Below are 113296 nucleotides of genomic sequence, written 5' to 3' on the forward strand. Positions count from 1 at the left end.
TGGTATTCCGTAAAACGGCTCAAAAATAGTAAGGTTTCCAGTAATAAACAACAAAGCTATACCTAAAATTTTCTAAATATTTTTATTAGTAAGAATTTTTATAAGCAAAATAGCTATTAAATTATTTACGAGAATACGGAGGTAAAAGTTTGCTTGATACTTCTCCAAAACCAATTCTTACATTCTCACTCTCGCAATATCCTTTAATAGTCACAGTATCACCGTCATTGATAAATTTTCGTTCGGTTCCGTCACTCATTTTCAATGGATTTTTTCCACCCCAAGTTAACTCTAACATAGATCCAAAACTATCTTGAGTGGGACCAGAAATTGTTCCAGATCCCATCATATCACCAGAATTGATGCGGCAACCGTTCGAAGCGTGATGGGCTAATTGCTGACTCATGCTCCAATACATATACTTAAAATTAGATTTAGAAACAACCGTGGCTTCAGCATTTTCGGGTTTTATAGAAACTTCTAATTTTATGTCAAAACTTTTTTTGCCTTTTTCTTGTAAATAGGGTAACGGCATTGGATCTTGTACCGGACCTTTTGTACGGAAAGGTTCTAAAGCATCCATGGTCACAATCCAAGGAGAAATACTTGACGCAAAACTTTTTGCCAAGAATGGTCCAAGAGGCACATATTCCCATTTTTGAATATCACGTGCACTCCAATCATTCAATAACACCATTCCAAAAATATAATCTTCGGCTTCATAAACCGGAATATTTTCGCCCATAATATTGGCATCTGTTGTAATAAAAGCAGTTTCTAATTCAAAATCGACTAGGCGAGAAGGTCCAAATACGGGCGTTGTTTCACCATTTGGCAAGGTTTGTCCCATTGGTCGATGAACAGGTATTCCCGAAGGAACGATTGTAGAACTTCTCCCGTGATAGCCAACAGGAATGTGCAACCAGTTTGGCAACAAAGCATTTTCCGGATCACGGAACATTTTGCCAACATTTGTGGCATGTTCTCTACTAGAATAAAAATCAGTATAATCGCCAATTAAAACCGGAAGTTGCATTTCTACTTCTTCAATTTTAAAAATAATTGTTTCGCGGTGTTTTTCGTGATCTCTGAGTTTCGGGTTATTTTCGTCAAAAATATCAGCAATTCGGTTTCTCACCAATCGCCAGGTTTTCTTTCCGTCAGAAATAAAATCGTTCAGCGTGTCCTGCATAAACATGTCGTCAGTTAACTCAATTCCGTCAAAATAGTTGAGTTGTTGTAAAGCACCAAGGTCAATGGCATAATTCCCAATTCTTGTTCCTATGGTAATTACATCATCTTTTGTAAGAAACACTCCAAAAGGAATATTTTGAATAGGGAAGTCGCTGTCTTGTGGTACTTCAAGCCAGGATTTCCTTTTTGGATCGTTCGCTGTTATTGGCATTTGTTTGTTAGTTTGTATGTTTATAAATTGCTTTTCAAATATATTGTTATATGCGTTTTTAACAAACCTATTTTGTATTTTTGTATCCAAATTAACAAAAAATTATCAAATGCAACGCGACGAACAAATTTTCGACTTAATATTAGAAGAACAAGATAGACAAATTCATGGATTAGAATTAATCGCTTCAGAAAATTTTGTGAGCGAACAAGTTTTAGAAGCCGCTGGATCGATCCTTACCAATAAATACGCTGAGGGTTATCCGGGAAAAAGATATTATGGAGGTTGCGAAGTGGTAGATGTGATAGAACAAATTGCCATTGATAGAGCCAAAGCTTTATTTGGTGCCGAATATGCAAACGTTCAGCCACATTCTGGTTCTCAGGCTAATACAGCAGTTTTTGCAGCTTGCTTGAAACCAGGTGATAAAATTTTAGGCTTTGATCTTTCTCATGGCGGACATTTAACACATGGTTCTCCAGTAAATTTTTCAGGAAAATTGTACCAACCCGTTTTCTACGGCGTTGACGAAGAAACAGGCGTAATTAATTACGATAAAATTCAGGAAATTGCTACAAAAGAACAACCAAAATTAATCATAGCAGGTGCTTCGGCTTACTCTCGGGATATGGATTTTGAGCGTTTCCGCAAAATTGCCGATAGCGTTGGCGCAATTTTAATGGCAGATATTTCGCATCCCGCTGGTTTAATTGCCAAAGGATTGATGAACGATCCTGTTCCGCATTGTCATATTATTACAACTACAACTCACAAAACGTTGCGTGGTCCGAGAGGTGGAATGATTTTAATGGGCAAAGATTTCGAAAATCCTTGGGGTTTAAAAACACCAAAAGGAGAAGTAAAAATGATGTCGGCTGTTTTAGACGGTTCTGTTTTTCCAGGCAATCAAGGAGGTCCTTTGGAACATATTATTGCAGCAAAAGCAGTAGCTTTTGGTGAAGCTTTGTCTGACGAATTTTTTATTTACGCCAGACAGTTGCAAAAAAATGCCAAAGCTATGGCTGCAGCTTTCGTAAAAAGAAATTACAAAATTATTTCTGGTGGAACTGATAACCACATGATGCTGATTGATCTTCGAAATAAAAATATTTCTGGGAAAGAAGCCGAAAATGCATTGGTAAAAGCAGAAATTACAGTCAATAAAAATATGGTTCCATTTGATGACAAATCACCTTTTGTAACCTCAGGAATTAGAGTAGGAACAGCCGCAATTACCACTCGTGGTTTGGTTGAAGCCGATATGGAAATCATCGTAGATTTTATCGACAGAGTACTTTCTGACCATCAAAATGAAGAATTATTAGAACAAATTGCTGACGAAGTTAATGAAATGATGAGCGAAAGACCCATTTTTGTTTTCTAATTAAAAAATAAATTCTACTCTAAACCCTGGCGATTGCTGGGGTTTTTTGTTTTTAATAAAATTTCTTCAAAAAAAAATTGGGTAAAAAATAAATCGTACGAAAAATTTCCTACCTTTGAAATGTTCAAGAACAAAAAAAATAAATTCATGCAATTAGAACCTACAAAATCAGAATTGGAAATTTTACAAGTACTTTGGAAGTCCGGACCTTCTACAGTTCGATTTGTAAACGACCAACTGAATGAGCAAAAAAGAGCCGTTCAATATTCTTCTACTTTAAAATTAATGCAGATAATGACCGAAAAAGGAATGCTTCATTGTGATAAAACCAGCATGAAACATATTTATAGTCCTGCGGTAGAAGAAAAAAAAGCGAAAGGATTTCTACTTGACAAATTTGTGGACACGATGTTTAACGGTTCGAGTACAAAATTAATGATGCAATTGCTCGGAAACAAAAAAGCATCGCAAGAAGAAATTAACGAGATTAGAAATCTATTGGAAAAACTTGACGAAAAATAAAAACCTAAACACGAGGAAATTATGTGGTTTACAAACGAAAATTTATTAAAAGCGATATCGTGGACTTTAGTTCATTCGCTTTGGCAAGGAATTGTTTTGGCCATTTTGGCGGGATTGATTATTCTGTTTACCAAAAAATCTACCGCTCATGTGCGTTACAACATTTTAGCCGGACTTTTTTTGGTTTTTATCGCCACCATTGGGTTTACCTTTTATTTAGCATTTGATGGTTTTCGAGCAAATGCTTCAACCGAAACTTTAGAATTTAATAATCAAATTGCTCATTTTCAAGAAGATATTTTAATTGAAAAAACGGTTGTAGAAAGTTCGTTTCAAAAAATTGTCGGGTTTTTAAACCAACATTCTCAAGAGATTGTGCTGTTATGGTTTTTTATCTTTTGCCTAAAATGTGTCGGGATTTTTAGAAATCTCAACCACATTTACCGCATCAGAAATTACCGTACACAAACACCTTCGGAATTTTGGATTAATCGCGTGGAAGAACTCGCTCAAATGCTTCAAATTAAGAAAAAAATCATTTTGTTAGAATCTCAATTGGTGAAAGTACCAAGCGTGACGGGATTTTTCAAACCCATGATTCTCATTCCCGTAGGTTTGATTTCACACTTGCCGCAAGATCAAGTAGAGTCCATTTTATTGCATGAATTGGCCCACATCCGTCGCAAAGATTATGGCATCAATTTACTTCAAAATTTTGCAGAAATTTTATTTTTCTTTAATCCAGGCGTACTTTGGGTATCGTCCATCATTAAAGAAGAAAGAGAAAATTGTTGCGATGACATTGCGGTTGGAATCACAAAAAGTAAATCAAAATTTATTAACGCATTAGTTTCATTTCAAGAATATAATATGAAAGAAAATAAATTAGCAGTTGGTTTCGGAGGTAGAAAAAATAGCCTTTTGGAACGTGCCAAACGAATTGTTTACAACCATAACAAATCGTTGTCTAACATCGAAAAAACATTTTTGTCAATCTGTATTATCATGATTGCTATCGTGACTGTTGCTTGTTCGAGTGCCAAAGCGCAAGACCAAAAAACAGAAATTGGATTACAAAATAAAACAAAAACCTTTGAAGATTTAGGCGAAGATAATAGTATCGAAGCATCGGATTTCCGAAGCGAAAGAGAATTGGAAGCCATGGAAGAAGCCGAACACGATCGAATGACGGCTGAAAACGATGAACTTGAAGCGGAATATGAAAGAATTGCGGCGGAAGACGAAACACTTGCTGAAGAGGACGAGAGGATTGCAGGCGAAATGGAGGGAGACTTAGAAGGCGATTTAGAAGGTGAATTAGTCAAATTTGATGAGAACTTTGAAAAACAAATCGAAAAAATGGCTGCCGAAGCCGAGAAAATGGCGGAAGTTGCCGGCAAATTTACCATCAGTGGCATTGACGAAATAAAGATTGCCGAAAAAGCGCTTCGCGATGCCGAACAATCTATTTTAGAATCAACCGAATTGACACAAGTTCAAAAAGAAGAAACGGTAAAATCTTTACGAGAAGCCCGAAAAAGTTTGAAAAGTTCTTCAGAAGGTAAGGTTAATTGGGAAAGAGCAAAAGCGATGCAATTTCGCGAAGCGGCAAAAATGCGCAGCGAATTAGCCAAAATGAGAGCGGAAAATGCCAGAATGATTTCGCAGGTAAAAAGATCAGCTCATGAAAATGCACGCGTGATTGCTGAGAAAAACAGAAATGCCGCAGAAAAAATTAGAAGAGAAGCGGAAAGAGGTAGAATTGCAGGGGAAAATGCCCAAAAAACAAATGATCAAATCATCAAAAAATTAATAGACGACAAAATCATTTCTTCACCAAATAATCTATCATTCAAAATTTCGGACAAGGTTTTTTATGTAAATGACAAAAAAATGTCGGAAGCACAACGCAAAGAATTCGCCAAGTTTTTACCAAAAAATATTACCGCAACTTACTATAATTACGAAGTAAGCAAAAAAGATTAGTTTCAATCATCAGCCGGAAGGCAAATCAATCAAAAAACGTTATCACATTGATAACTACGCAAATTTGTTGCAGTTAGTAGAAAAGAGTTCGACGAAAGTCGGACTTTTTTTTTGTTTGATGATTTATGATTTTCATTAAACTAGAAACCGAAATCTACAATCTTAAATCATTTCCTTAAATTTGCAGTCTAAAAAATTACAATCATGTCAATGCTTCGCTTAAAATTGCCAACAGATCCAAGATGGGTTAATATCGTAGAAAAAAATATTGAGGAAATTCTTACAGATCACGCTTGGTGCGAACAAAAAGCGGCTTCAAACGCTATTTCGCTTATCGTCATGAATTCTGAACATACAGATTTGGTGACGGATTTACTGAAAATTGCCAAGGAAGAAGTGGAACATTTTGAAATGGTTCACGAAATTATCAAACAACGCGGTTTAAAGTTAGGTCGCGAACGCAAAGACGATTACGTAAATGAGTTGGCGCAATACATGAAACGCAGCATTACCGGAAGCAGAATTTCTGGTTTGGTGGAACGTTTGCTTTTTTCGGCGATGATTGAAGCCAGAAGTTGCGAACGTTTTAAAGTTTTGTCAGAAAATATTCAAGACGAAGAATTATCGAAATTTTATTGGGAATTAATGGAAAGCGAAGCCGGACATTACGTGACTTTTTTAACCTACGCCCGAAAATACGGCGAAGGAATTGACGTAGACCAACGCTGGAAAGAATGGCTCGAATTTGAAGCTTTGGTAATTGCCAAATACGGGAAAAAAGAAACGATTCACGGGTAATTTTATTCTAATTTATCTCATTTAAAAATATTAAATTTGTCAAAATATTTTTAACAAATAATATTGATTACACCATAATATATTTTATATCGTAATGTTAGTATTGAAGATTTTAATATCAATATATTTTTGATATAAATTTTTATGACTTTCAATGATTTGCAATAACTTTTGTGTTAACTTTTAACCTACTGTAAGAATTTTATTATGCGCCAAATTTTGGAAATAAAATAGTAATCATATCACAATAGTAAAAAATGCATGACGAAATATTAAAACATACAAGAAGAATAAAAAGTGAAATGAAAAATACTAAACATACTTTAGGAGAAAAAATAAAAGAAATATTTATAGAAATTCTTATCATAGGTTTTGCCGTATCACTTTCTATTTGGTTACATAGCTGGAGTGAGCATAATCATCAACAAAAAGAAGTGAAGGAATTTTTGATGGATTTAAAAGATGACCTAAAAAACGACATAAGTAATATTTCAAAATCAAAAAAAGAGTTAGAATCAAATTTAAAAGAATACCAATTTGCTTTAGATTTAACGCAAAAGCAAATAGATAGCTTAATTGCTGTACAAGGAACTATTGCCTTTAACTCCTCAATTTCTACAACGAAAATTAGTAATGGAAATTATGAAGGATTTAAATCGAGTGGTAAGATTGGTTACATTGAAAATAAAACGCTAAAAACCAAAATTTTAAAGTACTATCAGGAACAATCGCTCGGGCTTTTAGAGAATGAAAAATACAACATAAAAACATTTGACAAAGTGTTGAATATTTTAACCGATAATGCCGATAAAACAATTGATCAAATAATAGTTTTACCACAGTTTAAACAACAACTAAGATTGCAAACTGAACAAACCCTTGGTCTCATTGATGTTTATTCATATACATTACAAAAGGCACAAGGATTAATTGATGAGATTGAGCAAGAAAATAAATAATATATCATACTGATGTAAAAGATGTCAAATTAGATTTTTATTTCTTACATTTTACTACAACAAAATCGAGTTAAAAATTCCCTGCATGTACTTAAATGTCGAAACATAAAGACTGACTGAATTCCCTAATTAATTTGAGTGGATTAGTAACACAATTTGAAAAATAGGGGGAAAAAGATTTAAATAATAAAACTACAAAAAAAATCGCAATAATTTGATTATCAAATTATTGCGATTTTTTTTTAGTGACCTCGACAGGATTCAAACCTGTAACCTTCTGAGCCGTAATCAGATGCGCTATTCAGTTGCGCCACGAGGCCGTTTGCGTCACTCATTTCTGAGCTTCTTTGCGGGTGCAAATATAGGTAAATTTGTGTAACTTGCAAATCATTTCCTCAATAAATTTCAATTAAAATGGACTTACAGAACTATATCCGTGATATTCAGGATTTTCCGAAACCAGGAATTATTTTTAAAGACATCACGCCTTTGCTTGCCAATCCCCAAGCGACTCGTTTTTGCGTGGAGCAATTACTTTCACAACTACAAAATGTAAAAATAGATAAAGTGATTGGTGCTGAAAGCCGCGGTTTTTTCTTTGCTACTTTGTTGGCACAAAAACTAAACGCAGGTTTTGTTCCGGTGAGGAAACCTAAAAAATTACCGTTTGAAACCATTGCTGCTTCCTACGATTTAGAATATGGAACTGATACTTTAGAAATTCATAAAGATGCAATAAAAAAAGGGGAGAAAGTACTGATTCACGATGACGTTCTGGCAACTGGCGGAACGGCAAAAGGCATGTGTGAATTAGTAGAAAATTTAGGTGGCGAAATTGTACAATGCAATTTTTTGATGGAGCTTACTTTTTTAAGTGGTATAGAAAAATTGCAACCATACAAAGTATTTTCAGTAATAAAATATTAATCTAAGGCTCTTGAAGTCACCCAATATTTCCAAGCAATAATGGCTTTTTGAATTTTAGTCGCTTTGGTTAAATCCAGTTGTTGTTTGGTGTAATTGGGTAAAAGCCAACTATTTATTTTTGCTAAAATTTTAAACATTTTTATTTTAAAGGTACAAAAAAGGCTATCTATACCGATAGCCTTTTACATAATGTTAAGGAAAATTACTGTTTTTGAATAACAAGCTTACCATTTCTTTCGCCTATAAAGATATCATTGATGGGTTCATCAGCATTTGTGTTCCAACTTACAACTTCATTTTTACCGCCATTTTTTCGTGTTAATTTGATTTTGATTCCCGTAATTTCACCTTTTGAATTTCGGTCAACTGCTGAATATTTAAAATCGATATTACTTTTTGCCAAAGTTTCCTTGTAAAAGTCAAAATCGTCTTTTTCACTTTTTTTATGGATTAAAAAACCGCTTTCTGCCGGTAATTTAAATTCCTTTCCGTTAGTTCCAGTTGCTGCAGGAATTGTTGTGAAATCAGTAGTTTCTATTATAATTACACCATTTTTGGCTTTCTCTCCATATTTTTTTACCAAAACTTCATTAGCATTCATTAATGATAATGTGCTTAATTTAGACGGACGAAGTTTTTCAAACTCCATAACTGTAGCTTCTTTTCCGTTTATCAAAATAAAAGCTTTGTTGTAATCCACTTCAGCGCCTTCAACCATCCGATTAAAACTCTCGTCTGGAGTAGTTGTCATAAACGAAGAAGAATATTCATCAGCGGTTGCTGAAGCAGTCGCACCCGCAGTATTTCCTTCCGCAATTGCAATGGCATCAACTTCTTTCGCAGTCGCTTCTCTACCAATTGCAGCATCTTTTTCGCCCAAATCATTAATGATAATTGTTGTATTTCCGTTAGATAATTTATTAGAGGTAACTAAAATACTGCTAATCGGTTTGTTCGATTTTTTAATTTTTTGGTTGATTTTATTTCCTTTTTTATTATCAAAATCAATGTTGAGTTCCAAAATTTCACCGGAAGCATTTCGTTTCAAAACCTCCACTTTGAGTGATATATCGTGATCATCCGAAAATTTTTCGACATAATCATTCAAAGTTTCATCAGTTATAGAAGGCAAAATCATAAAGCCATCCACTTTTTTGCTATCATCATCGGTATAAGTTGCCGTAACCTGATATTTCGGCTGAGTTTCCTTAGTTTGAGCGATGGTTTCTACTTGAAATTGCAGCACAAACATCGCAAGCATTGGTAAAATTGTGGCATAACGCCAAACGCTGGTTTTTTTCGACTGGTTTTTGTTTAACATAACAATTCGTTTTTTGATTAATGATTGATAAAAATGATTGGAAATCGGGATACATTCGTTTGATGTACTTACTTTTAAAAGTGTTTTTTGGTATTGAATTTTATTTGAAATTTTTTTCAAGGCTTGATGATCTGCGATAAATTCAAGGTTTTGAGCAATCGCTTTTTGATAAAGCCAAGCAAAAGGATTGAACCAAAAAATAATACAATAAATTTGGCTCAACAACATATCAACAGAATGAAACTGCAGGCTGTGAACCTTTTCGTGTGCCAAAATATTCTGCAATTCTTCCTCCTTAAATTGTGTAGAATTGTAAATAATGTAGCCGAAAAACGAAAATGGCGCTTTCACTTTTTCAGAATCAACATATTTAAGATAATTTTTATGTTCTGGTTTTTGATGCTTCAAAATTTTAAGTAATGACCAAAAATCTTTGGCAAAACGTGCTGCGAAAAAGAATACGCCAGCAAAATAAATTCCTCCAAAAACATAAAACCAATTGATTTCAAAATTTGTTTCAATGTTTTTAAGGGATTCAATATCAGAATAGGTTACTGCCGTAGGAAAAACTTCCTGAGTAACGGATTTTACCCAAATTATTTTTGTAAAAATTAAAAATGGCAACAGGAGTGAGGTGAAAATTCCTAAAATTAAAAACCATCTGTTGGCATTAAAAAAAGTTTCTTTGCGAAGCAAAATTTGATAAGTAAGGCAAAAAATGGCTAAAATCAACGAAACTTTTCCTAAATAGATAACGAAATTTTCCATAACTATTGGTTTTTTTCTATCATTTCAAGTATCTCTCGAAGTTCTTTTGCCGAAATTTTTTCTTCTTGTGCAAAAAATGAAACCATGTTTTTGTACGAGCTTCCAAAATAATTATCAATAGCGTTGCTCATAAATTTTTCACGGTATGCTTCTTTCGAAACAATTGGAAAATATTGATGTGAATTGCCATAAGCCACGTGATCCACAAATTTTTTTTCCTCTAAAATCCGCACGATTGTTGAAAGCGTGTTGTAATGTGGTGGATCATTTTTAATTTCCGCCAAAATTTCTTTCACAAACGCTTTTTCCAACGTCCATAAAATCTGCATGACTTCTTCCTCTTTATTTGTCAGTTTCTGCATATATCTTTTTTATTTGTAACAACTTAAAAATCAACATGACAAACGTACAACTATTTTTTTAGTTTACAAACTATTTTTTTAGTTGTATAACTGTTTTATTCGTTTTAAGGCAAATTTACAGATAGAATCCTGTGGGAATTAGGCCTAATTATGTATTTTTGCTACAAATAATGCTCATGAAATTTTTTACCACAATTTTATTTTTATTAATTTTTTCTACAGTTTTTAGCCAAAATGTTTTCGTTAAAGATTCTGTGTTGGCTTACCAACAACATTTAAATTCCGAATATAAAGACCCAGAAAAAAGTCCGTTGCTCAAAAAAGATTTGAAAAAATTCAAAGGGTTAAATTTTTTTGCAGCAAACGAAAAATATTTTGTAATGGCAAAATTCGTGCGAACACCAAACGAAAAGCCATTTGAAATGCCTACCACAACAACACGTAAACCGATTTATGTCAAATATGGAGAAGCACATTTTGAATTAGATGGTAAAAAAGTTAAACTTGATGTTTTTCAAAGTTTAGACTACAAAAAAATTAATCCAAAAGCATTGTTCTTACCGTTTACTGATTTAACTTCCGGTGTTGAGAGTTATGGTGGCGGAAGATATTTAGATTTAGAAATTCCTGAAAATGAAGTAATTGTAATCGATTTTAACAAAGCTTACAATCCATATTGTGCATATAATCACACATATTCTTGCCCGATTCCACCAGCGCAAAATGATGTTCCTGTGGAAATTAATGCGGGCGTAAAAAAGTTTAAAAAATAAAATTTGTACTTTAATTGTCATACACATCATTATCGAAAAACGCCCGATTGTTTGGAGTTAGTCAACGAATATCCACACGATTTTAAAGGTGAAAGTAACTATTTTTCGGTAGGAATTCATCCGTGGTTTATTGATTTTGACAGATTAGAAAACGATTTTCGAGCTTTAGAAAAATTGATACAAAAAGAAAATTGTTTGGCGGTTGGCGAATGTGGTTTGGATAAAAAAATTGAAACAGATTTCGAAAAACAAATTGAAATTTTTGAAAAGCAATTGCTTTTGGCAGAAAAATACCAGAAACCTGTAATTTTGCATTGCGTCTCAGCTTATCAGGAAATGGTGGCGATAAAATCAAAACTCAACATCTCGGTTCCGATGATTTTGCACGGATTTTTGAAGAAAAAACAATTGGCAGACGACATGGTTTCACACGGATTTTATTTGTCTTTTGGAAAACATTTGATCAAAAACGAAAATTTAGAAGAGACTTTTTTAGCCGTCCCTGAGGATCGATTTTTTCTTGAAACCGACATGGATGAAAATCTAATCGAATCCATTTATGAGAAAGCTTCGGAGTACAAAAAAATTGAAACAAAAACTTTAATTAAAAACATACAAAATACCTGTAATCAGGTTTTTAAATTAAATTTATAAAAATGGCACAATGGACAGAAAGAGCAGAATTGCTTTATAAACCAGAAGGATTGCAAAAATTAAAAAATGCGCACGTTTTAATTGTGGGCGTGGGGGGTGTTGGCTCGTTTGCTGCCGAATTTATAGCTCGTGCTGGCGTTGGAAAAATCACAATCGTTGATGGAGATGTGGTCGATATTACCAATATTAACCGCCAACTTCCGGCTTTACATTCCACGGTTGGTCAACCCAAAGTGGACATCGTTGGCGATCGATTGATGGACATCAATCCCGAGTTAAAATTGACAAAAATCAAAGAATTTTTAGAGCCGGAACGTGCCGCCGAAATCATTTCGAAAGAGTACGATTACGTGATGGATTGCATTGACAGTTTGACACCAAAACTCAATTTGATTTTAACATGCAAAAGAAAAAAAGTCCGCATCATCAGTAGCATGGGAGCCGGTGGAAAGTTAGATGCTTCACAAGTTAAAGTAACTGACATCAGTAAAACGCGCAATTGTCATTTGGCAAAAGCCATGAAAAAAAAGTTGAGAAAACATAACATTCAAAAAGGCGTAAAAGTGGTTTTTTCTACGGAAATTCAGGATGTGGAAAGTTTAAAAATGACTGACGGAACCAATTTCAAAAAATCTTTTTACGGCACAAGTAGTTACATGCCAGGGCTTTTTGGACTTCATGCTTCTGCGGTGGTAATTAATTTTTTGCTCAAACAAGAAACTGAAAACAACGAAATCAATGATTAAAACTGTAATTTTTGATATGGATGGCGTAATTGTGGACACAGAACCAGTACATCGTTACGCTTATTTTCAACATTTTGACGAACTTAAAATTCCTGTTGATGACGCACTTTTTGCTACTTTCACAGGAAATTCTACGCGAAATGTTTTTCAAAAATTAAAAGAAAAATTTTTGTTGGAATACGAAGTGGAAGATTTAATTCAGCGGAAGCGAAACATTTTTAACAACGCCTTCGATAATAAGGAGGACCTATATCTTTTGGAAGGTGTAGAAAATTTAATTAAAAATCTACATTTTGCTGGATTTGAATTAATTGTAGCTTCATCTGCTTCAAAAGTGACGATTGATAGGGTTTTCAAAAGATTCAATTTGTACCGCTATTTTTCGTGCATTGTGAGTGGCGAAGATTTCCCAAAATCAAAACCAGATCCTGCCATTTTTTTGCATGCTGTTGCCATTTCAACTTCTAAAAAAAGTGAATGTATCGTGATTGAAGACAGTAAAAATGGAGTAGAAGCTGCTAAAGCTGCAGGAATTTTTTGCGTGGGTTACAATAGTGAACATTCCAAGTTACAGGATTTATCAAAAGCTGATTTAATAATAAATCATTTTAGCGAACTTTCTCCAGAAATAATTCAAAGTTTAACCCAGTGATTAAAACAGTAATTTTCGATATGGATGGTGTTTTGATAGACACCGAACCTGTTCATTATCAAGTAAGTAATCAACATTTTAAAAATTTAAATATCGAAGTTCCCGATGAATTATACCATACTTTTACCGGTAGTTCGAACAAAATGATTTACCAAAAAATAAAAAATCATTTTAATTTATCACAAGATATTACCAATTTAATTGGAGATAAAAACCATCTATTTTTCGACGCTTTCGCAAAAGATACTCGTTTATCGTTAATGCCTGGCGTGAAAGATTTAATTATCGAGTTACATCAAAACGGAATCCAACTGATTGTGGCCTCTTCTTCTGAAATGGAAATCATCGATTTGGTTTTTGATAGATTTGGTTTAAACCCATATTTTTCATATAAAATTAGTGGGAATGATTTTCCAGAATCTAAACCCAATCCGGCGATTTTTAACAAAGCAGTCGAACTTTCGAATCATCAAAAAACCGAATGTATCGTGATTGAAGACAGCACTAACGGAATTGCGGCTGCCAAAGCCGCCGGAATTTTTTGCATCGCTTACAATGGCAAAAGTGGCGTTGGACAAAACCAACAAAAAGCTGACAAAATTATTACAGATTTTTCAGATTTAAGCTATGAAAAAATAAAGGTAATTAATTTATAATCAACCTACTGCTTTCTTATAAACCTCCAAAGCACGTTCGCGAGCTTCTTTGTGATCTACCATAGGTTTATACTCTAGATCCTGAAATTCAGGGACATATTTTTTAATGTACTTTAAATCTTTGTCAAATTTTTTGGTTTGTTCCGCAGGGTTGAAAATTCGGAAATATGGAGCAGCATCAACACCACTTCCTGCAGCCCATTGCCAATTTCCCACGTTGCTGGATTGTTCGTAATCTAATAATTTTTCGGCAAAATAAGCTTCTCCCCAACGCCAGTCAATCAGTAAATGTTTGCACAAAAAACTTGCCACCACCATTCTCACGCGATTGTGCATCGTTCCAGTTTCGTTTAATTGTCGCATTCCTGCATCAACAATGGGATATCCGGTTTTACCATTTTTCCAGAGCTCGAATTCTTTTTCGTTGTTGCGCCACTTGATTTTATCGTATTTCGGGCGAAAACTATTAGAAACCGTTTCAGGGAAATGCCATAATATTTGCATAAAAAATTCCCTCCAAATTAATTCGTTCAAAAAAGTTTTTTCTCGAGATGAGTTAGCTTTTTCAACCATTTCGCGGACACTTACCTTTCCAAACCGCAAATACGGACTCAATCCAGTAGTACCATCAATAGCTGGAAAATCTCTAGTTTCCTTATAATTTTCAATGATTTTTTTAGAAACATCAAATGGTTGAACTTGAATTTTAGATTTTTCAAACCCCATCTCTTTTAAACTCAAAAAATTGTAATCGTGTGAAACAATTTCCGACAAATTTTTTTCTGATGGAAAATTTTCTAATTTTTTGGTATTAAAAGTTTGTTTCCACTTGTTAGCAAAAGGCGTAAAAACCACATAAGGTTTGCCGTCGTCTTTCACGATTTCGTCTTTTTCAAAAATCACTTGGTCTTTAAACGTTTGAAAATCAACATTTTTTTTACTTAAAAATTGTTTTATTTCTGCGTCACGTTTTTTAGCATACGGCTCATAATCAACATTGGTAAAAACTTTTTCGATTTTGTTTTCTTTCAAAAGTTTTGAAAAAATGGTCGAAGGGTTTCCTTTAAAAACGGCTAATGATTTTTTATGTTTTTTAAATTCAGTTTGCATCTCTTCGAGTAAACTAAATATGAAGGTTAATCTTGCATCATTTTTTGGCAAATCTTCTAAAATATTTTCATCAAAAATAAAAATGGGCAATGTTTCGCCATCACTTAAAGCCTTATAAAACCCATGATTGTCGTGCAATCTTAAGTCTCTTCTAAACCAAAAAATATTCATTAGCCTGGGTATTTTCCAAAAAGTTCAACTAAAGTTTTTTCTCTGAAATTAAATATTTCTTCCAATTTTGGCTTTACTAAAATAGGGTGGAAGAGATCTCCTAAAAATCCCATAGGCAACTTGTAATGAACTGTATCTTCCATTTCAACGCCACTTTCAATTTCTCTTAAAAAATGTTTATGATGCCAAAAAGCATACGGTCCGAAACGTTGTTCATCGACAAAAAATGTTTTTGGATTTACGTGCGTAATTTCCGTGACCCATTCCATGGAAATATTAAAAATAGGGGTAATTTTATAATGGATAATCTGACCTGCAAACATTTCTTTTTCGTCTCCAGAAATCGTTTTAAACCCCATTGAATCTGGCGTGATGCGTTGCAAATTTTTTGGGTTTGAGATAAATTCCCAAGCTTCGTCCATGGTAATTGGAAGCCTTTGTACTTTATGTAAACTATGCAATGCCATAATATTTTTTTTATTAATCCAAATTTAATGTAAACAACCGAAATACTTACATATTTTTTGGGAAGAATTAACTAAATTCGCATACACTAATTTTAAATATTTCATACAATGAAAAAAATAATAGTTGCCGCAGGTTTGCTTTTTTTTGCGTTAGGTACAAATGCACAAGTTAAAGCTCCGGCTCCAAGTCCCAAAGCAGAAATTCACCAAGTTGTAGGCTTAACTGATGTGCAACTCGAATATTCTCGACCAAGTGCAAAAGGCCGAATTATATTTGGTGATTTAGTACCTTTTGGGAAAATGTGGAGAACAGGTGCAAATGCTAATTCAATCATTACTTTTAGTGAAGATGTTAGCATTGGTGGCAAACCTGTAAAAAAGGGAAGTTACGCCATTTTTACAGTTCCAAAAATAGACTCGTGGGATGTCATTTTTTACAGCGATACTAATAATTGGGGACTTCCGGAAGAATTTTCTGATGCAAAAGTGGCAGCAAGAGTTACAGTAAAACCAGAAACTATCAACCGCCACATCGAAACCTTTACAATCGATTTCAATAATTTAGAGAACAACAGCGGTGTTTTACAAATCTCATGGGAAAAAACCGTAGTTCCTGTGAAAATTGACGTAAACACAGAAAAAACTGCCATTGCAAGCATCGAAGCGACTCTTAATGGTCCAACGGCAAACGACCTTTATTCGGCAGCACAATACTATTATCAAGCGAGTTTAGATCAAGCGAAAGCCTTGACTTGGGTAAATGGTGCCATCGAAAAAGCCTCTCAAAACGGAAAAGAAGCACCATTTTGGTATTTGCGTTTAAAATCTTTAATTCAAGCAAAAAAAGGTGACAAAAAAGGTGCAATCGAAACCGCAAAAATGTCTCTTGCTGCAGCAGAAAAAGCCAACAATGCCGATTATGTAAAGATGAACAAAGACAGCATTGCAGAGTGGAGCAAGAAATAATTTCTACTTAAAAACTACAAAAATCCGGTTGAAATTAACTTCAATCGGATTTTTTTTTTTGGCGTTCCCCAATTTAAAAACCAAGTGCAAAACAATACAATACTGCAAAAATTGGGTCGGGCTTTCGCCACTCGCAGTTTTTTTTGGTTCCACTTCGTTACACCAAAATAAACGAGCTCAAACAAAGGCTCAATCCCTAACGCAAATCGTGCTTGCATGAAAATTAATTTTCCACCGGAATCATTTTGCCATTAATCCTATTTTTTAAATATTGGAACAACAACGAAAGGCTAATGGTAATCACCACTCCAATAAAATTCAACCACAAATAACTCAGTTTTTCTTTTCCTGGAGGATAAATAAAAATCGCCAAATAATAAATTACAAAAATCGCTAACTGACTGATTACCGCAGCCCAAAAAACAGCCTTTGCTTTCACATATTTAAAGTAAAATGCTACCAAGAAAATTCCTAAAATCGTACCGTAAAATATTGAACCAATGATGTTTACAAACTGAATTAAGTTTTCAAACAACGTCCCAAAACAAGCAAAAAGTATGGCAATAATTCCCCAAAGTAAAGTGAAACCTTTAGATGCTTTTACAAAATGCGTTTCAGATTTTTCGGTTTTGACATTTCTTTTATAAATATCAATCACAGTTGTTGATGCCAAAGCATTAATCCCTGCCGCGGTTGATGACATTGCCGCACAAATAATTACCGCTAACAATAATCCAATAAAACCTTTTGGTAAATAATTAGTAATAAAGTGGATAAATACATAATCACTATCAGTAGTTTTATTTTTATTGTTGGCTTTACTAATTAAAATTTTGGCATTTTCACGCAACGTTTTTTCACGTTCTCCAAGAGCAATCATTCTGTTTTTCAATACTTTATTATCAGTTCCAATATTTAATTGATTGGCATAATTCAATGTGATTTCCTTTTTTTCATCGGCAACTTGAACTAATTCGCTTTCTAACTTTTTATAATCTTCGGCATAAATAGATTTTTCAATACTTGCCTGACTATTCGGATTAAAATTGATGGGGACTTGTTGGAACTGGAAAAAAACATACACCATTACACCAATTAACAATATAAAAAACTGCATGGGTACTTTTAATAATGCATTGAATATTAATCCCATTTGACTTTCTCTCACAGATTTTCCAGACAAATATCTTTGTGCTTGCGATTGATCCGTCCCGAAATAGGATAGACCCAAAAAAAGTCCGCCTGTAATTCCGGTCCAAACTGTATATCTTTTTTCTTTATCAAATGAAAAATCGAGAATTTCCATTTTGTTGTTCACGCCCGCAATTTGCAAAGCATTGTTAAACGAAACTTCTTCCGGCAACAAATTTAAAATTATAAAAAAAGCCACGAACATTCCCAGCATTATAATGAACATTTGCTGTTTATGGGTGACATTTACGGCTTTAGTCCCACCTGTCATTGTGTAAATAATCACTAAAATTCCTATGAAAAGATTCATTAAATTCAAGTTCCATCCTAAAATTGATGATAAAATAATGGCAGGAGCATAAATTGTAATTCCGGTAGAAAATCCTCTTTGCACTAAAAATAAAACGGCTGCTAATGATCTAGTTTTTAGGTCAAAACGTTGTTCCAAAAATTCATAAACCGTGTAAACGCGCAAGTAATGAAAAATCGGGATGAATGTGATACAAATAATAATCATCGCTAAGGGTTGTCCAAAATAAAATTGCACAAATCCCATTCCGTCATTATAAGCTTGTCCGGGTGTAGAAAGAAAAGTGATGGCACTAGCTTGTGTTGCCATCACCGAAATACCTATCGTGTACCAAGGCGTTTCGTTATTTCCTAAAATAAAATCTTGTACGTTTTTACTTCCACGTGTTTTCCAAGCACCATAAAAAGTGATGAATAATAGCGTGAGAATCAAGATAATCCAATCAATTGTTTGCATCGGCTACGAAAAATATTGCATGATAAAATAGAAAATTGCAATGTACAACGCGTTCATGAGCAACACGATTGTGTAATTTTTTTTCCATTTTTTGAGGTTATTTTTTTCCATCGAAATCAAAATTTTAATTGTTTTTCCCAATCGAAACCAGATTGGCAAAAAGTTTAAAAGCGCCTGGAACTCCAGCCGGAAGTTGCCTAAAAAAACTCAATCCGGTGTAAATATAATGTCCTTTTCCATATTTTGCTACCAATAAGCTCCCATCTTTTTGGTTTTCGCCGGGATCATTCATTCCTAAAATAGGTGTGAATTCATTTGCCCATTTTTCGGGAAAATATAAACCTCGTTCTTGAACCCAACCGTTAAAATCTTCAGAAGTTATTTTATTTGGACGATTTAAAATAGGATGCGTTGCGTTGAGAAACGAAACTTTAGCATTTTCATCTGTCACGCGAATAGACGAAAGAACCAACGGATAAGGCGAAAAATCAGGCACATTGAATCCTCGTCGTCCAGAGGTGTTGTACTGCACAATTAAATTTCCACCGTTTTTTACGTATTCCAACAAATATTTTTGTTTAAACTGTAAATCAGCAACAACGTTATAAGCCCTGATTCCTAATACAATAGCATCAAAATCTTTTAAATTATTTTCAGTAATTTCATTAGGCTTAATGATGGTAACTTGATAACCAATTTGTTTTAGACTATTTGGAATTTCATCTCCGGCTCCTTCGATATAACCTACATTTTTTCCAGATTTTTTTATATTCATTCGCACAACTGAAGCTTTTGACGGCATCAGGATGCTTTGTTTGGGGATGTGATCGTATGCTATTTCTGTTAATGATTTTGTATAAATTTCATTACCGATCATAACTTTCGGGCTAATAATTCCAAGACTTTCAAAGTTTGGTGGCGTAATGGTAAACGAGAAATTTTTTTCGTCATTTTTCATTTCAATAGCAAAAGAAATTTCTGCTGGCGAAACTTTCCAGCTTTCCGGAACATTCAGCGAGATTCTTCCTTCTAAATTTGACTTTCCTGATTTTATTTTTACCAAAATTTCCTGAGATTCATTTGAAGAAAAAATCGTGACATCGTTGATAATTGTAGCCGAAACTTCTGGCAAAATTTCAAATTGTTGGTAAATTTCACCTTTTTCAGGATCGGTAAATTTATATTGAATGTTTTTGCTGATTTCTATCGGAACGTCGCAAATTTTAAGTTTCCAGGTTAAAAATGGATGCGGTGTTTCGGGCAAGCCAATTAATTTTTCTTCTGATACACGATACATCCCAACAGAACCATTTTCTCGCAACCAATAAGGAGTTGTTTCTTTAAATTTAGCCGGGAGATTTATTGAAAATTGGTTCTTGATTGCTTGATTTTGAATTAATTTTTCGGGATTGTAATTTGCAAAAACTGGCTGATTGTTAAATAAAATATTCTCAATAGTAATGTTTTGATTACTAGGATTTAAAACTTCTGTTTTTAAAGTAAAACTTCCATTAAAATTTACGGATGATTCCGTAGCGTTTGCCTCTAAAAATAATCCTGATGCAGCTAAAATGATGTCTTCGAGTTGCTGTTTTTTTAGTTCACGCCAGTGATTATCTTCTAACTTCAAAATGAGTTGGTAAGCCTCCAATAACTTTGGCAAATGCGTCGAAGGGTTTTTAAAATTGAAGTTTTTTTCTATATCATTTAAAATTTTCCCAATCGATTCACCACCATCAATTCTAGACCAGGTGGTATTAATTCCTTCAAAAAGATTGTTGCTTTTTGGTTTATCACCTTTCAAAAACTCGAGATATTCAATTTCGTCGCCGCGAGTTCCCATCGTTCCAAAACCTTGGCAACGGTGTTGGCTTCGGCTTAAAGCAGCGATTTCACCATTGCTTTTTCCCTTAATCCCAAAATAAACACCGGCATTTATAGCAATCATATTAGATTTATCAGCGGCATTAAATTTTTCTTCTGAGCCATAAAACCACCAAGAAGTGTTGAAAAAAATATTTCGGGGTTGCCACGTTTTAAGGTTGTTGAGTTGTTCCGGGAATGCATTTTTTTGCGAAGCCAAATCAAAAGCTTCCATACTTAAAATCGCAGAAGCCGTGTGATGACCGTGAGTGGTTCCGGGCGATCGATGGTCAAAACGGTTGATAATCACATCGGGACGGTATTTTCTTATCGCCAAAACCACATCATTCAATACTTGATTTTTGTCCCAAATAGAAAAAGTTTCGTTGGGTTCTTTAGAAAATCCGAAATCATTGGCTCGTGAAAAAATTTGTTCTCCACCATCAATTCTTCTGGCGGCAAGTAATTCTTGTGTACGTAAAACGCCAAGATGTTCACGCAATTCCGAACCAATTAAATTTTGACCTCCATCACCACGAGTAAGTGATAAATAGGCAGTTCTCGCTTTAACTTCGTTAGCAAAATAGGAAATTAATTTAGTATTTTCGTCGTCTGGATGTGCGGCAACGTAAAGTACGGTTCCTAAAAAATTAAGTTTTTGTATTTCTTCAAAAATTTCTCCGGATGATAATTTTTTTGGCGTTTGACCGAGAATTATTTGTGTAAACAATAAAAAAAGGAGGAGCGTTTTATGGTGATATTTTTGCATTTTTAAATAAGAATCGAATAGCTTCAAATATAATAATTATCGAAGAAATTTATTCTTATTTCTTATTAAAAGTAAAAAGGAAACCTTTTTAAGTTTCCTTTATATTTAATCATTTCTGTCGCGATTTTTAATTTTATCGTGGCGATATGTTTTTTGCTTTTTGTGGCGGACTTCTTGAATAATCACGTTTTTTGGATTGCCTCGATGGTATTTTACACGATGTCTGTTGAAATAATTGTATGGTCTGTTTCCGTTATAATCTGTAATCACCACTTTGTACCCGTTGTATAAATCGTAATTTCTATAGCGAATTGGTAAGTTTCTTGAACGTGTCCAACGACCATTTTTTATATAAATAAAATTGGACGTTTTAAGATCATAATAAGTTTGAATATCAGGAAGATAATAATAATTTACATTTCGAAATCCCGCTAAACCCCAGTCTGGTCTTCCTCCAACATTTATATTAACTGAAACTTGCGCATTAGTTTCATTTGCTAATAACAGCAAAAATAAAAACGAAAAGTATTGTAAGGTTTTCATAATTCTTTAGCATATTTTCAAGGAAATAGAGCCAAGAACTGTGCCAATCAGCTAATTATAAATAAAAAAAGAGGCTCTTACGGAACCTCTTTTTAATTTTATCGTCTTAAAAGTTAGGACTAAGATTGTATTTTTTGTAGAAATTATCAAGGACTTCAAGAACTTCATCTTCATTGTCCACAATTTTAATTAAATCCATATCGCCAGGACTTACGTTAGCATATTTTTCAATCAATACAGTTTTTACCCAATCAATTAAACCGGCCCAAAAATCACGCCCAACCAAAATAATCGGGAATTTTCCAATTTTTTTGGTTTGAATTAATGTTACGGCTTCAAACAATTCATCTAATGTTCCAAAACCTCCTGGCATTACCACAAATCCTTGAGAATATTTAACGAACATTACTTTTCTCACGAAAAAATAATCGAAATTCAGGTTCTTGTCTTTATCGATGTATGGATTAAAATGTTGTTCAAAAGGCAATTCGATATTTAAACCTACTGAAGTTCCGCCTCCGGAATGCGCTCCTTTATTTCCAGCTTCCATAATTCCGGGACCTCCACCAGTAATCACGCCATAACCAGCTTTACTGATTTTAAAGGCAATTTTTTCGGCTAAAAGGTAATATTTGTCGTCTGGTTTTGTTCTGGCAGAGCCAAAAATTGAAACACATGGACCGATTCTTCCCATGGTTTCGTAACCGTTTACAAATTCGGACATAATTTTAAAAATTGCCCAAGAATCATTTGTACGGATTTCTGCCCACGTTTTTTGTTTAAAAACTTCTTGTATTTTGTCGTCTTCGTTTTCGAATGTAAGGTTTTTCATCTTTCTTTAAAATTAATCAGCTTGCTAAGATAATTCTTTTTTAAGGAATTGAGCCGTATGACTTTTTTTATTTTTTGCAACTTCTTCGGGAGTTCCTGTGGCCACCACTTTTCCGCCACCTTTTCCTCCTTCGGGACCGATGTCAATAATGTAATCCGCTAGTTTGACTACGTCAAGATTATGTTCAATAATTAATACGGTATTGCCTTTATTTACTAATTTTTCTATCACTTCCATCAAAACGCGAATATCCTCAAAATGCAGTCCAGTTGTAGGTTCGTCTAGAATATAAAATGTATTTCCGGTATCTTTTTTAGAAAGTTCTCCGGCTAATTTAATTCGCTGGGCTTCTCCTCCCGAAAGTGTTGTACTTTGTTGACCTAAGGTAATATATCCTAAACCAACGTCTTGCAAGGCTTTGACCTTTCTCAAAATTTTTGGAATATTTTCAAAAAATTCTACCGCTTCATCAACCGTCATATTCAATACGTCAGCAATCGATTTTCCCTTATATCTGATTTCTAATGTTTCACGATTGAAGCGTTTGCCTTGGCAGGTTTCACATTCAACATAAACATCCGGCAAGAAGCTCATTTCAATTGTTCGAACACCCGAACCTTCGCAAGTTTCACATCTTCCGCCAGAAACATTGAAACTAAAGCGTCCAGGTTTATAACCACGGATCATCGCCTCCGGAGTTTGTGTAAATAATTTCCGGATTTCAGAAAATACATCAGTGTAAGTTGCAGGATTTGAACGAGGTGTTCTACCTATTGGCGATTGGTCAATATCGATAACTTTGTCAATATTTTCTAACCCTTCAATTTTTTTGTAAGGTGCTGGCTTTTTAACACCATTAAAAAAATGTGCGTTTAAAATAGGGTAGAGGGTTTCATTAATCAATGTTGATTTTCCACTTCCAGAAACTCCAGTGACGCAAATCAATTTTCCAAGAGGAAATTCTACCGAAACATTTTTTAAATTATTGCCTGAAGCCCCTGATAATTTTAAAAATTTTCCGTTGCCTTCGCGTCTATTTTTCGGAACTTCAATCTGCATCTTTCCATTTAAGTAAGAAGCTGTAATGGTTTGTTCTTTAAGTAATTGCTTTGGAGTTCCTTTACTAATTATTTGTCCGCCAAATCGACCTGCTTTTGGCCCGATGTCGATTACGTAATCAGCTCTTTCAATCATGTCTTTGTCGTGTTCTACTACAATGACAGAATTACCGATGTCGCGCAATTGTTCAAGAGAATGAATTAATTTTTCATTATCACGTTGATGTAATCCAATGCTTGGCTCATCTAAAATATACAATACCCCAACTAATTGCGAACCAATTTGCGTAGCCAAACGGATGCGTTGTGCTTCGCCACCGGACAATGATTTTGAACTTCGATGTAAAGCCAAATAATTCAACCCAACATTTACCAAAAAGCGCAATCTGGACTTGATTTCTTTGACCACTTCCGAAGCAATTTTTTGTTGTTTTTCAGTCAAATGATTTTCGAGATCCGCAAACCAATCTGCTAAATCCGAAATATCCATTTGAGAAAGTTCGGCGATATTTTTACCGTTAACTCTAAAATAAAGTGATTCTTTTTTTAACCGTGAACCCTCACAAACCGGACATTTTACTTCGTCCATAAATTCTTTTGCCCAACGTTTAATTGCCGTTGAACTGGTTTCTTCAAATTGATTGGCGATGAAATTAGAAATTCCTTCAAAGTCGATTTTAAAATTTCTTGTAACGCCAAGTGTTTGAGAAGTTACGTCAAATTTATCTTTGCCCCCAAACATGATTACGTCCATTGCTTCGGCGGAAATTTTTTCTATCGGATCGGTGATTTTGAAATTATATTTTTCACCAATTACTTCCAACTGCTTAAAAATCCACGAATTTTTATATTCTCCTAAAGGTGCAAAACCGCCTTTTTTGATAGACAATGTTGGGTCTGGAACAATTTTCTTCATGTTGATTTCATTCACCGTTCCCAAACCGTTGCAATTTTCGCAAGCGCCTTTTGGAGAGTTGAAAGAAAAATTATTAGGTTCCGGATTTGGATAAGAAATTCCAGAAGTTGGACACATTAGATTTCGGCTGAAATACCTGATTTCGTTGCTGTCGTGATCAATTACCATCATGATTCCGTCGCCGTGATGCATTGCCGTTTTTATGGAATCCGTAAGGCGTTTGTCAGTTTCCGGAGATTCTTCTACTAACATTCTGTCTATTACCGTTTCTATGTCATGGGTTTTGTAACGGTCAAGTTTCATACCTGGCGTGATTTCTTTGATCTCGCCGTTAATTCTCACTTTTAGAAATCCTTGCTTGGAAATTTGTTCAAATAATTCGCGGTAATGACCTTTTCTTGCCCTGATGATTGGCGCTAAAATGTTGATTCTTTTTCCTTTAAAATTTTCAAAAATTAAATCTTTGATTTGATCATCGCTATAACTTACCATTTTTTCACCCGTAACATAACTGTATGCATCTCCACCACGGGCAAAAAGTAAACGGAGAAAATCGTAAATTTCGGTAATGGTTCCAACGGTAGAACGCGGACTTTTACTGGTAGTTTTTTGTTCAATGGCAATTACAGGCGAAAGTCCGTCAATTTTATCAACATCTGGACGTTCTAATCCTCCTAAAAATTGGCGTGCATAAGCCGAAAAAGTTTCAATGTAACGGCGTTGTCCTTCGGCATAAATGGTATCGAATGCTAAAGATGATTTTCCTGATCCAGATAAACCGGTAATGACCACTAATTTTTCTCGTGGTATCGAAACATCGATGTTTTTTAAATTATGGACGCGGGCGCCTAAAACTTCTATTGTATTATCGTTGTGAGTCATGTAATTTTTTAGAAACCGCAAAGGTACAATTTTGTTCCGAAAGCTAAAACGAAACAAGGGTTTGCATCTTACTGATTTATGCTAAATTTTTGCCAAGAAATAACTTATGGTTGGTCTTCTCTTTTACTATCTGAGGCCAATCTGCCGTTGAGATTTTTTTGATTTTCGGTTGAATTTTCGCCTTGACTGTTGTTTTTTGTTACACCAGAATTTTTGCCTGTATCAAGATGTTCTTCTGCGGGTTTATTACGGTCCTTCATCTTTTTTTGCGAATCTTCAGTGGAAACTTTTGGAGCTGGAGTTTGATTATCTTTTGCCATCACTTTTTTTTTTAATATAAATTTAGGCGAAAGAAAGCAGAAAATTTTTATAGAATTATGCAAATTTTTTACGGTTTTCGGAAAGGTTTTTTCCCTTTGTGGGAACTGTCGATTATCAAAATGCCAGAAAAATCCTGATTAACCCCGTCCCGAAGCCTCTGGAGAGGTAAAGTAGCCTTTTGGGTTGATTACCCGGATTTAAAACCGAGGTAATCGACGAAAAGCTACTGCCGAAAGCAGGAATTGCGATGGCTGAAAATGCCCGAAACATTCGTTTCTGATAAAAAATAAAATTTATTCGATGACCATTTCCCGTAGTTTTTTTCGGTAGGTTTCAAGTAAATCGGTTTTATAAATGAACCCATGAAACGTACCGTTTTTTAGTACGGGAAGTTGTGTGAGGTACGAATTTTCAAACATTTCCATAACGGTTTCGATACTTTCGTCGTAAGAAATAGTTACTGGGTTGGTTTGCATTATTTCTTCGATTGAAGTATATTTTGTTCGGAAGCTGTTGAAAATTATGGGTTTTAAATGTTCCATGGTGATAAGGCCTATAAGTTGATTTTGGTCATTTACCACCGGAAAAATATCTTGTTTGGAATTAGTAAGATGTTCCAGTATTTTTTCAATTTTATCCGAAATTTTGATGGTGTTATAATGGGTGTTGATATGTTGTAAAATATCGATTGCCGAAAGGATATTTTTGTCTTTATCGCTGGTAAAAACATCGCCTTTATCCGCCAAATGCTTAATATCCATAGAATGTGGTTCGAGTTGTTTAGAAACCGCAAAACTAATAGAAGAGACAATCATTAAGGGAACCATTAATCCGTAACCTCCTGTAATTTCACCTATTAAGAAAATTGCGGTAAGTGGTGCGTGAAAAAGTCCGGCCAAGATTCCTGCCATTCCCACGATGGTAAAATTACCTACGGGAAGTGGTTTAGTGATTCCTAATAAATTAATAAATTTTGCCGTAAAAAAGCCTAGATATGAACCCACAAAAAGGGAAGGAGCAAAGTTACCACCGTTACCGCCACTTCCGAGCGTTAATGCCGTTGCGAAAACTTTGAGCATCATGGTAATCCCAACAAAAGCAAGTAGAATCCATTCATTACTTTTATGTTCGTCAAGTAGTGTATTATCTAAAATTTGTTGTGGATTAGAGTTTGAAAGCGCTTTAATACTTTCGTAACCTTCGCCGAAAAGTGTCGGGAAAAAGAAAATTAAAATGGCTAAAATGGAGGCACCAAATAGTGCTTTTTTGTATGGTGCATTTTTTATTTTGGAAAAATAATGTTCGATTTTTTGAAAATTTCTGGCGTGGTAAACCGATACAAATCCGGCGAGAATTCCTAATAAAACATAAACCGGAATGTTATGATAATCAAATGTTTGCTGTTCTTTAAATGAGAGTAAAACATCTTCGTTTAAAACTATGGTCGATACCAAAGCTCCGGTTGCCGCGGAAATCATAATGGGGATGAAAGCCGTAATGGCAACATCTGTCAAAACCACTTCAATGGCAAATAATACACCGGCAATTGGAGCGTTAAAAGCTGCGGCAATTCCAGAAGAAACGCCACAAGCAAGTAATAAAATTCTATCTTTTTTTGACAGTTTATATTTTTGGGCAAAATTAGATCCAAATGCAGCTCCGGTGATGGTGATGGGACTTTCTAATCCTGCTGAACCACCTAAACCTACGGTTAATGAGCTGGTGATAATTTGCGCATACATTTGTTTTCTTGGCAAAATTCCTCCTTTTTTGGCAACCGCATATAAAATTCTGGAACTTCCTTTTTCAAGACTACCATCTAATAAATTTTTAATAACAAAAACCGTTAGTAAAATTCCAACAATTGGCAGGATACTATTGATGTATGGCAATTTTAAATATCCGTTTACATAATTTGCCAAAATAAAAACGCTGTGGGCAAATCCTTTTAAGACGATTACAGCAAACGAACAAGAAATAGCCACGACAACACAAGAAAGGTATAAAAAATGACGTTCTGAAAGAAAATCTTTTCCGATAAATAATAAGGCTTCAAATTTTTTGAAGTTTCGTCTTAGAAATAGTAAAAAGCGGGACGATTTTTTGGGTTGCATCGAAAAAAATTAAATAATATTGAAGTAAAATCAGCATTGCAAAAGTACATTTTTGCAAAAAATTGACCTTACAAAAAGTTATATTTTTTGAAGTTCAGTTTTACAAAATATTCTTATTTCTTCGAAAAACTGAGTAAATTCTGTTTCAAATTCTTTGTAAAATAATTTCAGTTCACTAACAGATTTACCCATTTTAGATTTAAACTTTGTTCGATGGTCCATTTGTGTCAATGTTTTTTCAACGCCTTCAATGAATTGATAGTTGTAGAGCCAATTTCCTTCAATCATGTATGGTATCATGTTGAGGGTTTTAAGATTCAAATCATTTTGGTGGTTTAGCAGATTTTGGTAAAAACTTAAAGCAAAATCATTCAGCTTTTCTCTGCTGTATTTTTTGAAATTTTTGGCTAAAAAATGATCGTAAAATACATCTACAATGATTCCTGAAAAGTGACCGTAATTTTCGTGAAGCCTGTGTTTACTTTGCCTAAAAATAGGATGAGCATCTGTAAACGTGTCAATTTTTCGGTGGAGTAAAATGCCTTTCTGGATGTCTTTTGGGTAATTTAAATAATCTTTTCCGCGAATGCCATCGGCCATAATGCCGCCAATTTGTATCTGAGGATTTTTTCCGGAAAGGTAAATATGTGCCAAAAAATTCATTGCAAACATTTTGATTTTTTCAAAGATAACGAAGAATTGTGGGACTGTTAAATTTTTTTCAAATAGTAAAAGTCCAACTTTGTATATTTGTCAGAATTACGATCCGAAAATTAATATAATAAATTACGATGACACTTATAAAATCTATTTCGGGAATCCGAGGAACAATTGGCGGAAAAGTAGGGGATAACCTTACTCCGGTTGATGCTGTGAAATTTGCTTCTGCTTACGGAACCTGGCTTAAAAAACATTCTAAAAGCGATAAATTAACCGTAGTAATTGGGAGAGATGCAAGAATTTCTGGTCCTATGATTCACAATTTAGTAGTAAATACTTTAGTTGGTTTAGGGATTAATGTTACTGATCTTGGGCTTTCAACCACGCCAACGGTTGAAATTGCGGTTCCGATGGAAAAAGCTGACGGAGGTATTATTTTGACAGCAAGCCACAATCCAAAACAATGGAACGCCTTGAAATTATTGAACGAAAAAGGAGAATTTTTGAGTGGAGCTGCGGGAGCCGAAATTTTAGAAATTGCCGAAAGCGAAGCTTTTAATTTTGCCGAAGTGGACGATTTAGGAATTGTTACGGAAAATGATGCTTACATGGATATTCATATTGATGAAGTGTTGAACATGCCGTTAGTAGATGTTGAAGCCGTGAAAAACGCCAAATTTAAAGTGGTTGTTGACGGCGTAAATTCTTCTGGCGGAATTATTATTCCAAAAATTTTGGAGCAAATGGGAGTTGAATGTATTGAATTGTATTGTGAACCAAATGGTCATTTTCCGCATAATCCAGAACCTTTGAAGGAACATTTAGGCGATATTTGTGATTTGGTCGTAAAAGAAAAAGCTGATTTCGGAATTGTGGTTGATCCAGATGTTGACAGATTGGCTTTTATTTCGGACGATGGAGAAATGTTTGGGGAAGAATATACGCTAGTTGCCGTGGCAGATTATGTGTTAAGCAAGACTCCAGGAAATACAGTTTCAAATATGTCATCGTCACGAGCACTTCGTGATATTACCGAAAAACACGGTGGAAAATATGAAGCAAGTGCTGTTGGCGAAGTGAATGTAGTGGAATTGATGAAAAAAAATAACGCCATTATAGGTGGCGAAGGGAACGGAGGCATTATTTATCCAGAATCACATTACGGAAGAGATTCAATCGTGGGGGTTGCCTTGTTTTTGACCCATTTGGCAAACAAAAAGATGAAAGTTTCAGAATTAAGAGCGTCCTATCCGCAATATTTTATGAGCAAAAATAAAATAGAGTTGACGCCACAAATTGATGTTGACGCCATTCTTTCGGCAATGACAAAAAAATATAAAAATGAGCAAATTACTACTATTGACGGTGTGAAAATTGATTTTGCAGAAAATTGGGTTCACCTTCGAAAATCGAATACCGAACCGATTATCAGAATTTATACCGAGGCTAAAACCCAGCAAATTGCTGATGAATTAGCAAATAGAATTATTGAAGAAATTAAAATTATTGCTAAAATTTAATTTATTATTTTGGAAAATTATCAATTTGAAACCCGTCAGCCATCAGGTTTTCCAACCCGAAGACCATTGCCAAACGCAACCACCGTTTTAGTTCTAGGAATTGTATCGATTCCCACTAGTTTTTGCTATGGCATTATAGGCGTTATTTTAGGCATTATTTGTTTGGTTTTGGCAAAAAAAGACAGATTGCTTTATGAGTCTAATCCGGAAATGTACAGCGGTATTGAAAATGTTAATAGCGGTCGTGTTTGTGGTATTATCGGTTTATGCCTCGGTTCGCTATTTTTAATATTTGTGATTTTGTATCTGGTTTTTGTAGTTTCTATAATTGGAGCCGCTGCCGCCGCATCATAAATAAACAGAGAAAAAAAATTGGCTTAGTAATATTCTTAAATAAATTGTGCCAATTTTTTCTGGTTAATCCAATTCTAACGCTACAATTTTGTCATGTATAAAGTAAGATTTACTTATTGGAAATTGAATAAGTAAAATTCAAATAAAAATTACTTTCATCAATTAAATCAGTAGCATTTTTGGTCAATCTTGAAATATAAATATATCCAATATCAAACTTAATTATTGAGTTGGGTTTATAGGAAAAATTGGTGAATATTCTGTTATGGTCAAATAGGTGTTGTGCATCAGTTCCCGATGAATTAATCAATATTTCATCACCCATAGCCAAGTTATATTCCGGATTAAAATCATATCTAAAAGCCAGTCTATTCCGCAAACGAGTGGTATTTTCTATTGCACCTTCAAAAGCCCTATATTCAATTGCGGTCCTATCTACAACATAGAATTTGGTTGCCAATTCATGTTGCAATTCTATTGATGCAGTAAATCGGTATTCGGTTGACGGCTTTGTAAATGCATCACTTTCTTTTTGTATGCTCTTATAATTGGAGAAATAAGCAAAAGGAGAAATACCATAAACCACATCTTTATTTTGCTTGTAATATATCCAAGTCCTAAAGGCGCTCATCAAGTTCTTATCGAAAAGATTATCACTTTCAAAATCATTTTGCCTCCGGTGTTGCAATTCAATATCAGTTTTAATCTTTTCTTTTACAGGAATGCTTACTGTGGTTCTGAACCAACTGTTTGTATGCTCTTGTGCAATTGTTTTTGAGGCAAAAAAAGAGGCTGTCAGGACTAAAAGGATGTCCATTATTTTGGATCTCATTCTTAAATTAATGAGGCAATCTATCTCTAAAATAACCATATACCCAAGTTCCCACAATAGCAAAGAATAGAGTTACTAACATTACCGTAACGCCAGTTCCTATCTGGGCGAAAATTGGACCAGGACAAGCTCCCGTAATTGCCCAACCCAATCCAAAAATGAGTCCACCAATGATTTGACCTTTGTTAAATTTTTTATTGTGAAATTCTATTTTTTCGCCATAAATGGTTTTGATCTTAAATTTCTTAATGAGGAAAACGGAAATTATTCCAACTATCACAGCACTTCCAATAACACCATACATGTGAAACGATTGAAAACGAAACATTTCCTGAATGCGGTACCAACTGATAATTTCGGCCTTTATAAAAACAATCCCGAACAACATACCTACGATGAGGTATTTGATATTGTGGTACCATTTGTGTTCCAAGTGGCTTTCGTTTACACAAACTGTATCGAGGGAACGGGTTTCAAAATCGGTATTCTGATTTGTATTTTTCATATGTAGATGTTTATTGTTTTATATTGGTTATATGTAATTGCTTTGCCTATTCGCAAGCTCGGGTCGCATATCTTCATTGGTGTTTGCGACCAATTTTATGTCATGCTCATTTCATAGTTTTATTTTAAAGTGATAGGATTAGGGGAAGAATAAAATTAGCCATGATCAATCCGCCGATGAAAAAGCAACAAGTAGCAATTAGTGATGGTAATTGTAAGTTAGATAAACCAGAAATGGCGTGTCCGCTCGTGCAACCTCCTGCATAACGAGAACCAAAACCAATCATAAAACCGCCCACAACCATCATCAAGAAGCCTTTTAATGTGAATAGATTTTCCCATGAGAAAATTTCTACAGGCAACATTCCGTTAATGTTGGTTATATCATAGGTTGCTAAATCAGTCTTTAAGTTATCATTTATAACGATTGGATCTGGATTTTCTAAAAATTGAAAAGCAAGCACGCCACCTAGTAAAATTCCGATTACAAAAAAGACATTCCAGATTTCTTTCTTCCAATCGTATTTAAAAAAGGAAATATTTGCTGGCAAACAAGCCGCACAAGCGTGACGCAAGTTGGCACTAATCCCAAAGTTTTTGTTTCCTAAAATCAATAATGCCGGAACAGTAAGTCCAACTAATGGTCCTGCCACATACCATGGCCAAGGTTGTTTGATTAATTCTATAATTTCCATAGTTAATTTTTTGTTTTGCAAAGTTGAATTTTAAAATAGAGTTGTTTTGTAACCTTTATCACATAACCAAAAAAAAGTGCCTGATGGCTCAAGCACTTTTTTTATCGGATAATTTGCGGTTGTGCATAAAGTTATCTAAAACTATACTCCACATCGGTTACTTGAGAAAGTAAAGTCTGAGGTGCATCCAGTATTTTGGCATTATTTTGGGGTGTTGGCGTTACAGGACTATTTGCTTTCAAATAGGATTTTAAGGCATCGTGTAACGTAAAATTAGTGTTGTGGGCATTTTTTACGTTTTTCATCCTGCATAACATATCTTCTGGATCGCCTTCTCGTTCGCATGCCAAAATGGTGTATTCTTTTTCGTTTTCAAGAGGCATGCCGTTCATTGTAATGCTTTGAACTCTTTTCCCATTGACTTCAAATGCTTTAAATGCGACTTCCATTCCTTTGAATTTTACTACCCAACCACCAAAACGCTTATCTGCTTCTTTTGCGAACACATTGTTTAATTCTTTTTCGAGCCAAGCCGCTATTTGTTCACCTTTAACTTTTCCGGTTCTTACCGTACTGTCAACAGGCAGCATATCGAATAAAAATCCGTTTGTGATGGGAATATTACCGGTTTGGTCACGGGTAACTTTAGGCGGACAAAATCGGAAACCATTCGATAAAACGACATCAATTTCAGGAAATTTCCAATGCAGTGCGTCTAAAATTAAGGTATCAATAGGATTTTCTACAACAAAATAGCGATAAAGCGGTATCGTACTGTAGCCCAAAATTTCATTAATTTCGCTTAGGTAAGGTGCTTCATTTTCTTTTAAAATTTTTGAAACCGTTTTATTTGGCTGTATCGAAGCCGAAGCCACTTCAAGCAGATTGTATTCTTCCGCTATGACGTTACCATTTTTAATAGTTAAATCTAATTTACCAATAAAAGAACCAAATGCTCCAGGTTCTACTACTTTTGAGTATTTACAAACTATAGGTTTTCTTACCCTTTCATGGGTGTCGCCACCAAAAATATAATCAACGCCTTCACATTCTGGAGAATTAGCCAATGCAATTTGCTGTGAAAGACCCAAATGGGCAATGATGATGACAAACACACAATTTTCCTGATTTTTTAAAACATCAATGTAATGTTCTAGGTTTTCTTCTGGGTTTGTATAGATGATACCTTCGCTGTACATGGGCGACTGCCTCAATGGTACTAGAGGATCTGTATAACCTAAAAAGCCAATTTTAATTCCCGCCGTGTTCCAAATGTGGTACGGTTGAAAAATAAGTTCCCCTTTTTTACCATTCTCCAAATCATGGTACATATTGGTACAAATTTTTGGAGCTGTTAACGAACCCATCAACTTTTGCATGTTTTTTTTGCCGTAAACCACTTCCCAATTTCCGGGTAGGTATAAATCATAATCCATTGCATTGAGTACGGGTACAAATGCTTTTCCAGTTGTTTCTACAGCCAATTCACTTCCTTGGAACATATCGCCCGTATCAATTGTAAAGTGATTGGGGTTTTCTTTTCGGAGTTGATCCAACATTCCTGCCACATAGGCATATCCGCCTGTTTTTCTAAAAACGGCTTTATTGTTTTCCCAAAATAGTTCTTCGTGCGGATGAATCTGACAGTGAACATCTGTGGTTTGAAAAATACTTACCTTTTGAATCTTCTCGGGATTATGTGTATTACTTGTCAATTCTTCATCTGCATTTTTATCCGTTACTTCATTGCTATTTGGATATATCGACAGGGGCGAAACCAATGCGGCTCCAGCACTTAAAATTCCCATAGATTTTAAAAAATTTCTTCTGTTTTTCATTTTTGATTTTGTATTAAAAATTAATCTAAATGACCGTATTGATTAAAGTACAATAACTTTATAGCCATTTTCTTGTAATCCAAAGGTGTAAATCAATCCATTTTCTGTAATTGGGGTTTCTTTGGGTAATAGATTTTTATCCACCTCAAATTGTTTGATGGAAAGTCCACAGATCAAAATTTTTAATTTATGTTGGTTAACTGCTTGTTTAATAAAATTTTGCAAGTCAGGATTTTTTGAAATTTCTTTTACCAGCTCACCACAAGTAACGACTTGAACGTCTATTTTTTTACTTTTTGTTTTAAATTCAATACCCGTTTGAATGGCGGCTTTTAAATGTTGGACTTTCATGACGAGCAGGGCATATTTTCCGTTATTGCGAATGGATTTTTCTGTTTTTTGAATGTTTTCAACTGTTTGAGCATTGCCGTTTGAAGTTGCGAAAATGGATAACGTAAGCATTAAGATTATATATGATTTCATGATTTTTGGGATTTATTTCTTAAAAAAAATTCTGTTTTTGGATTATTGATGATAAAAAATAGCAAGCCTCCGAATAAAGCTATATTTTTCCAAAGAGGTCCATAAGCTATTCCGTTTCCAAGTTGGATGGTGATTGTTATAGGAATAAGTACCAAGAAAAGAAGTAAGGCAGACCATCTTGTAAAGATGCCCAACAGCAAAGGAATGCCACCAATTAATAAAGCATAGCCGCTTAAGATTCCCAAAAGAAAGGGATTGCCAAAAAGTGTTGCAAAATAACCTAATTGAGCGGCTTGAATCCTATCGGCAACTTTGTCTGGAGCTACTAAATGTGAAATTCCAGCAGTGATGAAAATGCCACTGAGGCAAATACGAAGTAGGTGAACAGAAAAACTATTCACTTGAATTGATTTATTCATAGATATTTCTAAATTTAATTAAACTGACTAAAAGGATAAGTATCAGTTAATCAAATCAGAAATTGCTCAAAAAAAATATAAGAAGGTACTTTTTCTTTTTGCTTGTTGTAAAAATCAATTGATTTTTTATTGTTTACTACTGAAAAACCTCTAAAGTCAACATTGAAAATAGTTGATTTCTCTTGCTGTTTTGTTTGCTTTTGAAGAACTTCTTGCTGTTGTGTAAAAGAAAAACATTTCACTCTTGAATTCTCGGAATGATGTTGCTGGCTTGTTTCGCTATTCAAGAATTGTTTTAATTCTTTTTTTAATGAACAAGGCACCATCAACAACAACATCATTGTTATTGTTAAGAAATTCCGATATGTAGTTGAATTCAAGTGCATTAAAATTTTTATGTAAATTACTTTGTTAGATTACCTACTGCACAACTTACCAATGATTTTCCTTTATGCAATAAAGTGTTATTCCCTTTTTCAGGATATCCCAAGCTCGACAATGTTTTTATAAAAACGGATCTATCTGTATCTGAATGGATTATTATCGTATCTGTTTCTTTGTCAATTGAAACTTCGTTTGCATTTTCAATTTTCAATAATGCGGTTTTTATACTGTTCATACAGCCACCACATTTTATATTTTCTACTTCTATCTTATGTATCATCCTGCTTTTACTATTTTGTATTTTTCGTCATAAACAACCGTTTCCTGCAACGTTTTTAGTTCAATTTCGGTTTTGCTCACTATAATAATTTCGGTAAAATTGGTATTGATACTTACGTTTAAAACTCCATCAATTTCTAAAAATTTGCCTATAACTGTATTCATACAACCCGAACAAGTAATACCTTCAAAATTATATAAATTAATATGAGTCAAGCTGTTTTTTTGAAACTCAATAAACAACTCAGTATTTTGTCTTGCAGGAATTGAATTTTTAGCTATCGAAATGGAATTAAACACAAAAGCGTTGCGAAATAATTGTTCATATTCCTTTAGATTGCCACCAAAAGGAGGACTCACTTCAAACTCACGATTGAAAAGCAAGCCAACTAACTTTCCATGATCCGATAAAAGTTGGTGCATTTTCCAAACATATCTTTGTCTCATCGTTGGAGGCAAAGCACAGAAAAAAGTCTGTTCGATAATGAAATCGTATGTACCTTGGTGCTCAAAAAAGTCAACTAAAACAATTGTAATATTTTTGTTTTCTGCAAATTTTTGCTTCAGATGTTCTACTAATGTTGGAGCAATATCAATTACGGTAACATTGGTAAAACCTTGCTCGAGCAAATATTCCGCTTCATAAGTGTTGCCACAGCCTGGAATAAGAATTTTCGCTTCTTTGTTTTCGATTGTATCAATGTAACTTTTTATGGGTGGTGAAACATCTCCCAAGTCCCATCCTGTTTTTTTTGCTTGGTATTGATTGTCCCAATATGTTTGGTCAAGTGGTAAATCGCAAGACACTATACAACATTTTTCTTCACTCATAATATTCCAATTGATAATTTCCAATATGTTTTTCATTTTTTAAAATTGACTTTCTGTGTTTCAAAAAGTTCACAATTCCAAATAAAAACACAATTCCTGCTATAACAAAAAGCGCAAACTCAATTGCGGTACTGTTTTCAATTTGAAGCAAGTTTTTTAAACTCAAACCTGCCACTAAAAAGTACATTGAAGTTCTTAAAAATGCTAAAAAAGTAGATTGATTGGCCAAAACCGTTCGTTGCAAAGCCAGCCGTTCCCTTAAAATTAAATCTTTATTGATTGCTTTATTAGTTTGCATTTATTTTTTTCTTGTATTGATGCCAAAAGGCAAATATAATGGACAAAAACCAACAAATGAAGTCACTATAAACGCAACTGCAATTACTCCTAAAACGATTGCCAATGTTCCACCGATTACATTTGTAAAATATAAAATCCCAATAAGAATGACAATAGCAAATCGTATCGATTTATCAATAACTCCCATGTTTTTTTTCATCTTCCTAATTATTAAAACACTTTAACTATTTGCTTTTATTTGGTAATAAATCGTCAATGTTCTGCCAAGTACCGCCATTGGTAACATTTTTAAACCCATTTTGTTCCAAAATAGATTGGGCTTGACCGCTTCGGTTGCCACTTCGGCAGAAAACGATAATGTTTTGATTTTTATTTAAACGATTTAAATTCGAAGCAACTTGATCCAAAGGTATGTTAATAGAGCCCATAACACTTCCGCTGGCAAATTCAGCCGGAGTTCGAACATCTATTAAAAGAGCGCCTTCATTAATTAGCGTTGCTAAATTCTCACTATTATTGTTAGCCTTTCCAAATATGTTTTCAAAAAATCCCATAGTTTTTAATTTAATTTTTAATATTTTAAAACGTTTTTTACGCCACAACCGGATTTCCTTCATTAACCCATTCGTTCATTCCCGGCGAATAATTTACAACATTTGTATATCCGTTTTTTACCAAAAGTGAATAACCAATTGAAGCTCGATCACCACCTTGACAATGAATAATCACTTTTTTTGTTCGGCTGATTTCGTCTAGATTTTCCTCCATCGTTCCCAGAAATACATTTTCAGCCCCAGCTATATGACCTGATTGGTATTCTGATGCTCCTCGGATGTCCACAATCTGAACGTTTTCATCATCTTTGATTTCTTTCAGTTCTTCAATAGAAATAAATTCAACTTGTTTTAACTCTCCAGAATAGGCTTCAGTTGAGCTAATAAAACCGATATTATGATCAAGTCCGATACGCATCAGTTTTCGTGTCAGGTCCTCCATTTGCGACTCTGGAGCTAGAATCATAAAGGGCTCATCATAATTTAAGAACCATCCTGCCCAAGTTGCAAAGGAGTTATTACCTTGAATGTTAATGCTTTCTGGGATAAAGCCTTTGGCAAAATCTGTTTTATTTCTAGCGTCAATCAGTTTGATTCCTTTTGAAAGGTTGTCCATCAATTCGCTTGTGCTTAATTCTTTTATCTTTGGAACACTTGTCAAAAGCGGTCGGTCCACTTTATTTAAGTGTTTCATCATGGCAAAGTATTTGGGAGGTTCCGGTTGATCGGTTAAAAGGTATTTTACAAAGCCTTGTTGATCATCATCATATTGAAAAGCCCAGTTTCTTATTTTTTCATAACCAACAGTTGTACTTGGCACAGCTCCTAATGCTTTCCCACAAGCCGATCCCGCTCCGTGTCCAGGCCAAACTTGGATAAAATCAGGCAACTGGTTGAAACGCTGAATAGAATCGTACATCTGCATAGCTCCAGCATCTGCAGTTCCAACAACTCCCGCTGCTTTTTCTAATAAATCGGGTCTTCCGATGTCGCCCACAAATACGAAATCGCCTGTAAAAAGCATTACTGGTTCATCGCTAGCGGGTGTATCGGTCAACAGAAAACTGATGCTTTCTGGTGTGTGTCCTGGAGTATGAAGGACTTCAAAAACAAGATTACCCAGTTTTATTTTTTGCCCATCTTTAACCCCAACGTGCGGAAATTCATATTCCCATCCTTCGCCACCTTCTGCAGAAAGATACAGTTCAGCACCTGTTAATGCAGCCAATTCTCTGGATCCTGCAAGAAAATCAGCGTGGATGTGTGTTTCCAGAACATGAGTAATTTTCATGTTGTTTTGTTTTGCAATTTCGAGATAGGTATCCACATCTCTTTTTGCATCAATTACGGCAGCCACTCCCGCCTTTTGACAACCAATAAAATAACTGGCTTGTGCTAAACTTTTATCATAAACGTGTTGAAAAAACATATTTTTTATTTTTAAGGTATTCGATTCTTAGAATTCAAAATTATATATTCTATTTCATAGAAATTGTGACATAAGTTACATAAGGATTTTATCTTTCGTAAAAATTGATTGATCAATTATTTTCTCCATTAGTAAAATAACTCTTTTGTTATGATGTAAAGTCCCATAATTAGGACAAACCAACCGAAAGCAGGTTTTAATTTTGCACCATCCATTTTTTTAGATAGTATGACTCCGATAAATATTCCGATAATGGCAAAAGCAGAAATTGTGATTAGAAATTGCCAATTGATTGTAGTTGCTTCGCCTTCTCCAAAAAAACCAATCAATGATTTGGCAGCAATGATTACTAATGATGTTCCAACAGCTTCTTTCATTGGTAGCTTGCTCAAAATTACTAATGCAGGAATGATTAAAAATCCGCCACCAGCTCCAACTAATCCTGTAAGTATTCCTACTACTGCACCTTCAATTAATATTAATGGATAATTGAATTTTTGTTTTTCATCTTTATTTTCATTAGCAGTTTTCTTGTCTTTTTTAATCATGCTGTAAGAAGCTGAAATCATTAGAATTGCAAAAAGAAGTATCAATAAAACGCTTTTGGTAACGATTACATTCCCAATTGTAATTACTTCTGTTGGTATTGCAGGTACAATTAATGCACGAGTTGCAAAAACTGCAATAATTGACGGAATACCAAAAACAATTGCAGTCTTGATATTTACCAATCCTTTTTTGAAGTATCCAAAAGAACCAACTCCGCTAGTTAAACCTACAATAAAAAGAGAATAGGATGTTGCTAGAACTGGTTCAATAGCAAAAAGATAAACAAGAACGGGAACAGTCAAGATAGAACCGCCACCACCAATTAAACCTAATGCAACTCCTATCAAGATAGAAGCAAAATAACCTATATATTCCATAATTGTAAAATTTTATCCTGCAAATATTGCCAGTAAAAAATTTACAATCAGTAACATTTATCACATAGGTAGTTTATTTCAATAGCTCAATATGATTGCGATGCAGTTTCAATACACCACGTTGTTCTAATTTTTTAAGTAAACGGGAAATTACTTCTCTTGAGGTATTTAATTCAGTCGCAATTTCTTGATGAGATAATTTTAAATCATTACAGCCACAAGCATCTTGATGACGTTTTAAATAAAATTCCAAGCGTTCATCCATTGCTTTGAAAGCGATACTGTTTACAACTTCTAAAACTTCCTCAAAGCGACTTCTATAGGTATCGATTACAAATTCATACCAACTACGATGCTGCATCATCCATTTATCCATTAAAGGTAAAGGAACCATTACCAACTCAGCATCTTCTACAACTTTGGCCATAATTTGGCTTGTTTCGCTTTTTGTAGCACATATCATAGAAATCGCGCAGGCTTGACCAGGCTGCAAATAGTACATAAAAAATTCTCCGCCGTCTTCATCTTCACGATAAATTTTTATTTTGCCAGATAAAACTAAAACAGTATTTTTTATAAATTGCCCAGTCCTAATGATGACATCACCAGCAGAAAAATTCTTTTCAATAGCATTTGTATTAATATCTTCAACAAGACTATTTGTAAACGATGGGAATAATTTTTTAAGGTTGTGGTTCATTTTGCGTAGTTTAATTCTAAATCGAATGATTTAAAGTAATAGAATTTATAGCAAAACTAGTCAAAATACGTGTAAAAAGTAATTTCTACAAACATCCATCGTCGAACTTTAACAAGGCTATTTGCTAAAAAATCATTTTACTTAAGCAACACAATTTTAAAAATTGTCAAACATGGGATAGGTCGATCGCCAAAATTTTAAATTATAGTTCACGTTTAAAACTTTATTATAGGACATAAAAAAAGCCGATAAATCTTAAGAATTATCGGCTTTTGTGACCATTTGTTTTAAATGTGTGGGCGATGAGGGGTTCGAACCCCCGACCCCCTCGGTGTAAACGAGGTGCTCTGAACCAGCTGAGCTAATCGCCCTGAATGCGAGTGCAAATATACAGCAACATTTCGGAATTGCAAGAAATATTACTGCTTTTTTATATCTTTTTTTATTTCATATAAAACTGCTTTTTCGGAGTAATTGATCATGCTCACGATAATAGGTTCATTTGCAGTTGTTTTGCCTTCAATAAAATAAATTTTGCCGTTTTTAAAAGGTTCGTTTGATATTGAAAAATCTACATCGCCATATTGCAGCGTGTTTTTTACATCTTGTAATGTAACCCAATTTTCTTGCAAAGTTATTTTTGCCTGATCAGAATATTGCAATGGTTTTTTCCTTAAATCCTGCAAAACCCTACAATTCGGTAGATAACAAAAACTCACATCTCTGGCTTCGGCTTTGCCTTGCAAAAAATATACTAAAAAAATAATGCCTAATAGTAAGCCGAAAAGGTAAAACGCAAGTCGCTGGTAAAATTTCATTTTTTAAATTTTGCGCAAAGATAATCATTAAAAAACAATTAAATTAATGTCGCGAGAAGGAAGATGAAACCAGTCGCCAATACTTTTACTGGTTAACAAACCGTGGTAAAAATATATCCCATTTCGCAATCCACTGTTACAACGAATGGCGCTTTCGATTCCGCCATCTTCAGCGATTTGGAGTAGGTAAGGCGTGATGATATTGCTGATGGAAAGTGATGCTGTTTTAGAATACCGCGAAGGAATATTAGGAACACAATAATGAACTACATTGTTTTTTATAAATGTCGGTTTTTCATGTGTTGTCACTTCCGAAGTTTCAAAACAACCGCCCATGTCAATACTAACATCTACAATTACAGCTCCTTTTTTCATATGTTCGACCATGGTTTCGGTAACGATTACCGGACAGCGGTCTTTTCCTCGCATGGCTCCAATGGCAACATCACAACGCCTTAATGCTTTGAGTAGTGCTTTTGGCTGGATGGTTGATGTAAAAATACGTTGGTTAACATGATGTTGCAATCTACGTAACTTGGTGATAGAATTGTCAAAAACTTTTACGTTAGCTCCTAAACCTATTGCGGTTCGGGCGGCAAATTCGGCAACGGTTCCTGCACCTAAAATCACTACTTCTGTTGGAGGAACGCCGGTGATGTTGCCAAAAAGTAATCCTTTGCCAAAATCATTGTTAATCATCAGTTCCGAAGCTATTAGAATGGAACCAGTTCCGGCAATTTCGCTTAAGGATTTTACCGCTGGATACGAACCATCATGGTCTTTGATAAATTCGAAAGCCAACGCAGTTACTTTTTTCTTTGCCAATGCCTGAAAATATTCTTTTTGGCGGGTTTTGATTTGTAATGCCGAAATAATAATTGCGCCTTGATTGAGCATTTCGATTTCAGGTTCAGAAACGGGCTCTACTTTTAGAATTATAGGGCAACTAAAAACTTTTTTAGTATCTCGGGTAATTTCGGCACCAGCATTGAGGTATTCTTGGTCAGAATAGCTAGAGCTTTCTCCGGCTCCAGCTTCAATTAAAATTCTGTGTCCGTGAGAAGTAAGGGAATTTACGGCATCTGGTGTGAGACAAATACGCCTTTCTTGTAGGGAAGATTCTTTTGGAATTCCAATGTACAATTCACTTTTTTGCCGTTCTACTTCAAGTTTCTCTTCTTGCGGCATGAGCTGTTGCTTGGTGAATGGTGTAAATGACATATTGCTTGCGTTATTAATTGTTTAAAATTAATAAAATATGATGAAGTTGCAAATGTTTTTTTTGGGGGTTGCAAAGTTTCAGAGTTGCAAAGTTTCAGAGTTGCTATGTTTAAAGTTACTCGGTTAGGTTTGAAAAATTTTTATTCTTACGTGTTTTTCAGAGTCTTATACTGTATAAGGGTCACGTGTTTAAATATTTAAGCGTGTTTGCGAGTTGATAGCTTATTCAATATTGAATGGTTGATTTTTGAATTTTAAAGTTGAGATTTTTTCAAAAAATTACAAATGTAAAACGACCTTTGTTCTTAGCCCTGATTGAGGCGATATCCCACGCCTGAACGCAAAGTTTTTTGGCGTGGATAAAGCCGAAAGCAGGACGGACGATTATAAAAAATGCCCGAAAGTTTCCTGCTTCAAAAAATTATTGTAAAACGAGTTTTCTAACGCCGTTTTGGGTTTCGGAAATGTTGATAACGCTGTGTTGGTCCGGAATGAGATTTGGGATTTTTTCGGCCCATTCGATGAAACACCAGTTGCCGGAATCGAGGTATTCGTCGAGTCCCATGTCGTAGGCTTCGGTTTCTGAATTGAGACGATAGACATCAAAGTGGTAAATAGTTTGATTATGAATGGAACGGTATTCGTTAACTAGTGAAAATGTTGGGCTTGAGGTGGTTTCGGTCACGCCAAGTGCTTTTACCAAAGCTTTGATAACGGTGGTTTTTCCGGCTCCCATTTTTCCGTTGAACAAAATTATTTTGTGCGGATTTTCGTTCAAAACTTTTTGGGCAATTTGCTCGATTTCGTCTAAATTAAATAAAATTTCCATGACTTATTTTGGGTTGAATGACAAAAACGGAATAATCATTTCTTCGAGCGAAATGCCACCGTGTTGGTAGGTATTTCGATAATAACTCACGTAGTGATTGTAGTTGTTTACGTAGGCGAGGAAAAAATCGTTTTTGGCAAAAATATACGAACTACTCATGTTGATTGCCGGCAATTGCACGGATTTTGGGTCTTTGATGGCGTAAACATCTTTGTCTTCGTAAGTGAGGCTTCGTCCGGTTTTGTAACGTAAATTAAGGCTGGTATTGCGATCGCCAATTACTTTTGAAGGATTTTTTACGTTGATGGTGCCGTGATCGGTGGTTAATAATAATTTGAATCCTAATTGTTGGGCTTGTTGAATAATTTCGAGCAAAGGTGAATTGCGGAACCAACTTGCGGTTAGCGAACGATAGGCTTTGTCATTTGAAGCCAGTTCTTTAACCACGTCCATCTCGGTTTTGGCGTGAGAAAGCATATCGACAAAATTATAAACTACGGTTACTAAATCGTTGTTTTTTAAGGTTTTAAAATTTTCAACTAATTTTTTTCCACCGGCAAAATTGGTGATTTTAAAATAATCTTGCTTGATATTAAGTCCTAATCTTTTTAATTGTTCCGAAAGAAATTCGGCTTCGTATAAATTTTTTCCGCCATCATCTATGTCGTTTTTCCAGTATTGTGGATATTTTTTTTCCATCTCCAAAGGCGTTAATCCTGAGAAAATGGCGTTTCGGGCATATTGTGTAGCGGTTGGTAAAATGGAGAAAAACGGGACTTCTTTTTCTAATTTGTAATGATTAGAAACAATGCTTTCGAAGGCTTTCCATTGGTCGTAACGCAAATTATCTATGACCACAAAAAGGATAGGACGTTCTTTTTTCTTGAGTTCCGGAAGCACTAATTCTTTAAAAAGTTCGTGTGACAGAATTGGCTTATCAGTCTTTGGCAAAAACCAATCCGCATAATTGCGTTCTATGAATTTCCCAAATTGCGAATTGGCTTCTACTTTTTGAGATTCGAGAATTTCAAACATGCTTTGGTCGCCGATATTTTCGAGTTCCAGTTCCCAATACAGTAATTTTTGGTATAATTCTATCCAATCTTGGTAGGTATTGACCATCGCTAAATCCATAGAAATTTTCCTGAATTCTTTTTGATAATCTAAAGTAGTTTTTTCGCTAACCAAACGCGTGTTGTCGAGATTTTTTTTCAAACTCAATAAAATTTGGTTCGGATTTACAGGTTTAATGAGGTAATCGGCAATTTTAGAGCCAATGGCTTCTTCCATAATATATTCTTCCTCACTTTTGGTAATCATAATTACGGGAACGGAGGATTTTTTTTCCTTGATTTCTGACAACGTTTCTAAACCGCTCATTCCAGGCATATTTTCGTCTAAAAAAACCACGTCAAAATTATTTTCTTCAAAAATTTCTACAGCATCGCGACCGTTGTTAGAAGTAGTTACTTCATAGTTCTTTTTCTCCAAAAAAAGAATGTGGGGCTTGAGCAAATCGATTTCATCGTCAACCCAAAGTATTTTTATTTTTTCCATAAAAAAGGTAATGGCAAATTTTGATTTTTAAAAACTGCAATTTAACATTTTTGTGGTGGCAATTTCTTAAAAAATCGGTAAAAATATTTTAATTGTAAATAAAATATAATTATTTATTTATCAATGATTTAAAGATTTTTTGTACTTTTACAATAAGCAAAAGTCTAACAAGCTAAACTCTGGAAATTATGGACGAAACTTATAAAATACCAGAAGAAAATGCAGGCGAAATCTGGTACGGCGGAAGCTCAACAGTAGCTTTCAACAATGCTGAAAATTTGCGTTACCTTGAATCTGAAGCTTTTGATGAAAAGGCAAGGCGAATGTTTGACGAATCTCTGAAGGAAGATCATGTGGACTACCACCCGCATAGCCTTAAAAAAACCGTGTTTAGATCGACACCCCCTCGAACGTTTACAGATCATACTCCAGAATAATTTTTTTTTGTACATTAATTTCAGCCCGAATTTCCTTTCGGGCTTAATTTTTTAGAAAAACTTCACAAACTTTTACCATTAGTTTCACAGTCAATATTTTATTAAACCTGATTTTAATTGTAATTTTAAAAAAACAACAATTATTAACCAAAAAAATTGATTGACTATGAATACCGACAAAAATAAAAAAGAAGAATGGGAAGGCGGAAACGATACACTTGCCGAAAATAATGCCAAAAATGAAGCGTATTTAAAAACGGAAGCATTTAAAGAAAAAGCTAAAGAAGTTCGTAAAAAAGAAGCAGAAAATGATGAAAACGATTTGAATTACAATGCTCGAAATGTGTCTCGAACTTCTGTACGCGACAATATTCCGAATACCATTACAGATCGCTCTGTAGAATAATTGTCAATGAGCCGACTTAAAAATTGAGTCGGCTTTTTTAAAAAAAAATTTTCTTATGAAAGACAAAAAACAAAACAAAGAGTTAGACCCGGATTATTACAGCGACAAAGAAAATCCGAAACCTAAAGACAACGCCGATTTCAACCGAAACGAAAATCCTGATGAAATCGAAGGTGTTGCGCCAAACCGCTAACAAAAAAGAGGAACATAATTTTCTCTTTTTTTATTTTCTTCGACCCGAACGGTTGTTTTCCGCGTTCCAATCTTCAGAATTTTCATCGCGATTATCTTGCTCATTCAGCAGTTTTTCGCTTTTATTTTGCTCGTAAATTTCCGGTGTTTTTTCGTTCGGAACTTCGTTTTTATCTTTCATTAGTTCGTTCTTTTAACAGTTCCGTTTGGTTTAATTCTCGGATTTTGCGGTCTTTTCACGGTATCTGGCGTTACAGGACCCACTTCATTCGGATTCACTTTGGTAAATTTATCCGTTTTACCTTTGTCTTTCGATTTCATTTCGGCTTCAATTTCCGAATTACTTTGTCGTTTCGTCGCCTCAACTTTTGCCGCACGTTCCACACCATTTTGCGTTGATGGAGGCGGTAACTGCTGTAATTGGTCTTGATTCGTTTGCATGTCAGTAGACCTGTTATTCTGTGCATTCGCCAACCCAAAAGTGGCCAGAAATGCCATTGTAAATACCATTTTTTTCATCTTTTTCTTTATTAATTTAATTTTTTAAAAGCAATCCCGAAGCGTCGGGGCAGACATTTTTATCCCGAAGTTTTGGCAAATTTTCCGGCTTTAGCCTACAATCATTCATCACTTACCCTGAATTTCAATCCCGGTAATTGATAAAAGGATTTACGCCGCTCCCGAAACTTCGGGAGCGGCTAAAAATAAACTTCGGGCACTTTTTAAAGGTTAGTTCTTGACAAAACCTAAAAATCTTCGCCTAAATAAATTTACTATAAAAAAATTCATCGCCACCAAAATCAATTTACCTTAACCACAATTTAACGGCATTCGCCAAAAAATGTTAATACAAAGGTTTTTTATCGAAAACAAACAACTTCCGTATATTTGTAGCCCAATTGTAAAAAAGTGAGTCACACTAATAAATTAAAAATATTCAATGATCCAATTTATGGATTCATTACCATTCCAAATTCGCTGATATTTGATTTAATACAACACCCTTATTTTCAGCGATTAAGAAGAATTTCTCAAATGGGACTTTCGTATTTGGTTTATCCAGGAGCACATCATACTAGATTTCATCACGCTTTAGGTTCTATGCACATGATGCAAAAAACCATCGAAGTTTTGCGCTTTAAAGACGTAAAAATTTCTCCCGAAGAAGAGAATGCTTTACTAATCGCTATATTGTTACACGACATCGGACACGGTCCATTTTCTCATGCTATGGAACACAGTATTGTAGAAAACGTGAGCCACGAGTCGATTTCATTACTGTTTATGAACCAATTAAATGAAGAATTTAGCGGTCAACTTTCTTTAGCGATACAAATATTTAAAGGCGAATACCATCGAAAATTTATGTTGCAACTTATTTCGAGCCAGTTAGATATGGACCGAATGGATTATCTCAAACGCGATAGTTTTTACACTGGTGTTGCCGAAGGGAATATTAATTCGGAACGTTTGGTACAAATGATGAACGTGGTGGACGATATTTTAGTTGTTGAAGAAAAAGGAATTTATTCGGTTGAGAAATTTTTGATGGCAAGACGATTAATGTATTGGCAAGCCTATCTTCATAAAACCAGTTTGGTTGCTGAAATAATTTTGACAAAAACTTTAAAAAGAGCTAAAGAATTGACGCAAAAAGGAACAATGTTATGGTGTAGCGAACCTTTGCAATTTTTTCTGCAGAATAAAATTGAGAGAGAAGATTTTTCTCCCACAATTCTTCAAAAATTTGCCAACCTTGATGACTCCGATATTATTTCAGCGTTAAAATCTTGGAGCTATCATGATGATTTTATTTTGAGTACTTTAAGCAAAATGATTATTGATAGAGACCTTTTGAAAATTAAATTTGGTACAGAAAAATTCACACCAGAAAATGTGGAAGTTTTAAAATTAAAACTAACTGACTTTTACCGAATTTCGCAGCAAGAAGCATCGTACTTTATTTTTAAAGGCAAAATTAAGAATCAAGCTTATAGTAAAATTGCCGAACCTATTAGAATTTTAAGAAAAGATAAAACCATTGAAGATGTTGTGGAAGCCTCAGATCATCTCAACTTAAAAGCATTATCAAAACCCGTAACCAAATATTTTATTTGCTTTCCAAAAGTACTTGCGGAAAATTCATAAATAAAATCAAATTTTTATATTTTTGTCAAGATGAAATTCACAGCAGAACAAATAGCAGGTATTTTAGAAGGTGAAGTTGTGGGAAATCCGCAAGCTGAAGTTTATAAATTATCGAAGATTGAGGAAGGATCTGATGGATCACTTACCTTTTTGGCAAATCCAAAATATCTTAAATATATCTATTCCACTCAGGCCACAATTACAATTGTCAATCACACTTTTGTACCCGAAGCCGAAATTTCTACTACTTTAATAAAGGTAGAAGATGCTTATCAGTCATTTTCAAAATTATTAGAGTATTACAATCAGGTAAAATTGATGAAATCCGGAATCGAGCAACCATCAGTAATTTCTGAAAATGTTACCTATGGAGAAAACCTATATCTAGGAAGTTTTTGTTACCTAGGGAAAAATGTAAAGATAGGGGAGAATGTCAAAATTTATCCCAACAGTTTTATAGGTGACAACGTAGAAATTGGTGACAATACCATCATTTTTGCTGGCGCCAGAATTTATTCTGAAAGTATAATTGGAAAAAATTGTACCATTCACTCAGGTTCTATTATTGGTTCAGACGGATTTGGTTTTGTTCCAAATGAAGAAGGAATTTATAATAAAGTCCCGCAAATTGGGAACGTGATTATTGAAGATAACGTAGATGTTGGTTCTTGTACCACCATTGATCGAGCCACTTTAGGTTCTACCATTATTAGAAAAGGTGTAAAACTCGACAACCAAATTCAGATTGCCCATAACGTAGAAATTGGCGAAAATACGGTCATTGCCGCGCAAACAGGAGTTGCAGGTTCTACCAAAATTGGTTCAGGCTGTATTATTGGTGGACAAGTAGGAATTGTGGGACATCTTGTAATCGGAAACAACGTTCGCGTTCAGGCACAATCCGGAATTTCGAAAAATTTAAAAGATGGCGAAACAGTTCAGGGAACGCCAAGCATGGGTTATGGCGATTTTAATAAATCGTATGTTCATTTTAAAAATTTGCCCAAAATTGTTTCAGACCTTGATAATTTAAAAAAACAATTAACAAACGAAAAAAAATAACAATGGTTAAGCAAAAAACCATCCAGAAAGAAGTTTTTCTAAAAGGAGTTGGATTACACACGGGTAATGAAGTTACCATGACTTTCAAACCAGCTCCAATAAATAATGGATTTACTTTTGTAAGAGTGGACCTCGAGGGGCAACCCATGATTGAAGCTGATGCAAATTATGTGGTAAATACCCAAAGAGGAACTAACCTCGAAAAAAATGGTGTTAAAATTCAAACATCAGAACATGTTTTGGCAGCATTAATAGGTTGTGATATTGATAACGTCATCATCGAGTTAAATGCTTCCGAACCACCTATTATGGACGGTTCGTCAAAATTTTTTGTAGAAGCAATTGAAGCCGCAGGAACCGAAGAGCAAAACGCAGAAAGAAATATTTACGTAGTAAAAGAAGTAATTTCTTACACCGACGAAACAACAGGAAGCGAAATTTTGGTCATGCCTGCTGATGATTATCAAGTGACTACAATGGTAGATTTTGGAACCAAAGTTTTAGGAACACAAAATGCCACTTTAAAAAGTATCACAGAATTTAAGTCCGAAATTGCTAATGCCAGAACTTTTAGCTTTCTTCACGAATTAGAAGCTTTACTAGAAAACGGGCTAATCAAAGGAGGAGATTTAAACAATGCCATCGTTTATGTTGACAAAGAAATTTCGCCAAACACGATGGAAAATTTAAAAACGGCTTTTGGCAAAGATAAAATTTCGGTAAAACAAAACGGAATTTTAGACAATCTCACACTTCACTACCCAAACGAAGCGGCAAGACACAAATTACTTGATGTTATAGGAGATTTGGCGCTAATCGGAACCAGAATAAAAGGAAAAGTGATTGCCAACAAACCCGGGCATTTCGTTAATACACAATTCGCAAAAAAATTATCAAAAATCATCAAAACCGAACAAAGAAATCAAGTTCCGTGTTATGATTTACACAAAGAGCCTTTAATGGACATCAACAAAATTATGACGATGTTGCCTCACAGGCCTCCATTTTTATTAGTAGATAAAATTTTGGAAATGAGCGAAACTCACGTAGTGGGAATTAAAAATGTGACTATGAATGAAAGTTTTTTCGTAGGTCACTTTCCGGGAGCTCCAGTAATGCCTGGTGTATTAATTGTTGAAGCAATGGCACAAACCGGAGGAATTTTAATCTTAAGTTCGGTTCCAGACCCAGAAAATTATTTGACCTATTTCATGAAAATTGACAATGTGAAATTCAAGCATAAGGTTCTTCCTGGAGATACTTTGATTTTTAAATGCGATTTAATTTCACCAATCAGAAGAGGAATTTGCCACATGCAAGCCAATGCTTACGCAAATGGAAAATTAGTTGCCGAAGCAGAATTGATGGCGCAAATTGCTAAAACTAACTAATAAATTACAACGATATGAATCAACCATTAGCATATGTACATCCTGGTGCGAAAATTGCAAAAAATGTTGTAATTGAGCCTTTTACAACTATTCATAACAATGTCGTAATTGGCGAAGGAACATGGATTGGCTCTAACGTAACCATTATGGAAGGAGCCCGAATTGGAAAAAATTGTAATATTTTTCCTGGTGCTGTAATTTCGGCAGTACCACAAGATTTAAAATTTGGAGGAGAAGATTCTTTAGCGATAATTGGCGATAATTGTACCATTAGAGAATGCGTAACAATCAACCGCGGAACCGTGGCTTCGGGACAAACCACAATCGGCAAAAATTGTCTGATTATGGCAACGGCTCACATTGCCCATGATTGTCATATTGGCGATAACGCCATAATCGTAAACGGAGTCGCTTTGGCCGGACATGTAACAGTAGGGAATTTTGCCATCATCGGAGGTTTGGCAGCCGTTCACCAGTTTATCAGTATTGGCGATCACGCCATGATTTCAGGTGGATCTTTGGTGAGAAAAGATGTTCCACCGTTTACAAAAGCGGCAAAAGAACCACTTTCTTACGTAGGAATTAACTCTGTCGGGTTAAGACGACGCGGATTTAGTCCTGAAAAAATCAGAGAAATTCAAGGTATTTATAGAATTTTATACCAAAAAAATTACAATACAACGCAGGCTTTGAGCATTATTGAAGCCGAAATGGAAGCCACTCCAGAAAGAGATGAAATCCTTCAATTTATCAGAAATTCTTCCCGTGGAATCATGAAAGGCTATACAGGCGTTTATTAATCAAAATTAAAATTATAAAAAAGTAAATTATAAAAAACAATGGCAAGTACATCAGATATTAGAAACGGATTGTGCATCAAATTTAATCACGACATCTATAAAATTGTTGAATTTCTTCACGTAAAACCAGGAAAAGGTCCTGCATTCGTTAGAACAAAACTAAAAAGCTTAACTTCTGGAAAAGTGCTAGACAATACATTCTCTGCAGGTCATAAAATTGACGTAGTTAGAGTTGAAACACACACATTCCAGTTTCTATACGCAGAAGGAAGTGATTTTCATTTTATGAATTCTGAAACTTTTGAACAAATTTCTTTAAACAAAGATATTCTCGACGCTCCAGATTTATTAAAAGAAGGTACAAATGTAATGGTACAAATCAATACCGAAACTGATTTACCACTTTCTGTAGATATGCCAGCTTCAATTGTTTTAGAAGTAACTTATGCAGAACCAGGAGTGAAAGGAAACACGGCTACAAATGCTACAAAACCTGCAACTGTAGAAACTGGAGCAACCGTAAATGTACCATTGTTTATCAACGAAGGAGACAAAATTAAAATTGATACCGCTTCAGGAGCTTATATGGAGCGTGTAAAAGAATAATATTTTTTAAGGAGAAATTATAAAAATAGTTTCTCCTTTTATTTTCTAGTTATTATGAAATTTAGCAGAACACATACTTTAAAAGAAATAGCTCAAATAATTGATTCTAAATATGTTGGAGACCCAGAGTTTACAGTATCTGGAATGAACGAAATACACGTTGTAGAATCAGGAGATATAGTATTTGTAGATCATCCAAAATATTATGATAAGGCTCTTAACTCCGCAGCAACTACCATCTTAATTAATAAAGAAGTAGAATGTCCGGAAGGAAAATCATTGTTAATTTCTAATGATCCGTTTCGCGATTTCAATAAATTAACTAAACATTTCAGGCCGTTTCAAGGTACAAACGTTTCGGTTTCATTAAGTGCAATTATTGGGGAAGATACATTAATTCAGCCCAACTGTTTCATTGGAAACCACGTAGTTATCGGGAAAAATTGCCTTATTCATCCTAATGTTACTATTTACGATTATACCGTAATTGGAGATAATGTTGTCATTCAAGCCGGAACAGTTTTAGGAGCTGACGCTTTTTATTACAAAAAACGTCCAGAAGGTTTTGATCAATTGCTTTCTGGCGGAAGAGTCGTCATCGAAGACAATGTAGGAATTGGTGCTATGTGTTCCATTGACCGTGGTGTTTCAGGAGACACAACCATTGGCGAAGGCACAAAAATTGACAATCAAGTTCATATTGGGCACGATACAATAATTGGAAAAAAATGTTTAATTGCCGCGCAAACTGGGATTGCAGGTTGTGTTGTCATAGAAGATGAAGTTACAATCTGGGGACAAGTTGGCGTTACCAGCGGAATCACTATTGGAAATAAAGCTGTCATTTTAGCACAATCCGGAATTACAAAAACAGTCCAAGGAAACAAAACGTATTTCGGAACACCGGCAGACGATGCCCGCGAAAAACTAAAACAGTTTGCTAACATTAAAAAAATCCCAGAAATTATTACTAAAATAAAATAGGATGACACCAAAACAACTTGTACAGGAATTTTATAAATCCGATGCCATGCTCGATTCTCAAATCATCGAGCCCTTACTCCACGATGATTTGGTGGTCAATTGGCATAGTTCAAAAGGATTTATCGAAATGAATAAGGCTCAAGTTTTAAGTCTTCTGGGCGAGCTCTCACAAGCATATATTCGATCTAAAATTAGAATTACACATCTATTAGAGGAAGAAAATTCGGTGGCGGTTAAATTTTCCCATTTTGTAAAAACCTTTGAAAACCCCCGAGAAGAAATGCTTTTAGCACATTTTATGGTGATTTGGGAGATAAAAGATGCTAAACTTTATAGAGGTTTTCAAATGAGCCAATTATAATAATTATCGGTAAAAAAACTTTACAATTAGGCATCAAAGCCTTACTTTTGCAACACAAATTTTAATCAAAATTAAAAACAATACAAATATGAGCGTTTTAGTAAATAAAAATTCTAAAATAATTGTTCAAGGATTCACCGGAAGCGAAGGGACTTTCCACGCTTCGCAGATGATTGAATACGGAACTAACGTTGTAGGTGGTGTAACGCCAGGAAAAGGTGGTACAACACATTTAGACCGCCCAGTTTTTAACACTGTAAAAGACGCTGTGGACCAAGCTGGTGCTGATACTACAATTATTTTCGTTCCGCCAGCTTTTGCTGCTGACGCAATTATGGAAGCTGCTGATGCTGGAATCAAAGTAATCATCACAATTACCGAAGGTATTCCTGTTGCTGACATGGTGAAAGCTTACGCTTATATTCAAAATAAAGATTGTCGTTTAGTAGGACCAAACTGTCCGGGAGTCATTACGCCAGAAGAAGCAAAAGTTGGAATTATGCCTGGTTTTGTTTTCAAAAAAGGAAAAGTTGGAATTGTTTCAAAATCAGGAACGTTAACTTACGAAGCGGCTGATCAAGTAGTAAAACAAGGTTTAGGAATCACTACAGCAATTGGTATAGGTGGAGATCCAATCATTGGAACTACTACAAAAGAAGCGGTAGAATTATTGATGAACGATCCAGAAACGGAATGTATCATCATGATTGGAGAAATCGGTGGTCAATTAGAAGCCGATGCTGCAAAATGGATCAAAGCTGACGGAAACAGAAAACCAGTTGTAGGTTTTATTGCTGGAGAAACTGCTCCAAAAGGAAGAACAATGGGACACGCTGGAGCAATTGTTGGAGGTGCTGATGATACTGCTGAAGCGAAAAAAAGAATCATGCGCGAAAATGGAATTCACGTGGTAGATTCACCAGCTGAAATTGGTAAAAAAGTTAAAGAAGTTTTAGGATAGTTTTTCTAAAATTTAAATAAAATCAAAATCCTGCTTTTTCGGCAGGATTTTTTTTATGTCCAAAAAATTGTATTTTTAAGCATGAAAAAAGCATTTCTGCCAGTCATCGATGAACATTCAAAAATATTAATCCTCGGAACAATGCCGGGAGAAAAATCTTTGGAACTACAAGAATATTACGGCAATAAAGGCAATAGTTTTTGGAAATTAATTTTTACCATTTTTAATAAATCGCTTACGCAAAATTACCACGAGAAACTAAAATTGCTTACCGAAAATAACATTGCGCTTTGGGATGTTTTGGCATTTTGCGAACGAAAAGGAAGTCTAGACACCAATATAAAAAACGAAGTCGCCAATGATTTTGAAGATTTGTTCCAAAAATATCCGAACATTACAAAAGTTTTTTTCTCCAGTAAAAATGCCGAAAAATATTATGATAAATATATAGGTAGAAAACTCGGAATTGAATACGTTACTTTACCATCACCAAGTGGTGCCAATGCCTCTAAAACATTTGAGCAAAAATTGGAGGAATGGAGACAAATTAATATTTAAATTCCAGTAAAGAGGAAAGAAATTCCAATTTAAAATTCGAAGAATTTGAAGAAATATTCGTGAATTTTCGGCAAACCGTAGAGATAAATAAATTCCAATTTTAAAAATTCCAAATTACAATAAATTAAAGAAATATTCGTGAATTTGTGGCTATCTCTTGTAAAAGTCAAATACATCAAAATCAAAAAAATCCTTTTATCTGTGGCAAAAGAAATTCCACTTTTCCTAAATCTTAAATTCCAAAAATATTTCGCCTTTACGCATAAATCAGTAAAAAAAATTTTAATCAAATAAAACTTAAAAATATGTCAAACATTGACTTAATTATAGAAGAAAGACCTCGGGATATTGGGGATTTTTTAGTGGGAAGGTTGTTGCCTTTCCGAAAAAAAAGAATGGTTGGTCCGTTTATTTTTATTGATCACATGGGACCTGCAACATTGGGACCAGACCATTACATGGATGTTGACCAACATCCGCACATTGGTTTGGCAACCCTCACATTTTTGCTTGAAGGCGAAATTATGCACGAAGATAGTTTGGGAACCAAACAAGTAATCGCTCCAGGATCAGTGAACTGGATGATTGCCGGAAATGGAGTAACGCATACCGAAAGAACGCCCGAAAACTTGAGAAACGGTTTGAAACACACGGTTCACGGGTATCAAATATGGGTAGCTTTGCCAAAAGAGAAAGAAAATATTACGCCAGAATTTCATCATTTTGACAAAAAAGATTTACCAAAGTGGAAAGATCAATCGGCGGAATTTACTTTAGTTGCCGGAAAAGGTTATGGCAAAGAATCTCCCGTCCCGGTGCATTCCGAATTATTTATGGTTGAAATTTTTTCGGAGGAAGAATATATTTTGGACATTCAGGGAAATCTTTCCGGGGAAATTGGTATTTGTGTGGTGGAAGGTGCGATTAAGGCTTGCGAACATCATGTCGAACAAGGAAATATGCTGGTTTCTAAATTAGAAGATGCTTGTGCTTTGACAATGATGCCCAAAACCCATTTGATTCTTTTTGGGGGAAAACCTTTTGAAGAAGAGCGATATATTTATTGGAATTTTGTTTCGTCGAGCAAAGAAAAATTAGAAGAAGCCAAAGATCGCTGGCGAAAAAAGGAATTTCCGAAAGTGCCAAATGATGATACTTACGTAGTAATGCCGGAAACTATGGCGTGATAATTAAGGAGGTGAGACCAGAAGTTTACAAAAATGTATGAAGATTTTTTTTAGCCCCGACAGGAGGGAAGAGCACCCGCTTTTTCTGCGGGTCTCTGGAAGGATGGCGGGAATTACGATTACCGAAAAAGACTGGCTTTTCGCTCCAAAAAATAATTGATATGGTAAAGTAATTCTTATATTTGTCAACCTAATTATAGCAAATTAAATTAACCGATAATGAAATTATTAGAAGGAAAAACAGCAATTATTACTGGCGCGAGCCGTGGAATTGGTCGTGGAATTGCAGAAGTTTTTGCAAAACATGGTGCAAATGTGGCGTTTACGTATAGTTCATCTGCGGAAGCTGCCAAAGTTTTGGAGGACGAATTGATTGCACTTGGCATTAAGGCGAAAGGGTATCAATCGAACGCGGCGGATTTTAACGAAGCACAAAAATTAGTGGACGATGTTTTGGAAACCTTTGGAAACATTGATATTTTAATCAATAATGCGGGGATTACGAAGGATAATTTGTTGATGAGAATTTCTGAGGAAGATTTTGATAAAGTGATTGAGGTGAACCTAAAATCTGTTTTTAATATGACCAAAGCGGTTCAAAAAACGATGTTGAAAAACCGTAAAGGTTCGATTATCAACATGAGTTCCGTGGTTGGGGTGAAAGGAAATGCGGGACAATCGAATTATGCGGCTTCAAAAGCGGGTGTGATTGGGTTTACTAAATCTGTAGCGTTGGAATTAGGTTCAAGAAATATTCGTTGTAACGCGATTGCTCCAGGATTTATTGAAACGGAAATGACTGGAAAATTAAATGATGATGTGGTGCAAGGTTGGAGAGATGCGATTCCTTTGAAACGTGGCGGAACTACTGAAGATGTTGCCAATGCTTGTTTGTTTTTAGCTTCGGAAATGAGTGCTTACGTTACCGGACAAGTGATGAATGTTGACGGTGGAATGTTAACGTAGATTAGGTTTTTAAGTTTTAAAGTTTTAGGTATAAAGTTAAAGTTAATGGCATAAAACATTAAAACTTAAGCAAGTTACTAATTAAAAATTTTTAAAAATAAATGACGACAACGACACTTTTACTTATATTTCTTTCGATTGTAATTGCAGGTGGGTTGTCGTTTTTTCAATATTTTTTTAGAAATAAAAATCGTACAAAAGTGACGTTTTGGTTGGCTTTTTTACGATTTTTGTCGGTTTTGGGATTGCTGCTTTTGCTGATAAACCCCAGAATTAGCAATAAAAGTTTCCAAATTCAGAAAACGCCTTTAGCTATTTTAATTGACAATTCGAGTTCAATTAAAGAAATGAAAGCCAATGAAGAAGTTATTGCATTAGTTGAAAAATTGAAGCAAAATGAAAAACTTCAAGAGCGATTTGATATTCAAACTTATACTTTTGGCAACGAATTTAAGTTGACTGAAAAACCAAATTTTACTGAATCTCAAACGAATATTGACCAAGCGGCGAAACGCATCAAAAATCTTCATAAAAATAAAAAATTTCCTACCGTTTTAATTAGTGATGGAAACCAGACTACGGGGAATGATTATTTATACAGTTTTGATGAAAACAATAAAGTTTTCAGCGTTGTTGCTGGCGATACCACGACTGTTTTAGATTTGAAAATCAGTCAGTTGAACGTTAATAAATATGCTTTTCACAAGAATAAATTTCCGGTTGAAGTTTTTTTAGATTATTCTGGAAATAAAAATGTAAATGCAACTTTCACGATTTCGCAGGGAAATTCGGTTTTGGCAAAACAAAATATTTCTTTTTCTGGTTCCAAAAAATCAGCGGTGGTGAATGTTTTGCTTCCAGCGGAACGAACCGGAGTTCAAATTTTAAAGGCAACCATTTCTTCTTCGGAAATAGAAAAAAATACCTATAACAATTCTAAAAATTTTGCGGTTGAAGTTATCGACCAAAAATCAGAAATAGGGATTGTTTCGTCCTTAAACCATCCCGATATTGGTACTTTAAAACGAGCAATAGAAACTAATGCACAACGTAAAGTAACATTGATTAACCCAAACAATGTTAATGATTTACAAAATTTTAATGTGCTTATTTTTTACCAACCTAATAGCGATTTTAAAAATGTTTTTACTTTTGCAAAAAATACCAATCGTAACTTTTGGATTATTACAGGAACCAACACCGATTTCAATTTTTTGAACCAACAGCAATCAATTTTACAATTTAAAATGAGTGGTCAGAAAGAAGATTATTTGGCAGATTTTCAATCACAATTTGGTTTGTTTGCCGTTGATAATGTAGGCTTTGAAAATTTTCCTCCGTTGCAAAATTCTTTTGGTTCGGTTACCACTACACAAAACGTTAATATATTACTTAGTTCCCGAATTAGAAATGTAAATACTGGTTATCCGTTACTTTGTTTTAGTGAAAATGCTGGAAGCAGAACCGCATTTTTGTTGGGAGAAAATATTTGGAAATGGCGTATGCAAACGTATCTCAATCATCAATCATACGAGAAATTTGATGTGTTTGCTGACAAAATTATTCAGTTTTTAGCCAGCAATAACGCTAAAAAGAACTTAGTGGTTACACATGAAAGTTTTTACAATTCGGGCGATGATTTGGAAATTACAGCACAGTTTTTTAATAAAAATTATGAGTTTGATGAAAATGCGCAATTGAGTATTTCAGTAGTTAACAGAAAAACAAAGCACTCAAAACTGTATAATTTAGTACGAAGTGGTGCAAATTACAAAGTAAATCTTAATGGTTTGACAGCTGGTGAATATGATTTTAAAATTACAGAAAATCGTTCGAAACAATCGTATTCCAATTTTTTTGAAATTTTGGATTTTGACATTGAAAAACAATTTGTAAATCCAAACGCTACAAGATTACAGCAATTGGCAACTCAAACCCAGGGCGAATTTTTCTTAGTAAATCAAGTAGAACCATTGATAAAAAAATTACTGGAACAAGAACAATACAAAGATATTCAAAAGGAAATTTTTAAAAAAACACCGTTAATTGATTGGATATGGTTGTTAGTTTTTATTGCTGTTTTGCTTGCCGCTGAATGGTTCGTGAGAAAATATCATGGAATGCTTTAAAATATTTTGAATTGAAATGATTTTTAGGTAAATTTATAGGAAACCAAAAAATCTACTTATGAAAAAAATATTGCTATTTGGTGCATTAACTACTTTAATGCTTCAATCATGTGCCGGAAAAAAAGGCAGTGAGGCTATTGCCGATTTAAAAGGAACTTCATGGATGTTGACAGAAATTCAAAATATTGAGATTAAAAATACTGATTTTGCCAAAATTCCCGAATTAAATTTTAACCCGTCCACAAATGAATTTACTGGAAATACAGGCTGTAATTCTATGTTTGGAAAGATTGATATTTCTGATAATAAAATTAATTTTGGAAGTGTAGGTTCTACGAAAATGGCTTGTGAGGGAATCGGCGAAAATCATTTTTTGGCTGCAATGCAAACCGTTCAAACCTTTAAATTGAGCAATAAAAAACTGGAATTGTATGATGGCTTAGGAAATGAAGCCTTGTCTTTTTCGAAAAAATAAAATAAATGAAACGCTTTTATATTTCCACTTCGCTAGTGCTATTTTTGATGAGTTGTAACGAAAAAAAAAGTGCAATACAGCCTGATTTAGCAATAGATTCTATCCCGAAAACCACTGTTGTAAAACCTGAAAAAATTAGTAATGAACCCTTTTTTGTTGCAGTAGGAACCGAACCATTTTGGACGATTGAATTAACAGCCGATTCTTTGAAATATATTACTCCAGATCAAAATCATAATTTTGCAATGGCTTACAAAGAATCTTCAAAGAAAAAAAAGGACACTCTTATTTTTGAAGCAGAAAATGATTTGAGAACGTTGACATTAAAAGTTTTCAAACAAAATTGTTCTGACGGCATGTCTGATAAGAAATTTGATTATGCTTCGCTTGTTTCGCTGCTTTTAAAAAAAGAGTCAAAACCGATATTGTTAAACGGTTGTGGCAGTTATGCAATTGACAAAAGATTAGACGGAAAATGGAATGTTGTAGAATTAGCAGGAGAACGATTAAATGCCGAAAAATTAAAGGACAAAAAACTCCCAGAAATTGAATTTAATATTGTGGAGAATCGATTTGCAGCCTTTGCAGGATGTAATCGGATAGGAGGTGAGTTAGAATCTGAAAAAGATAGTTTTGTATTTAAAGATGTTGTAGCTACACAAATGATGTGCGATAACATTAAAATTGAAGAATCTTTGATGGAGGCTTTACAAGCAGCCAATAAAATTGAAATTAGAGAAAAGCGTCTTTATTTATTAAACTTTGAAGGAACTAAGGCGGTTTTAGAAAAGCAATAAATAAATTTATAAAAAAAAGGCCTGATTGGCCTTTTTTTTATACTTCAAACTCAAGTAGTTGTACTTGATCTTGTAACCGTTGAATGACTAAATTCATCATTCGTTTATTGAGTTGTGAGGAATTTTGGATGTAAGTTTTATATTCATCTACGGTAAAAAGCCCGATAACAATACCTTTTAATGAATTTCTAAACTTAATGTCTTTCTGAATAGAATTTTCAATGTAATCTAATTTTTTTTGTGTTTGGTAGCTGTAAAATTCATTTTTGTATTTGGCTACATAATTTTTAAAAACTTCCAGGAGTAAGTCATTTTGTGTTTTAAGAATTGGTCGTAAAACCGTGTTTTGAAAAATTTCATCTAATGAGCTTTCAGGAGAAACGATTCCGATATTTTCACCTCGCAAAACTGCAAGTGTTTCATTTCTATTTTTCATTTTCTTTTTTCTTAAAGATAAAAAAAAACCGCTGCATCTCTGCAACGGTCTTAAATTTATTTCTAACAAAATTATTTGATTTTGAAAGTAACTCTTCTCACAATTGAGCGTGCTTGTTTAGAATCTTTGTTAACTGAATTGTCTTCTCCATTTCCAACAACTGTTAATCTTGAAGCACTGATTCCAGCGTTAGTAATAATGTTTTTAACATTTTCAGCTCTTCTTTGAGACAATGCTTTGTTATAGTCAGTGTTTCCAATTTCATCAGCATAACCAATTACGTCAGCAGAAGCAGTTGGGTTTGCTTTCAAATATTTCACTAAGAAATCAACACCAGCTAAAGATTCTTTTGTTGGTTGATCTTGGTTGAAATCGAAATAAACATTAACATATCCACCATTGATTAACTCTTCAATTGTACCATTAGTAACTGTTTTACCACCGTTACCATATGTATTGTTCAAGTAACTTTCTAATTCGTCAGGAACACCATTTTGGTTTCGGTCGATGGTTTGTCCTTTTGTATTAACAGCAACACCAGCAATTGAGTTTGGTTCAAGATCGAACATATCTGCAACACCATCTTTATCTGAATCAACAAGTCCAGTTTCGATTGCACCAATTCTTTCTTCTAATGATTTTAAAGCATCATTGTCCACTTCTGAATACCAATCAGCGTGTTTATCAGCACCACCAAGGTAAAAAGTCAAACCTAAAGATCCATTTAAAATTGTACCTTCTAATACAGAAGTACTGTTTGCAGGTCCTTGACCATCAAAGTTCCAATGTTGTCTTCCGTGGAAAATTCCGCTGATGTCACCTGTTAAAGCTACTCGGTTACCCAGTCTAATTTGTCCAGTGACACCCATAATAGCATGTGCCATATAATCTTCTCCACTAAAGCCATCTTCAGCAGTTAATTGAGAAACTCCAAAACCTCCATGTGCCAAAAGCCCAATAGTATTAGTCCAAGTTTCAAAATTTAAAGTTCTTCCTAAATTTACAACTCCTTGTAAACTAGCTCTCAACATTTGACTTTCAAATTGAAGACTTTGGTCTCCATCTTCAAATTTATCATAACCCACATCTAATTTTAAACCAAATTTTGGGTTAAACATATATCTTACACCTAAATCTGCGTGGAAGAAATTTAAAGCGTCAGTATAATAACCTGGAGTCATTGCTCTTGCTGGTTTATTTACTCCGCCGTTTAATTCAATTGACCACTTGTTATAAGATGGTTCCATTGAAGTTGTAGTCATTGTTGTTTCCTGAGCGTTTGCTGTAACTAAAGAAAGTACTAACGCAGAAAGCAGTGTTAAATTCTTTTTCATACTATTGAATGGTTTTTAAAAATTTAATTTTATAAATTTCTTATTAAGGTTTTTCTTTTGAAATTCTTGGCAAAGATATATTATTAGTCTTTAACATTTTTACAATTGTGTTATATAATTTCCATATTTAAGTTAAAATTAATATTTTGATAACTTTATTTTATGTAAATATTCTGACTAATTAATTTTAAAACTATTTTTAAATGATTGATTATCAAGTTGTTAAATAATAAAAAAATATTTAGCTATTCCAGTATTCAAACATATTAAAAATTGTCCTTTTTTTTTGCACTTTCTGCATTTTTTTTTACGAAATCGTTTAAGTTTTTACGAATTAATTGGAAATCTAAAGCTTCTAAGGAATTTTTTTTAAGCTTCTGGTTGTTTTGTAGTACTATAAAATTCAAAAATTTCTAATCCAAAATAAGGTATTGCAGCAATCAAATGATCAAATATATCTGCCATAATATACTCATAATTTACCCATCTTTTGTCATTACAAAAAGCATATATTTCTATAGGAATTCCTTTTTCAGTAGGTTGTAAATGACGACACATTAAAGGCATTTCTTTATTGATTCCAGAATGTTGTTCAAGATATTGGTTAATATACTTTCTAAAAACACCCAAGTTGGTCATATTTCTGCCGTTAATAAAAATTGATTTATCGATTTGCTTACTTTGATTAAATTTATCAATATCAGTTTGACGATGTTCGATATAAGATTGAACCAGTTGAATTTGTTTCAGTTTTTCCAATTCTTCTGCACTTAAAAATTTTACTGAAGAAGTTTTAATTAAAATGTACCTCTTAATCCTTCTTCCACCAGAATTTTGCATAGCACGCCAATTCCTAAACGAGTCCGAAATTAGACTGTAAGTAGGAATTGTAGTCGTGGTCATGTCAAAGTTTTGAACCTTTACTGTAGCCAAATTAATTTCAATTACATCACCATCAGCACCAAATTTTTCAAAAGTCACCCAATCCCCAATTCGCACTAAGTCATTTACCGAAACTTGAATGCTGGCTACAAAACCTAGAATGGTGTCTTTAAAAACTAAAATAATTATAGCGGAAATTGTTCCAAAAGTTGTAATTAATGTAGTAACTGATGTATCAAAAAGAACCAATATTACCGACGTAAATGCAAAAACCCAAAGTACAATCATGATTACCTGAATGTAACTGTCAATGGGCTTATCCGAGAAACTAGGTTTGATTTTTAAATAATCGCGTACCGAATTTAATAGACTTCTAAAGATGAAAATAATAAGAAATACCATAAAAATGGTGATTCCTTTTTCAAAAAATATTTCCCACTTCGTGAAGTCTTCAAGTACAGTAGGACTAATTTCTTGTATTATATATAAAGGTAGGAGGTAAGCAACATACTTTGCCGTTTTGTTTGCAACTAAAAAATCGTCAAATTTAGTTTTCGTTCTACTTGCAATAATGTTGAATATGTTAATTAAAACGCGTCTAAAAATAGCATGAACAAAAAAAACTATAACTAATAAAAGAACAATATTTACAAGTAAGTTTCCGTAAATAGAGATAGTGTCATTATATCCTAACGAACGTAAAAGCCGATATGTCCATTTAAAAATGGTTTCTATCATCAAAAATTTATTTAGGCATTATTTGCCGGAGGCGTATTCAAATATTTTTTTTCTATATAAAAAGTGCCAAAAGGAATCACAGAAGCAATAACTATCACTGAGAACTTTTTCCAGCTCCAATTTTCTTCAGATTTTAACATGATTGCCAAAATTATATAAGTAATGAAAAGCAATCCGTGCGCCATCCCAACAGGAAATAATAATTGTTTATAAAGTTCCATATTATTAGGTTTCACCAAAAGCATATTGCCAAAAAGCACCAAATAAGAAACACCTTCAAGAAAAGCGACAATTTTAAAAAATTTAAGCATGATACAAAATATTTATAGTGAAAATTCATCGATTTTTTAAAAAGAAAAATCAGAGAAAACCACCGTTTTTAATTTGGTGCAAAGATATTTAATAAAATAGTAAACTATCTATTTAAATTGTTAAATCAACCCCGGAATTCTATCTTGTCTCAACCATTTTTTAGGTACTTTTTTCGTACTTTCGAACTCCAAATTGAAAACGAAATAATGAGTAAACGTGATTTAAAAAAATATGTGAAAGAGCTTTCAAAAGCACAGCTTGAAGAGCAATTTATTGAAATGTACAACAAATTTAGCGATGTGAAAACGTACTACGATTTTGTTTTTAACCCCAAGGAAGACAAATTGGCTCAAGAAGCTAAACTCAAAATTTCAAACGAATATTTTCCTACCAAAACCAAACGTGCAAAACTTCGGCGTTCTACGGCACAAAAAATAATCAAGCATTTTTTAAGTTTGGGGGTTGACCCATTTATAGTTACTGATGTGATGCTTCACAACATTGAAGTGGCGCAAAAATATACTGCAAAACGTGAAATGCGTTACGATTCATTTTACAAAAGTATGCTTAATTCTTTTGAGCAAATTGTAAAATACGCCATCGAAAACGCAATTTTAAGCGAGTTCAAATCCAGAATTATAGCAATTCAGGAAACCGCAAAAAGACAACGTTGGCAAAATTACCACGCCTTTGAAAATGTAACTGATATATTTGATTGATTCGTTTTTTCGGCATCAAATTTGTAAAAATCATAAAAATGCTAAATCGTTCGACAAAACGCTTTTTAGTCCCTACTTTTGCAAATTATTCCAAACTTCAATGTCGCAAACCATCGCATCAGAAAATACACACAAAAAAGAGCTTTATCACTATCAAAAAAAAGATATTAATTCTATTTTTGATAAAATATACCACTCGCCAAATAACTATCATTTGTTATACCAACTTCCCACAGGTGGCGGCAAAACAGTAATTTTTTCTGAAATTGCGCGACGTTATTTGCAGGAATATAATAAAAAAGTACTCGTTTTAACCCACAGAATCGAACTTTGCAAACAAACTTCTAAGATGTTGAGTGGTTTTGGTGTCAAAAATAAAATCATCAACAGTATTATCAAAGATTTACCTGATCAAAGCGAATATTCTTGTTTTGTGGCAATGGTAGAAACGCTCAAAAATCGCTTAAACGACGAGAAATTAGAAATCGAAAACATTGGTTTAGTGATTATTGACGAAGCCCATTATAATTCTTTCCGAAAACTACTTTCGTCCTTTAAAAATTCTTTCATTTTAGGCGTAACCGCCACTCCTTTAAGTTCTAATGTGAAGTTGCCCATGCATCAAAATTACAATGAACTAATTGTAGGCGAACCGATAAAAGAACTGATAAATAATGGATATTTGGCAAAAGCCGAAACGTACAGCTACGATGTTGGCTTGGGTTCTCTAAAAGTAGGAATTAATGGTGATTATACAGTGAAATCTTCTGATGAGTTGTATATGAACGCCATGATGCAAGAAAAATTATTGTATTCGTACAATGAAAAATGTTTGGGCAAAAAAACCCTCATCTTCAATAACGGAATCAACACTTCGCTATACGTTTATGAAACTTTTAAACAAGCAGGTTTTGACATCCGACACCTTGATAACACTACACCTGCAGAAGATAGAAAAGATATTTTGACCTGGTTTAAAAATACGCCAAATGCTATTCTTACGTCCGTTGGAATTTTGACAACCGGTTTTGACGAACCAACGGTAGAATGTATCATTTTAAATCGTGCTACAAAATCGTTAACGCTTTATTTTCAAATGATTGGCCGTGGTTCACGTCGTTTACCTAACAAGAAAACATTTACCGTTATCGATTTAGGGAACAATGCCGCACGTTTTGGGCTTTGGAGCGATCCTATTGATTGGCAACATATTTTTCGTTCGCCCGAATTTTATTTGGAAAATTTACGAAGTGATGCCGAAATTGAGTTACATTTTAAATATGAAATGCCACCAGAACTTCGGCAGAAATTTGCCAAAACACCTGATATTGATTTTGATATGGAAGCCGAACATAAAAAAGCAATTGCCAATAATGAACGTGCAAAAGTAGTGTTAGAAAAATCATTAGATCAACACGCCAGAATGTGTGTGGACAATACCGAAACTTTGCAAGAAGCTAAACAATTGTCAAAAGAACTACAAGAAGACATAGAAAGTAGGGTAAAACATTTCACCGTTTATTTGAGTAAAAGCAGTAAAAATTACCGCGAATGGCTTACGGAAGATTATAAAACCCGTCTTTTATTGTTGATTGGAAAAAAATACCGCGAAAAAATTATGAATGAAGATTAACGATATTTTATCAACAGCTTAAAAACCTACTCGGCAAAAAGTTGTTTATTTACATCGATTATCGGAATTTTGAACTTCCAATAAAACAAACCCAATGGAGAACATACATTATATTAGTTCCGAAATTCTTTCGATTGAAATTTTGGACCAAATTATTTCACAAGGAAAAAAGCTCGAACTTTCTGAAGAAGCCAAGGTTAACATCCAGAAGTGTCGCGATTTTCTCGATAAAAAAATGGAAAGCCACGAAGACCCAATTTACGGAATCAATACAGGATTCGGCTCACTTTACAACATTAAAATAACCAACGAAAATCTGACCAAGTTACAGGAAAACTTAGTAATGTCACACGCTTGCGGAACTGGAGATGAAGTGCCAAAAGACATCGTAAAAATCATGCTTTTGCTCAAAATTCAATCGTTGAGTTACGGATATTCAGGAGTGCAACTCGAAACCGTGGAGCGATTGGTAGACTTTTACAACCACGAAATTTTCCCAATTGTTTATGAACAAGGATCTCTTGGAGCTTCTGGAGATTTGGCGCCATTGGCTCATTTGTCATTACCATTGATTGGTTTAGGCAAAGTTTTTTATAATGGCAAAAAGCAAGATGCGTCACAAGTTCTAAAACAATTTAGCTGGAACCCTATTCAATTAAAGTCAAAAGAAGGTTTAGCATTATTGAACGGAACACAATTCATGAGTGCTTATGGAAGTTATCTCTTAATAAAAGCTACGAAATATTCGTATCTGGCAGATTTAATTGGGGCTATTTCCCTTGAAGCCTTTGATGGAAGAATTGACCCGTTTAACGAGTTAATTCATTTTATTCGGCCGCACAAAGGTCAAATCGTCACTGCAAAACGCATTACTGAATTTTTAGAAGGAAGCGAAATTATTTCAAGAAAAAAACAACACGTTCAAGATCCGTATTCGTTTCGTTGCATTCCGCAAGTGCATGGCGCTTCGAAAGATACGATAGATTATGTAAAAAAAGTATTTAAGACAGAAATTAATTCGGTTACTGATAATCCAAACGTTTTTATCGAAACAGACCAAATTATTTCGGGTGGAAATTTCCACGGACAACCCTTGGCTTTGGCTTTAGATTTCCTTGGAATTGCGCTAGCAGAATTAGGAAATATTTCCGAAAGAAGAACCTATCAACTCATTTCCGGACTTCGTGGTTTGCCTGCGTTTTTGGTGGACAATCCAGGATTAAATTCTGGTTTTATGATTCCGCAATATACCGCGGCAAGCATCGTGAGCCAAAACAAACAACTGGCAACTCCCGCAAGTGTGGACAGCATTGTTTCGAGTAATGGGCAAGAAGATCACGTAAGTATGGGGGCAAATGGCGCCACCAAAACTTTACGGATTATTGACAATTTAGAAAGAATTCTAGCGATAGAATTGATGAACGCTTCACAAGCCATTCATTTCCGAGACCCTTTAAAATCAAGTGATTTTATCGAAATGTTCCTCAAAGCATACCGCAAAGAAGTCCCACTTGTAAACGAAGACAGAATTTTACATTATGACATTGAAAACACAATTTCTTTTTTGAAAAGTTTTCAGATTGATGATGAAACGTTGAATTAATTTTAATAAAAATGAATTTCGGAAAAACAATTAAGATTTTTTTAATTGACGGCGATCCAAATGGAAGGCTTACCTGTGAACTTTCGAATTGGACAGGAAAAGCTTATAAGATACCACGAAATAAAATTAAAGATTGCAAAGATAGACCAGATATATTCAATACAGGAATTTATTTTTTGTTAGGTAAAGATTCTGATGGAGGTGATTTGGTGTATATTGGCGAAGCTGAAAATGTATTAAATAGATTGAATCAACATCTTTCTCAAAAAGATTTTTGGAATGAGGCGATTGTATTTGTTAGCAAGGATGAAAATCTCAACAAAGCTCACATAAAATATTTAGAAAATAGACTTCACGATATTATAATCAAGTCAGATCGTTATAAATTAGAAAATAGCAATATCCCTACACTGTCTTCTATTTCGGAATCAGATAGGGCAGAAATGGAAGAGTTTATTGATAATATCAGGATGTTGGTAAGCACTTTAGGACACAAACTTCTAGAGGACAAGCGTGAAGTTAAATCTGAAATGCAGTCGAATATTTTTTACATAAATGCAGCTCGTGGCGCAAATGCAAGTGGCGAAACAAACTCAGATGGATTTCTCGTATTCAAAGGATCAAAGGCTTCAAAAAATATTGTTCCATCTTTTTCAAGGTCTTTTATAGCCTTACGGTCAAAATTGATTGAAAAAAATGTTCTTGTTGAATTCGCCGAATATTATGAATTTTCTCAAGATTATATTTTTACAAGTCCTTCTCTTGCGGCAGCAACTGTAATGGGAAGGAATGCAAATGGTTTGACTGAATGGAAGTTGGCTAATGGAACAACCTTAAAACAGTTCGAATCTCCAGAAATTTTACTACTCGAATAAAAAAACCTAACAGCTTTCAAAATTCTGTCAGGAGAATAATCTGTAAAATAGGTAAGGTGTTGAAAAAAAAAATTTTCATCTTAACACTGACGCGTGAGGGATTGAAGCGGCATCCTTTTTAGGAATTGCACGGATGCCAATCCGGGGCAATTGCTGAAAAGATACAGCGGAAAGCCCGACCTTTTGTGCCCTTGGAAAATGTTTATTTTAAGCCAAATGTTTTTGGGCACAAAAGGACACGCCCAAAAAATTATACTAAAAACAAAAAAGTTGGCTTTTAAACCAACTTTTTTTATTTGAATTTGCGAAAATTTATTTCCACTTGAAATTTTTCTCAATCGCGCGAATCATTTCGCCTGCAATGTCTTTATTGGTCGCGCCTTCGATACCTTCCAAACCTGGCGAGGAATTGACCTCGAGTAGGAGTGGACCTTTGCTGGAGCGGATAATGTCAACTCCGGCAACCTTGAGATTCATTGCTTTTGCAGCTTTGATGGCAATCTTTTTTTCTTCAGGAGTGGGCTTGATGATGGAAGCGGTTCCGCCAAGGTGAATGTTGGCGCGAAATTCTCCCGGCAAGGCTTCACGCTGGATTGCGGCCACCACTTTGCCGTCGATGACAAAACAACGGATGTCTTTCCCGTTGGCTTCTTTGATAAATTCCTGAACTAATATATTGGCGTTCAGACTTTTAAAAGCATTGATTACGGATTCCGCCGCTTTTTTGGTTTCGGCCATAACAACGCCTTTTCCTTGTGTGCCTTCTAATAATTTTACGATTAACGGCGAACCGCCAACCATTTTTATCAAATCGTCAGTATCTAAAGGTGAATTGGCAAATCCGGTAGTGGGTATATCAACTCCGTGATTTAGAAGTAGTTGCAATGAATATAATTTATCTCTCGATTGTGTAATAGCTGAAGCAGAATTTAAGCAAAAAACTTTCATGGCTTCAAATTGTCTCGTCAAAGCACAACCATAAAACGTGATACTCGGGCGAATTCTTGGAATTACGGCATCAAAATCACTTAATATTTTTCCACCTCGATAACGGATTTCTGGCGTGGTAGCATCGAGTTTCATGTAACATTCTTTGATATTTAAAAAATGCATTTCGTGTCCTCGCATTTCTCCGGCTTCCATGATTCTTCGGTTAGAGTATAATTCGGGATTGCTTGCCAATAATCCGATTTTCAAACCTTGTTTTGCTTTGTCAGAATTTTTGTACAATTCACCTAACATTTCCGCTGACGGTTGTCCTAACAAATATTTTTGTTCAGGATCTACCAAAACGCGTCCACTCATGGCTTCACGGCCCAAAAGCATTCGAAATCCCATAGAATCTCGGTTAGTTAACGTCATTTCTATTGGCCATTGATTATCGCCAAATTCTAAATTTGTTTTAATAACGTAACGTTGTTCGCGAAAACCGCTTGAACTTTTCACGATCCTTTTATCAATTAACGGTGCTTCGCAATGGATGATGGTTCGATGGTTATTTTGGATGGGATTAATATCAAATTTTACCCAATTTTGTCCATCTTTGGTAAAAGGAGAAATGTTTAAAGCGTGAAGCGCAGAGGTTTTCGCCCCAGAATCGACTCTGGCTTTTATGGTGGGGATTCCTAATTGTGGAAATGAACACCATTCTTCACTTCCGAGGATAACTTTGTTTTGAGACATGATAAATATTAAGTTGTAACAAAAATCTAAAGTAATACTTATTTTAGAATCAGAAATTAATTTTATATAAATATTATATCGTTTATCAAAATTATAAAAGCCAAAGATTAAAGATTTCTAGTAGAATTTATGTTTATTTTTTTCAACAAAAATTCTAAAAACTTTAATCTGTGGCTTAAAAATTTAAGTGCTTACCAAAATTAATTCGTCGGTTTTTCAGCTTTTTTAATTGCTACCGTAAGCTCTTGTGCATTGTCTTCTAAATCCATAAAAATTAAATCGCCTGAATGAATTTTAGAAGTAATGATTTCTTCTGCTAGAGCGTCTTCAACATATTTTTGAATGGCTCTCTTCAAAGGTCTAGCGCCAAATTGTTTGTCGAAACCTTTATCCGCAATAAATGCTTTTGCTTTTTCAGATAATTCTAAATTGTAGCCTAATTCCGAAATTCTGGCATATAATTTTTTCAATTCGATTTCGATAATCAAATCAATATCTGCTTTTTCCAATGCGTTGAAGACAATTACATCGTCAATTCTGTTCAAAAATTCAGGAGCAAAAGTTTTCTTCAAAGCATTTTCAATCACACTTTTGGCATGTTCGTCAGATTGTGCTGTTTTAGCGGCAGTCCCGAAACCAACTCCTTGTCCAAAATCCTTCAATTGACGGGCTCCCACATTGGAAGTCATGATGATGATGGTATTTTTAAAATCAATTTTTCTTCCTAAACTATCCGTCAGGAAACCATCGTCTAAAACTTGTAACATCATATTGAAAACATCTGGATGGGCTTTTTCGATTTCGTCTAAAAGAACCACACAATATGGTTTTCTGCGAACTTTTTCAGTTAATTGGCCGCCTTCTTCATAACCAACGTATCCTGGAGGTGCACCAACTAAACGTGAAATGGCAAATTTTTCCATGTATTCGCTCATGTCAATTCGGATTAAAGCATCTTCAGAATCGAATAATTCACGGGCTAAAACTTTTGCTAATTGGGTTTTTCCAACCCCAGTTTGACCTAAGAAAATAAATGAACCGATTGGACGATTCGGATCTTTTAAACCAGCACGATTTCTTTGAATGGATCGAGCGATTTTTAAAACTGCTTCTTTTTGTCCAATTACTTTATTTTCAATTAGTTCAGGTAACTTAGCTAATTTATTACTTTCAGTTTGTGCGATTCTATTTACCGGAATTCCAGACATCATAGAAACCACATCGGCCACGTTATCTTCTGTTACTTGAATACGGTTATTTTTAGAATCTTCTTCCCACTGTTCTTGCGCAATTGCTAGGTCTTTTTCGATACGCTTTTCGTCATCTCGAAGTCTTGCAGCTTCTTCATATTTTTGTTTTTTGACTACCGTATTTTTCAACTCGCGAACTTCATCTAATTGGCGTTCGAGGTCTAAAATTTGTTTTGGAACATCAATATTAGTTATATGAACACGAGAACCTGCTTCATCTAAAGCATCAATCGCCTTGTCCGGAAGAAATCTTTCCGACATATATCTGTCCGTTAATTTCACGCAAGCTTCAATAGCTTCTGGAGAATAAATAACATTATGATGGTCTTCGTATTTATTTTTGATGTTATTTAAAATTGTGATAGTTTCTTCAACTGAAGTAGGCTCGACTACCACTTTTTGGAACCTTCTTTCCAAAGCGCCATCTTTTTCAATATATTGACGGTATTCGTCTAAGGTTGTCGCACCAATGCATTGAATTTCACCTCTTGCCAAAGCCGGTTTGAACATGTTAGAAGCATCAAGCGAACCGGTTGCGCCACCCGCTCCAACGATGGTATGAATTTCATCAATAAAAAGGATGATGTCATCATTTTTTTCAAGCTCATTCATCACGGCTTTCATCCGTTCTTCAAACTGTCCACGGTATTTTGTTCCGGCAACCAAACTCGCTAGATCAAGCGTTACCACACGTTTGTTGAATAAAATTCGGGATACTTTTTTCTGGATAATTCTCAAAGCTAAACCTTCGGCAATAGCAGATTTACCAACACCTGGCTCTCCAATTAACAATGGATTGTTCTTTTTTCTTCGGCTTAAAATTTGTGAAACACGCTCAATTTCTTTTTCACGTCCTACAACTGGATCTAATTTCCCTTCTTCGGCCATTTCTGTCAAATCTCTTCCGAAGTTATCCAAAACCGGAGTTTTCGATTTTTTATTTGACTTATTTGCAGGTGTGTTGAAATTACCTTCTTTTAAACTGTCATCTTGTCCTGAATCGTCATTATACGATTCATTTTTGGGCAAGTCATTCATGAAATCTTCTTCGCTGTTTGGTATCATATTAATGTATTGTTCTTTAGCCGAATCATAATCTATTTTTAGTTTATTCATCAACTTGGTTGTGGGATCGTTCTCGTTTCTTAAAATGCAAAGTAATAAATGTGCGGTACTAATTGAGGGACTTTGAAAAACTTTTGCCTCTAAATAAGTTGTTTTTAAAGCGCGTTCTGCTTGACGGGTAAGATGTAAATTTTTTTTATCATTCCCTGTTGCAGTATTAGGAATTGCAGTACTTAATGACTCAACTTTTTTTCTTAAATGTTCTAAATCAACAGATAAATTGTTAAGTATAATAATTGCTTTCCCGTTTCCATCTCTTAAAATTCCCAGCATAAGATGTTCTGTTCCAATAAAGTCGTGGCCTAATCGTAAAGCCTCTTCTTTACTGTAAGTAATTACATCTTTTACTCTCGGTGAAAAATTATCATCCATATAAAATAAGCTAGTTAAAATGTCAAGTTTAATATTAGATACGCAAAAACTATACCCATACAAAACTACTGACAGCTAATTGACAACATTTTTTTTAAAATAAAAATTTTCAAACGTTCTATTTATTAACCACAATATAGATTTTTTTTGTTAATAAGTCTAAAAAATTACTGTTAAAAAAAATATGTAAAAAATTTAAAAAGCTGTATATTGGCACGTTTTGAAACAATTATAATTTTTAATGTAAATACTTATGGCTGAAGGAGAAAAATTGATTCCTATTAATATTGAAGAGGAAATGAAATCATCTTACATCGATTATTCGATGTCGGTTATTGTTTCTCGAGCGCTTCCAGATGTACGCGATGGATTAAAACCTGTTCATCGAAGAGTGCTTTTTGGTATGTATGAATTAGGAGTTTTTTCTAACAGAGCTCACAAAAAGTCTGCGAGAATCGTAGGGGAAGTTTTAGGAAAATATCACCCTCATGGAGATAGTTCGGTTTATGATGCAATGGTACGTATGGCTCAAGAATGGAGCTTGCGCTATTTATTAGTGGACGGACAAGGAAATTTTGGATCAATTGATGGTGACAGTCCGGCAGCAATGCGTTATACCGAAGCCAGAATGCAAAAAATTTCTGAAGAAATTATGGCAGACATCGACAAAGAAACTGTAGATTTTCAGTTGAATTTTGACGATACTTTGCAAGAGCCAAAGGTAATGCCTACAAAAGTTCCAGCATTGTTAATCAATGGAGCATCAGGTATTGCAGTTGGTATGGCTACAAATATGGCGCCACACAATTTAACCGAAGTAATTGACGGTACTTTAGCTTACATTGACAATAACGAAATTGAAATTGATGAGTTAATGTCGCACGTGAAAGCACCAGATTTTCCAACGGGAGGAATTATTTACGGATATGAAGGTGTTCGCGAAGCATTTAAAACTGGACGTGGTAGAATTGTAATGCGTGCCAAAGTGAACTTTGAAGAAGTTGACGGTAGAGATTGCATCATTGTAACCGAAATTCCGTATCAAGTTAATAAAGCCGAAATGATTAAAAAAACGGCAGACTTGGTTAATGAGAAAAAAATTGAAGGGATTTCAAATATCCGTGACGAGTCCGATAGAAATGGAATGCGAATTGTTTATATCTTAAAAAGAGAAGCAGTTCCAAATGTAGTCTTGAATACTCTTTATAAATATACACAACTTCAATCTTCGTTTAGTGTAAATAATATTGCGTTAGTAAACGGACGTCCACAATTGTTGAATCTAAAAGAATTGATTCATTATTTTGTAGAACACCGTCATGATGTTGTTACGCGAAGAGCCCAATATGAATTGCGCAAAGCCGAAGAACGTGCTCATATTTTAGAAGGATTAATCATTGCTTCAGATAATATTGACGAAGTTATCCAATTAATAAGATCTTCCAGCAATACTGATCAAGCCAAAGAAAAATTAATCGAACGATTCAAACTTTCTGAAATTCAGGCAAAAGCAATTGTTGAAATGCGTTTGAGACAATTAACAGGTCTTGAACAAGATAAATTGCGTGCTGAATATGAAGAAATCATGAAATTGATTAATCATTTGAAAGAATTATTGGCAAGCAAAGAATTGAGAATGAATTTGATTAAAGAAGAATTAACTGAAATCAAAGATAAATATGGTGATAACCGTCGTTCGCAAATTGAATATGCGGGTGGCGATGTAAGTATCGAAGATTTAATTGCAGACGAAAACGTGGTGATTACCATTTCGCATGCTGGTTATATTAAAAGAACTAATCTTTCGGAATATAAAACACAGAATAGAGGAGGAGTTGGACAAAAAGGCGTGGCAACACGTGATCAAGATTTCTTAGAACATCTTTTTGTGGCAACAAACCATCAATACATGATGTTCTTTACCCAAAAAGGTAAATGTTTCTGGATGCGTGTTTACGAAATTCCGGAAGGATCGAAAACTTCAAAAGGTAGAGCCATTCAAAACTTGATTAATATTGAACCAGATGACAAAGTAAAAGCGTTCATCTGTACACAAGATTTGAAAAATCAAGAATACGTTAATTCTCACTACGTGATTATGGCTACCAAACAAGGGCAAGTTAAAAAAACTTTGTTAGAACAATATTCTCGCCCAAGAGTTAATGGTATTGCTGCGATTACTATTAAAGAAGATGACGAATTATTAGAAGCAAAATTAACTACAGGAGAAAGCCAAATTCTAATAGCAGTAAAATCTGGAAAACTAGTTCGATTCGAAGAAAGCAAGACACGCCCAATGGGCAGAAGTGCTTCAGGAGTACGAGGAATCACACTACGTGACGAAAAAGATGAAGTAATTGGCATGGTTTCTGTAAATGATATGGAAAGCGAAATTTTAGTAGTGTCAGAAAATGGTTATGGAAAACGCTCATCATTAGAAGATTACAGAATCACCAATCGTGGCGGTAAAGGTGTAAAAACTCTTAATATCACTGATAAAACTGGAGACTTAATCTCAATCAATAGCGTTACTGATGCGGATGACTTGATGATCATCAATAAATCAGGACTTACCATTAGAATGGAAGTTTCTGATTTAAGAGTTATGGGTCGCGCCACACAAGGCGTTCGCTTGATTAATATTAAAGGAAACGATTCTATCGCAGCAGTTACTAAAGTAATTCGTGAAGACAATGTAATCGAAGAAACTCCGGACGGAGAAGAAGTATTACATGTGGATTCGATCTCTAACCCTGAAATTTCCGAAGACATTGTTGAAGGAAATACAGAAGAAATAGATGATAACACCGAAGAATAAACAATAAAAATTAAACCTATGAAAATTAAATATGTAGTTTTAGCCTCTGCATTTCTCTTTTCGGGAACGGTTTTGGCACAAAAAGACGAAATAAAAGCCGCAGAAAAATCATTGAAAAATGGTAATGCTGCCGAAGCAAAAGCAAGTTTAGATCAAGCAGAGTCCAAAATTTCTGGAGCAGATGATTCTATGAAAGCACAATTTTATTTCTTAAAAGGAAACGCTTTGATGGATATAGGAATGAAAACCGGCGGGAATGACCTTGTTGCTGCCGCAAAAGCATTTCAAGAATCTATCGCTATTGAAAAAGCGTCCAAAAAAAATAAATATACTAAAGAGGCTCAAGAAAAAGTGGACCGCTTGAAAGGAGAATTAATCAATGCCTCCATTAAAGACAATCAAGTAAAAAACTATAAAGCATCTGCCGAGAAATTGTACAATGTTTATTTGTTAGACGAATCACAACCGCTCTACTTATATTATGCTGCCGGAAGTGCCGTAAATGGACAAGATTACGATACAGCCTTAAATTATTATAATAAACTCAAAGAATTAAATTACTCAGGCGAAGGAACTTTTTACAGCGCAACAAGTAAGCTTTCAGGTGAAGATGAAAATTTCGCATCATTAGCAGAAAGAGATAAAGCAGTAAAATTAGGAACCCACGAAAATCCTAAAACAATTAAAGAACCTTCTAAACGAGGCGAAATCTACAAAAACATCGCTTTAATCTATTCTTCGCAAGGTAAAAATGAAGAAGCGAAAAAAGCAATTGTAGAGGCTAGAGCAGCTAATCCAGACGATTTTTCTCTTTTAACCACTGAAGCTAACCTTTATTTACAATCTAAAGATATGGCTTCATATAAAAGAATCATGGACGAAGTTATTGCAAAAAACCCATCTGATCCTAATATTTATTTTAACTTAGGCGTAATTGCTGCTGATGCAAAAGAATATGCTAAAGCCGAAGAATACTACAAAAAAGCAATATCACTTGATCCTAATTATGTAAATGCTTATCTTAATCTCTCGGTAATGAAATTGTCGAGCGACAATGATATTGTAGAAGAAATGAATAAATTGGGTAATACTCCAAAAGAAAATAAACGTTATGACGAATTAAAAGCGAAACGTCAGACTATTTTTGAAAGTACAATTCCGTATCTAAAGAAAGCCAACGAGCTTGACCCAAAAAATGAAGATGTTGCTAGAACATTAATCAATGTTTACAACTATTTAGAAATGACTAGTGAAGCAAAAGCGTTAAAAGCAAAGTCAGGATTGTAAAAGGTTCATTGAAAAGAAAAAAATTCCCGAATAATCATCGGGAATTTTTTTTGTATTTTATTTAAATTATCTTTTTGATAACTCTCAATCGATGTGTATGCCTGTTTGTTTCAGCATTGTAAATTCCTAAATGATCTAATCGGTCAATTCTCACTTTTCCACTGGCATGAAGAATATAATTGTCGTCCATAATAATTCCTACATGAATGATTTTTCCTTCTTCATTATCAAAAAAAGCCAAATCTCCAGGTTCACACTCCTCAATAAAACTCAACGGTTCTCCTTGTGTAGCTTGTTCAGAAGCATCTCTCAATAATTGGTAACCATTTAATTTATAGACCATTTGGGTTAAACCCGAACAATCAATCCCAAAAGGCGTTTTGCCTCCCCACAAATACGGTGCATTCAAATACATAAATGCAGTATTGATAAGATTTGATTTTGGTTTTTGCCCAGAAATTTTTGTCCCTTCGAAATCTAAACCATTTTTATTAATCTCACTATTTTGCAAAAATGAAACGGAAGCTCCCAACGGAATTGGCATCAGCAAATTATCAGGCGAAGTAATATATTCTATCAAGTCAGCGTTTAAAATAACTTCTTGACTATTGAGACTTTCAAAATCATTTTTAGAAATAATCTGGTATTGTTTTTCATCAACCCATCCCTCGTAACCATCAAATTGAAGTTTAATTTTCGACCATTGGTTATTTTTTTCCAAAATGGTAAAATGCTCACCAAAAAGCACTTGAGATACAATTTCGCTTCGGTCGCTTGCCTCGGCTCGTAAAGGAATTATGGCTAAATTACAGATTCCGAACATCTGGATATTTTCTATAGATAAATGATGAATTTCAGGTTTAAAGATACAAAATCAATTAAACCCAAAATCCGTCATTTTTATTTTTTTTATTAAGAATTTATGCGCGTTCAATTACGATGGCAGAAGCACCACCACCACCATTACAAATGGCAGCAGCCCCAATTTTTCCTTTATTTTGTTCCAATACGTTAATTAGAGTGATGATAATTCTCACACCAGAACATCCAAGCGGATGACCGAGAGAAACGGCACCTCCATTAACATTTACTTTGTTTGCATCAATTCCTAAAATTTTTGTATTGGCAATCCCTACTACAGAAAAAGCTTCATTAAATTCAAAAAAATCAACATCAGCTATCGCAATATTTGCTTTGTCCAGAGCTTTTGGCAAGGCTTTCGCAGGTGCAGTTGTAAACCATTTTGGTTCCTGTTCTGCATCAGCAAAACTTTTTATATAAGCCAAAGGTTTCAAGTTTAACGCTTTTGCCTTTTCTTCCGACATCAAAATTACCGCTCCAGCACCATCATTTATAGTCGAAGCATTTGCTGCCGTTACAGTTCCTTCTTTTGTAAAAACAGGATTTAATGACGGTATTTTATCAAGTTTTACGTTAGTAAATTCTTCGTCTTTGGTAACCATGACTGGATCACCTTTTCTTTGTGGAACCGCAACCGGAACGACCTCGTTATCAAATTTTCCTTCTTGCCAAGCTTTTGCAGAACGCTCGTAAGATTGAATAGCAAATTGATCTTGTTCCTCACGCGAAATTCTATATTCTGTAGCACATAAATCGGCACAAACTCCCATGGCATTGTTGTCGTAAGCATCTGTCAAACCATCTTTTTGCAAACCATCAATCATGTTAGCAGGACCAAATTTATAACCATTTCTCAAATGAACATAGTGTGGAATTTGACTCATATTTTCCATTCCTCCAGCAACCGCAATTTCGATATCCCCACTGGCAATTGCTTGAGCTGCCATCATCACTGATTTCATCCCTGAAGCGCAAACTTTGTTAACAGTAGTGGTAATCACACTTTCTGGCAAACCGGCGGCAAGAGCTGCTTGTCTTGCGGGAGCTTGGCCAATGCCAGCCTGTACCACATTTCCCATAAAAACTTCATCGACCAATTTAGGGTCTAAATTTATTTTCTCTAAAGCACCTTTAATTGCAATTCCTCCTAATTGTGGAGCCGAAACGGTTGATAAACCGCCTAAAAAACTTCCAATTGGTGTTCTTGCTGCGGCAACTATAACTATCTTTTTTGTCATTCTAAAATATTGTTGTTTGTTATGTTGCGAATTTAATATTTATTGTTGGAATAATATGCAATTTTTTGAAAGATCATTGCCATAAGGAAGTATTTTCAAAGTTTAAGAAGAATAAATGTCAAATCGAAATTTAAAAGCGAACTTACGTGTTCATAAAATATTTGCGGCATCCTACGAAAATAGAGTAAGGGGGTAGTAAAAACACAAAAGCCACTGAAATCAGTGGCTTTGTTGTGTGATCGCAGAAGGATTCGAACCTTCGACCGCCTGCTTAGAAGGCAGGTGCTCTATCCAGCTGAGCTATGCGACCCAAAAAATTTTTAGTCGGGGTGGCAGGATTCGAACCTGCGACCTCCTGGTCCCAAACCAGGCGCGATGACCGGGCTACGCTACACCCCGAAAAAAGCGGAGAGACAGGGACTCGAACCCTGGCGACGGTTACCCGTCGACAGATTAGCAATCTGCTCCGTTACCACTCCGGCACCTCTCCTCAGTAAAATTTAAAAAAGTTTTACCCTTTTTTGCGGTTGCAAATTTAGCTTAACACTTACAATTTACCAAACAATTAGTCTTGTTTTTTTAATTAATATTTTATTTTTTTCAGAAACTGTTAAAAATCAACGTGGTAAGAATCATAGCATTTTTTTTAGGTTTTAAATTTGAAGTAAATTTTATAAATTTATAAGAAAACTATGTCAACAATTGAGATTGATAAATTATTTGCGAGACAAATTTATAAACCAGCATCTAAGAAAACTCATAAAGGAATTCAAGGTCACGCTTTAATTATTGGCGGAAGTTATGGCAAAATAGGTTCTGTAGTATTGGCATCAAAAGCGGCGCTGAAGTCAGGTTGTGGATTAATTACTGCCTTTATTCCAAAATGTGGTGTTGATATTTTGCAAATTTCTTTTCCGGAAGCTATGGTAACTGCCGACGAAAACGAAACAGTCATTAGTAACATTGACATTCAATTTGAACCAAATGCTATAGCGATTGGAGTAGGGTTAGGAACTTCACACGTAACCGCAATAGCATTAGAACATTTTTTACAGAAAAATAAAAATCCATTAGTAATTGATGCAGATGCGATTAACTTAATATCAAAAAATAAAAATTTGCTTAAGTTTTTGCCTAAAAATTCAGTCATTACACCTCATAAAAAAGAATTACAACGTTTATTAGGAACTTGGAAATCTGATGATGAAAAGATAGTCAAAATTCAACAAATTTCTCATGATTATCAATTAATTGTAGTTGAAAAGGGGAGTCCTACACTAATTTATTATGAGAATAAAATTTTTGAAAACACTTCGGGGAACGAAGCTTTGGCGACAGCAGGAAGTGGCGATTCTCTTACGGGAATTATTACTGGATTAATAGCACAGGGTTATGAACCTTTGGCAGCAACACAATTGGGCGTTTATCTACACGGATTAACTGCAGATTTGGTATGGGAAAATACTTCGAAAGAAGCTTTTACGGCATCTGATATTGCTAGTTTTTTAGGAAAAGCGTTTCTTTTTTTAAAGGAAAATTAATCTTCTTTGATTATAATTACTGTTGCCTTAAATCCAGTAGCAAGATTCCACCTATCTGCGGCAACTAACTTTCCTTTATCGTCAAACACGTGAAATTCTGCTGTATTTGGACCATACAATCCTTGATTCAAGGCTTCAAAATCAATTTTATTAAATCCTTTTTCCAATGGTAAGTCCATCACGCCAAAATTCACATCCAACGTAATAGATGCGATAACTACTTTTTCATTAACAGAAATTTTAATTTTATCACCATCAGGGTAACCGTGATCTCGAAATTTCAGGTTTACAAAAGCGCCATTACTTCGGAACTCACCAAAAAACTGATTTCCTTTCATAGCAGGTTGGTTGTCTGGGCCATCGATGGATTTCTGCATTTTTTTTAAATACTTTTCACCTGGATCAGCAAAGCTTTCACCTGGATCGCCAAAAATTATTCCTTTTTCGCCACCTATTTGCCATCGGTCAGATTTTGGAGTTTTATCAGTATCAAAAATTGAGGTGTTTGGAGTTTTGACCTCTGGTATAGCAGTTTGAACTGGACCTTGCGTTGCCGGAATAGAAATAGAATTATTCCGATCCAGTTGCGAAAAGCCACGAAAGCTAATTAATAGAAATAAAAGGTATATTTTTTTCATCTGCCTCAATAAAAGTCTTTAAAACACACTTCAAATTTGTTGCCAAAGTACATTTTTTTAAACGCTTTTCAACCACTATGGTGGTCATTTTGTAATAATTTTAGCATTTGTCATTAGTTATCGTTCCATTAAAAGTTGTAATTTAGGTTTTAGAATAACCATTATAAAAAAAATTTGGCCTATGAGATTGTCCGTGGAAAGAAAACCTAATAAAGTAACTCCAGATTCGGCACGTGTAATTGCCCGTTATTTTTTTAATGGTGAAGAACGTGCTATTTCCCTTATTAAAAAAATAATGGAGTTAACTTCTGAAGAAATTTTTGCTACAATTTCGCCACTGCTGCAAGATTTTTCAAAACGCCATCGAAATATTACTAAAAAATTATTGAAACATTGTGAGAAAGTTAAAGACTGTATTGACAAGGCAGGTTATGATTTTGATAAGTTAGATGAGTTTACAAAATATCTTATTGGGTCTTATTTTACACACGAATATTCGATTGAGTCTGCGGCTTTTTTTAATCCTTCTGTTGTTCCAGATCCGGATCAATCTAACTTAGAAGAAGGGCAACTTAGGGTGTTAATTAGTTTTAGGGCTGTAGGTGAAGGGCATGTTTCATCGGTTGTTTTTCGCCGGGCGATGATTGATAAGCATAATAATATTAATGTGGTTCCTGCTGGAAATTATATTGATGAAGCAGAAAAAGTTCACAATATGGTTTATAATAAGAATCTATTTTTGAAAAAAGGACAAGAAGCTGACATTGATAAAAATTTTTTAAAAGAAGTTGATGAACAACTCGGCGATCGTTTTGATTATAACCATCTCAAAGAGCTTATTTTAAAAGCCAAATCAAATACAAATGACCATAAAATAATTTCGCAGTACAATTTAATATTAGCATTATCAGACAGTTATAGAAAGATTAGTTTTTCAAAAGACACTGATATAAGTGACCGCGTCATTTTTCCTATTTCGGATTTTGAAAGTAACGGAATTGAAGATGCAAGATTTGTAAAATTTACAAAAGATAATGGCAGTGTAGTGTATTATTGTACTTATACAGCTTATGATGGAAGCCATATTATGCCTAAATTATTACAAACGACTGACTTTTATGATTTTAAAACGAGCCCCTTAAATGGTGCTGGTGCAAAAAATAAAAATTTAGCTTTATTTCCTCGAAAAATTAATGGAAAATATGCCATGCTATCTAGAATTGACGGATGGAATAACTACTTAATGTATTCTGATAATATCAATATTTGGGAACATCCAATTAAAATTCAACAACCAGAATATCCGTGGGAATTTGTACAAATTGGAAATTGTGGCTCACCAATTGAAACGGAACATGGTTGGCTTGTCATGACTCATGCTGTCGGACCTATGAGACGCTACTGCATTGGAGCATCATTATTAGACTTAGACAATCCGGAAAAAGAAATTGGTCGTTTAAAAGAACCATTAATTATGCCAAATCCTGACGAACGTGAAGGATACGTACCAAATGTAGTTTATTCATGTGGTTCGATTATTCACAATGACGAGTTGATAATACCTTATGGATTATCAGATTATAGTTCAGGCTTTGCAACCGTAAAAATAAAAATGCTCTTAGAAAAATTGTTGTCTGGAGGTTGACATTTAGATAACAATTAATGAATTTGACTCAAAATTAAGTCCTAAATATTTGAACTATAATTTACATTATGTAAAATAAAACTTTATTGATTGTGTTTTGTCAATTCATTTTTATAAGGCTTCATTATAATTCTGTTTCGTCTCTTTGTAAAAGTTCTTTGTAAAATTTCACGGCAGATTTTTTTAAATTTAGTGATAGAACTTTTTAATCGACTACTTTGTTTTAATTTTTTTTTAAAACAAAAATGTAAGATTTTATTTCATAATGGTTTATCAATCAAAAAGCATTGTCTGGAAATTACCAAACAATGCTTTTCTTAATTAAGTATTGGAAAATCTAATTTACTTTAAATTAGTATAAAATTTAAAGTAAACATTGCTATCATTATAATTTTGTTAAAATAAAAATGATGAATTGTGGTAAAATTACTAAGTTTTTTTCAAGATTTTTTATAATTATCATTACTTTAAGATTTTTTATTTAAGCTTTTATATTTATAAACCAATCTATACCTTTGTTATATAAAAGTACTGAAATGATTTATATAATTTTAAGCGTAATATGCAGTGTTTCTGTTGGTGTATTGATTAAAATTGCGAGGCGGTTCGAAATTGATTTTGTGCAAATTATTACCCTCAATTATATTTCGGCAATATTCCTGTGTTACTTTTCATACCAACCCGAAATACCATTAGAAGAACCCCTACCCTGGAATTTATACATTCCTCTTGGTATTTTCTTGCCTTCAGTATTTTTTTTATTAGCAATGAGTGTAAAACACATGGGGATTGTAAAAACTGATATTGTGCAAAGATTGTCACTTTTCATTCCAGTATTAGCATCAGTATTTATATTCAATGAGCAATTTTCTACCTTAAAAATTTTGGGATTATTACTCGCTTTTGTGGCAATTTACTTCATCCTAACCCGCAAAGAAAATCTCGAAAATGCAGGAAATAATTGGCTCTATCCCGCGATGGTAATGGTTGGTTTTGGTATTGCGGACGTACTATTTAAATCACTAACCTCCCAAACACATATTCCCTACACTACTTCCTTATTTATAGTTTTTTGTTTATCATTATTAATTTCTAGTATCTTTTCATTGTATTCTATCTTTTTTTATAAAAAACCTTTCTCTTTCCTTAATGTAGCATTCGGATTATTTCTAGGGTTACTAAACTTCGGTAACATTTTATTTTACTTAAAAGCACATGACGCGCTTTCAGAAAGTCCTACTACTGTTTTTGCCTCAATGAATTTAGGTGTTATTATAGCCGGAACCTTAATCGGAATATTCTACTTTAAAGAGAAAATCACTCCTAAAAATTACATAGGAATCGCATTAGCAATTCTTGCAATAGTGTTGATAACCCTCTCAAAACTTCATTAATTTTTTTTAATATGTGGTTGCAAAAAATAGTAATTTCTGCTAAATTTACTAGATATATATGACCTATATGAAAAATCATATTGCAACCAAAATAGCTGATTTTCTCAGTAATTATTCCCCATTTAACTACCTTACTTATTCAGAGTTGTTACAATTAGCAACCCACGTAAAAGTTTTATATTTAGAAAAAAATAAAATTTTATTCCAAATCAACGAACCTTGCCACGCTGATTTTTACGTGGTTGAATCCGGGGCAATTGGGTTATCAATTACATCAGATGCCGAAGATACCTTGATTGATAAATGTGATGAAGGCGATTCTATTGGCATAAGACCATTTTACGCCAAGAACAATTATTTAATGTCAGCCAAAGCGAGACAAGAAACTACTGTATATGCAATACCTCTTGAAATCTTTCATTCATATGTTATCAATAATCAAAAAATGCTTAACTTTTTCCTCGAAAGTTTTGCATCAAACACTCGAAATCCAAGAGATCGGGAACATCCCGGAACATTAGTTTCAGAAAATATTATTCTAAAAGAACCTCAAACAGACATTCAGTATTTTCAGTCCGTACAATATTCTAAAACACCTCTTTTAGCATTCCCTGAAACTTCAACACACGAAATTGCTCGCATGATGACAGATCAGTTAAGCGGTAGCGTTATCATTGTTCAAAACGAAATGCCAATAGGAATCGTTACTGATAAAGATTTACGCTCGAAAATAGCAACAGGAAACTACCCTATCTCCACTCCTGCTTCTAAAGTGATGACCTCACCCGTAATAACCGTTCAGGAAAATTTATCTCTCGCCGAAGCACAATTATATATGCTAAAATACAATGTAGATTATTTATGCGTTACAGAGGATGGCACTGATAGATCACCAATTCGGGGAATTGTATCAGAAAATGATATGGTAATGGCTCAAGCCAATAACCCTGGAGTGTTGATAAAAGAGGTAAAACGTTCTCAAAATGCAAAAGATTTAAAAAGAAGCCGAGAAAAACTAGCCGAATTAATCCAAACTTCCATTACTAAGGACATCCCAGTTTCTCACATTATGAATATTGCAGGCGAAATTAATACTGCTATTACAAGGCGAGCAATAGAACTTTCAATTTTAGAAATGGGTTCACCTCCTGTAAAATTTGGTTGGTTTGCCATAGGAAGTCAAGGAAGAAACGAACAACTTTTGTTAACGGACCAAGATAGCTTTCTAATTTTTGAAGACGTTCCGGCAGAAAAATATCGTGAAACAAGAGATTTTTTTCTAAGATTAGCAAAACGAACCACTATAATACTTGAGAAAATAGGTTATCAATTAAGTCCTGACGGTGCCGTTGCAAGCAATACTATTTGGTGTAAACCACTAACTGATTGGGTTAGTCAATTTAATAATTGGATGAATACTCCCGGAGAAAATACTGATAATATTAATCCGATATTCTTTGATTACGAAATGGTATTTGGCGATTCATCAATTGAGGATAATTTGTCAGACAATATATTTAAAAACGCTAAAGGCAATAAACTTTTCTTTGATTACTTAGGAAATGATGTACTGAAAAAGCCACCACCATTTAATTTTTTTCGCCAATTTAATATTGAAGAAGATGGCGAACATAAAAATTTATTTGACCTTAAAAACAGAGCTTTGACTCCATTAATTGATGCAGCAAGAATACTTATTTTACATCAAAATGCTAAGTCAATTAACAATACGTTCCATCGTTTTAAAGAACTTGCTACTTTAGATCCTAAAAATGCCGAATTGTATTTAAATGCTGCAGAATCATTTTTAATCTTTGCTGAATTTAAAACCATAGAAGGAATAACAAATGAAAACTCTGGTCAATTTATTAATCTTGAACAACTCTCAAAAACAGATAAAATCAAGTTAAAAAATGCGTTTCAGCCACTTCGTGAAATTCAAGAATTAATTAAAAATAGATTTAAACTTACTTATTTCTCATAATGTTAGATTGGTTAAAACTCAATAAAGATTATCCGGAATTCTGGAGGAAATATTTACAAAATTTTGAAAATAAGTCTGCTCGATACGTAATATTTGCCACTGAAACAAGCGGCCTAAATTCAGATGAAGATAAAATTTTGTCAATTGGAGCTGTTGGCGTACAAGAAGATAAAATCATTGTAGCAGATAGTTTTGACGTTAATATTTATCAAGAAAATATTTCGACTCTTCAAAGTTTAGAAAGTAATGAGCGAATCTCTCAAACTGAATCCATTGTTCAATTTTTAGAATATATAAAAAATGCAACATTAGTAGGTCATCGAATCCATTTTGAAATTGAACTTCTAAACAAAGCACTTGATAAAATGGGTTGCGGCCGACTGAAAAACGAAGCAATTGATATTGAAGTCATGTTTAGAAAATGGAAAGAACTTTCTGACGATCGGAATATTTCTCTCGACGATTTAAGTAACTATTTTAAAATTGTAAAAACTGAGCATCAATCCGCTTCAAATGATGCTTATACAATAGCATTAATCTTTTTGAGATTAAAACAAAGGCTCAAGATTTAACAAATGCTTAATAAAATTGTTGAACATTAATGTTAATTATTATAAATATTCCGTAATAAAATATTAATTTTAACTTATCCATCTCAAATAGATAGCCTTTTGTGTAGCAAACGAGTTAAAATGAGCACTTGCCATTATTGGTTTGATTTTACCACACTCATCGCTTTAAAATTAATTTTATTGCTTTGGGGTTTGGCAGTAATAGGAATTATATTAAAGATGAAGTCCATCACACGGCCATTCATATTTTGTATTCCAATAGTGGCAGTAATTTTTTTATCCTGCCTCTTTTCTAAAAAAAAATATGATGAGGAAAAAGGGCTTGTTTTATTTATTTTTACACTAACCCTTTTCGTCATAGTCTATTTCATTGACTACTTTGCTGACACGCATTATTTTGAAAAATATTAATCAAGATAACGTTCTTCAAATATTTTTTGGTGATGGCGTTGATGCCCGATAATAATAAATCCCAAAGCACGAACCGAAATAGAAAACCCTGAAGCTGTACCGGTTTTTTTAAAAGTTTCTTCGTCAAAAGTTTTAAATAACGCAATACTGCTTTGTCTAACAATAGCCAGTTCCGTCAATAAATCCCTTATATGACGATGATTTCCACCAGCAACATCGGCAAATTTGTTTTCGTCAAAACCTGGAAGAGCTGTTTGGTCATTTCTGGCAATACGCAAAGCGCGATATGCAAAAATTCTTTCAGAATCAATTAGATGTTGAACAATATCTTTGATAGTCCATTTTCCTTCCGCATAACGATAATCATATTTGTCCATGGGAATATTTTGTACAAATTTTATAAACTCATGTACAGTAATTTCCAGTTCTTCAACCAAAATTCCGTTAGGAACCAAGTTTACATAATTTTGATAAAACGGAGCAAATTCCGTCACGGGTAATTGATTAGCGTTCATTTTTTTAGGCAGAATTTCTACTAGCGTTAATATTTCCAAACAGCGATCTCATGACAATTTTTTCGTAAATTTTTACCAAATTTTCATCAACATTTGGCTCGTGCTCCAATTCGTTGATTTTAGAAAGTGCATATTGCTGAATGGTAAGCAAAGGTAACACAATTTGCTCTCGCATTTTTATCGAAGCTCTACCATCAGGATAATTTTCCATTAAAGACTGAAATCCTGCGAGTTTGAGCACTAATCTTTTTGATTCCTCAAATTCGGCACAAATCATTTCCCAAAAATCACTAAATTCTTCATCGTCTTTCATATATGACGTTAAAGGAAAAAATGATTTTGCCAATGACATCATACTGTTTTCAATTAAAGTCCTGAAAAACAAGGAGTTTTCATAAAGGTTTTCTATTTCGTTCCAACGGTTATTACGTTCAAAATTTTTCAAAGCCGTTCCCAAACCATAAAATCCGGGAACATTTTGCTTGAGTTGGCTCCAAGCTCCAACGAATGGAATGGCTCGCAAATCTTTAAAATCTAATTTTTTAGATTTTGATCTTTTAGCAGGACGGCTTCCAATGTTTGCCATCGAATAATATTTTAAAGCACTTCTTCTTTCTAAATATGGAATGAATTTTGGGTGATTTTTAAAATCTGAATATGACTGATAGCTCAACTCTGATAATTCTGTTAAAACTGACTTTTCTTTTTTAGATAGCTTATTGTCTTCTTTAAAAAATATTTCATTTGCGGCTCCAGCACTTAAAATATTTTCAATATTAAATTTGCTTGAATGGAAAGTGCCAAAGTTAGAACTAATCGTCTGACCTTGAATGGTAATCTGAATTTCTTTATTTTCAATTTCGGGCCCTAAAGAAGCGTAAAATTTGTGCGTTTTTCCGCCACCTCTGGCTGGAGGTCCTCCTCTACCATCAAAAAATACAACAGCTACATCATATTCTCTGGAAATGGAAGTTAACATTTCTTTCGCTTTATAAATACTCCAGTTTGCCATTAAATATCCACCATCTTTTGTACCATCAGAAAACCCTAACATGATGGTCTGTTTTCCTCCTCTTCGCTGTAAATGTTCGGCATATTTTTTATTAGAATAAAGCGTTTTCATTATACTTTCTGCATTTTTCAAATCTTCAACCGTTTCAAAAAGTGGGATAATGTCAACCGAAGGATTTTCCCATCCGGTTAATTGAAATAGTGCCAGGGTCTCGATTACATTTAAAGCAGATTCATTGTTACTGATGATATAACGGTTACAAGCTTCTTCACCATTATTTTCCTGAATTTCTTTAACCAAAATTGCTGATTCTAAAGTGTTTAGCGTGATTTCATCTTCAATCAAATTCAAATCTATAGTTTCGGTATTTTTTTGCAAAACCGCAATTCTTTCGCTTTCAGAAAGTTGCATATAATTTTCTGGAAAAATATCTAATTTATTTTGGATAGAAACCGAAACTAAATTTTCGTAAACTTCTTTGTGAATTTGACTATTTTGACGAATGTCTAATGTGGCAAAATAAAATCCAAAAAGATTAATTTTATTGATCAAATTGTCAACTTGTTCTACATAAAGAGACTGATGTTTTTTTACTATTGTATCGCGAACAGTATTTAAAATTTTCTTCATTTCACTAAGTGTAATGAAAATCTCACCTTTTGAATAATAAACTGAACGATAAATTTTATCTTCTAAACCTGCCCAAATCTCGTCAACTTCGGTAAAAGTTAGTTTACGTTTCAAGTTCCGAATGTCACGATAATAACATTTTAATATTGATGTGCGAAGTCTCCCTGCTACCTTTCTAGTGATTTCGGTAGTTACAAAAGGATTTCCATCGCGATCACCACCTGGCCAAAAACCGAACTCAATTATTTTATTTTTGGGCATTTCACCTTTGTATAAATCGCTTTGAAAAAATTGCATAATATTTCCAGCAGTTTCATAAAATACATTTTCTAAATACCATGTTAGGCTAACGGCTTCGTCAAATGGTGTGGGCTTCTCTTTTTTAATAAAAGGCGTTTTCCCTAATTGTGCCAGTAATTCCTGAATTCTTTTCAAGTTATTATCTCGAATTGCGCTTTCTAAATCCGTAATGATTCCTAAAACTGAACCTGGATAAAACTGCGTTGGATGTGCTGTCAAAACGGTTCTGGCACGGAAATTTTCGAAAAAATTTTGTAATTCTTTTAATCTTCCCATGTTTTCTGCTCTTTCTTTGGTTGCCATCACAGAATTTTGTCCATTAATGTCATGAATTTCATTAAACGCCGCATCTTCAATCGCATCAAATAATACAATTTGTCGTTCTACATATTGAATGAACCTGAACATTAAATCTATTTTTTCCTTTTCTGATGCTTGATCTAAATATTTTTCGGAGAAATAGTCAAAAATTTGTTTAGGTGTCCATTCTTTGGCAAAACCCATTTCGCAGACCTCGGTAAATAAAGGAAGTAATATTCCTGTTGTACCAATATTGTCAAAAGGTAACTTAATTAATATACTATTATAAATCTGATATTTTGCCGCAACGTGTTCTTCGAAACGTTTGAGTTTTGGGTTTTGGTACATCGTAAAAATTTTTAATTAAATTAATAAAAAAACCCTTATGTTTTAGCATAAGGGTTTCATAAAATATTTGTAAAAAAAAATTACATATCTTTAAAAATAGTGTGCATCAAACGTTTTTTGTCATTAATGCTTTCATCAAGGGAAATCATAGTTTCCGTTCTGTAAACACCTTCAATATCATCTATCATGAAAATTACATCTTTTGCATGTTTTGTATCCATTGCTCGAATTTTGCAAAAAATATTGAATTTGCCGGTAGTTACGTGAGCTACTGTCACAAAAGGAATTTCGTTGATGCGCTCCAAAACAAATTTGGTTTGCGAGGTATTGTGAAGAAAAACACCTACATATGCAATGAAAGAATAGCCTAACTTTTCATAATTTAAAGTCAACGACGAGCCTAAAATAATTCCGGCTTCTTCCATTTTTTTTACTCTAACGTGCACAGTTCCAGCAGAAATCAATAATTTTTTAGCAATATCTGTAAAAGGAACTCTTGTATTGTCAATCAACATATCTAAGATTTGATGATCAACTTCATCTAAACGAAACTTGTTCATAATTTGTGTGTATTTTTCTAAAATTTGATTACAAAAAAATTAAATTATTTTCAATTTTAAAAGAAAAGTGTTAATATTTTGGCAATCCATTAACAATTTTAACTTTTTTACCAATATTGAAATTGCCTATTTTTCCAATTTCAATCGAATTTTCACCTTCAAAAAAAACGTCCTCTCCTTCTGCATTAAATTCAAAATGACCAAACTTTCCAGCTAATTCTCCAATATCAATAATCTTGGAAACAAACTCAATCTTGTCGTAATGAAGTTGTTCTTCAAATTGAAGTGCAAAATTCGATATTATTTGTTTACCATCATAATAAATTTTGATTTTTTTATAAATCAAATCATAAAAATTAGCTTTATTTTGAGGAATCTTGAAATAATTATCAATTTTATTATCAACTATATCGTTTTCGTAAATAAATCGTAATCCTGAAATTAATGAAAAAAAAATGTATTTGCGAGTAGTTTCTCGTTCATAATCATTAGGAAAATGACCTGCTTCAAATAAAATTGTAGGCGTTTTAAGATGCTGAAAGGTATCACCCACACAATTTATATTAAAGCTATCGTCAAATCGCCCTACTTGTCCCGGAATATATTTTTGTAATGTGTGATTCATCGCAATAATTACGGACATGGCTTTTTTTCGCACTTCATTTACATCTCGGTTCTCATTAAAAGAAGGAGCTAAAAAGGACACAGTTGCAGGTTTACCTGAATCTTCTACCCCGAAAATTGTTCTTTGATCGTGAAGATTGAAACAAAAATCTGGGTTAATCTGATCAAAATAACTTCTTAATAATTGGCTTTCCGGTTGCGTAAGATTTTGAAAATCGCGGTTTAAATCTATTTGATTCGCGTTGACACGGGTATATTTTTCAGCTCCATCGGGGTTAAGCATTGGAAAAATATAAAATGAGAATCTTTTTAAAAACCTAATCGCCTCGGGCTCGCCGCTTTCAAGAAAATTGATTAAGTCAATAACTGCTTTCGTTGTGGTACTTTCGTTTCCATGCATTTGTGACCAAATTAAAATCTTTATTCTTCCCTTTCCTTTTTGGTACAAAAAAATAGGCTTTTTTTCAACAGAAATCCCTTGAATTGAAACATTCTTATAACGGCTAAATTGTTCTAAAAACGGTTGAAGATGTTGCAGTGAAACATACCTTCCAACTATTTTTTGCTCCTTATATCGTACAAAATATTCTTCTAAATCCATTCATTCAAAAATTAGTTTACAAAAGTAAACAAACCTTGATTTACAATTGTAAACAGTTACATTGTTACATTTGTAAATAGTATATTTCCAAAAATAATTCTTTGTATTAAAGTAATTTAAAATATTTATAATCAGTATTTTGTATTAATTTACTTAATTCATTAGTTGAATAATTTTTGCAGCTATTTTTAAAAATAAAAAATTGATATTATTTTTGTTTACATTTGTAAAGTTATTATTTTAAACAGCTATTATGGTCAATTCTGATGATTTTGTGAAGCGTTTGGAGAAAATTTTACAATATTATAGTCTTTCAGCTTCTGCATTTGCGGATAAGATTGGCGTACAAAGGTCTAGTGTTTCTCACCTTCTCTCTGGCAGGAACAATCCAAGTTTAGATTTTATCTTAAAGTTGTTAGAAGTATTTCCAGAGATAGATTTATATTGGATTTTAAATGGAAAAGGAAATTTTCCGAAGGAACCAAAAATTGATGATGAAATCGCAGGAGAAAAGCTCGTGGAACATCAACCAACTTTGACAGATATAATAGCTAATGAGGTAGAAATCAAAAATCAAGATATGATTCCTGAAGCAAAAAAGAATCTTGATATAGAAAAAATTGTAATATTTTATAACAACGGTACATTTAAAGAATACCAACCCCAATAAAAAAGAAAAGCCCCGATTTCACAATGAAATCGAGGCTCTCCAAACCAATAAAACAAACACAAAATTTTTAGTCACGTAGATAAACTGCTGTTGCACCAGCTTCTGTTCTATTCATCATTGGCGTTGCATCAGATTGGGCAGCGGTTGGGTAAGCAAAACTTAAAATTCTTCCGCCTCCATTGGCTCTTTCTGCCACGTATATCATATTAGTGTCATCATCAAATGCTACATCTACTGGATTTCCTAATAATGAATTAGGACCGTAGATTCTTTTCTGATTGGCGAGTGAAATTGTGCCACCATTTACTGTATTATTCCAAACAGTACTGAAATTTTCTATGACTACAATACCTCCATCAGTACTTGAAGCCGCATCACCCACATCTGTTAGAATCAATGTGTTATCATCATCAGAAAAATTTATTCCATGTGTTCTCACTAAACCTTCAATCCCAACAATTTTATCAGGTGTAAGCGTTCCTTCTGGTTTAGAAAAAATATTATTGAAAACTGCCATTCTGTTACTTAAATCTTCAACGGCGTAAAGATTTCCATCTTCAATATCAATTCCCCACAATTTAAAACCGATGTTAAAAGTTTTTTCGCGGGTAAACCCAGTTGAAGTTCTTTGATAAACAATTAATTTGTTTTGTAGCCCATTTGCATCATTTTGATCTTGTACCACAACCACTCTATTGTCATCTACTGCTATTTCTCTAGCATTTGTAAAATCACCAGTTGCACTACTTGCGGTCATCTCTAAGGTTGCAGCGGTTGATATCAATGCTTCCCGAAAGTTTCCGTAAACTTCTAAGCGATTATTAGTTCTAGAAGCTACAATAATTTCATTTCGATCGTCATCAAAATAAATTCCGTCAACGTCTGTACTTCCAATCCCGAACATTCTTGCCATTGGAGTCGTCATTGTTAAATCGGTGTAAGAAATCATACCAGTTGTGTTGCTCGAGGCAAATAATTCTCTCTCTGGATTACTTGGATTGTTACCGTTAGAATTATCGTCATCACTACACGAGACGAATACCATTGAGCTAGCAGCGATTGCTGCGAAGAAAAAATTCTTTTTCATAATAATTAGGTTTTATAAGGTTGATAATTAAAATTACGAAGCCAAATGATTTTTGGATTTATTCTACTTGCTAAAGCTTTGTTAAACTTTATTTTAAGTTTTACAAATAGTTGTCTGAAGAATTTAATTATTTAAAATCAACGTTAATTGTTTTATATTTACACAAATTCGAGTATTATGTTTAAGAAAATAGTTAGTTACGTTTACCCGATGAATGTTATGAAGCAAAATTCTGCTTTCAGTAAAAATCTAGAAGTAACCTGGACGAATGGTTATTTGGTTTTGGATTCGAGAAATACTAACTATTCTTATGGAAGCCTGCAACGAATTTTAAAAATTGGTCTGAAAAACATTGGATTTGAAAAAATCAAAAAGATGAATCACATTTTAGTTCTTGGAGTTGCGGGTGGAAGCGTAATTAAAACTTTGGTTGAAGAAATTCAGGTTTCAGCAAAAATAACAGGAGTAGAAATCGATAAAGAGGTTATTGAAATTGCTAACCTTTATTTTAATCTTAACAAAATTCCAAATTTAGAAATTGTCATTGAAGATGCTTTTGAATTTACTTTGAAAACCAAAACAAAATACGACCTTATTATTGTCGATGTTTTTTGTGACACTCACATGCCCAACTTTTTGTTTGAAGATTTTTTTAGAGAAAGAATCTGCTTTTTATTGCAACCTAAAGGGAACATTCTATTCAATACAATGTGTTTAAATGAAATCCAAAACCAAAGAAATATAAAATACGTGGAGCAAATTCCGAAGGATTATTTTGTAAAAACAATTCCTCGTGTAGAACAGCATAATGAGTTAATTATTATAGAAAAAAAATAATTTGTTTGTATCTTTAATGTAAGATAAATTTAATCATGAACAACTTACAGATTATTTCGCCAGCCTATTTTGAGGCGTTTAAAAAATCAATTTCTAAAGATTTTGCGGTACAATTTGAAGCAATCAAATCGCAACCAAATGACACCGAAGCCATAAAAAAATTCAATATTGAAGCGGTTGTGGCTTCTTCTAAAATTGAAGGCGAAAAAGTACAGTTAGAAGAATATCACGCTTATAAAATTTATAAAAAAGAGTTATCTCTTGAAATTGCCAAACGTCCCGACGATCTGTTTGAAGCTTATCAATTTGCTCAGCAAGAAAAATTGTCGTTTGATAATTTTTTCAAAGCACACGCCATGATTTCTAAAAATCTTTTGCCTTCCGAGCAACAAGGTCGTTTGCGTTTTGGTCAAAAAGTAATTTCGGGAACTAAAAACGGTAAAATAAGTTACGAAGCTTGCCAAGCCTCAGACGTACCAACAGAATTTAGAAAATTATTTGATGACATTGTGGTGTTGCTCAAGCAAAAACTTTCCTTGGAAGAAATTTTTTATTATGCCGCTTACATTCATTTGGTTTATGTAAAAATTCATCCGTTTGAAGATGGAAATGGCCGTTCTGCCAGACTTTTAGAAAAATGGTTTTTAGACCACAAATTAGACATTGCTGTTTGGGGCATTCCTTCGGAAAAATATTATTATGATTATTTGCCGGAATATTACAAATCGCTTGAAGATGTGGGATTTTTCTATGAAAAGCTGGATTATGCAAAGGCAATTCCGTTTTTAACGATGTTGGTAAAATCGGTTTCTTATCAAAAATAGAGAAGACTTTTAAAGCATTTTTCTGGCTTTTTCCAAATCTTCCAAAGTATCAATCCCAATTCCAACATGCGTGGTTTCTACCATTTTTATTTTTTTGCCATATTCTAAATACCGAAGTTGTTCTAATTTTTCCGAAGCTTCCAAAGACTTCATCGGCAAACTGTAAAAATCAAGCAAAGCCGGTTTTCTAAAAGCATAAATTCCGATGTGCTGAAAATACCTAACGCCAACATTTTCTTCCCTCGGAAACGGAATTACCGAACGCGAAAAATACAACGCCAATTGGTTTTGGTCCACAATAACTTTCACATTATTAGGATTTTCAATCGCTTCCTTGTCCTTTATTTCCCGCATTAAGGAAGCCAAATCAATTTGATGGGCAACATCATTTTTAAAAACTTCCAATAATTTTTCCAGCGACTCTTTATCGATAAAAGGTTCGTCTCCTTGCACATTGACCACAATATCAACTTCAATATTTTCAACTGCTTCTGCAATTCTATCGCTTCCGGATTCGTGATTTTTCTTGCTCATGACCGCTTTTCCACCATTCGAAATAATTTCATTAAAAATAATTTCCGAATCGGTGACTACCAAAACATCGTCAAATAATTCGGTCGAAATGGCCGCTTCGTAAGTTCTGAGAATGACAGTTTTACCTCCCAAATCCTGCATTAATTTGGCTGGAAATCGAGTTGAAGCATATCTGGCTGGAATTACGGCGATGGTTTTCATTTTTTTACTAAGTTGCAAAGTTTTGAGTTGTAAAGTTACAAAGTTGGAATGATTTGCGTTCAAAAAGTTATTCCTCCAAAAAATTTTCATCTTTAAAACCAATCAAATATAATTTTTCTTTGGCACGTGTAATCGCAGTGTAAAGCCAGCGAACATAATCTCTGTCGATGCCATTTGGCAAAAAAGGTTGCTCGACAAATACGGTATTCCATTGTCCACCTTGACTTTTATGACACGTCATGGCGTAAGAAAATTTTACTTGCAAAGCATTGAAATACGGATTTTGTTTCACTTTTTGAAATTTCCTGAAATTAGAAGTTTCATCTTGATAATCCAGCATTACTTCTTGATACAAACGGTTCGATTCGTCGTAAGTTAATGAAGCCGATTCGCTGGTTAAAGTATCTAAAATAATAACAGTTTCAAACGGAATTTGGTTGGGATAATCTACCATTCTTACTTTTACGGTGGCAAATTTAAAACTGTATAATTCCTGCATTTTATAGATTTCCAAAATTTCAATAATATCACCATTGGCAATAAAATCAGTTTCTTTAGAATCTTTGAGCCAAAAATAATTATTTTTTACCACCATCAAAAAATCCCCCGCCGAAAGTTCGCTGTCTTTGTCCAAAATTCGGGTTCTGATTTGATGGTTGTAAGCATTTGCCCGTTTGTTAGACCGCACAATAAAAGCGGTTTCTTCTAAACCATAATTGCTGTAAGACGAATGAATGGCATCTTGAATATCGTAACCATCCACCAACCGAACAATATCTTTGAAAGGTTTTAAATTAAATTGGAAATCTTCATAAAAATCTTCGTCTAATCGCTCGCGCAATTCGGTTGCGTTGAACAGAATTCCTGAGCTTTCCTCCTGCCGCATCACTTCGTCAAATTCAATGTGGGAAATTTCCATATCGTAATTTCGCGAAAGCAAATTAATATCCAAAGCAGGCGAAATCTCAAGGTTTACGGGAGGTAATTGTGCGGTATCTCCCAACAAAATCATCTTACAATTTTGTCCGGAATATACATAATAAATAAGGTCGTCGAGCAAAGATCCGTTTTCGTACATCGCGTTTTCGCTTTGCGAATCAGAAATCATCGAGGATTCATCTACTATAAAAACGGTGTTTTTGTGCTTGTTGGTTTGCGTAGTAAAACTCACACCTCCGGCTTTATTTTTGGGAAAATAAATTTTTTTATGAATTGTATGAGCTGGTTTTTGTGAATAATTAGCGATTACTTTTGCGGCTCTTCCGGTTGGTGCAAGCAACACATATTTTTTTTTGATTTCGATTAAATTGTTAACTAAAGTAGAAATGACGGTGGTTTTCCCGGTTCCGGCATAACCTTTTAATACAAAAATTTCGTCCTGCTTCCCATTGGTTAAAAACTCGGAAACTTTTTGAAAAAAAATATCTTGCTTGACGGTTGGCTGAAACGGAAATTTTGACCGAAGTGTTTTATAAAAAAAAGCTGCGTTCATCATTTACATTTCGTCTTCACCTCCAAAATCGGTTTCGTCGTCAGGCTCATTTTCAAATTCAAAAAAAGAAAAATACGAACCGCCATAATTTTTTTCAAATGAAAAATTCGCCATGTGTTTCAATGGGGTGTATTTAGAATGTTCGATAACCATCATGCCTTCTTCGTCCAGCAGATTTTTTTCGAAAACCAAATTCACAATTTTATCAAAATCTTTTTGTTCCAATCCATAAGGTGGATCGGCAAAAATAATGTCATATTGAGAATTGGCTTTTTCCAAAAATTGAAAAACATTCGATTTTATGGCAGAAATATTAAAGTCAAATTCATCAGCAGTTTGTTTGATAAATTTTACGCAACCAAAATCGGCATCAACGGAAGTAATGTTTTCGCTTCCCCGCGAAGCAAATTCGTAGCTGATGTTTCCGGTTCCGGCAAAAAGATCGAGAATTTTTAATCCAGAAAAATTAAAATAATTGTTCAAAATATTAAAAAGTGCTTCTTTGCTCATGTCGGTCGTGGGACGAACGGGCAAATTTTTGGGTGGCGAAATTCTTCTGCCTTTGTATTTTCCGGAAATAATTCTCATTAGGTATTGAACAAAATAAAGTGTTTCAAATTTTCTTCGCTAGAAAAATTGTTGTGTTTTTGGGTGTGAAAAATATTGATTAAAGAAACATTTCGTACATATTTATAGGCAATTTTATACAAATTATCGTTTTCACTAATTTGTCCCAAAAGTGTCAATTTAAACGTTTCCGGATTTAACAGAAGTTGTTCTGCTGTAAATAATATGTAGTAAATAAAATCTTCCTTGGTTTGATAATCGAATGAATTGAACACGAGCAATTTTTGATTTTCAATTACGGCAATTTCAAAATGATCTTTACCTATATGAACGAACATTTGTTTTTCGGAAGTATTTTTAGAAATTTCCATCAACTTGGTCACCAAAATACTGTTGACATGAAAATATTCAAAAGTTTCAAATTGATCTAACAAATAATTATTGAAATTCACATACGGAATGTAAACATTTACCATTTCAAAAGCGTCTAATTCATCATGAGCAAAAAAATCTGACTCAAAGACCTTAGTATTGTATTGTAAGTAATTCCCAGAATAATTCTCGTCAAAAAGCGGTTTCGGTACAAAAGTCGAAAGATTATTTTCGTGAATTACCAACACTTCATCGTAAGTAGCCGTTAATTCATCATATTCTAAAAAGGCTTTTTTATAATAATCTTCTACCCTTGCGGATTTATGATATTGTGCAAAATCTACTTCGTAAACAAAATTTATATTTTTTGTTAACGTATCAATTCCACAAAACGAAAAACCGTTCAGGCTAACCTGAATCACAAGTTTTTTATATTTTTTTTCTGTAATGTCAGTCACTTTAAGGTAACAGATTTAATGTTTAAGGTCGAAGATTAACTTAATATGTTTTGCAATTATTCAAAAAAAAAAAAAACAGACCTATAAGCCGGGTTCTGTAAACAATAAATTGTTCCCTTATCATTTATCTAGGTTCTAAATTACTTTAGAACTCAATCTACCTACCCTTCGGCAAAGAACGAGTAATTCTTCCCCGCCAAAACGGGAGCCGATATACTTGGTATTTCACCGCATAGAGTTTACCTGGTTTCACTACAGCATTACCTGTACATACTTTCTGTTGCACTTGTCCTCTTCGCCGTGACGAATGACGGGCGTTACCCGCTATGCTACTCTGTGGTGCCCGGACTTTCCTCCCCCATAATTGGCGGCGATAAGGCGGTCTGCTTTTGCAAAAATACTACTAATTTTTTTAAAAAAATAATTCTGTATTTCTACGATGATATAAAATTGTAGCGAAATAATATAATGCTTAAGCACGATAATTTGACTAATTTTCTTTTTATAAAAACTAACTTTAAAATTAAGAAATCATGGACACTCAAATGTATCACTACGCAACAGTATCTAAAGCATTACAGGAACTTAAAGACAAAGGTTTTACGGTAGATTTTAATCTTGAGGCTGACAGAATCAAAAGCTGTAAAGACTGTTTTGAAATTGTTCATATTTATAGATATGAAGGTGCAACAGATCCAGGAGACGAAGCTACAGTTTACGGTATTAAATCTGATAAAGGAGAAAAAGGCGTTTATGTTTCGGGCGATTTAGCTTTTTCGGAAGATGAAGCGGCTAAAACCCTACATGAATTGGTAATTCAAGGAAGACAAAATAATTAATAGTTAGGAGTTTTTAGTTTGGAGTTAGAACTTTAAACTTTAAACTTGAAACCTTTCATTTTAGATATGAATCGTCTTGAAGCGAAACTTTTAAAAATAGGAAATGACCCGAAAATTACTGCCAAAGCTGTAGGATTAAGATATTATCCTGCAAATGGGAAAGGTTTTTTTCGGGTTAAAAAAAATGGTAATTTTTCTTATTTAGACGAAAATAATAAAATAGTTTCCGATAAAAATACTTTAGACCGTTTTCAAAAATTAGTGATTCCACCAGCCTGGGAACAAGTTTGGATTTGTCCATATGAAAATGGGCATTTACAAGTTACTGGTATTGATGCCAAAGGCAGAAAACAATATCGGTATCACCCAAATTGGAACAAGATTAGAAATCAATCGAAATTTTTTAGACTTCGTCGTTTTGCCGAAGCGCTTCCCACTATTCGTTGTCAGGTTGAAAAAGATTTGAATAGAAAAGGACTTCCATATGAAAAAGTTGTGGCACTTGTTGTTAAATTAATCGAAGTTACTAATATTCGCATTGGTAATGATGCCTATAAAAAATTATATGGTTCATTTGGACTCACTACTCTTCGTGATAAGCACGTAAAGTTTGACAAATCTACTATAATGTTCGACTTTGTAGGCAAAAAAGGCGTCAAACACAAAATCAGTTTACAAAGTAAAAAATTAGCAAATTTGGTTAAAAAATGTAAAGAAATTCCCGGTCAAGAATTATTTCAATATTATGATGACGATGGAAAACACCATTCCATTGGTTCCGGTGATGTTAATCATTATTTAAAAGAAATTACTGGCGAAGATTTTACGGCAAAAGATTTTCGGGTTTGGGCTGGAAGTGTGAATGCAATGTTTGCTTTTCAAGAAATCGGGCCGTTCGAAACTCAAACGGATTGCAAAAGAAAAATTGTGGAAGTAATTGATTCAGTTTGTCAAAAATTAGGAAATACACGAACCGTTTGCCGAAAATATTATATTCATCCTACTGTGATTTCAGCTTATGAAAAAGGAATCATCCACGATTATAAGTTAAAAGCCAATAAAAAAAATAATAAACTAAATCCGGAAGAAGAAGCCTTTATTAGGTTGCTAAAAAAAGAAACTATTGCGGAAGTGGCTGGATAAAAAATCTTAGGTAAAAAAGCTTTTTTCTTTTTATAGCTGAAATTTTCCAATTATATTTGTCGTCCAGCAAAATTCTATGGAACACTTCGTTGTATCAGCCAGAAAATATCGTCCGCAAACTTTTAAAGATGTCGTGGGGCAACAAGCCATTACGAATACTTTACTAAATGCAATAGAAAATAATCATCTTGCTCAAGCCCTATTATTTACAGGCCCGAGAGGAGTTGGAAAAACAACGTGTGCCCGTATTTTAGCCCGAAAAATTAATCAAGAAGGTTATGATGATCCAACTGAGGATTTTGCTTTTAACGTGTTTGAACTCGATGCCGCTTCTAATAATTCCGTAGAAGACATCCGAAATTTAATAGACCAAGTAAGAATTCCGCCGCAAACCGGAAAATACAAAGTGTATATTATTGATGAGGTTCACATGTTGTCAACGGCTGCTTTTAATGCTTTTTTGAAAACATTAGAAGAACCGCCGAAACACGCCATTTTTATTTTGGCAACGACCGAAAAACATAAAATCATTCCTACTATTTTATCGCGTTGTCAGATTTTTGATTTTAAACGAATTACCGTTAAAGATGCAAAAGATCATTTGGCGGAAGTAGCCACTAGTCAAGGAATTAATTTTGAAGATGATGCTTTGCATATCATTGCCCAAAAAGCTGATGGAGCCATGCGTGACGCGTTATCGATTTTTGATCGTGTGGTGAGTTTTTCAGGAAAAAATTTAACCCGCCAAGCCGTAACCGAAAACTTAAATGTACTCGATTACGAAACCTACCTTAATATAACCGATTTAATTTTAGAAAATAAAATCCCGGAAATATTAATTGCTTATAACGAAATTTTAGCCAAAGGTTTTGACGGACATCATTTCATTGCCGGTTTGGCATCGCATTTTCGAAATCTTTTAGTTGCCAAAACACCAAGCACTTTAGAACTTCTTGAAGCTGGCGAACAAGCCCAAAAATTGTATGCTACGCAAACATTGAAAGCGTCTCACGAATTTTTATTACAAGGAATTGACCTGGCAAATAATTGCGATTTAAAATTTAAAACCAGCCAAAATCAAAGGTTACTGGTAGAACTTTGCCTGATGCAATTGGCCTCCATCAATTACGATGGAGAAAAAAAAAAGTTGACGGCTTTATAATTCCAGCGCAATATTTTTATGGCAGAATGTTAGACATTGCCGTAAAATCTCCTGAAGTGGTTATAGTTGAAACACCACAAAACACCACTATCTCGCCAGAAAATAAAAATCCGGAAATTAGTATTGCTAACTTTTCTGTAGAAGAACCTAAAAATATTCCGGTTGAAACTATTTCAGGAAATTCAGTAAAAGTTTCAGCTTTATCCCTTTCGAGCATTAAGGCAAAACGTGAAATGGAAAAAGCCAATAGTGCAATTGTCCGTCACGATAAAGAACTTCCAAAAGAGCCTTTTTCTGAAACCGATATGCTGTTACAATGGAATAAATATGCTCATAAACTGGCAGACAAAGGTCAGAAAATTTTAGAATCATTAATGACAATTAATGACCCTGTTCTTAGAGGGACAACAATTATTTATGAATTGCCAAATGAGGGTTCTAAAATTGAATTTGAATCAGCAAAACACGATTTATTGGGACATCTTCGTGGAAAATTACACAACTATGACATTGATATTGAGGTAATTGTAAATGAAGCCGTTGAAAACAAATTTGCTTTCACACCGCAAGATAAATATAACAGGTTGAACGAAATTAATCCTAATTTAGATTTGCTTCGTAAAACTTTTGACCTTGATTTTTAAATCAATTATTTCTCTACATAAGTTCCGGTGCTTCCAGTTTGCAAGTTTTTAATTTCCAAGGTTCGCGTTCCCGCCCAAAAATTATTTTCTACCTTTATAATTAATGCTCTGGGAATTTCGTTTACATAAAGCGTATCGTTATAAAGTTTAGCTTCTTCTTTTGAAATATGAACAACATCACCTAAAACTGGTTTACTCGAAGCTTTCCAGAAATTTCCGGGTTCGTTAAAAGGAGTTTTGTTTGGAAAAACATACACGTACAATAATGCCAAAATCAATACCGATAAGGCAATCAAACTGTATTTTAGGTTTTTATTTTTCATAGATTTTAATTTTTTAAAATTAAATTTTATTGTAATACATGGCTTTTACAATTCCATCGGAAAGACCTATTTTAGGCACATAAACATTTCTTGCGCCACTCCATTTCATTGCGTTAATGTACACTCTTAAGGCAGGAATTATTACATCGGCTCGATCGGCATTTAAGCCTAATTCGGCGATTCTTTGTTCATAAGTCATGGCATTTAGAGCCGTATATTGCGAATTAAGATACATTAATGACAATGGTTTTTCTTGGGTTTTGCCCGAAAGTTTAAAAATTTTATTGATGTTTCCACCCGAACCAATCATATTAATTACTTCAAAATCTGCGGTAATGTTTTTAATCCATTTTTCGATTTCTTGCCAAACTATGTCGTTAACCATATTGTTGAGCAAACGAACCGTTCCTACTTTAAAAGATTTTGAAGTAATAATTTTTCCTTCGTTGAATAATGAAAATTCTGTGCTTCCGCCACCAACATCTACGTATAAATAAGTTTCATTGCTTTTTATTAAGTGATGCAAATCGCTTGAAGCGATTATAGCGGCTTCTTTTTTGCCGTCAATAATGTCAATTTTTATTTCGGCTTTTTTCTTGATAAGTTCCACTACTTCTTTGCCGTTGTATGCTTCTCGCATTGCCGATGTGGCGCAAGCCATATATTTTTCCACTTTGTGAACACGCATGAGTAGTTTGAATGCTTTCATGGCATCAATCATTCGGGAAATATTTTCTTCGGAAATTTCACCTACGGTAAATGCATCTTGTCCTAACCTAATGGGTACTCGAACTAGGGAACTTTTGCTGAATTGGGTTTCTTTACCTTCTTGTTCTACGATGTTACTGATGAGCAATCTCATGGCGTTTGAACCAATATCGATAGCGGCATATTTTTTTATTGTGAGCATTTTTTTTTCTTTTTAGTAGGTTTTTGATTGGTAGTAGTTTTTTTTTCGGACCCCGGATAGTAGCGGAAATCCTTTTTGTAAAAAAAAATTATTTTTTTCTTGTGCTTGCAGAGCGACCAGCGGAAGCTCCTGCAGGTGCTTAGAAAAATTTTTTTTTTACAAAAAGATTGAAGCGGATAGCCGGAATTGGGCCCATAAAAATTTTATAAATGTTGGGGATCGATAACGGTAATTTTATTTCGATAATAGTTATAGGTTTCAATTTGTGCTCTGAAAACGGCGTTTTTACCGCGAAGTCGGTATTTATTGTCTAATTTTTCGGAGTGATAACGGGCTTTTACGTTTCCTTTCCAGCCGATGTTGAAAGTTTCGATGAGTTCTTTTTTAATATTTTCGTCGTAAATTGGGCAGGTTACTTCTACTCTTGCGTCGATGTTTCGGGTCATGAAATCTGCGGAGGAAATGAAAACTTCGGGATTATTATTGTTTCCAAAAATGTAAACGCGGGAATGTTCGAGGTAGTTGTCCACGATGCTAACGGCTTCGATATTTTCGGACATTCCGGGAACGCCTGGAATTAGTGAGCAGATGCCGCGAACTACTAATCGAATTTTTACTCCGGCATTGCTGGCATCGTATAGTTTGGCAATCATATCATAGTCCGAAAGGCTATTCATTTTTAGATTGATGTAGGCAGGAATATTTTTTTTTGCGTTTTCGATTTCGCGGTCGATTAATTTTTCGAACTTGGTTCTTGTGTAATGTGGGGAAACGATTAGGTGTTTATAGCGATGAACTCTGTAATTAATGTCAAAAAAATCAAATATTTTTGATACGTCTTTTAGTATTTTAGAGTGGCTGGTAAAGAGGGTGACATCAGTATAAATTCTGGCGGTAGCTTCGTTAAAATTTCCTGTGGAAATCAGTCCGTATCGTTTTATTTTGCCTTCTTCGAGACGTTCTATTAAACATATTTTACTGTGCACTTTTAATCCTTTTACGCCAAATATGAGTTCGATTCCTTCGGTTTGCATTTGTTCTGCATACGAAATATTGCTGGCTTCGTCGAACCTTGCTTGAAGTTCGATCTGAACGGTGACTTTTTTTCCGTTTTTAGCTGCATTGATGAGCGAACTGACAATTTGGGAATTTTTTGCTAAACGATACAGGGTAATTTTGATGGACATTACCTTTGGATCGAGTGCTGCTTCGCGTAAAAATTTGATGAGGTAGGAAAATGACTGATAAGGTGCGTTGACTAAAAAATCTTTTTTGGCAATTTTATCGAGCATCGATCCTTCAAGGCTTAGGCCATCAACTGGAAGTGGAATATTGGGTTGGTACAACAAATCAGTTCTTCCCAAACTTGGAAAATCCATGTAGTCTCTACGGTTGTGGTATCTTCCGCCTGGAATAATGGAATCTGTGGAGTCGATTCCCATTTTATTTAGGAAAAATTTGAGGGTGTCTTTTTCAATTGATTGATCGTAAACGAAACGAACGGGTTCGCCAATTCTTCTATCTTTTACGCTAGAAGATATTTTTTCCATCAAACTTTTACTTAAATCACTGTCGATGTCGAGCTGTGCATCTCGAGTGATTTTTATCATGTGTGCCGAAATACTTTGGTAATCGAATATATTAAAGATACTATTTAGGTTGTATCGTATAACGTCGTCTAGCAAAATCACAAACTTTTTTTTATCTCTTGATGGAAGTACTACGAAACGGTTGATTGTTTTGGGTATTTCGATAATTGCGTAACGGGTGTCTTTCTTTTCTTTCTTTATTTTTAAAATGGTGTCGTTAACTACGATTTTTGTAGTAGCTTTTGGTTTTGTCATTACTAATTTTACAGCCAAATATCCCGAAGTATCTTTTAATAACGGAAATTCGGCTAAGTCGTTTAGTATAATGGTTACTAATGCAGGACTAACCTTTTGGATAAAGAAATCTTTGATGTAATTTGCTTGTTCGGGAGAAATTTCATTTTCATTAATAATAAAAATGTTTTCTTTTTCAAGTTCGCTTTCTATGTTACTTAAAATGCGTAAACTTTCGGATTGTTGTTGTATTACAATTTCGGTAATTTCTTTAATGAGTTGTTGTGCGGAAATACCACCTAAAAGTTTTTCACCAGAAATCCCAGCATTGCTAAGTCTTCGGATGGCAGCAAATCGCACCCGAAAGAATTCGTCAAGATTATTTGAAAAAATTCCTAAAAATCTTAATCGGTCTAATAGTGGTACATCTTTGTCAGCAGCTTCTTGTAAAACTCGTGCGTTGAAAGCAAGCCAGCTTTTTTCTCTGTCAATGTATCTATACTCGGTTGATTGAATCATAATATTTTAAATCTTTCGGAAAAATTACTTTCTGGATTTTACCGTTTTCAATAGTTTGCCAAGAATTTTCTTCGAAATTAATGGATACACATCCACACGTTGGAACGTTTTCGATAAAATTGTTTCCAAATTTATTAACAAAATTTGTTATAGCATCGTTATGTCCAAAAAGAATAATGTTATCATATCTATCTTCACACGATTTAACAAATTTTTCTAATTGCAAATGGTCAAAAGTGTATAAATCATCTGAAAAGATAATGCTTTCAATAGGACAAGAAAAAATTTGCGTAAATATCATTGCCGTTTCGGTCGCACGTTTTGCGGTGCTACTATATATTGTAAAAGTCTTTGGTAAAAATAACTGAATTTCTTCGGCTATTTTATGTGCGTCTAAAATGCCTCTGCTTGATAATGGTCTTTGTTTGTCTAAATGTTGGGTAGCCCAACTAGACTTTGCATGTCTAATTAAGGTAATCGTTTTCATGATTTGAGTGGTTTTAGTTGAGGAAATTATTTACAAATCACAAACAAAGTACAAAAAAAAGTTTAATTCATAGATTTTTTTCACACTTTTATCGAAAAATCGCTGTAAATTTTATTTTTTGTCTAAAAATTGAAATAAATTTGAATTACTTATTTTAAAATTATGTTATAATTTCCAATAGTATAATATTAATGACCAAAATTAAATACCATTTTAAGAATCTTTTGGTTATTTATATTGTTCACAAATGTGTTTCATTTTCTATTTTTTTGTTATAATTTCTTTAACATAAAAAAAAGAATACCTACCGAATTATATTGCAATATATCTAAAAAATAGGTTTAAAAAGAGCGAAATATTCATTTAAACGACTTTTTAGGTTATTTGCAGATAAAATTCGTTATGTGAAACTGCTAATCCTACATTTGCTGCCAAGAGTATCAAAGTCCCCCACTTTCGTCTCTACTCCATTTTTGTTTTTTTAAGTACCAACTAACCAAAAATTAACTTGTATGTTTAGTAAACGTGCCAAGGGCTTGAACATTGTGTTCAATTCCTTAATTATTATGTTTTTATTTGCCTTTGTTCAAAGTGGTTTTGGACAAACTGCTCCAAGTATGGAGGATTCTGTGAAAGAAAGAAGTGCAAAAGCTAACATTCTGTACCCTGAATTTGCTAATAAATCTAAAAAAAGTTCCGACCTCAATTACCAAAGCTATGCGATTGCCGGTTCCATTTCAGTGGCGGAAAATGCAACGTACAATGCTTATTCTCCTGAACAATTGGTAAAAAATTTATTTGTTACAGGCTGTTTACAAGCAAGTAATGTGAGGTTTGGTTATTACCGCTATGACAACAATAATTGGGCAAACCACACATGGAGTTCCACTCCAGGTAATCGCCAATTAGCACATTTTACGAAAGCGACTTCAACATTTGGGATACAAGAAGGTTTGTTACTCACTACCGGATTGGCATCTTCTGCAATGGGACCTAATAATTCGGGCTCACGCTCTGACGAAATGGTGGCTAATGCCTCTGATCCTGATTTACGAACAATTTCTGGAAGAAGAATTTATGATGCTTCTGTCTTAGAATTTGATTTTGTTCCAGCAGGAAATACTTTGGAATTTAAATATGTATTTTCTTCTGAAGAATATATTGAATATTGTGAAACTCAATTTAATGATGCTTTTGGATTTTTTCTTTCAGGACCTGGAATTAGCGGACCGTATCAAAATAACGCTGTAAATCTTGCAACTCTTCCCAATACAAATATTCCAATTTCAGTAAATACCATACATCCATCTGGAACAAATGTAAATAATACAACCTTCCCAGCTGAAAATTCCCAATATTATGTAAACAATCCAGCTGGATCTTTGACCACCCAATTTGACGGAAATACGGTTATCTTAACGGCAACATATCCTGTTAACAGCTGCGCAACTTATCGAATAAAATTAGCTGTAGGAGATGCATCTGACCAAAAATGGGACGCTGGTGTGTTTTTAGCAGCGAGAAGTTTTAATGCTGAAAATATTGCGCTTACTAATTTTGGAAATAACGTTTCTGGAGAAAACAATGTTTTTGAAGGCTGTAATAATAAGTTTAGAGTTCAAAGATTAGGTACAGATTTGTCCGCTCCATTGACTGTAAATTTATTACTATCTGGAACTTTTACTAACGGTGTTGATATCCAAACTACCGGAGGTGCTCCTTTTCCTACGTCAGTAACTATTCCGGCTGGTCAATCGTTTGTAGACATTCCTTACACGGCTATTGCCGATGGAATTTCGGATAACGGTGAAACATTTATAGTGAGAACAATTACGAGTTGTCCTTGTTCACCAGAAGAAATTTTCGTTGAGAGTGTCATTAATATTTATGAAAGAAATTATATTATTACTGTAACTCCTGCAAATGCGCAATGTAACGGACAAAGCAATGGAACTTTGACGGTAAATGTTGCAGGTGGTTCTGGAAGTTATCTATATTCAATTAATAATGGAGCAACTTGGCAAAGTTTAAATAACTTTACCAATCTTGCTCCAGGAAATTATACTGTTACGGTTCAAGATCCTGGAAGTTGTTTAGGAAATTTGACTCGTTCAGCAACCATCGGGAATCCGGCTCCAATTGTAGCAAATGCTGGTTCGGATGTTACCATTTGTTCTGGTGGAAATACGCAACTTTCCGCTTCAGGAGGAGTTTCGTATAGTTGGAGTCCTTCCACTGGATTAAATTTCAATAATATTGCAAATCCTATTGCATCGCCAACAACTACCACAACCTATACAGTTACAGTAACCAATGCTAACGGACAATGTGCTTCTACTGATCAGGTAGTTGTAAATGTTGGAACAGCTCCAACAGCGCCAACATCTGCTAACGTGAATCGCAATAATTTCTGTGCTTCAGATTCAGGAAACATTATCTTGTCAGCAACTGGAGGCTCAGGAACAAATCTCCGATGGTTTACCGGAAGTTGTGGCGGAACACTTATTGGTACAGGAAATAATTTATCGATTCCTTCCCCAACTATTTCAACAACATATTTTGTTCGCTGGGAAAATGCTTGTGGTATTTCGACTTGCGCTACAGTAAATGTAAACGTGAATCAGCCAGTTACTTTAACAGGACCTCCGAATAAGACGCTCGCTGGTTGTAATGAAAACAGCATTACTGATTTTGCTTTTAATACAAATATCACTTCAATTACCTTAGCACAATTTTTAAGTGCTGGAGGAACAACCTCAAACTCAGCGGTTGCACATACAATTACGTATAACGACACAAAAACTGGCTCGTGCCCGACAGTAGTTACCCGAACATTCAATGTTGTGACTGATTGTGTGACCCAAAGTTTTACGCAAACATTCACAATTAATGATTTATCGGCTCCAACTTTCAACGAAACCCTACCAATAGATTTGACCGTTTCTTGTGATGCAATTCCGGTTGCAGCAACGCTTTCAGCTTCAGATAATTGTGGAACGGCTTCGGTAACTTTTGAAGAAACCAGAACCAACGGAACTTGCGCTGGAAATTATTCATTATCAAGAACTTGGACAGCAACAGACCTTTGTGGTAATTCGGTTTCGCATACGCAAATTGTAACCGTGGAAGACAATTCGGCTCCAACTTTCAACGAAACTTTACCAATAGATTTAACCGTTTCTTGTGATGCAATTCCTACAATTCCAACATTAACGGCTTCGGATAATTGTGGCACTGCAAATGTAACTTTTGAAGAAGTAAGAACTAACGGAACTTGCGCTGGAAATTATTCATTATCAAGAACTTGGACAGCAACAGACCTTTGTGGCAATACGGTTTCGCATACGCAAATTGTAACCGTGGAAGACAATTCAATTCCTACTTTCAACGAAACTTTACCAATAGATTTAACCGTTTCTTGTGATGCAATTCCGGTTGCGGCAACACTTTCAGCTTCTGATAATTGTGGAACAGCTTCGGTAACTTTTGAAGAAGTTCGAAATAACGGCACTTGCGCTGGAAATTATTCATTATCAAGAACTTGGACAGCAACAGACCTTTGTGGTAATTCGGTTTCGCATACGCAAATTGTAACCGTGGAAGACAATTCGGCTCCAACTTTCAACGAAACTTTACCAATAGATTTAACCGTTTCTTGTGATGCAATTCCTACAATTCCAACATTAACGGCTTCGGATAATTGTGGCACTGCAAATGTAACTTTTGAAGAAGTAAGAACTAACGGAACTTGCGCTGGAAATTATTCATTATCAAGAACTTGGACAGCAACAGACCTTTGTGGCAATACGGTTTCGCATACGCAAATTGTAACCGTGGAAGACAATTCAATTCCTACTTTCAACGAAACTTTACCAATAGATTTAACCGTTTCTTGTGATGCGATTCCTACAATTCCAACATTAACGGCTTCGGATAATTGTGGAACGGCTTCGGTAACTTTTGAAGAAACCAGAACCAACGGAACTTGCGCTGGAAATTATTCATTATCAAGAACTTGGACAGCAACAGACCTTTGTGGCAATACGGTTTCGCATACGCAAATTGTAACCGTGGAAGACAATTCGGCTCCAACTTTCAACGAAACTTTACCAATAGATTTAACCGTTTCTTGTGATGCAATTCCTACCATTCCAACATTAACGGCTTCGGATAATTGTGGAACGGCTTCGGTGACTTTTGAAGAAGTAAGAACCAACGGCACTTGCGCTGGAAATTATTCATTATCAAGAACTTGGACAGCAACAGATCTTTGTGGCAATACGGTTTCGCATACGCAAATTGTAACCGTGGAAGACAATTCGGCTCCATCATTTAATGAAACTTTACCAATAGATTTAACCGTTTCTTGTGATGCAGTTCCGGTTGCGGCAACGCTTTCAGCTTCGGATAATTGTGGAACAGCTTCGGTAACTTTTGAAGAAGTTCGAACTAACGGAACTTGCGCTGGAAATTATTCATTATCAAGAACTTGGACAGCAACAGACCTTTGTGGCAATACGGTTTCGCATACGCAAATTGTGACTGTGGAAGACAATTCGGCTCCAATAACTAATACCCAATTTGATCCTAAAATAGATGTGATTTGTGAGGAAATTCCGGCAGCTCCAGAATTAATCTTTACTGACACCTGTTCTACAAATATCAATACGACATTCACCGAAGAAATTCAGAATGAAACAGAATCATCATATACCATTTTAAGAACTTGGATTGCCATTGATGAATGTGGAAATAGCAACACCATTACACAAACAATTAATGTTTCTGTAAATGGTGCAACTCAAACTTTTGAAGCAGAACTTTGTATTGAAGATTCGAGCGTAGATTTATTTACTTATTTAGGTAGCGAAGTTGAACTTACCGGAAATTGGATAGACACTGATAACTCGGGCGGTTTAAACGGAAGTGTTTTTACACCATCTCAAACTACCATTGGAAACTATAACCTAACCTACATTGTAGAAAATGGCGCTTGTCCACGAACTTATCAAGTAAATATGAATGTTAATGATGAATGTGTTGTTTTACCAATTTGTACTATCGAAATTTTTAATGCAATTACTCCAAATAATGATGGATTTAATGACGAATTTGTTATTTCTGGAATTGAATGTTATCCAGATAATTCTGTTCAAATTTTCAACAGATGGGGCTTAAAAGTTTGGGAAACCAAAGGTTATGACAACAATACAAAGGTTTTCCGAGGTTATTCTGAAGGAAGAACAACCTTTAATGAAAACGCTGGTCTTTCTGCAGGTACCTACTTCTATGTTTTAGAATATAAGTTAGAAAATGGTTCTACTGAGAAACGAGACGGATACCTTTATATCAACCGATAATTGAATAAAAACCCCACAACAATGAAAACGAAAATAATCACATTCTTGATATTTGCAGGCTTCTCCCCCGCTTTCGCCCAGCAAGATGCACAGTACACACAATACATGTACAACACCATCAATATTAATCCGGCTTATGCGGGAAGTCGCGGTGCGATGAGTTTTTTCGGGTTGCACAGAACCCAATGGGTTGGCCTCGACGGTGCTCCAACCACTAACGCCTTTTCGATGAACACCCCAATTAACAACACTAATTTAGGGCTTGGACTTTCCTTTGTCAACGATAGAATTGGTCCAACAGACGAAAACGCAATTTCGGCAGATATTT

Annotated in this window: 108 protein-coding genes, 5 tRNA genes and 1 other RNA gene; 51 read left to right on the top strand and 63 right to left on the bottom strand. The window is 34.3% G+C overall.

Annotated features, from left to right (window positions below; genetic code table 11):
• Positions 1–121 precede the first annotated feature (121 nt).
• The gene (gene fahA, locus GV828_RS07905; RefSeq protein WP_166536948.1) at positions 122–1405 is read right to left on the bottom strand and encodes a fumarylacetoacetase; all 1284 of its coding nucleotides are present in this window, start codon (positions 1403–1405) and stop codon (positions 122–124) included.
• 109 nt (positions 1406–1514) lie between these two features.
• On the opposite strand from fahA, the gene glyA reads away from it, so the two are divergent.
• From glyA to GV828_RS07930, 5 genes are all read left to right on the top strand, one after another.
• On the top strand, positions 1515–2789 hold the full coding sequence (glyA, locus tag GV828_RS07910) for a serine hydroxymethyltransferase (RefSeq protein WP_166536949.1): 1275 nt from the start codon (positions 1515–1517) through the stop codon (positions 2787–2789).
• Between the two features lie 120 nt (positions 2790–2909).
• On the top strand, positions 2910–3311 hold the full coding sequence (locus GV828_RS07915; RefSeq protein ID WP_208103157.1) for a BlaI/MecI/CopY family transcriptional regulator: 402 nt from the start codon (positions 2910–2912) through the stop codon (positions 3309–3311).
• Positions 3312–3332: 21 nt separating this feature from the next.
• Complete coding sequence (locus GV828_RS07920) at positions 3333–5297, top strand: M56 family metallopeptidase (RefSeq protein WP_166536950.1); 1965 nt, start codon at positions 3333–3335, stop codon at positions 5295–5297.
• A gap of 210 nt (positions 5298–5507) precedes the next feature.
• Complete coding sequence (miaE, locus tag GV828_RS07925) at positions 5508–6095, top strand: tRNA-(ms[2]io[6]A)-hydroxylase (RefSeq protein ID WP_166536951.1); 588 nt, start codon at positions 5508–5510, stop codon at positions 6093–6095.
• A gap of 257 nt (positions 6096–6352) precedes the next feature.
• Entirely contained in the window at positions 6353–7054 is a 702-nt protein-coding gene (locus GV828_RS07930) for a DUF6090 family protein (RefSeq protein WP_166536952.1), read from the top strand.
• 246 nt (positions 7055–7300) lie between these two features.
• Here the strand turns inward: GV828_RS07930 and GV828_RS07935 are convergent.
• Positions 7301–7374 (bottom strand) — tRNA-Arg (locus GV828_RS07935).
• Between the two features lie 94 nt (positions 7375–7468).
• Between GV828_RS07935 and GV828_RS07940 the strand changes: the two genes are divergently transcribed.
• A complete protein-coding gene (locus GV828_RS07940) occupies positions 7469–7981 on the top strand; it encodes an adenine phosphoribosyltransferase (protein WP_166536953.1) in 513 nt (170 codons plus the stop codon).
• Here GV828_RS07940 and GV828_RS07945 read toward each other — a convergent pair.
• The 3 genes from GV828_RS07945 to GV828_RS07955 form a co-directional block, all read right to left on the bottom strand.
• A complete protein-coding gene (locus GV828_RS07945; RefSeq protein ID WP_166536954.1) occupies positions 7978–8118 on the bottom strand; it encodes an SsrA-binding protein in 141 nt (46 codons plus the stop codon). The genes GV828_RS07940 and GV828_RS07945 overlap by 4 nt on opposite strands.
• Before the next feature lie 65 nt (positions 8119–8183).
• The gene (locus GV828_RS07950) at positions 8184–10070 is read right to left on the bottom strand and encodes a M56 family metallopeptidase (RefSeq protein WP_166536955.1); all 1887 of its coding nucleotides are present in this window, start codon (positions 10068–10070) and stop codon (positions 8184–8186) included.
• Between the two features lie 2 nt (positions 10071–10072).
• The gene (locus tag GV828_RS07955) at positions 10073–10432 is read right to left on the bottom strand and encodes a BlaI/MecI/CopY family transcriptional regulator (protein ID WP_166536956.1); all 360 of its coding nucleotides are present in this window, start codon (positions 10430–10432) and stop codon (positions 10073–10075) included.
• 176 nt (positions 10433–10608) lie between these two features.
• Here GV828_RS07955 and GV828_RS07960 point away from each other — a divergent pair, with 176 nt between their 5' ends.
• From GV828_RS07960 to GV828_RS07980, 5 genes are read left to right on the top strand one after another with little or no spacing between them, the layout of a single operon-like run.
• Positions 10609–11205 (top strand): DUF1684 domain-containing protein, encoded by a 597-nt coding sequence (locus GV828_RS07960; protein WP_208103158.1) that lies wholly within the window; start codon positions 10609–10611, stop codon positions 11203–11205.
• A 3-nt stretch (positions 11206–11208) separates the two neighbouring features.
• The gene (locus tag GV828_RS07965; protein ID WP_166536958.1) at positions 11209–11859 is read left to right on the top strand and encodes a TatD family hydrolase; all 651 of its coding nucleotides are present in this window, start codon (positions 11209–11211) and stop codon (positions 11857–11859) included.
• 2 nt (positions 11860–11861) lie between these two features.
• Positions 11862–12605: a tRNA threonylcarbamoyladenosine dehydratase gene (locus GV828_RS07970; protein WP_166536959.1), complete on the top strand. Its 744-nt coding sequence runs from the start codon at positions 11862–11864 to the stop codon at positions 12603–12605.
• Positions 12598–13257: an HAD family hydrolase gene (locus GV828_RS07975; RefSeq protein ID WP_166536960.1), complete on the top strand. Its 660-nt coding sequence runs from the start codon at positions 12598–12600 to the stop codon at positions 13255–13257. The genes GV828_RS07970 and GV828_RS07975 overlap by 8 nt, the downstream gene beginning before the upstream one ends.
• Entirely contained in the window at positions 13254–13913 is a 660-nt protein-coding gene (locus tag GV828_RS07980; RefSeq protein ID WP_166536961.1) for an HAD family hydrolase, read from the top strand. Before GV828_RS07975 ends, GV828_RS07980 begins: the two co-directional genes overlap by 4 nt.
• Here the strand turns inward: GV828_RS07980 and GV828_RS07985 are convergent, their stop codons facing one another.
• The gene (locus GV828_RS07985) at positions 13914–15194 is read right to left on the bottom strand and encodes a cryptochrome/photolyase family protein (protein ID WP_208103159.1); all 1281 of its coding nucleotides are present in this window, start codon (positions 15192–15194) and stop codon (positions 13914–13916) included.
• A complete protein-coding gene (locus tag GV828_RS07990; protein WP_166536962.1) occupies positions 15194–15661 on the bottom strand; it encodes an SRPBCC family protein in 468 nt (155 codons plus the stop codon). Before GV828_RS07990 ends, GV828_RS07985 begins: the two co-directional genes overlap by 1 nt.
• A gap of 108 nt (positions 15662–15769) precedes the next feature.
• Between GV828_RS07990 and GV828_RS07995 the strand changes: the two genes are divergently transcribed.
• Positions 15770–16627: a DUF2911 domain-containing protein gene (locus tag GV828_RS07995; protein WP_166536963.1), complete on the top strand. Its 858-nt coding sequence runs from the start codon at positions 15770–15772 to the stop codon at positions 16625–16627.
• Positions 16628–16850: 223 nt separating this feature from the next.
• On the opposite strand, the gene GV828_RS08000 is transcribed toward GV828_RS07995, so the two are convergent.
• The 8 genes from GV828_RS08000 to GV828_RS08030 all read right to left on the bottom strand — a co-directional run bounded on the left by GV828_RS08000 (position 16851) and on the right by GV828_RS08030 (position 28545).
• Complete coding sequence (locus GV828_RS08000) at positions 16851–18584, bottom strand: sodium:solute symporter (protein WP_166536964.1); 1734 nt, start codon at positions 18582–18584, stop codon at positions 16851–16853.
• A gap of 124 nt (positions 18585–18708) precedes the next feature.
• Positions 18709–21216: a PIG-L family deacetylase gene (locus GV828_RS08005; protein WP_166536965.1), complete on the bottom strand. Its 2508-nt coding sequence runs from the start codon at positions 21214–21216 to the stop codon at positions 18709–18711.
• Between the two features lie 105 nt (positions 21217–21321).
• Positions 21322–21759, bottom strand: a complete 438-nt coding sequence (locus GV828_RS08010) for a hypothetical protein (RefSeq protein WP_166536966.1) — start codon at positions 21757–21759, stop codon at positions 21322–21324.
• Positions 21760–21865: 106 nt separating this feature from the next.
• Positions 21866–22591 carry an LOG family protein gene (locus GV828_RS13120; protein ID WP_208103160.1) on the bottom strand — a complete coding sequence of 242 codons (726 nt, stop codon included), beginning with the start codon at positions 22589–22591 and terminating at the stop codon, positions 21866–21868.
• Between the two features lie 24 nt (positions 22592–22615).
• Entirely contained in the window at positions 22616–25447 is a 2832-nt protein-coding gene (uvrA, locus tag GV828_RS08015; protein ID WP_208103161.1) for an excinuclease ABC subunit UvrA, read from the bottom strand.
• Positions 25448–25551: 104 nt separating this feature from the next.
• Positions 25552–25767, bottom strand: a complete 216-nt coding sequence (locus tag GV828_RS08020; RefSeq protein ID WP_166536967.1) for a hypothetical protein — start codon at positions 25765–25767, stop codon at positions 25552–25554.
• Between the two features lie 294 nt (positions 25768–26061).
• Positions 26062–27882, bottom strand: coding sequence for a chloride channel protein (locus GV828_RS08025; RefSeq protein WP_166536968.1), 1821 nt, complete (start codon positions 27880–27882; stop codon positions 26062–26064).
• 78 nt (positions 27883–27960) lie between these two features.
• Entirely contained in the window at positions 27961–28545 is a 585-nt protein-coding gene (locus tag GV828_RS08030; protein WP_166536969.1) for an acyl carrier protein phosphodiesterase, read from the bottom strand.
• Between the two features lie 128 nt (positions 28546–28673).
• Here GV828_RS08030 and glmM point away from each other — a divergent pair, with 128 nt between their 5' ends.
• Complete coding sequence (glmM, locus tag GV828_RS08035; protein WP_166536970.1) at positions 28674–30062, top strand: phosphoglucosamine mutase; 1389 nt, start codon at positions 28674–28676, stop codon at positions 30060–30062.
• Positions 30063–30071: 9 nt separating this feature from the next.
• Positions 30072–30416 (top strand): CCC motif membrane protein, encoded by a 345-nt coding sequence (locus tag GV828_RS08040; protein WP_166536971.1) that lies wholly within the window; start codon positions 30072–30074, stop codon positions 30414–30416.
• Positions 30417–30525: 109 nt separating this feature from the next.
• Here the strand turns inward: GV828_RS08040 and GV828_RS08045 are convergent, their stop codons facing one another.
• From GV828_RS08045 to porX, 19 genes are all read right to left on the bottom strand, one after another.
• Positions 30526–31233, bottom strand: a complete 708-nt coding sequence (locus GV828_RS08045) for a DUF2490 domain-containing protein (RefSeq protein ID WP_166536972.1) — start codon at positions 31231–31233, stop codon at positions 30526–30528.
• Between the two features lie 22 nt (positions 31234–31255).
• Positions 31256–31753 carry a DUF6691 family protein gene (locus GV828_RS08050; protein ID WP_166536973.1) on the bottom strand — a complete coding sequence of 166 codons (498 nt, stop codon included), beginning with the start codon at positions 31751–31753 and terminating at the stop codon, positions 31256–31258.
• Positions 31754–31877: 124 nt separating this feature from the next.
• Complete coding sequence (locus tag GV828_RS08055) at positions 31878–32447, bottom strand: YeeE/YedE family protein (protein ID WP_208103162.1); 570 nt, start codon at positions 32445–32447, stop codon at positions 31878–31880.
• Positions 32448–32578: 131 nt separating this feature from the next.
• A complete protein-coding gene (locus GV828_RS08060) occupies positions 32579–34285 on the bottom strand; it encodes a bifunctional metallophosphatase/5'-nucleotidase (RefSeq protein WP_166536974.1) in 1707 nt (568 codons plus the stop codon).
• 42 nt (positions 34286–34327) lie between these two features.
• A complete protein-coding gene (locus tag GV828_RS08065) occupies positions 34328–34768 on the bottom strand; it encodes a DsrE family protein (protein ID WP_166536975.1) in 441 nt (146 codons plus the stop codon).
• Positions 34765–35187 carry a DoxX family protein gene (locus GV828_RS08070; RefSeq protein WP_166536976.1) on the bottom strand — a complete coding sequence of 141 codons (423 nt, stop codon included), beginning with the start codon at positions 35185–35187 and terminating at the stop codon, positions 34765–34767. Before GV828_RS08070 ends, GV828_RS08065 begins: the two co-directional genes overlap by 4 nt.
• Before the next feature lie 403 nt (positions 35188–35590).
• The gene (locus tag GV828_RS08075; RefSeq protein WP_166536977.1) at positions 35591–35851 is read right to left on the bottom strand and encodes a heavy-metal-associated domain-containing protein; all 261 of its coding nucleotides are present in this window, start codon (positions 35849–35851) and stop codon (positions 35591–35593) included.
• Positions 35848–36717: a methyltransferase domain-containing protein gene (locus GV828_RS08080; protein WP_235935436.1), complete on the bottom strand. Its 870-nt coding sequence runs from the start codon at positions 36715–36717 to the stop codon at positions 35848–35850. Before GV828_RS08080 ends, GV828_RS08075 begins: the two co-directional genes overlap by 4 nt.
• On the bottom strand, positions 36674–36979 hold the full coding sequence (locus GV828_RS08085) for a DUF202 domain-containing protein (protein ID WP_166536978.1): 306 nt from the start codon (positions 36977–36979) through the stop codon (positions 36674–36676). The genes GV828_RS08080 and GV828_RS08085 overlap by 44 nt, the downstream gene beginning before the upstream one ends.
• Positions 36980–37180 carry a YgaP family membrane protein gene (locus tag GV828_RS08090; RefSeq protein WP_166536979.1) on the bottom strand — a complete coding sequence of 67 codons (201 nt, stop codon included), beginning with the start codon at positions 37178–37180 and terminating at the stop codon, positions 36980–36982. It lies immediately after the preceding gene.
• A 25-nt stretch (positions 37181–37205) separates the two neighbouring features.
• The gene (locus GV828_RS08095; RefSeq protein WP_166536980.1) at positions 37206–37535 is read right to left on the bottom strand and encodes a rhodanese-like domain-containing protein; all 330 of its coding nucleotides are present in this window, start codon (positions 37533–37535) and stop codon (positions 37206–37208) included.
• 37 nt (positions 37536–37572) lie between these two features.
• Complete coding sequence (locus GV828_RS08100) at positions 37573–38964, bottom strand: MBL fold metallo-hydrolase (protein WP_166536981.1); 1392 nt, start codon at positions 38962–38964, stop codon at positions 37573–37575.
• A 128-nt stretch (positions 38965–39092) separates the two neighbouring features.
• Positions 39093–39890 (bottom strand): sulfite exporter TauE/SafE family protein, encoded by a 798-nt coding sequence (locus GV828_RS08105; RefSeq protein WP_166536982.1) that lies wholly within the window; start codon positions 39888–39890, stop codon positions 39093–39095.
• Between the two features lie 73 nt (positions 39891–39963).
• A complete protein-coding gene (locus tag GV828_RS08110) occupies positions 39964–40590 on the bottom strand; it encodes a Crp/Fnr family transcriptional regulator (protein ID WP_166536983.1) in 627 nt (208 codons plus the stop codon).
• 296 nt (positions 40591–40886) lie between these two features.
• A tRNA-Val gene (locus GV828_RS08115) sits at positions 40887–40961 on the bottom strand.
• Positions 40962–41009: 48 nt separating this feature from the next.
• Positions 41010–41408, bottom strand: coding sequence for a DUF4258 domain-containing protein (locus tag GV828_RS08120; protein ID WP_166536984.1), 399 nt, complete (start codon positions 41406–41408; stop codon positions 41010–41012).
• A 27-nt stretch (positions 41409–41435) separates the two neighbouring features.
• On the bottom strand, positions 41436–42629 hold the full coding sequence (locus tag GV828_RS08125; RefSeq protein WP_166536985.1) for an alanine dehydrogenase: 1194 nt from the start codon (positions 42627–42629) through the stop codon (positions 41436–41438).
• A gap of 421 nt (positions 42630–43050) precedes the next feature.
• A complete protein-coding gene (gene tsaE, locus GV828_RS08130; protein ID WP_166536986.1) occupies positions 43051–43458 on the bottom strand; it encodes a tRNA (adenosine(37)-N6)-threonylcarbamoyltransferase complex ATPase subunit type 1 TsaE in 408 nt (135 codons plus the stop codon).
• Between the two features lie 3 nt (positions 43459–43461).
• Positions 43462–45015 (bottom strand): T9SS response regulator signal transducer PorX, encoded by a 1554-nt coding sequence (gene porX, locus GV828_RS08135; protein ID WP_166536987.1) that lies wholly within the window; start codon positions 45013–45015, stop codon positions 43462–43464.
• A gap of 188 nt (positions 45016–45203) precedes the next feature.
• Between porX and GV828_RS08140 the strand changes: the two genes are divergently transcribed.
• From GV828_RS08140 to GV828_RS08150, 3 genes are all read left to right on the top strand, one after another.
• Positions 45204–45452, top strand: coding sequence for a hypothetical protein (locus GV828_RS08140; protein ID WP_166536988.1), 249 nt, complete (start codon positions 45204–45206; stop codon positions 45450–45452).
• A 166-nt stretch (positions 45453–45618) separates the two neighbouring features.
• On the top strand, positions 45619–45858 hold the full coding sequence (locus GV828_RS08145; protein ID WP_166536989.1) for a hypothetical protein: 240 nt from the start codon (positions 45619–45621) through the stop codon (positions 45856–45858).
• A 55-nt stretch (positions 45859–45913) separates the two neighbouring features.
• Complete coding sequence (locus GV828_RS08150; protein ID WP_166536990.1) at positions 45914–46051, top strand: hypothetical protein; 138 nt, start codon at positions 45914–45916, stop codon at positions 46049–46051.
• A gap of 30 nt (positions 46052–46081) precedes the next feature.
• On the opposite strand, the gene GV828_RS08155 is transcribed toward GV828_RS08150, so the two are convergent.
• Entirely contained in the window at positions 46082–46231 is a 150-nt protein-coding gene (locus GV828_RS08155) for a hypothetical protein (RefSeq protein WP_166536991.1), read from the bottom strand.
• Positions 46231–46569 carry a hypothetical protein gene (locus GV828_RS08160; protein ID WP_166536992.1) on the bottom strand — a complete coding sequence of 113 codons (339 nt, stop codon included), beginning with the start codon at positions 46567–46569 and terminating at the stop codon, positions 46231–46233. Before GV828_RS08160 ends, GV828_RS08155 begins: the two co-directional genes overlap by 1 nt.
• A 390-nt stretch (positions 46570–46959) precedes the next feature.
• Between GV828_RS08160 and GV828_RS08165 the strand changes: the two genes are divergently transcribed.
• The 14 genes from GV828_RS08165 to GV828_RS08230 all read left to right on the top strand — a co-directional run bounded on the left by GV828_RS08165 (position 46960) and on the right by GV828_RS08230 (position 60475).
• Positions 46960–48198, top strand: coding sequence for an HD domain-containing protein (locus tag GV828_RS08165; protein WP_166536993.1), 1239 nt, complete (start codon positions 46960–46962; stop codon positions 48196–48198).
• Between the two features lie 30 nt (positions 48199–48228).
• Positions 48229–49260 (top strand): UDP-3-O-(3-hydroxymyristoyl)glucosamine N-acyltransferase, encoded by a 1032-nt coding sequence (gene lpxD, locus GV828_RS08170; protein WP_166536994.1) that lies wholly within the window; start codon positions 48229–48231, stop codon positions 49258–49260.
• Between the two features lie 2 nt (positions 49261–49262).
• The gene (locus GV828_RS08175) at positions 49263–50651 is read left to right on the top strand and encodes a bifunctional UDP-3-O-[3-hydroxymyristoyl] N-acetylglucosamine deacetylase/3-hydroxyacyl-ACP dehydratase (RefSeq protein ID WP_166536995.1); all 1389 of its coding nucleotides are present in this window, start codon (positions 49263–49265) and stop codon (positions 50649–50651) included.
• Between the two features lie 14 nt (positions 50652–50665).
• Complete coding sequence (lpxA, locus tag GV828_RS08180) at positions 50666–51451, top strand: acyl-ACP--UDP-N-acetylglucosamine O-acyltransferase (RefSeq protein WP_166536996.1); 786 nt, start codon at positions 50666–50668, stop codon at positions 51449–51451.
• A gap of 39 nt (positions 51452–51490) precedes the next feature.
• Positions 51491–52057: an elongation factor P gene (gene efp, locus GV828_RS08185; protein ID WP_166536997.1), complete on the top strand. Its 567-nt coding sequence runs from the start codon at positions 51491–51493 to the stop codon at positions 52055–52057.
• A gap of 54 nt (positions 52058–52111) precedes the next feature.
• Positions 52112–53041, top strand: a complete 930-nt coding sequence (locus GV828_RS08190) for a UDP-3-O-(3-hydroxymyristoyl)glucosamine N-acyltransferase (protein ID WP_166536998.1) — start codon at positions 52112–52114, stop codon at positions 53039–53041.
• A 1-nt stretch (position 53042) separates the two neighbouring features.
• Positions 53043–53402 carry a nuclear transport factor 2 family protein gene (locus GV828_RS08195; RefSeq protein WP_166536999.1) on the top strand — a complete coding sequence of 120 codons (360 nt, stop codon included), beginning with the start codon at positions 53043–53045 and terminating at the stop codon, positions 53400–53402.
• Between the two features lie 88 nt (positions 53403–53490).
• Entirely contained in the window at positions 53491–54363 is an 873-nt protein-coding gene (gene sucD / locus GV828_RS08200; RefSeq protein WP_166537000.1) for a succinate--CoA ligase subunit alpha, read from the top strand.
• Positions 54364–54444: 81 nt separating this feature from the next.
• On the top strand, positions 54445–54921 hold the full coding sequence (locus GV828_RS08205; protein ID WP_166537001.1) for a DNA-deoxyinosine glycosylase: 477 nt from the start codon (positions 54445–54447) through the stop codon (positions 54919–54921).
• A 305-nt stretch (positions 54922–55226) separates the two neighbouring features.
• Entirely contained in the window at positions 55227–56108 is an 882-nt protein-coding gene (locus GV828_RS08210; protein ID WP_166537002.1) for a pirin family protein, read from the top strand.
• 219 nt (positions 56109–56327) lie between these two features.
• Positions 56328–57074 (top strand): 3-oxoacyl-[acyl-carrier-protein] reductase, encoded by a 747-nt coding sequence (gene fabG, locus GV828_RS08215; RefSeq protein ID WP_166537003.1) that lies wholly within the window; start codon positions 56328–56330, stop codon positions 57072–57074.
• Between the two features lie 101 nt (positions 57075–57175).
• Positions 57176–59203 (top strand): hypothetical protein, encoded by a 2028-nt coding sequence (locus GV828_RS08220; RefSeq protein WP_166537004.1) that lies wholly within the window; start codon positions 57176–57178, stop codon positions 59201–59203.
• 58 nt (positions 59204–59261) lie between these two features.
• Positions 59262–59678 carry an META domain-containing protein gene (locus tag GV828_RS08225; protein ID WP_166537005.1) on the top strand — a complete coding sequence of 139 codons (417 nt, stop codon included), beginning with the start codon at positions 59262–59264 and terminating at the stop codon, positions 59676–59678.
• A 5-nt stretch (positions 59679–59683) separates the two neighbouring features.
• The gene (locus GV828_RS08230; protein ID WP_166537006.1) at positions 59684–60475 is read left to right on the top strand and encodes an META domain-containing protein; all 792 of its coding nucleotides are present in this window, start codon (positions 59684–59686) and stop codon (positions 60473–60475) included.
• Positions 60476–60512: 37 nt separating this feature from the next.
• On the opposite strand, the gene GV828_RS08235 is transcribed toward GV828_RS08230, so the two are convergent.
• The 4 genes from GV828_RS08235 to GV828_RS08250 form a co-directional block, all read right to left on the bottom strand.
• Entirely contained in the window at positions 60513–60911 is a 399-nt protein-coding gene (locus GV828_RS08235) for a glyoxalase (protein ID WP_166537007.1), read from the bottom strand.
• A 71-nt stretch (positions 60912–60982) separates the two neighbouring features.
• Positions 60983–62245 carry an OmpA family protein gene (locus GV828_RS08240; protein WP_166537008.1) on the bottom strand — a complete coding sequence of 421 codons (1263 nt, stop codon included), beginning with the start codon at positions 62243–62245 and terminating at the stop codon, positions 60983–60985.
• Between the two features lie 369 nt (positions 62246–62614).
• On the bottom strand, positions 62615–63865 hold the full coding sequence (locus tag GV828_RS08245; protein WP_166537009.1) for a mechanosensitive ion channel family protein: 1251 nt from the start codon (positions 63863–63865) through the stop codon (positions 62615–62617).
• A gap of 11 nt (positions 63866–63876) precedes the next feature.
• On the bottom strand, positions 63877–64176 hold the full coding sequence (locus tag GV828_RS08250) for a DUF3817 domain-containing protein (RefSeq protein WP_166537010.1): 300 nt from the start codon (positions 64174–64176) through the stop codon (positions 63877–63879).
• 207 nt (positions 64177–64383) lie between these two features.
• On the opposite strand from GV828_RS08250, the gene GV828_RS08255 reads away from it, so the two are divergent.
• The 4 genes from GV828_RS08255 to GV828_RS08270 all read left to right on the top strand — a co-directional run bounded on the left by GV828_RS08255 (position 64384) and on the right by GV828_RS08270 (position 69007).
• Complete coding sequence (locus GV828_RS08255) at positions 64384–64896, top strand: DUF6155 family protein (RefSeq protein WP_166537011.1); 513 nt, start codon at positions 64384–64386, stop codon at positions 64894–64896.
• A gap of 100 nt (positions 64897–64996) precedes the next feature.
• Positions 64997–66529 carry a DEAD/DEAH box helicase gene (locus GV828_RS08260; RefSeq protein ID WP_166537012.1) on the top strand — a complete coding sequence of 511 codons (1533 nt, stop codon included), beginning with the start codon at positions 64997–64999 and terminating at the stop codon, positions 66527–66529.
• A gap of 94 nt (positions 66530–66623) precedes the next feature.
• Positions 66624–68132: a histidine ammonia-lyase gene (gene hutH / locus GV828_RS08265; RefSeq protein ID WP_166537013.1), complete on the top strand. Its 1509-nt coding sequence runs from the start codon at positions 66624–66626 to the stop codon at positions 68130–68132.
• Between the two features lie 11 nt (positions 68133–68143).
• Positions 68144–69007 (top strand): GIY-YIG nuclease family protein, encoded by an 864-nt coding sequence (locus GV828_RS08270; protein ID WP_166537014.1) that lies wholly within the window; start codon positions 68144–68146, stop codon positions 69005–69007.
• A 312-nt stretch (positions 69008–69319) separates the two neighbouring features.
• Here the strand turns inward: GV828_RS08270 and rimK are convergent, their stop codons facing one another.
• A complete protein-coding gene (rimK, locus tag GV828_RS08275; RefSeq protein ID WP_166537015.1) occupies positions 69320–70690 on the bottom strand; it encodes a 30S ribosomal protein S6--L-glutamate ligase in 1371 nt (456 codons plus the stop codon).
• 200 nt (positions 70691–70890) lie between these two features.
• A complete protein-coding gene (locus GV828_RS08280; protein ID WP_166537016.1) occupies positions 70891–73437 on the bottom strand; it encodes an ATP-dependent Clp protease ATP-binding subunit in 2547 nt (848 codons plus the stop codon).
• 253 nt (positions 73438–73690) lie between these two features.
• Here GV828_RS08280 and gyrA point away from each other — a divergent pair, with 253 nt between their 5' ends.
• Complete coding sequence (gyrA, locus tag GV828_RS08285) at positions 73691–76255, top strand: DNA gyrase subunit A (RefSeq protein ID WP_166537017.1); 2565 nt, start codon at positions 73691–73693, stop codon at positions 76253–76255.
• An 18-nt stretch (positions 76256–76273) separates the two neighbouring features.
• On the top strand, positions 76274–77542 hold the full coding sequence (locus tag GV828_RS08290) for a tetratricopeptide repeat protein (protein WP_166537018.1): 1269 nt from the start codon (positions 76274–76276) through the stop codon (positions 77540–77542).
• Between the two features lie 61 nt (positions 77543–77603).
• On the opposite strand, the gene GV828_RS08295 is transcribed toward GV828_RS08290, so the two are convergent.
• The 5 genes from GV828_RS08295 to GV828_RS08315 all read right to left on the bottom strand — a co-directional run bounded on the left by GV828_RS08295 (position 77604) and on the right by GV828_RS08315 (position 80131).
• The gene (locus tag GV828_RS08295; protein ID WP_166537019.1) at positions 77604–78365 is read right to left on the bottom strand and encodes a C40 family peptidase; all 762 of its coding nucleotides are present in this window, start codon (positions 78363–78365) and stop codon (positions 77604–77606) included.
• A 97-nt stretch (positions 78366–78462) separates the two neighbouring features.
• Positions 78463–79641, bottom strand: a complete 1179-nt coding sequence (locus GV828_RS08300) for an acetyl-CoA C-acyltransferase (RefSeq protein ID WP_166537020.1) — start codon at positions 79639–79641, stop codon at positions 78463–78465.
• Between the two features lie 236 nt (positions 79642–79877).
• Positions 79878–79951 (bottom strand) — tRNA-Arg (locus GV828_RS08305).
• A gap of 14 nt (positions 79952–79965) precedes the next feature.
• Positions 79966–80040: transfer RNA gene (locus GV828_RS08310), tRNA-Pro, on the bottom strand.
• Positions 80041–80047: 7 nt separating this feature from the next.
• Positions 80048–80131: transfer RNA gene (locus GV828_RS08315), tRNA-Ser, on the bottom strand.
• 202 nt (positions 80132–80333) lie between these two features.
• Between GV828_RS08315 and GV828_RS08320 the strand changes: the two genes are divergently transcribed.
• Positions 80334–81182 (top strand): NAD(P)H-hydrate dehydratase, encoded by an 849-nt coding sequence (locus GV828_RS08320; RefSeq protein WP_166537021.1) that lies wholly within the window; start codon positions 80334–80336, stop codon positions 81180–81182.
• Here GV828_RS08320 and GV828_RS08325 read toward each other — a convergent pair.
• Positions 81179–81820: a hypothetical protein gene (locus GV828_RS08325; protein WP_166537022.1), complete on the bottom strand. Its 642-nt coding sequence runs from the start codon at positions 81818–81820 to the stop codon at positions 81179–81181. The two genes, GV828_RS08320 and GV828_RS08325, sit on opposite strands and share 4 nt — an antisense overlap.
• A gap of 181 nt (positions 81821–82001) precedes the next feature.
• Between GV828_RS08325 and GV828_RS08330 the strand changes: the two genes are divergently transcribed.
• From GV828_RS08330 to GV828_RS08345, 4 genes are all read left to right on the top strand, one after another.
• Positions 82002–83465 (top strand): glycoside hydrolase family 130 protein, encoded by a 1464-nt coding sequence (locus tag GV828_RS08330; RefSeq protein ID WP_166537023.1) that lies wholly within the window; start codon positions 82002–82004, stop codon positions 83463–83465.
• 536 nt (positions 83466–84001) lie between these two features.
• Positions 84002–84859 carry a DMT family transporter gene (locus GV828_RS08335; protein WP_166537024.1) on the top strand — a complete coding sequence of 286 codons (858 nt, stop codon included), beginning with the start codon at positions 84002–84004 and terminating at the stop codon, positions 84857–84859.
• A 67-nt stretch (positions 84860–84926) separates the two neighbouring features.
• A complete protein-coding gene (locus GV828_RS08340; RefSeq protein ID WP_166537025.1) occupies positions 84927–86843 on the top strand; it encodes a DUF294 nucleotidyltransferase-like domain-containing protein in 1917 nt (638 codons plus the stop codon).
• Positions 86843–87415 carry a 3'-5' exonuclease gene (locus GV828_RS08345; protein WP_166537026.1) on the top strand — a complete coding sequence of 191 codons (573 nt, stop codon included), beginning with the start codon at positions 86843–86845 and terminating at the stop codon, positions 87413–87415. Before GV828_RS08340 ends, GV828_RS08345 begins: the two co-directional genes overlap by 1 nt.
• A 134-nt stretch (positions 87416–87549) precedes the next feature.
• Here GV828_RS08345 and GV828_RS08350 read toward each other — a convergent pair whose 3' ends face one another.
• The 5 genes from GV828_RS08350 to GV828_RS08370 all read right to left on the bottom strand — a co-directional run bounded on the left by GV828_RS08350 (position 87550) and on the right by GV828_RS08370 (position 92716).
• Positions 87550–87774 carry a hypothetical protein gene (locus GV828_RS08350; protein ID WP_166537027.1) on the bottom strand — a complete coding sequence of 75 codons (225 nt, stop codon included), beginning with the start codon at positions 87772–87774 and terminating at the stop codon, positions 87550–87552.
• Between the two features lie 48 nt (positions 87775–87822).
• Positions 87823–88341: a DinB family protein gene (locus GV828_RS08355; protein WP_166537028.1), complete on the bottom strand. Its 519-nt coding sequence runs from the start codon at positions 88339–88341 to the stop codon at positions 87823–87825.
• Between the two features lie 4 nt (positions 88342–88345).
• Positions 88346–90931, bottom strand: coding sequence for a phosphoenolpyruvate carboxylase (locus GV828_RS08360; RefSeq protein WP_166537029.1), 2586 nt, complete (start codon positions 90929–90931; stop codon positions 88346–88348).
• An 80-nt stretch (positions 90932–91011) separates the two neighbouring features.
• Positions 91012–91491, bottom strand: a complete 480-nt coding sequence (locus GV828_RS08365) for an Lrp/AsnC family transcriptional regulator (RefSeq protein WP_166537030.1) — start codon at positions 91489–91491, stop codon at positions 91012–91014.
• Between the two features lie 70 nt (positions 91492–91561).
• Positions 91562–92716, bottom strand: coding sequence for a M14 family metallopeptidase (locus GV828_RS08370; RefSeq protein WP_166537031.1), 1155 nt, complete (start codon positions 92714–92716; stop codon positions 91562–91564).
• 253 nt (positions 92717–92969) lie between these two features.
• Between GV828_RS08370 and GV828_RS08375 the strand changes: the two genes are divergently transcribed.
• Positions 92970–93386 (top strand): helix-turn-helix domain-containing protein, encoded by a 417-nt coding sequence (locus GV828_RS08375; RefSeq protein WP_166537032.1) that lies wholly within the window; start codon positions 92970–92972, stop codon positions 93384–93386.
• A 67-nt stretch (positions 93387–93453) separates the two neighbouring features.
• Here the strand turns inward: GV828_RS08375 and GV828_RS08380 are convergent, their stop codons facing one another.
• Positions 93454–94473, bottom strand: a complete 1020-nt coding sequence (locus tag GV828_RS08380) for an NHL repeat-containing protein (RefSeq protein ID WP_166537033.1) — start codon at positions 94471–94473, stop codon at positions 93454–93456.
• 177 nt (positions 94474–94650) lie between these two features.
• Here GV828_RS08380 and GV828_RS08385 point away from each other — a divergent pair, with 177 nt between their 5' ends.
• Entirely contained in the window at positions 94651–95310 is a 660-nt protein-coding gene (locus GV828_RS08385) for a spermidine synthase (protein ID WP_166537034.1), read from the top strand.
• Between the two features lie 35 nt (positions 95311–95345).
• Positions 95346–96134 carry a Fic family protein gene (locus tag GV828_RS08390; protein WP_166537035.1) on the top strand — a complete coding sequence of 263 codons (789 nt, stop codon included), beginning with the start codon at positions 95346–95348 and terminating at the stop codon, positions 96132–96134.
• Between the two features lie 9 nt (positions 96135–96143).
• Here GV828_RS08390 and kdsB read toward each other — a convergent pair whose 3' ends face one another.
• The 5 genes from kdsB to rnpB form a co-directional block, all read right to left on the bottom strand.
• Positions 96144–96869: a 3-deoxy-manno-octulosonate cytidylyltransferase gene (gene kdsB / locus GV828_RS08395; RefSeq protein ID WP_166537036.1), complete on the bottom strand. Its 726-nt coding sequence runs from the start codon at positions 96867–96869 to the stop codon at positions 96144–96146.
• A 67-nt stretch (positions 96870–96936) separates the two neighbouring features.
• Entirely contained in the window at positions 96937–98361 is a 1425-nt protein-coding gene (locus tag GV828_RS08400) for an ATP-dependent DNA helicase (protein WP_166537052.1), read from the bottom strand.
• A gap of 3 nt (positions 98362–98364) precedes the next feature.
• A complete protein-coding gene (gene rsmD / locus GV828_RS08405) occupies positions 98365–98949 on the bottom strand; it encodes a 16S rRNA (guanine(966)-N(2))-methyltransferase RsmD (protein ID WP_166537037.1) in 585 nt (194 codons plus the stop codon).
• Positions 98949–99758 carry a DUF3822 family protein gene (locus tag GV828_RS08410; RefSeq protein ID WP_317163816.1) on the bottom strand — a complete coding sequence of 270 codons (810 nt, stop codon included), beginning with the start codon at positions 99756–99758 and terminating at the stop codon, positions 98949–98951. Before GV828_RS08410 ends, rsmD begins: the two co-directional genes overlap by 1 nt.
• Positions 99759–99826: 68 nt before the next feature.
• An RNA gene (rnpB, locus tag GV828_RS08415) (RNase P RNA component class A) lies at positions 99827–100148 on the bottom strand.
• 143 nt (positions 100149–100291) lie between these two features.
• On the opposite strand from rnpB, the gene GV828_RS08420 reads away from it, so the two are divergent.
• The 4 genes from GV828_RS08420 to GV828_RS08435 all read left to right on the top strand — a co-directional run bounded on the left by GV828_RS08420 (position 100292) and on the right by GV828_RS08435 (position 103546).
• Positions 100292–100597, top strand: coding sequence for a hypothetical protein (locus tag GV828_RS08420; RefSeq protein WP_166537038.1), 306 nt, complete (start codon positions 100292–100294; stop codon positions 100595–100597).
• A 66-nt stretch (positions 100598–100663) separates the two neighbouring features.
• Positions 100664–101740 (top strand): DNA topoisomerase IB, encoded by a 1077-nt coding sequence (locus GV828_RS08425; protein WP_166537039.1) that lies wholly within the window; start codon positions 100664–100666, stop codon positions 101738–101740.
• A gap of 76 nt (positions 101741–101816) precedes the next feature.
• The gene (gene dnaX, locus GV828_RS08430) at positions 101817–102902 is read left to right on the top strand and encodes a DNA polymerase III subunit gamma/tau (protein WP_166537040.1); all 1086 of its coding nucleotides are present in this window, start codon (positions 101817–101819) and stop codon (positions 102900–102902) included.
• 26 nt (positions 102903–102928) lie between these two features.
• The gene (locus tag GV828_RS08435) at positions 102929–103546 is read left to right on the top strand and encodes a DNA polymerase III subunit gamma/tau (protein WP_235935437.1); all 618 of its coding nucleotides are present in this window, start codon (positions 102929–102931) and stop codon (positions 103544–103546) included.
• A 5-nt stretch (positions 103547–103551) separates the two neighbouring features.
• Here the strand turns inward: GV828_RS08435 and GV828_RS08440 are convergent, their stop codons facing one another.
• From GV828_RS08440 to GV828_RS08455, 4 genes are all read right to left on the bottom strand, one after another.
• Positions 103552–103869: a hypothetical protein gene (locus GV828_RS08440; RefSeq protein ID WP_166537041.1), complete on the bottom strand. Its 318-nt coding sequence runs from the start codon at positions 103867–103869 to the stop codon at positions 103552–103554.
• Between the two features lie 19 nt (positions 103870–103888).
• Positions 103889–104779, bottom strand: coding sequence for a Ppx/GppA phosphatase family protein (locus GV828_RS08445; RefSeq protein ID WP_166537042.1), 891 nt, complete (start codon positions 104777–104779; stop codon positions 103889–103891).
• Between the two features lie 203 nt (positions 104780–104982).
• Positions 104983–107121: a polyphosphate kinase 1 gene (gene ppk1, locus GV828_RS08450; RefSeq protein WP_166537043.1), complete on the bottom strand. Its 2139-nt coding sequence runs from the start codon at positions 107119–107121 to the stop codon at positions 104983–104985.
• Positions 107099–107608: a SixA phosphatase family protein gene (locus tag GV828_RS08455; RefSeq protein WP_166537044.1), complete on the bottom strand. Its 510-nt coding sequence runs from the start codon at positions 107606–107608 to the stop codon at positions 107099–107101. Before GV828_RS08455 ends, ppk1 begins: the two co-directional genes overlap by 23 nt.
• Positions 107609–108120: 512 nt before the next feature.
• Between GV828_RS08455 and GV828_RS08460 the strand changes: the two genes are divergently transcribed.
• Together GV828_RS08460 and GV828_RS08465 are read left to right on the top strand one after the other, a co-directional pair.
• Positions 108121–112968 carry a choice-of-anchor L domain-containing protein gene (locus GV828_RS08460; protein WP_166537045.1) on the top strand — a complete coding sequence of 1616 codons (4848 nt, stop codon included), beginning with the start codon at positions 108121–108123 and terminating at the stop codon, positions 112966–112968.
• Between the two features lie 21 nt (positions 112969–112989).
• Positions 112990–113296, top strand: a 307-nt coding sequence (locus tag GV828_RS08465) for a PorP/SprF family type IX secretion system membrane protein (protein ID WP_166537046.1), incomplete at its 3' end; no start/stop codon positions are given.

This window comes from Flavobacterium ichthyis, from assembly GCF_009915155.1.
Taxonomy (GTDB): Bacteria; Bacteroidota; Bacteroidia; order Flavobacteriales; family Flavobacteriaceae; genus Flavobacterium; species Flavobacterium ichthyis.

Excerpts from the sequence above, each read along its gene's own strand:
- fahA (WP_166536948.1), bottom strand. The coding sequence starts at position 1,405 with ATGCCAATAACAGCGAACGATCCAAAAAGGAAATCCTGGCTTGAAGTA.
- glyA (WP_166536949.1), top strand. The coding sequence starts at position 1,515 with ATGCAACGCGACGAACAAATTTTCGACTTAATATTAGAAGAACAAGAT.
- GV828_RS07915 (WP_208103157.1), top strand. The coding sequence starts at position 2,910 with ATGTTCAAGAACAAAAAAAATAAATTCATGCAATTAGAACCTACAAAA.
- GV828_RS07920 (WP_166536950.1), top strand. The coding sequence starts at position 3,333 with ATGTGGTTTACAAACGAAAATTTATTAAAAGCGATATCGTGGACTTTA.
- miaE (WP_166536951.1), top strand. The coding sequence starts at position 5,508 with ATGCTTCGCTTAAAATTGCCAACAGATCCAAGATGGGTTAATATCGTA.
- GV828_RS07930 (WP_166536952.1), top strand. The coding sequence starts at position 6,353 with ATGCATGACGAAATATTAAAACATACAAGAAGAATAAAAAGTGAAATG.
- GV828_RS07940 (WP_166536953.1), top strand. The coding sequence starts at position 7,469 with ATGGACTTACAGAACTATATCCGTGATATTCAGGATTTTCCGAAACCA.
- GV828_RS07945 (WP_166536954.1), bottom strand. The coding sequence starts at position 8,118 with ATGTTTAAAATTTTAGCAAAAATAAATAGTTGGCTTTTACCCAATTAC.
- GV828_RS07950 (WP_166536955.1), bottom strand. The coding sequence starts at position 10,070 with ATGGAAAATTTCGTTATCTATTTAGGAAAAGTTTCGTTGATTTTAGCC.
- GV828_RS07955 (WP_166536956.1), bottom strand. The coding sequence starts at position 10,432 with ATGCAGAAACTGACAAATAAAGAGGAAGAAGTCATGCAGATTTTATGG.
- GV828_RS07960 (WP_208103158.1), top strand. The coding sequence starts at position 10,609 with ATGAAATTTTTTACCACAATTTTATTTTTATTAATTTTTTCTACAGTT.
- GV828_RS07970 (WP_166536959.1), top strand. The coding sequence starts at position 11,862 with ATGGCACAATGGACAGAAAGAGCAGAATTGCTTTATAAACCAGAAGGA.
- GV828_RS07975 (WP_166536960.1), top strand. The coding sequence starts at position 12,598 with ATGATTAAAACTGTAATTTTTGATATGGATGGCGTAATTGTGGACACA.
- GV828_RS07985 (WP_208103159.1), bottom strand. The coding sequence starts at position 15,194 with ATGAATATTTTTTGGTTTAGAAGAGACTTAAGATTGCACGACAATCAT.
- GV828_RS07990 (WP_166536962.1), bottom strand. The coding sequence starts at position 15,661 with ATGGCATTGCATAGTTTACATAAAGTACAAAGGCTTCCAATTACCATG.
- GV828_RS07995 (WP_166536963.1), top strand. The coding sequence starts at position 15,770 with ATGAAAAAAATAATAGTTGCCGCAGGTTTGCTTTTTTTTGCGTTAGGT.
- GV828_RS08000 (WP_166536964.1), bottom strand. The coding sequence starts at position 18,584 with ATGCAAACAATTGATTGGATTATCTTGATTCTCACGCTATTATTCATC.
- GV828_RS08005 (WP_166536965.1), bottom strand. The coding sequence starts at position 21,216 with ATGCAAAAATATCACCATAAAACGCTCCTCCTTTTTTTATTGTTTACA.
- GV828_RS08010 (WP_166536966.1), bottom strand. The coding sequence starts at position 21,759 with ATGAAAACCTTACAATACTTTTCGTTTTTATTTTTGCTGTTATTAGCA.
- GV828_RS13120 (WP_208103160.1), bottom strand. The coding sequence starts at position 22,591 with ATGAAAAACCTTACATTCGAAAACGAAGACGACAAAATACAAGAAGTT.
- uvrA (WP_208103161.1), bottom strand. The coding sequence starts at position 25,447 with ATGACTCACAACGATAATACAATAGAAGTTTTAGGCGCCCGCGTCCAT.
- GV828_RS08020 (WP_166536967.1), bottom strand. The coding sequence starts at position 25,767 with ATGGCAAAAGATAATCAAACTCCAGCTCCAAAAGTTTCCACTGAAGAT.
- GV828_RS08025 (WP_166536968.1), bottom strand. The coding sequence starts at position 27,882 with ATGCAACCCAAAAAATCGTCCCGCTTTTTACTATTTCTAAGACGAAAC.
- GV828_RS08030 (WP_166536969.1), bottom strand. The coding sequence starts at position 28,545 with ATGAATTTTTTGGCACATATTTACCTTTCCGGAAAAAATCCTCAGATA.
- glmM (WP_166536970.1), top strand. The coding sequence starts at position 28,674 with ATGACACTTATAAAATCTATTTCGGGAATCCGAGGAACAATTGGCGGA.
- GV828_RS08045 (WP_166536972.1), bottom strand. The coding sequence starts at position 31,233 with ATGGACATCCTTTTAGTCCTGACAGCCTCTTTTTTTGCCTCAAAAACA.
- GV828_RS08050 (WP_166536973.1), bottom strand. The coding sequence starts at position 31,753 with ATGAAAAATACAAATCAGAATACCGATTTTGAAACCCGTTCCCTCGAT.
- GV828_RS08055 (WP_208103162.1), bottom strand. The coding sequence starts at position 32,447 with ATGGAAATTATAGAATTAATCAAACAACCTTGGCCATGGTATGTGGCA.
- GV828_RS08060 (WP_166536974.1), bottom strand. The coding sequence starts at position 34,285 with ATGAAAAACAGAAGAAATTTTTTAAAATCTATGGGAATTTTAAGTGCT.
- GV828_RS08065 (WP_166536975.1), bottom strand. The coding sequence starts at position 34,768 with ATGAAATCATATATAATCTTAATGCTTACGTTATCCATTTTCGCAACT.
- GV828_RS08070 (WP_166536976.1), bottom strand. The coding sequence starts at position 35,187 with ATGAATAAATCAATTCAAGTGAATAGTTTTTCTGTTCACCTACTTCGT.
- GV828_RS08075 (WP_166536977.1), bottom strand. The coding sequence starts at position 35,851 with ATGATACATAAGATAGAAGTAGAAAATATAAAATGTGGTGGCTGTATG.
- GV828_RS08080 (WP_235935436.1), bottom strand. The coding sequence starts at position 36,717 with ATGAAAAACATATTGGAAATTATCAATTGGAATATTATGAGTGAAGAA.
- GV828_RS08085 (WP_166536978.1), bottom strand. The coding sequence starts at position 36,979 with ATGCAAACTAATAAAGCAATCAATAAAGATTTAATTTTAAGGGAACGG.
- GV828_RS08090 (WP_166536979.1), bottom strand. The coding sequence starts at position 37,180 with ATGAAAAAAAACATGGGAGTTATTGATAAATCGATACGATTTGCTATT.
- GV828_RS08095 (WP_166536980.1), bottom strand. The coding sequence starts at position 37,535 with ATGGGATTTTTTGAAAACATATTTGGAAAGGCTAACAATAATAGTGAG.
- GV828_RS08100 (WP_166536981.1), bottom strand. The coding sequence starts at position 38,964 with ATGTTTTTTCAACACGTTTATGATAAAAGTTTAGCACAAGCCAGTTAT.
- GV828_RS08105 (WP_166536982.1), bottom strand. The coding sequence starts at position 39,890 with ATGGAATATATAGGTTATTTTGCTTCTATCTTGATAGGAGTTGCATTA.
- GV828_RS08110 (WP_166536983.1), bottom strand. The coding sequence starts at position 40,590 with ATGAACCACAACCTTAAAAAATTATTCCCATCGTTTACAAATAGTCTT.
- GV828_RS08120 (WP_166536984.1), bottom strand. The coding sequence starts at position 41,408 with ATGAAATTTTACCAGCGACTTGCGTTTTACCTTTTCGGCTTACTATTA.
- GV828_RS08125 (WP_166536985.1), bottom strand. The coding sequence starts at position 42,629 with ATGTCATTTACACCATTCACCAAGCAACAGCTCATGCCGCAAGAAGAG.
- tsaE (WP_166536986.1), bottom strand. The coding sequence starts at position 43,458 with ATGGAAATTTTATTTAATTTAGACGAAATCGAGCAAATTGCCCAAAAA.
- porX (WP_166536987.1), bottom strand. The coding sequence starts at position 45,015 with ATGGAAAAAATAAAAATACTTTGGGTTGACGATGAAATCGATTTGCTC.
- GV828_RS08140 (WP_166536988.1), top strand. The coding sequence starts at position 45,204 with ATGGACGAAACTTATAAAATACCAGAAGAAAATGCAGGCGAAATCTGG.
- GV828_RS08145 (WP_166536989.1), top strand. The coding sequence starts at position 45,619 with ATGAATACCGACAAAAATAAAAAAGAAGAATGGGAAGGCGGAAACGAT.
- GV828_RS08150 (WP_166536990.1), top strand. The coding sequence starts at position 45,914 with ATGAAAGACAAAAAACAAAACAAAGAGTTAGACCCGGATTATTACAGC.
- GV828_RS08155 (WP_166536991.1), bottom strand. The coding sequence starts at position 46,231 with ATGAAAGATAAAAACGAAGTTCCGAACGAAAAAACACCGGAAATTTAC.
- GV828_RS08160 (WP_166536992.1), bottom strand. The coding sequence starts at position 46,569 with ATGAAAAAAATGGTATTTACAATGGCATTTCTGGCCACTTTTGGGTTG.
- lpxD (WP_166536994.1), top strand. The coding sequence starts at position 48,229 with ATGAAATTCACAGCAGAACAAATAGCAGGTATTTTAGAAGGTGAAGTT.
- GV828_RS08175 (WP_166536995.1), top strand. The coding sequence starts at position 49,263 with ATGGTTAAGCAAAAAACCATCCAGAAAGAAGTTTTTCTAAAAGGAGTT.
- lpxA (WP_166536996.1), top strand. The coding sequence starts at position 50,666 with ATGAATCAACCATTAGCATATGTACATCCTGGTGCGAAAATTGCAAAA.
- efp (WP_166536997.1), top strand. The coding sequence starts at position 51,491 with ATGGCAAGTACATCAGATATTAGAAACGGATTGTGCATCAAATTTAAT.
- GV828_RS08190 (WP_166536998.1), top strand. The coding sequence starts at position 52,112 with ATGAAATTTAGCAGAACACATACTTTAAAAGAAATAGCTCAAATAATT.
- GV828_RS08195 (WP_166536999.1), top strand. The coding sequence starts at position 53,043 with ATGACACCAAAACAACTTGTACAGGAATTTTATAAATCCGATGCCATG.
- sucD (WP_166537000.1), top strand. The coding sequence starts at position 53,491 with ATGAGCGTTTTAGTAAATAAAAATTCTAAAATAATTGTTCAAGGATTC.
- GV828_RS08205 (WP_166537001.1), top strand. The coding sequence starts at position 54,445 with ATGAAAAAAGCATTTCTGCCAGTCATCGATGAACATTCAAAAATATTA.
- GV828_RS08210 (WP_166537002.1), top strand. The coding sequence starts at position 55,227 with ATGTCAAACATTGACTTAATTATAGAAGAAAGACCTCGGGATATTGGG.
- fabG (WP_166537003.1), top strand. The coding sequence starts at position 56,328 with ATGAAATTATTAGAAGGAAAAACAGCAATTATTACTGGCGCGAGCCGT.
- GV828_RS08220 (WP_166537004.1), top strand. The coding sequence starts at position 57,176 with ATGACGACAACGACACTTTTACTTATATTTCTTTCGATTGTAATTGCA.
- GV828_RS08225 (WP_166537005.1), top strand. The coding sequence starts at position 59,262 with ATGAAAAAAATATTGCTATTTGGTGCATTAACTACTTTAATGCTTCAA.
- GV828_RS08230 (WP_166537006.1), top strand. The coding sequence starts at position 59,684 with ATGAAACGCTTTTATATTTCCACTTCGCTAGTGCTATTTTTGATGAGT.
- GV828_RS08235 (WP_166537007.1), bottom strand. The coding sequence starts at position 60,911 with ATGAAAAATAGAAATGAAACACTTGCAGTTTTGCGAGGTGAAAATATC.
- GV828_RS08240 (WP_166537008.1), bottom strand. The coding sequence starts at position 62,245 with ATGAAAAAGAATTTAACACTGCTTTCTGCGTTAGTACTTTCTTTAGTT.
- GV828_RS08245 (WP_166537009.1), bottom strand. The coding sequence starts at position 63,865 with ATGATAGAAACCATTTTTAAATGGACATATCGGCTTTTACGTTCGTTA.
- GV828_RS08250 (WP_166537010.1), bottom strand. The coding sequence starts at position 64,176 with ATGCTTAAATTTTTTAAAATTGTCGCTTTTCTTGAAGGTGTTTCTTAT.
- GV828_RS08255 (WP_166537011.1), top strand. The coding sequence starts at position 64,384 with ATGAGTAAACGTGATTTAAAAAAATATGTGAAAGAGCTTTCAAAAGCA.
- GV828_RS08260 (WP_166537012.1), top strand. The coding sequence starts at position 64,997 with ATGTCGCAAACCATCGCATCAGAAAATACACACAAAAAAGAGCTTTAT.
- hutH (WP_166537013.1), top strand. The coding sequence starts at position 66,624 with ATGGAGAACATACATTATATTAGTTCCGAAATTCTTTCGATTGAAATT.
- GV828_RS08270 (WP_166537014.1), top strand. The coding sequence starts at position 68,144 with ATGAATTTCGGAAAAACAATTAAGATTTTTTTAATTGACGGCGATCCA.
- rimK (WP_166537015.1), bottom strand. The coding sequence starts at position 70,690 with ATGTCTCAAAACAAAGTTATCCTCGGAAGTGAAGAATGGTGTTCATTT.
- GV828_RS08280 (WP_166537016.1), bottom strand. The coding sequence starts at position 73,437 with ATGGATGATAATTTTTCACCGAGAGTAAAAGATGTAATTACTTACAGT.
- gyrA (WP_166537017.1), top strand. The coding sequence starts at position 73,691 with ATGGCTGAAGGAGAAAAATTGATTCCTATTAATATTGAAGAGGAAATG.
- GV828_RS08290 (WP_166537018.1), top strand. The coding sequence starts at position 76,274 with ATGAAAATTAAATATGTAGTTTTAGCCTCTGCATTTCTCTTTTCGGGA.
- GV828_RS08295 (WP_166537019.1), bottom strand. The coding sequence starts at position 78,365 with ATGTTCGGAATCTGTAATTTAGCCATAATTCCTTTACGAGCCGAGGCA.
- GV828_RS08300 (WP_166537020.1), bottom strand. The coding sequence starts at position 79,641 with ATGACAAAAAAGATAGTTATAGTTGCCGCAGCAAGAACACCAATTGGA.
- GV828_RS08320 (WP_166537021.1), top strand. The coding sequence starts at position 80,334 with ATGTCAACAATTGAGATTGATAAATTATTTGCGAGACAAATTTATAAA.
- GV828_RS08325 (WP_166537022.1), bottom strand. The coding sequence starts at position 81,820 with ATGAAAAAAATATACCTTTTATTTCTATTAATTAGCTTTCGTGGCTTT.
- GV828_RS08330 (WP_166537023.1), top strand. The coding sequence starts at position 82,002 with ATGAGATTGTCCGTGGAAAGAAAACCTAATAAAGTAACTCCAGATTCG.
- GV828_RS08335 (WP_166537024.1), top strand. The coding sequence starts at position 84,002 with ATGATTTATATAATTTTAAGCGTAATATGCAGTGTTTCTGTTGGTGTA.
- GV828_RS08340 (WP_166537025.1), top strand. The coding sequence starts at position 84,927 with ATGAAAAATCATATTGCAACCAAAATAGCTGATTTTCTCAGTAATTAT.
- GV828_RS08345 (WP_166537026.1), top strand. The coding sequence starts at position 86,843 with ATGTTAGATTGGTTAAAACTCAATAAAGATTATCCGGAATTCTGGAGG.
- GV828_RS08350 (WP_166537027.1), bottom strand. The coding sequence starts at position 87,774 with ATGACGAAAAGGGTTAGTGTAAAAATAAATAAAACAAGCCCTTTTTCC.
- GV828_RS08355 (WP_166537028.1), bottom strand. The coding sequence starts at position 88,341 with ATGAACGCTAATCAATTACCCGTGACGGAATTTGCTCCGTTTTATCAA.
- GV828_RS08360 (WP_166537029.1), bottom strand. The coding sequence starts at position 90,931 with ATGTACCAAAACCCAAAACTCAAACGTTTCGAAGAACACGTTGCGGCA.
- GV828_RS08365 (WP_166537030.1), bottom strand. The coding sequence starts at position 91,491 with ATGAACAAGTTTCGTTTAGATGAAGTTGATCATCAAATCTTAGATATG.
- GV828_RS08370 (WP_166537031.1), bottom strand. The coding sequence starts at position 92,716 with ATGGATTTAGAAGAATATTTTGTACGATATAAGGAGCAAAAAATAGTT.
- GV828_RS08375 (WP_166537032.1), top strand. The coding sequence starts at position 92,970 with ATGGTCAATTCTGATGATTTTGTGAAGCGTTTGGAGAAAATTTTACAA.
- GV828_RS08380 (WP_166537033.1), bottom strand. The coding sequence starts at position 94,473 with ATGAAAAAGAATTTTTTCTTCGCAGCAATCGCTGCTAGCTCAATGGTA.
- GV828_RS08385 (WP_166537034.1), top strand. The coding sequence starts at position 94,651 with ATGTTTAAGAAAATAGTTAGTTACGTTTACCCGATGAATGTTATGAAG.
- GV828_RS08390 (WP_166537035.1), top strand. The coding sequence starts at position 95,346 with ATGAACAACTTACAGATTATTTCGCCAGCCTATTTTGAGGCGTTTAAA.
- kdsB (WP_166537036.1), bottom strand. The coding sequence starts at position 96,869 with ATGAAAACCATCGCCGTAATTCCAGCCAGATATGCTTCAACTCGATTT.
- GV828_RS08400 (WP_166537052.1), bottom strand. The coding sequence starts at position 98,361 with ATGAACGCAGCTTTTTTTTATAAAACACTTCGGTCAAAATTTCCGTTT.
- rsmD (WP_166537037.1), bottom strand. The coding sequence starts at position 98,949 with ATGAGAATTATTTCCGGAAAATACAAAGGCAGAAGAATTTCGCCACCC.
- GV828_RS08420 (WP_166537038.1), top strand. The coding sequence starts at position 100,292 with ATGGACACTCAAATGTATCACTACGCAACAGTATCTAAAGCATTACAG.
- GV828_RS08425 (WP_166537039.1), top strand. The coding sequence starts at position 100,664 with ATGAATCGTCTTGAAGCGAAACTTTTAAAAATAGGAAATGACCCGAAA.
- dnaX (WP_166537040.1), top strand. The coding sequence starts at position 101,817 with ATGGAACACTTCGTTGTATCAGCCAGAAAATATCGTCCGCAAACTTTT.
- GV828_RS08435 (WP_235935437.1), top strand. The coding sequence starts at position 102,929 with ATGTTAGACATTGCCGTAAAATCTCCTGAAGTGGTTATAGTTGAAACA.
- GV828_RS08440 (WP_166537041.1), bottom strand. The coding sequence starts at position 103,869 with ATGAAAAATAAAAACCTAAAATACAGTTTGATTGCCTTATCGGTATTG.
- GV828_RS08445 (WP_166537042.1), bottom strand. The coding sequence starts at position 104,779 with ATGCTCACAATAAAAAAATATGCCGCTATCGATATTGGTTCAAACGCC.
- ppk1 (WP_166537043.1), bottom strand. The coding sequence starts at position 107,121 with ATGATTCAATCAACCGAGTATAGATACATTGACAGAGAAAAAAGCTGG.
- GV828_RS08455 (WP_166537044.1), bottom strand. The coding sequence starts at position 107,608 with ATGAAAACGATTACCTTAATTAGACATGCAAAGTCTAGTTGGGCTACC.
- GV828_RS08460 (WP_166537045.1), top strand. The coding sequence starts at position 108,121 with ATGTTTAGTAAACGTGCCAAGGGCTTGAACATTGTGTTCAATTCCTTA.